Below are 85,558 nucleotides of genomic sequence, written 5' to 3'. Positions count from 1 at the left end.
CTCTCGAACGCGTCGGCCAGCTGCACCCGCTGCACCTGGCGCTCCTCCGAGGCCCGCTTCTCGGCCGCGATCTGCTCGGCCTGCAGCCGCTCGACCTCGATCGCGTTGTCGCGGAACACCGCGACCGCCCGGGCCATCTCGGTGATCTCGTCGCGGCCGGCGGTGTCGACCTCGGTGTCGTGCTCTCCGCCGGCGATGACGCGCATGGTCTCGGCGAGACGCAGCAGACGCCGGACCACGGCCCGGTTGACCACCAGCCAGGCGATCCCGAGGCTGATCAGGATGCTGACGGCGGCAAGCGCGAGCAGGGCCATCTCGCTGCGGTCGACCGCCGCGTTGGCGGAACGGGCTCCGGTGTCGGCCTGCTGCATCGCAAGCGAGACCTGCTGGTCGACCATCGCGTCGAAACGCTGGGCGAGTTCCTGAACCTGGGCCAGGGCGTTCCCGGCCTCCGCCTCGTCGGCCAGAACCATTTGCCGTCGCCCGAATATGCTGTCGTCGCCGAGGCCCAGCGCGACCAGGGCGCGAGCCTTCTCGGCGACCGGCACCAGGGCCTCTGACTCCTCCAGCGATCCGACGAGGGTTTCGAGGGTCTGGCCGGAGCTGACAAAGGCGCTCCGCAGGACCGAAAGCCGGTCGGTATCCGGTGCGCTGGTCGCGGCGCTCATCAGGCCGATGGCCATGTTGGCCTCGGCGAGGGTTTCGAGCATCTGGCGCAGCTGGGCGACGTCCTTCTCGACCAGAGTCGTGATCCGGTCCTCGAGATTGGCGGACAAGTCGCTGCTGCCGCCTATCAGGGCGATGCGCGCACTGTTGACCACCGGCGTGACAGCCTCGTCGAAGGCCTCGGCGACCTCGACGATCCTCGGGTCGAAGCTCTTGCGCTGGCTCTGGACCTCCTCGTACTGCTCGGGAGTCAGGTCGACCCAGGAGAGCTCGCCCCTGCGGATGGCAAAGGCCGACCAATCCCCGATCCCGAGACCGATCAGTTGCGATGCAAGGTCGGCGAGCTTCTGGCCGTCGGCAGTCTTCGGCAGCTGATCGATCGTCTTCTTCATGTCGATCGCGGCTTTGCCGAACAGCGTCTCCTCAGTGGCGAGTTTCTCCAGGTCTGTGATCTGGGTCGAGCGCGCCATGATCCCGAGTAGCCGCTGGCCGGCGGCCGAAAGCGTCAATGCGGCCTGCAGGCCCGCGACCTCGGTTTGGACCAGCCGGTCGATCGTATCGGTCACTTCGCCGGTGGTCTCCTCGCTGGCGAGTACGAGATTGAAGGTAGCGTCATCAACCTGGGGCCTGATGATCGCCAGGAAGTCCCTGTGCGCGGCGAGCACCTGTTCCATCGCGGTGGACAGGCTCGCGCGCGCGAGCTCGCGGCGCTTGACCGCCTCGTCCAGCACGTTGAGCTGCTCGCGGAGGCCATTGGCGAGCGGGCGGAAGTTGGCACCGGTCGCCTCGTCGAAAGCGGCGAGCGTTTCGGTGGCCGCATCGACCTGCTTCAGGCTGGTCGCCATCTGGGCACGAGCGGCGTCGCGCGCTTCGTCGGACGGGGCGGAGATGATGTTCGGCGCGACGGCGGCGGCCGACGCCGACTCGGCTGCGAGCTGGAAACTGCTGGCAAGTACCGGCACCGCGTGATTGGCGATGTTGTCGAGCGTCCCGCGCACGTTCTCGAAGGCGACCCACGAAAGGCCCACGGCCAAGACGGTCAAGGCTGTGATAGCGCCGAAAGCGGAGTAAAGCCTGGGGCCGATACCGAAACGAGTCCTGCGCTCCGGAGCCTTGTCCTCGGGGCTCGGTTCGATTTCGGTCATCGGTGTTCCTCCCTGGCTCGCTTCGTTGTAGAGCGGGTAGCCCCGTGGCGAGGCCGGGGCTACCCTGATTTTGGTAGAGTTTCGCTCGTCAGTTTGTCGACGAGCCGATGGCCCGGAAAGTCCCGTCAGCCAGGATCTCGGTAAGATACACCGTTTCCATTCCCTGGTTGTCGCCGACGCCGAACTTCATGACGGCACCGCCGAGGTCGAAAGTCCCGGTGTCGTAGATCGCCTTCAACAGCGTGTCCCGGGTCACGTCCGCGCCGGCGATGCGGAGGGCTTCGACGGTCAGGCGGCCGACCATGTAGCCTTCGAGCGAGCCGAAGCCCGGCTTGGCGTTCGGGTCGACAGCGGCCAACGCCTTCTGGTAGGCGGCGACGACCGGCGTTGCCGCATCGAATGGGAACGGCACGACCTGGCTGATGATCACCCCGGCGCCGTCCTTGCCAAGCTCGGCCGCCAGTGCTTCGGAACCGACGAACGAAATGGTGATGAAGGTCGGATCCATCTTCAGCTTGCGGGAAAGCTTCACGAACTCGGCGATCGGCTTGTAGGCGCCGACCATGACGATCGCGTCGGGATCGGCCTTCCGCAGGTCGACCACGGCCGATTTGACCGCCGTGGTGTTGCGTGGGTAGGTCGCTTCCCCGACCAGCTTGAGGCCGCGCTTCTCCATCGCCTTCTGGACGCCGGCGAGACCGACACGCCCGAAGCCGTCGTCCTGGTACAGGATGGCGATCTTCTGGGCCTTCTTGACCGTTGTCAGGTACTCGATCCAGGCCTCGGTCTCCTGGTCGTAGGTCGCCCGTACATTGATGACGTTGCCGTTTTCGGGCTTGCGCAGGAAGCCGGCACCGGTGAAGGGACCGATGAAGGGCACGCCGGCTTCGGTCGCGATCGGCTGGGTGACCAGCGTGGTCGGGGTCCCGACCGGGCCGATCAACGCGAAGACCTTGTCTTCGTCGATCAGCTTGCGGGTTGCCGCGACGGACTTGTCCGGCTCGTAGCTGTCGTCGTAGCGAATGACCGACAGTTGCCGGCCGTTGACGCCACCGGCGGCGTTCGCTTCCGCAAATGCCGCGTCGATCCCGAGCTTCATGTTGTTGCCGAGCGCTGCAGCGGGTCCTTCAAAGGCCGCGGCCTGCCCGAAAATGATCTTGTCGGCAGTGACTCCAGAACTCTCCGCCAAGGCCGAAACGGCGGCGAGGCAAGCAGTTGCGGCCAGTACGGTGCTGCGAATGATAGCCTGGGCTTTCATGTTTGTTCCCTCCCAATCCCACTTTGGTTGCCTATAAGGATGGGAAGCAAAAGTTAACGATGGGTTTCATATGGCATTTGACAGATCCACAAGTCGACGAGGGTTGACCGCAATGATTCTAAAGAGGCTCTCGTGCGTACTGCTTTTGGTTGCGGCACATTCGCTATTTGATTGTGGAGACGCGAACGCTGACCAGGACGACCCTCGGCTGGAAGCGTTGTTCTCGGAACTGGCGGTGACCGACCGGGCCGATAGGGCGCAGACGCTCGAGGCCCGGATCTGGCAGATCTGGGTGCGGCCGCCGGCCGGTTCCGGGGTCGAGGAGGCGATGCAGAGGGGCCTTCGGTTCATGGAGCTCGGCCAGGGCTTCGACGCCATGCGGGCGTTCGACGCGGTGGTGGCCGGCGCGCCGGGGTTCGCCGAGGGCTGGAACAAGCGGGCCACCGTGCGCTACGCGCTCGGCGACATCGACGGGTCGGTCGCCGACATCCGCCGGACCCTGGCGCTCGAGCCCCGGCATTTCGGGGCGTTGTCGGGCCTGGGGCTGTGCCGGCTCGCCCAGAACCGGCCGGCCGAGGCGCTGGAGGCGTTCGAGGCGGCCCTGAAGATCAATCCGCACCTGGCCGGGTTGGAGAACATCGAGGCGCTGCGCGACCGGGTCCGGGGCAAGCCGTTGTAGCGTCGGTCAGGGGCACAACGCCTCGACGGCGCGCCATTCCTCCGCCGTCATGCCGGGGCCACCCCCGGTCCCGCCGCGGCGCAGTCGCTCGGCCCGGTCCGCCGACAGCGGGTGGCTGCGCAGCCAGGTGACGGCGCCGAGGCCGTCGTCGGCTTCGGCGAGCCGGTCGAAGAACCGCGCCCCCGGGCCCGGGTCGATGTCGAGGGCGTTCAGAATCCGGATGGCGGCGACGTCGGCGCCGTCCTCCTGGTCCCGGGTATAGCTGTTGTCGAGCAGGAAACCGGCGACCGCGCCGGTCGTCCCGACGTCGAGCGAGACGCCGAACACCGCCGCCAGGGCGATATCGACCAGCTTGTCGCGCAGCACGCGGGCCAGCGGGTCACGCCGGGCGACGTGCCCGACCTCGTGGGCCAGCACGCTGGCCAGCGCCTGCGGAGAGGCCGCGCGGTCGATCAGTCCGGATGTCAGGACGATCCGGCCGCCGGGCAGGGCGAAGGCGTTGACCAGGTCCCAGCGGACCGTCAGGACCTGCGGGCGGGGCCCGTCGAGGACGTCGGCCATGCGGGTCGCCAACCGGTCGAGCGCGGCGATCCCGTCGGGTGCCTCGCAGGCCGGGTAGACCTCGGCGAGCTGCTCCAGCGTGGCGTCGGACAGCCCGCCGCCCCAGCCGGGCGGCAGCAAGCCGGCGGCGTGCCGCGAGGCGAAGCCGGCGGCCGCGGCGATCAGCAGCACCACGACACCGAGGCCGACCGCCCAGCGGACCGCCGCGTGGCGCGCCGGGTTCTCCGCCGCGCGGGCGGCGAGCAGCGGTGCGACGGCAGCCCGGAGTTCCCGGTCGACGATGACCAGCCGGGCCTCTGGCGCGGCGCGGGTCGTCACGGTCAGGCGGTCGGCCCGCCCGGCGGCGGTCGGGTAGCTCTCGGACAGCGGCCACTCCAGCGGGCACTCGGGCGGGGCCGAGGGCTCGTCCGGCACGATCACGAGCCGGCCGGCCGCCACGGCGACCGTGACCGCGTGGTCGCGCGCGCTGACCCCGTCGAACAACCGCGCGGAGGGCCGCCGGGCGGTCCGGTCAGAAAGCATCGAAGTCGCCGGCCAGGCCTTCGCCGGCCAAAGTGGCGTCGTCGTCGGCCTGGCGGACGGCGGCGAGGTCGATCGTGCCGAGCACGACCAGGTGACGGCAGGTGAACCGTATCCGGCGCTCCCAGATCACCGGCATCAACAGGAGGTAGGAGAGCCCGAACACCGCATAGACCGGGAGGATCCCGACGGCGACCCGCCACTGCACGTCGGTGGCGTCCGGCTGCCCGCCATTGGCGCCGACCGCTTCCAGCGTCGCGAACAGCCCGGGCATCAGCGCGAGCATCGCCAGGAGCGCCGGGCCGAACAGCAGGGCGCCGTTGCCGAGCCACAGCCAGGCGTGCTGCCAGCCCGACGCGGTGAAGCCGAGGCGCAGCGGCCCGACGCCGGTGCGGTCGGCGGTCATGCGGAACATCCGGGCCCGGTACCAGAAATACGACAGCCCGAAGCTGAACGGCCACAGCAGCCAGGCCACCAGCCAGGACCAGAACAGGCTGCCGCCGGTGATGCGGCAGTCGACCGGCAGGTTCCCGGCGCGGGCGCCGTGCAGGGCGTATCGGATCCGCCGGGCGTCCATCCACGGCTTGAAGAACCCGAAGGTCATGAACGTCGCCAGGTAGGTCCACAAGGTCAGCCACAGGTAGCCGCGTACGCTGCCGGCCAGCCGGCCGCGGATACCGCGCCAGCGCGTCCGCGAGGTGCGGTAGCGCAGGCTGAGATAGCGGCCGAGGGCGACCAGCCAGAACAGCCCGAGCGCATAGACCAGCGAGAGTGCGTCGGTGAGGCCGGGGGCGGAGTCGAGCACCGCGACCTGCAGGCTGGTCACCACAACCGCGACCGGCAGCAGGATCAGCACGATCACCTTCAGGAAGCCGACGAAGATCTCCAGGCCGTCGCCGGTGTACTCGAGCGGCTCTCCGTCGAACCGGATGTGGGCCCACAGCAGCCGGCGAACCCGGCTGCTCGCCCAGAACCGCCAGACCGACAAGGTCGCGACCGTCAGCAGCGTGTTGACCGCATGCAGGCCCAACAGCCGCCGGTAGCCCGGGGACTCGTAGGCGAGGCGGGGCGCCGGTTTGAGCGAGCGGGTCGGCGACCAGGCGCGCAACTCGCCGTTCCGGACGGTTTCGGCCGGCTCCTCCCGGTGTTCGGTCATTCGCGTGCCGCCCCCTTGCCCATCCGCAGACAGAGTACCCGCCGCCGGCGGTTCGACAACCTTTCCGCTTCCCGTTGCCGTCGCGGCCGACACGACTATGCTGCGGCCACGGCCGGTGATTGGAGACGAAGCGATGGCGGAGACGTTCGATCTGGTGGTGCGCGGCGGCACGGTGTTCACGCCCTCGGGGCCGACCGAGACCGACGTCGGGGTGCGCGGCGGCAAGATCGTCGCCTTCGGCGACCTCGGTGGTGCTGCGACCGCCTCGACGCTCGACGCCAAGGGCCTGCACGTGCTGCCCGGCGTGATCGACACCCAGGTGCATTTCCGCGAGCCCGGCCTGGAGCACAAGGAGGACATCGCCACCGGCAGCAAGGCGGCGGTGAAGGGCGGCGTGACGGCGTTCTTCGAGATGCCGAACACCTCGCCGCTGACCCTCCACAAGGCCGAGCTGGAGGACAAGCTGGCCCGCTCGGCCGGCCGGGCCTGGTGCGACCACGCCTATTTCGTCGGCGGCTCCGAGGACAACGTCGCCGAGCTCGGCGAGCTGGAGCGCCTGCACGGCTGCGCCGGCGTCAAGGTGTTCATGGGCTCCTCGACCGGCTCGCTGCTGGCCGACAAGGACGAGCTGCTGGCCCGCATCCTGGCCAACGGCCGGCGCCGGGTGGCGGTGCACGCCGAGGACGAGGAGCGCCTGAAGGAGCGCCAGCACATCGCCAAGGAGGCGGCGCACCCGCGTGCCCACCCGATCTGGCGCGACGAGCAGGCGGCGCTGCTGGCGACCCAGCGGATCGTCCGGCTCGGCACCGAGGCCGGCCGGCCGGTCCATGTGCTGCACGTCACCTGCGCCGAGGAGCTGGAGTTCCTCGGCCGGCACAAGGACGTCGCCTCCGTCGAGACCACGCTGAACCACCTCACCATGGCCGCCCCCGAGTGCTACGAACGGCTCGGCTCCAAGGCGCAGATGAACCCGCCGGTGCGCGACGAGCGGCACCGGGCGGCGCTGTGGCGGGCGATCGAGGACGGCACCATCGACGTCATCGGCTCGGACCACGCCCCGCATACCTTGGAGGAGAAGCAGCGGCCGTATCCCTCGAGTCCGTCCGGCATGCCGGGGGTGCAGACCCTGCTGCCGCTGCTGCTCGACCACATGGCCAAGGGCCGGCTGACCCTGCAGCGGCTGGTCGACCTGACCTCGGCCGGGCCGCAGCGGATCTACGGCATTGCCGGCAAGGGCCGGATCGCCATGGGCTTCGACGCCGACTTCGCGATCGTCGACCTGAAGGCCGAGCGCGAGATCACCGACGCCTGGATCGCCAGCAAGTGCGGCTGGACGCCGTTTGCCGGCATGGCCGTGACCGGCTGGCCGATCGCCACGGTGGTGCGCGGCAACCTGGTCATGAAGGACGACGAGGTGCTGGCGAGCCCGATCGGCGAGCCGGTGCGGTTCTGGTCGACGCTCAGGGGGAAGTAGGCCCCGCGCGATGACCTTCGACGTCACCCTGAGCTTCGACAACGGTCCCGAGCCGGAGGTGACGCCGGGCGTGCTCGACGTGCTGGCGGTCGAGGGCATCAGGGCCAGCTTCTTCGTGCTCGGCCACAAGCTGGCGATGCCCGGGCGCCGGGCGCTGGCGGCGCGCGCGCATGCCGAGGGCCACTGGATCGGCAACCACACCTACAGCCACTCGACCCCGCTCGGTCTCGGCACCGATCCGGAGATGGCCGTGGCCGAGGTCGTCCGCACCGAGGCGCTGATCGGCGACCTCGCACACCCGGACCGGCTGTTCCGGCCGTTCGGCGGCGGCGGCAGGCTCGGGCCGCACCTGATGGGTCCGGCGGTGCGCGACCACCTGCTGGCCGGCGGCTACACCTGCGTGCTGTGGAATGCGATCCCGCGCGACTGGGCCGAGCCCGAGGCCTGGGTCGAGACCGCGCTCGCCCAGTGCCGGACGCAGGCCTGGACCCTGCTGGTGATCCACGACCTGCCGACCGGCGCGATGGCGCACCTGCCGCGCTTCGTCGCTGCGATCCGCGACGCCGGCGGGCGGTTCCGCCAGGACTTTCCGCCCGACTGCCTGCCGATCCGGCGCGGGCGGGCGGCGATGGCGCTCGAGCCCTATGTGGCAGCGGCCTGAGGGCGTTCGACCGGGTCAGCCGTCGCCCAGCGTCTTCGTGAGCACGACCTGCCGGTGACCGCGCGGATAGTCGGGTATCTCCGCCAGCCGCCGGTACCCCAGGCGCTCGTAGAAGCCGGGCGCCTGGAAGCTGTGCGAGGTGAGCACGACCCGGGTACAGCCGCGCCGGCCGGCCTCCTGCTCGGCCGCCAGCAGCAGCCGGCGGCCCAGCCCGGCGCCGCGGTGGGCTTCCGCGACCCACAGCACCTTGATCTCGCAGCACCCGCCCCAGGTGTGGCCGTGCAGGCCGGCATATGGTTCGCCACGGTCGTCGCGGAGCATGATCGCGAGCAGCCGGCCGTCGCGGATCCCGGTCCGCTCCACATTGAACGCGTAGATCCGGTCTTCGAGCTCGGCGAGCTCGGCCGGCACCGGCGCGTCGGTGACCGGCAACTCCGTCGCGTCGGTCCGCTGCCGGTCCTCCATCGCCGGCTGCGGCTCAGCCGCTGCGGCCGACATTGCCGCTGCGCACCGGCACGCCGAACTCGCGGTGGCAGATCTCGGCAAGCTTCGCCACGCCCTCGCGGATCTCCTCGACCGAGGGGTTGGCGAAGCACAGGCGCAGCTTGTGGCTGCCGGCCGCGGCGTCGGCCGACCATTCGCCGCCGGGGTTGATCGCCACGCCCTCGGCACCAGCCGCCTTGAACAGCTGCATGGTATCGACCGCGTCCGGCAGGGTGACCCACAGGAAGATGCCGCCCTTGGGTGCGGAGAACTCGGCGGCGGCGCCGAACTCGCGGTTCACCGCCTCCATCATCGCCGCGCACTTGCCCTTGAGCGTGCTGCGCAGGGCCGCCACGTGATCGTCGAACGACCCGGCGAGGTACTCGGCCAGCACCATCTGCTCAAGCGCGCCGGTGCCGCCGTCGGTCTTCAGCGGCAGCATCCGGCTCAGCACCGGCCAGTCGGCGACGATGTACCCGACCCGCAGGGCCGGGGCGATCGACTTGGAGAACGAGCCGCAGTACACGACCCGGTCGCCGCCCGGCAGGCCCTTGATGGCGGTCGGCCGGTCGCCGTCCCAGATCAGGTCGGCGTAGCAGTCGTCCTCGACGATCGGGATGCCGTGCGACGCCGCCAGCCGCAGCAGCTCGACCCGGCGCTCGACCGGCATGACCGAGCCGGTCGGGTTCTGCACGGTCGGAATGGTGTAGACGAACTTCGGCACCGTGCCCTTGGCCTTCAGGTTGTCCAGGATGTTCGACAGCGCGTCCATGCGAATGCCGTCGCCGTCGAGCGGGGCGCCGACGTAGCTGGCGCCCAACTTCTTCAGCCGGGTCATCGCCCCGCCGTAGCAGCCCTCCTCGACGATCGCGGTGTCGCCCGGCTGGATGAACACCGCATTGATCAGGTCGAGCGCCTGCAGCGAGCCGGAAGTCACCAGGATGTCGTCGGCCGAGCAGGCGAGGCCGGCCTTGCTGCCGAGGTGCCTGGCGATGCCCTGACGCAGGGCGGTGTAGCCCTGCGGCCCGCTGTTCAGCCCGTAGGTCGCCAGCGTCGGCCCCTCGCGGGTCAGCACGGCGCTGGCGGCGGCCGCCAGGTCGGCGACCGGCACGCTGCCGGCGTCGTTGTGGCCGCCGACGAAGTTGTACTTCGGAAAGCCGCCGAACCGGGTGGCGGGCGCCGGCAGGTCGGCGCGCAGGAACGGCGTGTAGTCGAAGCTCATGGCGTTTCCTCGGTGGGGTGTGAACGCGACCGGGACCGGACGCTCAGGCGGGAAGGGAAGCGCTATTCTGCCTGAACCAGTCGGCCAGGTCCGCTTCCGTGATCGTTCCGGCGGCTGTGGCCAACATCACCCGGACGGCCTCAGCGTCGTCAGCGATCAGCGCCCAGCCGTGGTTTAGCAGAAACACCAGTGCGACCACGAACGCCGTGCGCTTGTTGCCGTCCATAAAGCCGTGGTTGCGAGCGATACCGTAGGCATAGGCGGCGGCCAGCGCCGCTGCGTCCGGGGAGGGTTCGCCGTAGTCCGCGAGATTCTTCGGCCGGGCGAGGGCGGACTCTATGACCGCGCGGTCGCGAATACCGGGTGCTCCGCCATGCTCGGCGATCTGCTCGTCGTGAATGGCGAGGACGACGTCGGCGCGGACCCGCGTCCAGGCCGACATGTCACTTCGCGAGTTCGCGCAGGGCGTTGCGGCGCTCGCGCATCACCCGGCGTGCCAGGTCCATCTGTTGTTCGAAGTCGGGATCGTAGGGCGTGATGCGGTAGCCGTCGGGTGCTTCCGTCAGATAGAGGTGGTCGCCCTTCTCGACCTTGAGCCGGGACATCACCTCCTTCGGCAGCACCACACCGGCAGAACTGCCGACCGTCGTGACCTTGAGCTTGACCATATGGCTCCTCCTCGTGTCACGAAGTTATAACAAACATTATAAGATCGGCCTACTTCTTGGTCTTTTCGCCGGTGACGACCGGCCCGACACGCTCGCCCAGGATCGGGAAGCGGACGACGCCGTCGGAGGCCTCGTAGACCCACTCCTCCAGCGGCCCCGCCTTGTTCAGGGTGTCGGGATCGCCCAGCGCCTTGCGCAGCTCGTCCTTGGTGGTGGCGTGCTCGGCCTTCTTGACGATGTCGGCCTTGGAATCCTGGTGGAAGCAGGCGCCGAGCGCCAGGGTGGCGGCCAGGGCGAGGGCGGCGAGCAGGGGGCGGGCGGTCATGGGCGCAGGCTCCGGTGTGGACTCGGTCGGGACAGGGTACAGCAACGCGTGTCCGCGTCACCGGATCCCTGGTCATCCCGCCCGCGCGTCCTCCAGGATCATCGCCGACGCCTTCTCGGCGATCATGATGGTCGGCGCGTTGGTGTTGCCGGTGGTCAGCACCGGCATCACCGAGGCGTCGACGACCCTGAGCCCGTCGAGCCCGTGCACCTTCAGCCGCGGGTCGACGACGGCCAGCGGGTCGGTGCCCATCTTGCAGGTGCCGACCGGATGGTACAGCGTCGTGCCCTCGCGCCGGGCGAACGCCTCGACCGCCTCCGGCGAACTCACGTCCGGGCCGGGCCGGGTCTCGGACACGCTGTGCTGCGCGAGGGCCGGGGCCGCCAGGATCCGCCGGGCGTGCTCGAAGCCGGCCAGCATCACCCGCAAATCGTCCGGGTCGGTCAGGTAGTTCGGCCGGATCTTCGGGCGGGCGAGCGGATCGGCGCTCTCGGCCATCACGGTGCCGCGGCTGCGCGGCCGGGTCGGACAGATCACCAGCGACAGCCCGGGCTCGTCCTCCAGGGTCAGCACCCGGTTCACGTCGTAGCTGGCCGGCGTGAACAGCAGTTGCAGGTCCGGGCTGGCCAGGCCTTCGCGCGAGCGGCAGAACACCATGGCGCTGGTCACCCCGAAGGTCAGCGCGCCGTTGCCGAACAGGAAGTACTTCGCGATCTCGCCGGCCACCCGCGGCAGGCGCGACAGCTCGTTCATGCTGACCGCGCCCTGCACCCGGTGCACGATGCGGGCGACGTAGTGGTCGGACAGGTTTCCGCCGACCCCCGGCAGGTCGTGCACCACCTCGACGCCGATCGAGCGCAGGTGCCCGGCCGGGCCGATGCCGGAGACCTGCAGCAGGTGCGGCGAGTTCACCGCGCCGCCGGCGACGATCACCTCGCGGTTGGCCTTCAGGGTGCGGTCGCGGCCGCGCTGGCGGAACGCCACGCCGGTGCAGCGCCTGCCGTCCATCAGCAGCTTCGTCGCCACCGCGTCGGTCTCGACCAGGAAACCGCCGCGGCGGCGGGCGCGCTTGAGATAGGTCTGGGCGGTCGACCCGCGGAACCGGCCGACCCGGGTCATCTGGCTGTAGCCGACGCCCTCGGGCTCGGCGCCGTTCAGGTCGGGGCTGAACGGGAAGCCGGCCTGCTGGGCGGCCTCCACGAAGCGGTGGGTCAGCGGCAGGATGGTGCGGTAGGCCTCGACCTCCAGCGGTCCCTCGCGGCCGCGGTACTCGTCGTCGCCGCCGCTCCTGTAGCTCTCCGAACGGCGGAAGAACGGCAGCACCTCGTCCCAGGTCCACCCCCGGCAGCCGGACTGCGCCCAGCCGTCGTAGTCGGCCGGGTTGCCGCGCACGTACAGCATGCCGTTGATCGACGAGCTGCCGCCCAGCACCCGGCCGCGCGGCCAGTGGATGGCGCGGTTGCCGGAACTCTCCTCAGGCTCCGAGGCGTACATCCAGTTGACGCCCGGGTGGTGCAGCAGGTGCTTCACGCCGGCCGGGATGTGGATGAACGGGTGACGGTCGGGCGGACCGGCCTCCAGCAGCGCCACCGTGGCGCCGCCCTCGGTCAGCCGGTCGGCCAGAACGCAGCCGGCCGAGCCGGCGCCGACGATGACGTAGTCGAAGCTGTCGCTGCTCATGGATGCCCCCAGGTGAGGCCGGAAGCATCGCAGCCATCGGCCGCCGGGATCAACGCTGGTCGTTGCTTAGGCAATGGACCGGCAGAATTGACCCCACGGCATCTTGCGTTCGGCCGCCGAATGGCCATTCTGTCTGCCACGCGACCCAGGTCGTATGTAGATACACAGTTTGCGTGACACGAGGAGATCCGCCATGACCGCCTGCATCGTCGGATGGTCGCACCTGCCCTTCGGCAAGCACGAGGGCGAGGATGCCGAGAGCATGATCGTGAAGGTCGCGGCCGATGCCGTGGCGGACGCCGGCCTGGAGCCCAAGGACATCGACGCGGTGTTCCTCGGCCACTTCAACGGCGGCTTCGAGAAGCAGGACTTCACCGCCTCGCTGGTGTTCCAGGCTTCCGACGACTTCCGCTTCAAGCCGGCGACCCGGGTCGAGAACGCCTGCGCCACCGGCAGCGCCGCCGTGCATCAGGGCCTCACCCTGATCGAGGCCAAGAAGGCGCGCCGGGTGCTGGTGGTCGGCGTCGAGAAGATGACGGCGCTGCCCGGCAAGGAGATCGGCGAGACCCTGCTGAAGGCCAGCTACCTGAAGGAGGAGGCCGGCATCGACGGCGGCTTCGCCGGGGTGTTCGCGCAGATCGCCCAGGCCTATTTCCAGCGCCACGGCGACCAGTCGGACGCGCTCGCGCGGATCGCCGCCAAGAACCACAAGAACGGCGTCGCCAACCCGTACGCCCAGATGCGCAAGGACCTCGGCTACGAGTTCTGCCGGAACCCGAGCGAGAAGAACCCGTTCGTCGCCGGCCCGCTGAAGCGCACCGACTGCTCGCTGGTGTCGGACGGTGCCGCCGCGATCGTGCTGACCGACATCGAGACCGCGCTCGGCATGAACAAGGCCGTGGCGTTCCGTGCCGCCGCGCATTCCAGCGACTTCCTGCCGATGTCGAAGCGCGACATCCTGAAGTTCGAGGGCTGCACCTCGGCCTGGCAGAAGGCGTTCGCCCAGTCCGGCCTGAAGCTCGACGACCTGTCGCTGGTCGAGACCCACGACTGCTTCACCATCGCCGAGCTGATCGAGTACGAGGCCATGGGCCTGGTGCCGGAAGGCCAGGGCGCGCGTGCCATCGCCGAGGGCTGGACCCAGAAGGACGGCAAGCTGCCGGTCAACCCGTCGGGCGGGCTGAAGGCCAAGGGCCATCCGATCGGTGCGACCGGCGTGTCGATGCACATCATGGCGTCGATGCAGGTGCGCGGCGAGGCGGGCGACATGCAGGTCGCCGGCGCCAAGCTGGCCGGCATCTTCAACATGGGCGGGGCGGCGGTCGCCAACTACGTCTCGATCCTGGAGCCGCTTCGGTAAGTCGATGGGGTACGGCGTCCGGTTCGCGCGTCCCGACGAACTGGACGCCCTTCCCGCCATCGAGATCGCGGCCGATGTCCGCTTCCGGGCGACGGCCCATGCCGACCTGGTGGCGTCCTATCCGACCACCGGGATCGCCGACTTCGCCGAGGCCCAGGACCGCTGGTCGCTGTGGGTGGCGGCGGGCGAGGGCGACCGGCCGGTCGGCTTCGCGCATTGCCGAAGGGTCGGGGACGGCGACATGTACGTCGCCCAGCTGTCGGTACATCCGGGGCACGCCGGCAACCGGCTGGCGGCACGGCTGCTGGACCGGCTGGCCGGCTATTGCGGCCCGCGCGGCCTGCGGCGGCTGACCCTCACCACCTTCCGCGACATTCCCTGGAACGCCCCGTACTACGCCCGGCTCGGCTTCCGCGAAGTGCCGGACCTGGCCGGCGAGCCGTTCCTCCGCCGGCAGATCGCCGAGCAGATCCAAGCCGGGTTCTCGCCCGAGAGCCGGGTGGCGATGGTGCGGGAGATCGTGCGGCCCGGCGCCCGCCGCTGAGCACGAGGCGACCCGGGGCCGGACCTCGTTCGCCAGGGTCCTGAAGCACCCGCCGTCGAGAAGCTCCACCCGATCCGGACCGTTGGCGGCCTCGCACCGGTTGCGGGGCTATGGGGGATTCACGCTCGGATCACGTTCCCCGTCCGAAGCTTCCCGCGGTCGCCGGATGCAGCGAGTGCCCGGCGAGGCGACACGGGCCACCGTGGCGCCGAGAGTGGGGGAGAGCGGACGATGACAGAGCGGCGACACGGCGGCGCGTCGACCGATGCGGGCGACGACTGGCACGGCCCGGCGGCGCCCGGCTACCAGGACGACCACTTCCGCAATCTCTTCGGGCCGGCGGATCCCGGGGAGTGCTTCCAGGGGTACGGAGCCGGTGCCCGCGACGAGACCCGGCTGATGCTGGAACGCCTGGCCGACCGCATGACCAAGCCGTACGACTGGCCGCAGGGCTGGGCGAGCGACGGCAGGGACGCGTCGGACAACCCCTGTATCCCCGCCGGCTACACCTATCTTGCGCAGCTGGTGGCGCATGACCTCGTCCACACGTCGGCGCCGTTCCCGAACCCGGCCCGTCCGCCGGCGCGCCAGCGCAACCGCCGGCAACTGCCGCTGATGCTCGATTCGATCTACGGCGGCGGGCCGTCGGTGACCCCGCATGTCTACGCGCTGCCGGATCGTTGGCTGGTCCCGCGCACCTCGATGCGTCTCGGGAAGGTACGGCGGCCGGACACGCCGAGCGAGCGGGGGCGCATCCGCGACGATCTGCCGGCCGTGGACATCCCGCGGGTCGCCTGCCCGCACCTCAACGATTCCCCGGGACAGGGCTGCCCCGACGTCCTGCTGGCCGACCCCCGCAACGACGACAACCTCATCGTGTCGCAGCTGACCGCGGTGTTTCACCTGCTCCACAACGCCGTGATGGCGCAGCTCGAGAGCCGGCCGGAGCTGGCCCCCGAGGTTCCACCGGAGGCGGCGGCCCAACGGTTCTCCCTGGCGCGCAAGGTGGTCACGCTGATCTACCGCCGCATCGTGCGGAAGGACCTTCTCCGGCGCCTGCTGCACACCGGTGTCTGCCACGCCTACGACCTCGACGCCGGCGAAGTCGCCTTCATCGATCCGCAGGACGACCGCCGCCTGCCGATCGAGTTCTCCCACGCGGCCTACCGGGTCGGCCACTCGATGGTCCGCCCGGTGTACCGGGTCAATGCGGAGATCGGCGACCAGGCGCTGTCGAGCGTCCTGCGGCAGACCTCGATCGAGCCGGCCAAGATGCCCCTGCAGACCAACTGGCTCGTGCAGTGGGGGCTGTTCTTCCGGGTCAACGGGTCGACCCCGAACGCGAGCCGCCGCCTGGTGCCGGGAATGGCCCCTCATCTCTGTCAGGACTACGCCTTCCCGCCGCAGGACGGCGGCCGGGGCGGCTTGCTCTATATCGACCTGGTCCGCGGCGGCGACATGCGCCTGCGCTCGGTGCAGTCGCTCATCGACCACCTGCCGGCCGAGACCCGGCGACAGTATCGGCTGCTGGCGGATCCGGCGTTCCGGTCCGAGAGCTTGGCGACGTGGCTCGACGCCGTGCCCTCGCGATTGCGGCAAAGCCCGACCGACATCGCGCGGATCGCCGACGATCCACCGCTGCAGCTGTTTCTGCTCCACGAGGCCGCGACCATCGAGGACGGCAAGAGCCTCGGTCCGCTCGGCTCGACGATCCTCGCCGAGGTCCTGATGGGGGCGATGTGCCAGGGGTGGGCCGAGATCGAGGGCGAGCCGATCGCCTACCGCGTGGCCGCCGAGCTGTTCGACGCCAAGGCGCCGCCCCATCGCATGCGCGAGCTGATCGATTTCGTGGCCGACCGCCACGGCCTGCGCGACCAGCAGCTCGTCGGCTTCCGTTTCGTCTGACCTTCCGGCGACCCCGCCGGCAGCAACCATCAGAGGAGGATTGCCATGTCTGATCCCAATGCCGCCGATCCGGCCGCGCCGAAGCCGCCGCACCCGCGCATGGCGGTCAAGGACTACGCCCTGCTCGGCCGCAAGGTCGCCGAATGGGCCAAGGACCCCGCCAGCCGGCCGCGGACCGTGGCCGAGTTCCGCAAGCAGCTTCTGGACGTCGACCCCGGGGCGACCATCCCGGACCGCATCACCGGGGTGCTGTTCGTCCAGCCGACCTGGGACACCCTGGTCGTCCGGCTCCCGACCAAGGAGCTGATCGAGGAGTCCGAGGAGAACATGAACCCGACGGACGCGATCTACATGGTTCCGGAGTTCTACAAGAACACCAGCCTGTCGGCGCTCGAACTGCTGTACTCGCGGATCGGCGACTACACGATCTCCGAGTGCAAGTAGTCGACCGGCGGTCGGGCTACGGCAACGCCGGCGCCGACCGGGGAGCGGGAACGCCGGCCAGGCTCAGGCCGTCGCGCAGGCGTTCCCACGACTCCCGCTCGCGGATCGGAAAACAGTGCAGCAGCCACGCCGCGATCGCCTCGTCCTCGGGCGGTGCCCGGCCATGCCAGTTCGACCGGATGAGCTCGACGAACCGGCGGCCTTCGGCCTTCGCTTCGGCGATCCGGTCGAGGTGGCCGAGCGCCGCGGCCTTCCAGGCCGGCAGGTTGCTGATGGCGTCGTTGGCACGGTCCGCGGCCTCGACGCAGCCTTCCAGGTCGCCGATCATGAAGCGCGTGACCGCCTGGTAGCCCCAGTGCACCGGCGACGGGCCGACGCAGAGGGTCAGCGCCTGGGACGCGATGTCGTGGGCGGCCTGCCTACGGCCGCAGAACGACAGGCCCAGTGCGGTCGACACCAGTGTCCAGGCGTCGTTCGGATTGAGATCGTAGGCGAGGCCGTACGACACCTCGGCATGGTCGTGCTGGCCGTTGAGGGCGTAGGACCAGGCGAGACAGAGCTGGGCCCGGGAATCCAGCGGATCGATCTGCACCGCCTGCTTGGCGATGGCCAGCGACTCGCGCGCGTTCTCGCGGGTCCGATCGCGCCCCGGGAACACGAGGTGGTACGAGTTCTTGATCTGGACGAGGCTGCTGTAGGCGGGCGCGAAGTCCGGCGCCTCGTCGATGATCGACTGGAAGATCTCCTCGGCGCGCGTCTCGTCGGGCGGCTGCCAGCGGAAGCTGAGGCTCTGCCCGAGGAGCCACCGGTCGAGGACGTCGAGCGAGACGTCCGGCCTGCCGGTGATCTGCGCGAGACGCTCGGCCGAGAGCTGGACGTTGAGCGCCACCGCGATGCGCCGAACGATCGTCTGCTGGGCTTCGAACCAGTTGGTGAGCGCCAGGTCGTAGTTCGCGCTCCAGACGAACCGGCCGACCTCCCGGTCCTGGAGCGTCAGCACCAGCTTGAAGGCGCCCTCGGCCTTGTAGACGGTCGCCTGCAGCGAATACTCCGGCAGGCTCGAGGTGTTCGTAGGGCGCCGCAGGCGGTCCTCCGAGCCGCCGATGACGGACCATTCGCGGAACCGCACCAGCCGGGCGATCAGGTCGTGCCGGAACCCATGGACGATATGGATCTCGTTGTCCGGCACGCCGCGGGCGTCGAAGGTGTCGACGATCAGCAGCATCCTCGCGGCCGAAGCCAGCCCCGGCTTCTGGTTCCGATCGGCGGAAGGGTCGTCGTCCGCGGGAGCCGCGGCCGCCGGCGTCACCGCGTTCGGGGACGCCACGGGCGGTGCGGCGAAGCTGCCGTCGGGGCCGGCCTTGATCGCTGCGACGACGGCCTGGGTCTCGTCCGACGGCTCCATGTCGTATTCGTGGTCGAGGAGATCCCACAGCGCGGCATAGACCTTGAGCGCGCGCGGAATGTTGCCGGCCGCGGCGTGGGCGCGCATCAGCAGCCGGCAGGCTCCCTCGTGGCTGGGATCGAGATTGACCAGCGCTTCGGCCGCGCGGGTCGCGCGTTCCGGCTGTTCCGGGTAGCCGAGGATGATCTGCTCGAGATCGCGGACCAGGGTCTCGTGGAAGATCTGACGCTGGACCATCAGCCAGGCCCGGAACGCCGGGTCCAGCTCCTCGTATCCGATCAGCAGGGACTCGGACAGGCGCTGGTTCGACAGCAGTAGCGGATGTACCCGTCCCCGGCGGGCCTGGTCGATGACCTCCCACAGGTCCAGCCGGATCCGGCGGCCGTCGAGGCGGACATCGTTCCGATTGGTCAGGAACGCGTCCGAGCGCGCCTCGTCGAACGCGCTTCTGAGCTCGCGAAGAACCTGACGCAGCGAGCCCCTGGCGCTGGTCTCGTCGGACTCGCTCCACAGCAAGCCGGCCAGCCGCTCGCGGGATTCCCAGGGTTGCGGGGAAATCGCCATGTAGGCCAGAAGCGCCTGCGCCTTGCGTGACCGGACGGCGAGCTCGCTGTCCCCGCTCGCCGCGACGAACCGGCCGAGCACGCCGATCTCGAGGTCGAACGCTCCACCGCTCGCCGGCGTGCCGGGCACGGAAGCGTCGGTACTTAGAAGTATTCCACCGTGGCTACCTACCATCGATCGACAGACACAGTCCCCCCCTTGTGTCTCGACCTCGCAGTCACTGCTCAGAGTAATGCAAAACTATCGGTCTGTATCATCCCGCCGCCGAATTCGTCACGCGTGCGCTGCAGGCGTCTGGTGGCAATGCAGGATTGAAGAGGCTGAAGACCCGGCGCGAACGCCTTGATCACCGGGATGTCGACGTCCTGACGGGTCAGGTCGACGAACGCCACGTCGATGTCCGCGTCGGCAAGCCGCGTCAGGACGTGGTCGAGCGGATCACCGGCCGGCGGCACCGGATCGTCGGACCGGGAGACGCCGGCCGGGTGCAGCAGCGGGCAGTCGTCGTACAGCAGGTGCCGGGACCTGCGGGCGCGCAGGCGCTCGCGGTCGGTGAGCGCCGCCTCGCCGCCGCGCGCGAGCTTGACGCCGATCAGCCCGTTGCCGAGTTCGCCCTGGCACATCTCCACCAGGGCCGAGCGGACCGCGGCGTCGGCGTCGAGCCGGGCGGCGAGACCGAACGCAAGGTCGCGGCCGTCGCGGTTGCAGGACAGTGCCGCGACACAGGGGATGGCGAGATCGGTGGTGATGTCGAGAACGAAGGTGCGGCGCTCGTCACGATCGTGCCGGAGGGCCCGCAGAAGGCCCGGGAGCGCCCGGCCCGCCGTCGAGTCCGGCGCGATCCGGCGACCCCGCCGTCCTCCGATCCACCAGAGCGCAGCGGCATCGCGTTCGACGAGTTCGAGGACCGCGGACAGCCTGGCCCCAGCGGCGGTCGGTCCGGCGGCGCAGCCGGTACTCAGCGGGATCCGCGATCGGACGGCGGACTGATCCCGGCCGCGCAGGCACAGGTCGGCCGGCACCAGGACGGCGGCGCCGTCCGTCGCGCGTTCCGCGGCGATCCAGTCGATCGCCGGGTCGGCCCCGGGATCGGCTCGCCCCGGGGTGGCCTCGAGCTGGGCCAGCAGACCGTCCAGGTTCCGCAGTGCCGGGCCGCCGCCGGGCTCGCCGGCCGGGCGGCGCACGAGCCCCTCGTCGCCGCTTTCCAGTTGCGACAGGTACTCGGCGGCTTCCCCGATGCAGGCGGCGAACGCCGTCCGGAGGCTCGTCCCGGAGCCCGATACGCCGTCGACGGCGTATCCGCTCGGTTTCCGGCCGAACTCCCGGGCGTCGACCGTCGCGCCGAGGAAGGTGAGGCCCGGGGCCCGCGGCGCCGCAAGCATGAACACCATGGGCAGGCGGCCGGCCAGGCGAACCAGGGCCGCCAGGTTTCCGGGGCCCGTACCGTCGAATGCCCCGAGGTCGGCCAGCAGCCGCCGCGCGGCCTCGCTGTCCGCCGCGTCCGTCGCCTCGCCGGGATCCGTCGCCAGCATGGCGGCCGCGGCCCGGATCACCGGGCGGTCGATGGTGTGCATACGATGCCGTTCCCCGCAGATACAGCCGGCCCGTCGGGGCCGGCCCCTTCGGCCGAAGTCAAGCAGGGATCGAGCGCATCGCCAATCAGTCCAGCAGCAGGGCCTCGGTTTCCGCCTCGCTGCCGTCCTCGGCCTCCAGCGGGTCGCGTGGCGTCAGCTTGTGGCGGATCACCAGATCGGCCAGTGCGGCCCGACGCCGATCGGCCAGCAGGGCGCCGTCGCAGGCCAGCAGGCAGGCCGACGCGGCGTGGTAAAGGCCGGAGGCGACGGTGCGGGCCCGCCGGTCGCCGTCCGGGCCCGCCGCGGCGGCCGCGTCGACGGCGGCGGCGGCCCGGCCGATCAGCCCGGTCAGCCGGGCGCGCCGGTCCTCGGGCAGGCCGGCCGCCACCATCCGGGCCCCCAGCGCGGCGGCCAGGGCGGCGTGCGCATGTTCCTTGCGGGCGGCGCGCAGCACGTCGAGGGCGACGATGTTGCTGGTGCCCTCCCAGATCGAGCCGAGGTGGGAGTCGCGGACCAGCCGCGGCTCGATCCACTCTTCGATGTAGCCGACCCCGCCGCGCGCCTCCATGGCGTCGCCGGTCACTTTGCGGGCGTCGCGGCAGACCCGGAACTTCAGCAGCGGCGTGAGGATCCGGCGCAGCGCCTTGCCCTCGGCGTCGCCGGCGTCGGCGCGGGCGAGCGCGTCGGCGGTGAACAGGCACATCGACAACGCCTGCTCGGTCGGCAGCATCAGCTTCACCAGCTGCCGGCGCTGCAGCGGCAGGTCGAGCAGCCGGCGGCCGAACGCTTCGCGGCCACGCGCCACCGTCAGGGCCTCGCGCAGCGCCCGGCGCATCATGCCGGCGGCCCGCACGGCGTTCGACAGCCGCGACTGGTTGACCATCTCGGCCATCTGCACGAAGCCCTGGCCGGCCGGGCCGACCATCCAGGCCTTTGCGCCCTCCAGCGTGATCTCGCCCGACGCCATCGAGCGGGTGCCGAGCTTGTCCTTCAGCCGGACGATCCGGTAGGCGTTGCGACTGCCGTCCGGCAGGTCGCGCGGCAGCAGGAACAGCGACACGCCCTTGATGCCCGGCGGCGCGCCGTCCGGCCGCGCCAGCACCAGCGCCAGCCCGGCATCGGTGTTCGAGCAGAACCACTTGTCGCCGTACAGCCGCCAGCCGTCGCCGTCCGGTACGGCCCGGGTCACGGTGGCGCCGACGTCGGAGCCGGCGGCCCGCTCGGTCATGAACATCGCCCCCTGGAGGTGGTCCTCCAGGGTCTCGGCGGTCAGGCCGGCGAGGTAGCGCTCGACCAGGGCCGGGTCGGCGTAGCGGCGGATCGTGCGGGTCAGCGCGTCGGTCATGCTGATCGGGCACAGCAGCCCGAACTCCGACTGCGCGAACAGGTACTGGATGGCGTACTTGGCGGCGTGCGGCACCGGCTTGTCGAGGCCGAGCGCCGGGCGGTGCGACATCGCCGCCATCGCCAGCTCGCCGAAGCCGATCCGCTCCATCTCCACATAGGCCGGGTGCTTCTCGATCCGCTGGCGGTCGTCGCCGTTGCGGTCGCGGTGGTGCAGGACCGGCGGGTTCCGGTCGGCGGTATGCGCCAGCGCGTCCAGCCGCCCGCCGATCAGGTCGCCGAGGCGACGGAAGGTCGGGGTCAGCGTCGCGAGGTCGTCCGGCGCCAGGTACAGGCCGAGCAGCGCGGCCAGCGACCGGTCGTCGTCGAAGGCGTTGATGCCGCTGGTGTCCGGCTGCAGCAGGCTGCCGTCCCGGAGGCCCGCGGTCTCGGCACCGGGGGACGCTGCGGCGAAGGAATCCATGGCGGGCTCCGGTCGAGGCGAGTCATTGTGAGGGCCGAACCCTGGCACCCTGCCGCCGCCAGGGCAACTGCGCACGGAATCGAACGGAGAGGTAGCATGTCCGACGGCTTCAAGGCCTACGTCCTGCGGGAGGGCGAGGGCGGCAAGGTGACCGGCGCGTTCGAAGAGCTCGCGACCGCCGAGTTGCCGGACGGCGACGTCACCGTCCGCGTCGCCTACACCACCGTGAACTACAAGGACGGCATGGTGATGAACGGGATCGGCCGGCTGGTGCGGAAGTACCCGCACGTGCCGGGCGTCGACTTCTCGGGCACCGTCGAGACCTCGTCGCACTCCGGGCTGGCGCCGGGCGACCCGGTGGTGCTGACCGGCTGGCGGGTCGGCGAGACCCGCTGGGGCGGCTATGCCGTGCTGGCGCGGGTTCCGGGCGACTATCTGGTCAGGCTGCCGGCCGGCCTCAGCCTGGAGCGCGCCATGGCGCTCGGCACCGCCGGTTTCACGGCCGGCCTCGCGGTCGACAGCCTGGAGGCGGCCGGCATGCGGCCGGACGGCGGCGAGGTGCTGGTGACCGGTGCGTCGGGCGGCGTCGGCAGCGTCGCCGTCGCGCTGCTGGCGGCCAAGGGCTACACGGTTGTCGCCTCGACCGGCCGGGCCGAAACCCACGGCTACCTCACGGAGCTGGGGGCGGCCAGCATCGTCGACCGCGCCGAGTTCGCCGAGCAGCCGAAGCGGCCGCTGGCCAGCGAGCGGTTCCAGGCGGCGGTCGACAATGTCGGCGGCACCACGCTCGCCAACCTGCTGACCCAGGTTGCCTATGGCGGGTCGGTGGCGGCGGTCGGGCTGACCGGCGGCAACGAGGTCACCACCACGGTGCTGCCGTTCCTGCTGCGCGGCGTCAGCCTGCTCGGGATCGACTCGGTGATGTGCCCGAAGGACCGGCGCGAGCGGGTCTGGAAGACGATCGCCGACACCCTGCCGATGGACAGGCTGGACGCCGTCAGCCACCTGCACCGGTTCGACGAGCTGCCGGACCTCGGCCGCGCCATCCTCAAGGGCGAGGTGCGCGGCCGGGCGGTGGTGACGGTCGGCGGCGGGTAAGGGTGCGGACACGCCCGTCGCAGGGTGGGTCCCGGATCGGCCGCGCCGGGGGCGGCGCGCCCGTCCGGAATGACGAGAATGCAATGTAGCTCCCTCGCTTCGTCATTCCGGAGCGGGCCGCCGCAGGCGGGGCGCATGCGGAACCTACGAAGCGACGGGCGCGACCGCTACTCGTCGTACTGCAGCAGCGACGCGAACGGGATGTCGAGCTTGTCGCGGCCCTTCAGGAAGGTCAGCTCCATGATGCAGGCGCCGCCGGTGACGTTGCCGCCGACCTTGCGCAGCAGGTGCACCGAGGCGTTCAGGGTGCCGCCGGTGGCCAGCAGGTCGTCCAGGATCACCACCCGGGCGCCCGGCGGGACCGCGCCTTCCTGGATCTCGACGGTGTCGGTGCCGTACTCCAGGTCGTAGGTGTAGGGCACGGTCGGCCCGGGCAGCTTGCCCTTCTTGCGGATCATGATGAAGCCGAGCCCGAGCTCCAGCGCCAGCGGGGCGGCGGTCAGGAAGCCACGGCTCTCGATGCCGGCCAGCAGGTCCGGCTTGAACGGGCGGATCGCCTCGGCCAGCCGCTCGACCGTCACCTTCCAGGCCACCGGGTGCTCCAGCAGCGTCGAGATGTCGTAGAACAGGATCCCCGGCTTCGGGAAATCCGGCACCGAGCGGATATGTTCCTTGAGGTTCATCGCGTTCTCCCCGGGTCGACCGACCGTCCCATGTAGAGCAAACCGTGTCCGGGTGCCACCGTCCAGGATGGCGGAACCGGCAGAGCGGCACGCTGGCCGATCTGCCGCCGCACCGATACTCTGAGGCAGGGAGCAGCGGGAGGAGTGGTTGCGCGCGGCGACGATCGATCGTGCGGGGGCGGAGGCAGCAGGCACCCTGTCCGTCGACAGCCGGGGCGACGCCCTGGTCGTACGGCTGGCCGGCGCGTGGACGTTGGAGACCGCGCTGGCGGTCGACGCCGCCCTGCGCGAGCTGGCCGAGCGCCAGGTCCGGGGGGCGACCTTCGACGCGACCGCCGTGACCCGGCTGGACAGCGCCGGCGCCTGGGCGATCCGGCGGACCGCCGGGCGGCTCGAGCGCCGCGGGGTGTCGGTCGAGGTGGCCGGTCTCGGCGAGGGGCTGCGCGCGATCTTCGACAAGGCTGCCCTGCACGACCCGACGGCCGCGGTCGAGCCGCCGCCGCGCTGGTCGCTGCTGGACCAGCTCGAGGCGCTCGGCCGGCGCTCGTCCGAAGGCCTGCGGACCGGGCGCAGCCTGCTCGGCCTGCTCGGGCAGGTGGTCGTGGCGCTCGGCCGGGTGGTGCTGCGCCCGACCCGGCTGCGCGGGACCGCCACGGTCGCCCAGATCGAGGCGACCGGGGTTACCGCGCTGCCGATCGTCGGACTGCTGTGCTTCCTGGTCGGGGTCGTGCTCGCCTACATGGGGGCGCTGCAGCTGGCCCGGTTCGGGGCGGCGGTGCTGACCGTCAACCTGGTCGGAATCTCGGTGCTGCGCGAGATCGGCATCCTGCTGACCGCGATCATCGTCGCCGGCCGCTCCGGCAGCGCGTTCGCCGCGCAGATCGGCACCATGAAGGTCAACCAGGAGGTCGATGCCCTGGAAACAATGGGGCTGTCGGTGGTCGACGTGCTGGTGCTGCCGCGGGTGGTCGCGCTGGTGATCGTGCTGCCGGCGCTGACCGTGTTCGCCGACGTGGCCGGGCTCGCCGGCGGGGCGGTGATCTGCCTGTTCCAGCTCGACCTGTCGACCGGCCAGTTCCTGTCGCAGCTGGCCGCCGGCGTGACGATCTGGAGCTTCCTGGTGGGGCTGATCAAGGCGCCGTTCTTCGCGGTGGTGATCGCGCTGGTCGGCTGCCACAACGGGCTCGCGGTGTCGGGCAGCGCCGAGAGCGTCGGCCGGCAGACCACGCGGGCGGTGGTGGAATCGATCTTCCTGGTCATCGTGCTCAACGCGATCTTCGCGATCGCCTTCGCCGAGATCGGCATATGACCGCGGTCGACGGCGAGCCGACGATCGTCGTGCGGGGGCTGGTGACCCGGTTCGGGACCCAGACCGTGCACGACGGACTCGACCTCGAGGTGCGGCGCGGCGAGATCCTCGGCGTGGTCGGCGGCTCCGGCACCGGCAAGACCGTGCTGCTGCGGACCGTCATCGGCCTGCAGCGGCCGACCGAGGGCGAGGTCCGGCTGCTCGGCGAACGGGTGGCGTGGGACGGCTCCACCACCGCGCGGCTGGCCGGGCGGTTCGGGATGCTGTTCCAGGAGGGCGCGCTGTTCAGCGCGCTCACCGTCGGCCAGAACATCGAGGTGCCGATGCGCGAGCGCGGCGACGTCCCGAAGGCCCTGATGGACGAGCTGGCGCGCCTGAAGGTCGGGCTGGTCGGCCTGCCGCCGGACGCCTGCGGCAAGTATCCCTCGCAGCTCTCGGGCGGCATGAGGAAGCGGGCCGGCCTGGCCCGGGCACTGGCCCTGGACCCGGAGGTGGTGTTCCTCGACGAGCCGACCGCCGGGCTCGACCCGATCGGGGCGTCGGCGTTCGACGAGCTGATCCTGGACCTGCGCCGGGCGCTCGGCCTGACGGTGGTCATGGTGACCCACGACCTCGACAGCCTGGCGCGGATCTGCGACCGCATCGCGGTGCTGGTGGACAAGCGGATCGTGGTCGGCACCATGGCGGAGCTGACGGCCGACCCGCATCCGTGGATCCAGGAGTACTTCCATGGCCCGCGGGCGCGGGCGGCGTTCGACATCGCGGCCCGGGCGACGGGTCCGGGTGGGATTGCCCCGGCCGCCGGGGAAGGGGGGTGACGATGGAGACCCGTGCCGGATACGTGGCGGTCGGCGCCTTCGTCCTGCTGCTGTTCCTCGGGGGCCTCGGCCTCGCGGTGTGGTTCGGCGACGTCCGGCTGGACCAGGAGGTGCGTGGGTATCGGATCGAGTTCACCGGCTCGGTCGGCGGCCTGTCGGTCGGCAGCCCGGTCCGCTATCGCGGGGTGCCGGTCGGCTCGGTCACCGGGATACGGATCGACCCCGAGAACGTCGAGAAGATCCAGGTCGACCTGGAGATCGACGCGACCGTGTCGATCAAGACCGACATGTTCGCGACCCTGGAATCCCAGGGGCTGACCGGCGTCGGCTTCATCCAGATCCAGGGCGGATCGCGCAATTCTCCGGAACTGGAGCGCACGGCCGGCGGGCCGCCGCCGGTGATCCCGTCGCGGGCGTCGCGGCTGGAGAAGGTGTTCCAGTCGGCGCCGGAGATCGCCGACCAGCTGACCGTGCTGATGGTCCGGCTGCAGGGCTTCTTCAGCGAGGAGAACCGGGACTCGGTGACCGAGATCCTGCGCAACCTCGCGGTGCTGTCGTCGACCCTCGGCCGTCGGACGGACGACATCGAGGCGGCGGTGATCGACGGCGCCGCGGCGGCCTCCGAGGTGCGCGCCGCGATGTCCGACCTGGTCCCGCTGATCCGCGACCTGCGGCGCAACTTCGCGACCATCGCCGACGAGATCGCGGTGACGCTGGCGGCCGCCCGCGGCACCGTGACCGGCGTCGACGTCGAGATCGGCAAGCTGTCGGAACGCCTCGGCGAGACCACCGAGCGGATCGGCGGCACCGCCGCCCAGCTCGAGGCGCTGGTCGCCGAGGCGCGGCCTGGCATGCGCGACTTCTCGAACTCCGGCCTGTACGAGCTCACCCAGTTCCTGATCGAGGCCCGCGTGCTGGTCGGCAACCTGGACCGCGTGGTGCGGCAGATCGACCGCGATCCCTCGCAGTTCCTGTTCGGCCGCCGCGAAGGCCAGGTGGAGGCGCAATGATGCCGATTTCCCGTCCGATCCCGCCCGTCCTGGCCCGGCGCTCCCTGCTGCTCGGTTCCGCGGCCATGGTGCTGGGAGCAGGAGCCCTCGGCGGATGCTCGGCCCTGCCGATCAACCGGCCGCCGCCGCAGCTCTACACCCTGTCGCCGAAGAGCGTGTTTCCCGCCGACCTGCCGGTCGTGAGCCGGCAGCTCGGCGTCGACCGGCCGTCGTCGCCGGCCGGCCTCGCCACCACCCGGATCGCGGTCGCCCGGGGCCCTTACACCATCGACTACTACGCCGGCGTCCAGTGGATCGACGACGCGCCCAACATGGTGCAGCGGCTGCTGATCGAATCCTTCGAGAACTCTAAGCGGATCGTCGGCGTCGGCCCGGAGTCGGTCGCGCTGCGCTCCGATTTCGTGCTGCGGATCGAGCTGCGCGAGTTCCAGGCGGAGTACGCCGAGGGCGCCGAGGCCCCGACCATCAACGTCCGCATCAACGCCAAGCTGGTCCGCATGCCGCAACGGCACATCATCGCGTCGGCGACCATGGAGCGGTTGATGCCGTCCCGGGACAACCGCATGGGCTCGATCGTGGAGACGTTCGACGAGGCGCTGGGCAAGGTGCTGCGGGACATCGTGGTGTGGACCCTGACCAACCCGGCCCTGCAGGGCTGAACGGGAGGGGCTGATCCGGGACCGGGCTAGCGCGGCGAGCAGGCGACCGGCCACACGGTCCGGCTGCCGGCCGGCAGGGTCCGGCCGTCGGTCGTCCGGACCGGGACGGCGACGGTCTTGGCGGCGTCCGGCAGGTCGCGCAGGGCATGGTTGTCGGCCGGCGACGGCGGCGGCACGAGATACAGGCCGAGCGGGTCCAGGTAGCGCAGCGACTTCGGCCCGAGCATCGGCCCCTTGACGGTGTGCTCGGCGCTGTCCCCGACCAGGAAGTTGATGTGCAGGTGGGGGTAGCCGGCGGATCCATAGTGGCCGCCGGCGGTGCCGGTATTGCCGGAGCGGGCGATCACGTCGCCGGCCTCGACCGTCGTCCCGACCGCCAGCGGCGACGGCTCGTCCAGGTGCTGGTAGCGCGCGAACAGATGCACCGGCAGGCCGGTCGCCGCCGGTGCGAAGTGCAGCCACACGAAGTGGCCGACCAGTTGGCCGGCGGTCCCGGCATGGACCACGGTGCCGTCGGCAACCGCCAGCAGCGGCGTGCCGGCCCGCAGGGTGATGTCCAGGCCGTTGTGGTAGCCGTAGTGGTCGTTGTTGCGCGCGCTGCCGTCGTAGCGGGTGCGCGATCCGTAGGGCGAGGCGATGCCGGGACAGTCGACGCCGGCCGGGAAGGCGGCCCGCAGGCCGGTCGCAAACAGACCCTTGCGCTCGAGCACCTCGTACGGCTCTTTCGGCGTCCGCATCCCGCCGCCACCGCCGCGCAGACCGCCGCCGCGCCCCTCGGCGGCTGCGTCGGCGACGAACCCGGCGGCACAGGCCACGGCGACCAGCAGCGACAGCACACGGCGCATGTTGTTTTCCCTCCGGCCGGTGGTCGGCACGACCTCGACGCGGGCAGGGTTGCGCCGGCGCAAGCGGGCTTCAACGGGAATCTCGATTCCGTGCCGGACCGGCGTCGCCGCACCCTTGACCGGGGCGCCGTCACCGGCGTTGACTGCCCCCGGTCGGAAGGCCGGAGCGATGGCCAGGAGGTTCGCATGACCCATGTATTCCACCGCCAGACCAAGTCGGTTCCGCCGACCGCCGCCGTCGGCGACGGCGTCTACATCGTCGACGCCACCGGCAAGCGCTACCTGGACGCTTCCGGCGGCGCCGCGGTGTCGTGCCTCGGTCACAGCGACGTCCGCGTGGTCAACGCGATCAAGGCGCAGCTCGACGCCATCCCGTATGCCCACACCGGGTTCTTCACCAACGAGCCGATGGAGAAGCTCGCCGACTTCCTGGTCGACGCGGCACCCGGTGACCTGGACATGGTGTACTTCGTGTCCGGCGGCTCCGAGGGCGTCGAGGCGGCCCTTAAGATGGCGCGCCAGTACTTCCTGGAGATCGGCCAGCCCGAGCGCTACCGGATCATCGCCCGGCGCCAGAGCTACCACGGCAATACCCTCGGCGCGCTGTCGATCGGCGGCAACGAGTGGCGGCGCGAGCAGTTCAGGCCGCTGCTGATCGACGCGACCCATGTGGCGCCCTGCTACGAGTACCGCGACCGCCGCGACGGCGAGACCACCGAGGAGTACGGCATCCGGGTGGCCGACGAGCTTGACGCCGCGATCCGGGCGGCCGGGCCGGAGACTGTGGCCGCCTTCGTGTGCGAGCCGGTGGTCGGCGCCACCGCCGGCGCGCTGCCGGCGGTACCCGGCTACCTGAAGCGGATCCGCGAGATCTGCGACCGCCACGGCGTGCTGCTGATCTTCGACGAGGTGATGTGCGGCATGGGCCGGACCGGCCACCTGTTCGCCTGCGAAGAGGACGGGGTGGCGCCGGACCTGCTGGTGATCGCCAAGGGGCTGGGCGCCGGCTACCAGCCGATCGGGGCGGTCCTGGTGGACGGGCGGATCTACGCCGCCATCCGCGACGGCTCCGGGTTCTTCCAGCACGGCCATACCTACATGGGCCATCCGGCGGCCTGCGCCGCCGGGCTGGCCGTGCAGCACGTGATCCGCGACGACAACCTGCTCGACAACGTCAAGGTCCGGGGAGCGGCGCTGCGGCGGGCGCTGGAGTCGCGGTTCGGCAACAACCCGTACGTCGGCGACATCCGCGGGCGCGGCCTGTTCCTCGGCATCGAGATGGTCGCCGACCGTGCCAGCAAGGAGCCGTTCGACCCGGCGCGCAAGCTGAACGCGGCGATCAAGCGCGAGGCGCTGGAGCGCGGCCTGATGGTCTACCCGATGGGCGGGACCATCGACGGGCGGCGCGGCGACCACGTGCTGGTGGCGCCGCCCTTCATCATCGACGACAGCCACATCGGCGAGATCGTCGACAAGCTCGGCGACTCGATCGACGCCGCCCTGACGGGGTAGGAGGTCGCGGCGCCGGCGGTCATCCTTCGGCGTCGAGGCAGCGCCGGATCTCCGCCGGGCGCACCGGCTTGGCGATCGTGCCGGCGACCTGGAGCGAGAGCGCGCGGGCCAGGGACGAGAGCGTCTGCAGGTAGTCGGCCCCGTAGCCCGAGACCAGGACCAGTCGACCCGGGAAACCGATCTGCCCCAGCATCCGGATGACCTCGAAGCCGTCGATGTCCGGCCCCAGAATGATGTCGAGGATCACGACGTCCTCGGGGCCGGCCGAGGCGGCGGCGCTCTCGATATCCGGCTGCATCGGCTCGACCTCGATTGGCCTGAACCCGGCCTGCTCGACATGGGCGGCAATCAGTTGCCGGGTGAGGCTGTCGTCGTCGACGACGAACGCCCGTCGTTCCGACGCGCCCGATTCCCCGATTTCGCCGGTCATGTGATCGCCTTACCCCGGCATGTGCCTTCTGGTGGAGCCGTCGGCGGCAGCTTTCGTCCTTTGCGCGACCTAAACGCAATCCGGGTGCCGGTTCAAGCGCTTCGAACGCCGACCGTCGGCCTGGCCGCGTTGACGCGAACAAGACGGAATGAGCATAGTACCGCCTGGGCTTGCAGGGTTAAGAGAGCCTGAGCGACCGAAAAGGGGCGGAAGAGCCCGGGTCGTACGCCGTGACGTGGCCTCGGGGAGGGGCATCCGTCCGCGGCAGACAGAGAAGAGAAACGGGAGAGTTCGGAGGACTTCTTATGAAGCGACTTCTTGCCACGACTTTTGCCGTCGCACTGGGCGCCGGAGCGCTCGTCGCGGCCGGCTCCGAGGGGGCCTCGGCCGCTGAGCAGCGGTTCATCTCGATCGGGACCGGTGGCGTCACCGGCGTGTACTATCCGACCGGCGGCGCGATCTGCCGGCTGGTCAACAAGGACCGCAAGGAACACGGCATCCGCTGCTCGGTGGAGTCGACCGGCGGCTCGATCTACAACATCAATACCATCCGGTCCGGCGAGCTGGAGTTCGGCGTCGCCCAGTCCGACTGGCAGTACCACGCCTACAACGGCACCTCGAAGTTCGCCGACGCCGGCGCGTTCTCGGACCTGCGGGCGGTGTTCTCGGTGCACCCGGAGCCGGTGACGATCGTGGCCCGGCGGGACTCAGCGGTGAAGAACATCGACGACCTGAAAGGCAAGCGCCTGAACATCGGCAACGCCGGCTCGGGCACCCGCGGCACCTGGGAGGTCATCGAGGCCGCCCTCGGCTGGCAGCGCTCCGACCTGAAGCTCGCGGCCGAACTGAAGTCGGCGGAAACCGGCCAGGCGCTTTGCGACAACAAGATCGATGCGTACTTCTGGCTGGTCGGCCATCCGTCGGCCCTGACGTCCGAGACCGTCTCGACCTGTGACGCGGTGCTGGTGAACGCCGACAACGCGGCGATCCGCAAGCTGGTCGACGACAATTCCTACTATCGCATGGCCACGATCCCGGGCGGCATGTACCCGGGCAATCCGGACGACGTGACCACCTTCGGCGTCGGCGCGACCTTCGTGAGTTCGGCGAAGGTTTCCGACGACGTCGTCTACGTGGTCGCCAAGGCGGTCATGGCCAATCTCGACGACTTCAAGAAGCTGCATCCCGCCTTCGCCAACCTGAAGGCAGAGGAGATGATCAAGGACTCGCTGTCCGCACCTCTGCATCCGGGTGCCGTGAAGGCCTACAAGGAACTCGGCCTGATGTGAGCCGACGATCGGGGGAGGGCGGCTCGTCCTCCCCCGACTCCGTTCGTCCCTAAATCAGAAGCGACGGCGCCGATGTGCCGCGCACGGCCCGCAACCGGGCCCGCTCATTGCGATCGGGGGGATCATGAGCGACCAGCACACCAACCCGAACGCCGTCGACCTCGAGGATCTCGTGGCCTCCTCGGATACCGGGAGCCGCAATCCGAGGGGCACCGTCGGTGTCCTGCTCGCCGGGCTGGCGCTGGCCTGGTCGCTGTTCCAGCTCTACTACGCCTCCAACCTGCCGTTCCTGCTGCAGGACCTGACCGGCCTTCCGGTCGTGTTCAACTCCGACGAGGCGCGCGCGATCCATCTGGCCTTCGCCTTCGCGCTGGCGGCGATGTCCTACCCGCTGCTGGCGTCGTCGCCGCGCGACTACGTGCCCTGGTACGACTGGCTGATGGCGCTGCTCGGCGTCGCGGCCTGCCTGTACCTGATCGCTTTCAAGGACGGGATCGCGCTGCGCGCCGGCCTGCCGACCACCGGCGACCTGGTGGTCTCGACCATCGGCATCGCGCTGGTCCTGGTCTGCACCTACCGCGCGCTCGGCCTGCCGCTGGTGATCGTCGCGTCGGTGTTCCTGATCTACGTGTTCTTCGGCGACAAGCCGTTCATCCCGGACGTCATCCAGTGGAAGGGGGCGTCCTACGGCAAGGCCATGTGGCACTTCTGGATGCAGACCGAGGGCGTGTTCGGCATCGCGCTCGGCGTCTCGGCGTCCATGGTGTTCCTGTTCGTGCTGTTCGGTGCGCTGCTCGACAAGGCCGGCGCCGGCAATTACTTCATCAAGGTCGCGTTCGCGCTGCTCGGTCACCTGCGCGGCGGCCCGGCGAAGGCCGCGGTCGTGTCGTCCGCCATGACCGGCCTGATCTCGGGCTCGTCGATCGCCAACACCGTCACCACCGGCACCTTCACGATCCCGCTGATGAAGCGGGTCGGGTTCTCCGGCGACAAGGCCGGCGCGGTCGAGGTGGCGTCGTCGGTCAACGGCCAGATCATGCCGCCGGTCATGGGCGCGGCCGCCTTCCTGATGGTCGAGTATGTCGGGGTCAGCTATCTCGACGTGGTCCGCCACGCCATACTGCCGGCGTCCATCTCCTACATCGCGCTGCTCTACATCGTGCACCTGGAGGCCCTGAAGTCGGGCATGAAGGGGCTGCCGAAGCCCGGCGGGCCGAGGACCGTCGTGCAGGGGCTGATCGGTGCGCTGACCGGCTTCCTGACGATCGCGATCATGGCGGCGGTCGTCTACTACGGCCTCGGCTGGACCAAGGACGTGTTCGGCGACGCCACCTTCGAGGCGGTCTGCGTCCTGTTCCTCGTCGTGTATGTCGGCCTGGTGGCCGTCGCCGCCCGCTACCAGGACCTCGAACTGGACGACCCGAACGCCCCGGTGAGCGAGCTTCCCGAGGTCAAGGCGACGGTGATGACCGGCCTGTACTTCCTGTTGCCGATCGTCGTCCTGGTCTGGTGCCTGATGATCGAGCGGCTGTCGCCCGGCCTGTCCGCCTACTGGGCGACAGTGGCGATGCTGTTCATCCTGGCCACCCAACACCCCCTGAAGGCGGTGTTCCGCAAGGCCGGGTCCGTGGCCGGCGAGTTCCGGCGCGGCTTCGCCGACATCGTCGACGGCCTGATCGCCGGCGCCCGCAACATGATCGGCATCGCCGTCGCCACCGGGGCCGCCGGCATCATCGTCGGCACCATCTCGCTGACCGGCGCGCACCAGGTGGTCGGCGCCTTCATCGAGTTCCTGTCCGGCGGCAACCTGATGGCGATGCTGGTGCTGGTCGCGGTGTTCAGCCTGATCCTGGGTATGGGGCTGCCGACCACCGCGAACTACATCGTGGTATCGTCGCTGATGGCGGCCGTCGTGGTCGAGGTCGGGGCGCAGAACGGCCTGATCGTGCCGCTGATCGCCGTCCACCTGTTCGTGTTCTACTTCGGGATCATGGCGGACGTGACGCCGCCGGTCGGGCTGGCCTCGTTCGCGGCCGCGGCGATCTCCGGGTCGGATCCGATCAAGACCGGCTTCACGGCGTTCTACTACTCGCTGCGGACGGTGGCCCTGCCGTTCCTGTTCATCTTCAACACCGACCTGCTGCTGATCGACGTGACGTTGCTGGAGGCGGTCTATGTGTTCGTGATCGCGACCGTGGCGATGATGCTGTTCGCGGCCGGGACCCAGGGCTACTTCTTCGCCCGCAACAAGGCCTGGGAGGCGGTGGCGCTGCTGCTGGTGGCGTTCACCCTGTTCCGGCCGGGCTTCTGGCTGGACATGATCGAGCCGCCCTACCACCAGGAGGACCCGACCCGGATCGTCGAGTTCGCCGAGGTCGAGCCGGACGGCGCCGACATCCGCCTGGTCGTCGAGGGCCGGTCGATAACCGACGAGACCAAGGTCGAGACCACGACCTTCCTGCTGCCGCTGGGCGCGAAGGGGGCCAGCGGCGACGACCGGCTGAAGAACAGCGACCTCCACGTGATCGTCGAGGACGGCGTGGCCAAGCTCGAGGAACCGTTCCAGCCGACCAGCGTGCCGGGCAGCAAGCTCGGCGATTTCGACTTCTACGGTGACGTGCCGGTGCAGATCACCGCGATCGAGGTGCCGGTCGAGCGCATCGCCAAGGAGATCTTCTACATCCCGGCGTTCCTGCTGCTGGCATTGGTGGTGGTGCTGCAGCGGCGCCGGACCGACGTGCCGGCATTCTGACCGGTCGACCTATCGAGGGAGGGCAGCGATGTACGCCGATATCATGCTGGCGGTCGACCTGGTCAACGCCGATACGCAGCTCAAGGCGGTCGGCACGGCGGTCAAGCTGGCTCAGACCTTCGGGGCGCGGCTGCACGTCATTACGGTGGTGCCGGACTACGGCATGAGCATCGTCGGCGGGTATTTCACCAAGGATCACGAGCGCCAGGCGATCGAGCACGCCAACAAGGCCCTCCATGCGTTCGTGGCCGAGCACGTCCCGACGGAAATCAAACTTCAACATATCGTCGGTCATGGTACGATCTATCAAGAGATCCTGCGGTATGCGGCAGACACCGGTTGCGACCTGATCGTCATGGCGTCGCACCGACCGGAGCTCGGGGACTACCTGCTCGGACCGAATGCCGCCCGTGTCGTGCGGCACGCCGGTTGTTCGGTCATGGTGGTCCGCGACTGAAGGCTCGGGAACGCGGCAACATTTCGTTAACGTCCGGCCGCTAGCCTCTTCCCTGCCGAGGTGGATCCTGGGCGTCTGGAGGTGTGATAGATGAGCGGATCGGGACCCTCCTCGAATGGTCGGGAAGGCGGCCTGCCGACGGCAGCGCTGGTGGCCAAGCTGTCCAAGGACAGCTCGCCCAGTGCCCGTTCCGAAGTCGCCGAGACCGTCGGGCGGGCGCTCGACGCCGGGGCGCTCGCCGAGGGTGAGCGCCGTCTGGCGAACGACATCGTCCGGCGCCTGGCGATCGATGTCGAACGGCAGGTGCGCGAGACGCTCGCCCAGGCGGTGCGCCGGACCCCGGATCTGCCGCACGACGTCGCCCTGATGCTGGCCCGCGACATCGCCAGCGTCGCCACGCCGGTGCTCTCGGAATCGAGCGTGCTGACCGACAGCGACCTGGTCGACTTGGTCGCCGGCGACGACGAGGCCAAGCAGCTCGCGGTCGCGGGTCGCCCGGCGCTGTCCGAGGCGGTTGCCGACGCGCTGGTCGCCCACGGCTCCGAGAACGTCGTGGTGGCGGTGGTCTCGAACCCCGGTGCCGAGCTGGCCGAGCCGACCCTGGACCTGGCGCTGGACCGGTTCCCCGACAGCGAGCGCGTGCACGCGCCGATGATCGAGCGCGAGACGCTGCCGGTGGCGGTGGCCGAGCGGCTGGTCGCGGTGGTGTCCGAGCGGCTGAAGAGCCAGCTGGTCCGGCGCCACGCCCTGCCGGCGGACTTGGCGACCGACCTCATCCTGGACAGCCGCGAGCGGGCCACCCTGTCGCTGGTCGACGACGAGTCCTCGCCGGAGCGGGTCGAGGATCTGGTGCGGTCGCTGGCCCGCGGCGGCCGGCTGACGTCGTCGATCATCGTTCGCGCGGCCTGCGTCGGCGACATGGCGTTCGTCGAGACCGCGCTGGCGGTGATGGCCGGGGTGCCGGTGGAAAATGCCGGGCGGCTGGTACACGACGCCGGCCGGCGCGGGCTGGAAGCGCTGGCGGACAAGGCCGGTATCGCTCCGCGCGACAAGGTCGTCCTGCGCGCCGCCATCGAGACGATCGACGAGACCGAACTCGGCGACGCGCCGTCCGATCGCGACCGATTTGCCGAGACTGTCATCGAGCGTGTCCTGACCCGGTTCGACGCCGGCGAACCGGGCGTCAGCGAAGACGACGCGCAGTACTTGATTAAAAAACTAGAAAATTACGTCTCCCAGCGACCCGAAGCGGTGGCGCCGCCTGCATGACCTGCGTTGCCGCGGAGCGGATTGACTGTACCTGGACTGCCCGATCCGTCAGGGGGACTTCAAATGACGGCGCGAACCGGGTAAGGTTGGTCAGTTGCGCCCTGCAACCGTCGAGCTGGGGAGCCTCGATGTGAGCATTCAGGCCATTTACGACTCCGACTGGGGGCAGTCGACCGCGCGTGCCATGTGGCGCCGCCTGGTGTTTCTCGTCTTCGTCGTCGCGGTGCTCGCCGGCCCGTTCGTCCTGGGCGGCGCGGTCGGATGGGTGACGACCCGGGAGGCCGGGCCGGTGCTCGGCGAGGACGGGTGGCTGCGGACCGGGACGAACCTGGCGAGTCACGGCGCCGGATTTCCCCTGGTCTCCGCCAGCGAGCTCGAGGCCGCCGGATTGAGCGTCGACGAGGCGAGCAGGATTCTCCGGCGCTGACGCTTCGGCGCGATCAGAGTGAACCGAGGAACCCGTCGACGGCGGCCGCCGCCTCGTCGAGCGCGTCCTCATGGCTGCGCCCGCTGGCCCTGCGCGGCTTCAGGTCGTGGTCGCCGTCGGCGATCCAGGCGAGCGAGACCGCCGGCGAGAGCCGATAGCCGGCGACGTCGTCGACGGTTCCGAACGGGTCCCGGGTTCCCTGGACGATCAGGGTCGGGACCGCCAGGGCACCCAGGTGCTCGACGCGGGTCCGCTCGGGTCTGCCGGGCGGGTGAAACGGGTAGCCGAGGCAGACGAGGCCGCGGGCGCCGTCTTCGGCCGCCAGCAGCGAGGCCATCCGGCCGCCCATCGACTTGCCGCCGATCACCAGCCGCTGCGGCCCGCCGAGGGCGGCGACCACCGAGCGCCAGGTGTCGATGAGGACCGGCTGCCGGTCGGGCGGCCGCTTGCGGCCGTCGGTCCGGCGTCCCGTCATGTACGGGAATTCGAACCGGACCACGCGGTGGCCGCGGCGGGACAGCCGTTCCGCCACGGCGTTCAGGAACGGGCTGTCCATCGGCGCGCCGGCGCCATGGGCGAGCACCAGGGTCGCCGGCGCGTCGTCCGGCCCGTCGATCAGCAGCTCGGGTGTGTCGGCCACCCGTCAGAGGCCGGAGAAGAAGTCGTTGCCCTTGTCGTCGACGATGATGAAGGCCGGGAACTTCTCGACCTCGATGCGCCAGACCGCCTCCATGCCGAGCTCCGGGAACTCCTGGACCTCGACCTTCTTGATGGAGTTCAGCGCCAGCTTGGCGGCAGCACCTCCGACCGATCCGAGGTAGAAGCCGCCGTGCTTCTTGCAGGCCTCGCGCACCACCGGCGAGCGGTTGCCCTTGGCCAGCGTCACGAAGCTGCCGCCGGCCGCCATGAACGGCTCGACGTAGCTGTCCATGCGGCCGGCCGTGGTCGGCCCGAACGAGCCCGACGCATAGCCTTCCGGGGTCTTGGCCGGGCCGGCGTAGTAGATCGGGTGGTTCTTGACGTAGTCCGGCAGCGGCTTGCCGGCGTCGATCATCTCCTGCAGCTTGGCGTGCGCGATGTCGCGCGCCACGATCATCGGGCCGGTCAGCGACACCCGGGTCTTGATCGGGTACTGCGAGAGGGTCTTGCGGATCTCGTCCATCGGCCGGGTCAGGTCGATCTCGACCGCGTCGGCGGTGAGCTGGCTCTCGTCGATGTCCGGCAGAAACTTCGCCGGATCGGCCTCCAGGCGCTCCAGGTAGATGCCGTCGCGGGTGATCTTGGCGACCGCCTGACGATCGGCGGAGCACGACACGCCGATGCCGATCGGGCAGCTGGCGCCGTGGCGCGGCAGCCGGATCACCCGGACGTCGTGGCAGAAGTACTTGCCGCCGAACTGGGCGCCGATGCCCATGTCGCGGGTCATTGCCAAGATCTTCTGCTCCCACTCCAGGTCGCGGAAGGCGTGGCCGGTCTCGGAGCCTGATGTCGGCAGGCCGTCGAGGTAGCGGGTCGAGGCGAGTTTCACGGTCTTGAGGTTGAACTCGGCCGAGGTGCCGCCGATCACGATCGCCAGGTGGTAGGGCGGGCAGGCGGCGGTGCCGAGGGTGCGGATCTTGGTGTCAAGGAACTTGGCCAGGCTGTCCGGGTTCAGGACCGCCTTGGTCTCCTGGAACAGGAAGGTCTTGTTGGCCGAGCCGCCGCCCTTCTGGACGAACAGGAACTTGTAGGCGTCGCCCTTCTCGGCATAGAGCTCGATCTGCGCCGGCAGGTTGTTGGCGGTGTTCTTCTCCGCGAACATGTCGAGCGGCGCCAGCTGGCTGTAGCGCAGGTTGGTGTTGACGTAGGTGTTGTAGACGCCGCGCGACAGCGCCTCCTCGTCGTCGTAGCCGGTGAAGACGTTCTGGCCCTTCTTGCCCATGATGATCGCGGTGCCGGTGTCCTGGCACATCGGCAGCACGCCGCCGGCGGCGATCGAGGCGTTCTTCAGCAGGTCGTAGGCGACGAACCGGTCGTTCGGCGACGCCTCGGGGTCGTCGAGGATATCGCGCAGCTGCTGCAGGTGGCCGGGCCGCAGCAGGTGCGAGATGTCATGGAACGCCTGTTCGGCCAGCAGGGTCAGGCCTTCCGGCTCGACCGTCACCACGTCGCGGCCGCCCAGAGTCGCCACCGACACGTGGTCGGTGGTCAGCTTGCGGTAGTCGGTGGTGTCGGGGCCGAGCGGGAACATCGTGGTGAAGTCGAACGCCGCCATCGGGTTCCTCTCGTGTACGGTCTGCCGGAGCCGGGGCCTGCCCGGCCGGCCTCACTTCTTCTTGCGGAAATGGTCCAGCGAGACGACCTCGCCGGAGGAGCCGTCGGCGGGGGCATCGCCGCCGCCGCTCGGCGGGGTCGGGTCGGGGTCGCGGTCGCCGGAATCGCTGGCACTGCCGTCCTGGAACTGCAGGCCGAACTGCACCGACGGGTCGGCGAAGCCGGTCAGGGCCTCGAACGGAACCACCAGGCGCTCGCGCACGTCGTTGAAGCTCAACATCACCGAGAACCGCAGATCCTCGACCTCCAGGTTCCAGTACTGGTACTGCAGGACGATGGTCATCTCGTCGGGATAGCGCTCGATGAGGTAGGGCGGGATCTCGACGCCTGGCGCACGGGTCTTGAACGTCAGATAGAAGTGGTGATTGCCCGGCAAGCCGTGTTCCACGGCTCGGCGCAGGGCGTCACGGACGACGCCGCGCAGGGCGTTCTCGACCATCAGGTCGTATCGGAAAAGATCTTCCGCCATCGGCTCTCATGCACTCGGGACGTCCCGCCAATGAACACCACCGACCGGCGGGCCTCAAGGCAAAACTTCGATGTCGGGCAGGAGCGGGGGAAGTGCGGGCCTTCTGTTGCTAGGCGGCCCGCGAGCCCCACGTTACGACGCTAACCGCAACGGATTGATCGGGGTTCCTTACCGCTTAGGCAGCGGCGCGGAGCTCCCCAGCATAGTTGTCGTTCGCAACTATCTAGTAGCCCGATAACGGCGGTACCATACCGAGCGAAAAGACGGCCTTTACCACGCGCGTCGATCCTGTTTCGCCCCCTTCAGCCCCGCCCGTGTCCGCCTGGACCGGCCGGAGGAATTTGGTGGAGGCGCCGGGTACTGCCCCCGGGTCCGCTACGCTTATTCCGTCGCCCGTTTATCGCCATAGTCGACCGTCGCCGACGCTCGTACATATAGGGCGTTCGGGTGGCGGATGAAAGGGGGGACCGCCGGCGGGGGCGACTCGGCTATCATGGGGCCAGGCGACGGAGGATCGGCATGCGGCAGTATCTCGACCTGATGGCTCGGGTGATGGACGAGGGCGCGTTGAAGGGCGACCGGACCGGCACCGGGACCCGCAGCGTGTTCGGGCACCAGATGCGGTTCGACCTGTCCGAGGGCTTCCCGCTGGTCACCACCAAGAAGCTGCACCTGAAGTCGATCGTGCACGAGCTGCTGTGGTTCCTGGCCGGCGACACCAACGTGCGCTACCTCCAGGACAACGGCGTGCGGATCTGGAACGAGTGGGCCGGGCCGGACGGCGAGCTCGGGCCGGTGTACGGCAAGCAGTGGCGAAGCTGGGCGGTGCCCGGCGGCGGCACGGTCGACCAGATCGCGACCTTGCTCGAGCAGATCCGAAACAATCCGAACTCCCGGCGGCTGATCGTGTCGGCCTGGAACGTCGGCGAGCTCGAGGCGATGGCGCTGGCGCCGTGCCATTGCCTGTTCCAATTCCACGTCGCCGACGGCCGGCTGTCCTGCCAGCTCTACCAGCGCAGCGCCGACGTCTTCCTGGGCGTTCCGTTCAACATCGCGTCCTACGCGCTTCTGACCCACATGATCGCGCACGTGACCGGCCTCGGCGTCGGCGACTTCGTGCACACCTTCGGCGACGCGCACCTCTACCTGAACCATATCGAGCAGGCGCGCCAGCAGCTCGGACGTGATCCGCTGCCGCTCCCCCGTCTATGGTTGAATCCGGAGGTCGACGATCTGTTCGCGTTCCGGTACGAAGACATCCGGATCGACGGTTATCAGGCCCACCCTCATATCGCGGCGCCGGTCGCGGTTTGACTCCCGGTTCCAATATGCCCCAGAGCGAAGACCCGCTCGCCGAAGGCGACCGGCTCGTCCGTGAGGGCGAGAGACAGAAGGCCGTCGAGGCCTACGACGCCGCCGTCGACGGCGCGCCGCTGACGGCGCGGGCGCGGGCCGCCGACGTCCTGCTGGAGCTCGGCCGCATGGATGCGGCACTGGAGCGCGCCGAAGCGGCCTGGCGGCTGGCGCCGGAGGCGCCGGAGGCTTTGCTCCTGATGGGCCGGATCGCCTGGCGCGCACGGGCGGTGCGCGAGGCGCTGACCTGCCTCGACCGTATTCCCGAGACCTCGCCGTTGTGGCCGGCGGCCCAGGCCGAGCGCGCCGAGGCACTGTTGGCCGCCAGGCGCGCCGACGAAGCCTACGAGGATCTCCGCAGCGCCCTGAAGCAGCACAGCGACAAGCCGGCGCTCTGGCTGGCCCTCGGTCATGTGCTGATGACGCTCGACCGCCTGGAAGAGGCCGAGGACGCGTACCGCCAGACGGTCGACCGGCTGCCGACCTCGGGGCGCGGCCTCGCCGGCCTGGCCGAGGTGTGCCTGCGTCTGGGCCGACCCGAAGAAGCGGTGGCGGCCAGCGAACGCGCCGTCGAGATGTCGCACGGCAGCCCGGTGGCGCGTACCGTGCTGGCCAACGCGCTGATCGCGGTCGGACGCCACGAGGAGGGCTGGGCCGCCTACGAGTCCCGGTTCGACGCCTATGCGATCGACCATCGGGTTGGCGTCAAGCCTCGGAGCTTCGAGGCCCCGAACTGGGACGGCAGCGATCTGACGGACTCGTCGATCCTGGTCTGGGGCGAGGGCTCGCCGTCCGACGAGGTGTGCTTCGCCGCGCTGCTGCCGCAGCTCGTCGCCCTGAGCCCGACGCCGCTCGTGCTGGAGTGCGATCCGCGCCTGCAGGTCCTGTTCGAGCGGTCGTTCCCGGATGCCGAGGTGGTCGCCCGGACCACGCCGCCCGCCACGGAGCTGACCGACCGGTTCCTGAACTGGCAGAGCGCGATCGGCGGCCTCGCGCATCGGCTCAAGGCCTATCGCAACGGATACGCGGCGATGCCGCGCGGCTATCTGACGGTCGACGACGGCAAGCGCGAGCGCTGGCGCAGCCGCTGGACCGGCGACGCGGGCGCCCGGGTCATCGGGGTGGCGTGGCGGCACCCCGATGCCGATGCCGACCGACGGTCGGTGCCGTTCCGGCCATTGCTGGACGCCCTGTCGGCCAGCGGCCGGGTGCTGGTGTCGCTGCAGCGCGGCATGACCGACGACGAGCGCACGACCGCCGACGGTCGCATGCAGATCGAGCCGGACTGGGACGTCAACGACGTGGACGACCTGGCAGCCCGGGCGGCCGCCTGCGACGTGGTGGTGACCGTCGACTCCCTGGTCGCGCATCTGGCCGCCGGTTCCGGCATCGACACCCGGGTCATGCTCGATGCCGGCGCCGACGCCCGCTGGGGAGCCGGCCGGGCCCAGACACCGTGGTACCCGACCACCAGGCTGTACTGGCAGGATGCCGGCGGCGGCTGGACCCGCATGATCAAGCGGATGGGAGCCGCCGTGGACGGCTCCTAGGGGGTCGCTGCCAGGGCGGCGGCGGCCTCGGCCACCGGCTGGCCCCAGTCGCCGGGCATCTGCTGGCGGAACAGCCGCATTGCCGGATACCAGGGCGTCCGGTCGCCGTGCCCCCAGTACCACATCAGCCCGGGGCCGCGGCTGAGCAGGACCCAGGTCGGTATCCCGAGGGCCCCGGACAGCTGCGCGGTCGTCGACCCGGTGGTGATGACGAGGTCCATGGCGGCGGCCAGGGCGGCGGCGCCGTCCAGGTCGTCGAACAGGTCGACATCCGCCGTCCGGACGCGCGTGCCGGTCGCGCGTTCGGCCTCGTCGATCTCGGCCGTCACGTCGCCGTATTGCAGGTTGACGAAGGTTGCGCCCGCGGCCGTGAGGATCGGTGCCCAGTCGATCAGCCGCGTGCTCTTGAAACCGCCGAAGGCCGCGTTCTTGCTGCGCCAGCACACCCCGACCAGGCGCCGGCCCGGCACGGCGAGTGCGCCCCTCAGCGCCGCGGCGCGGTCGGGATCGGCGGCCAGGTAGGGGGCCGCCGCGGCGTCGGCCGGCGAGAGATCCCCGAGCGCCGCGGGAAGCGAGGCGATCTCGATCGCACAGTCGGCCCCGGATGCCGCGACCGCGCGTTCGTCGGCGACCGGCCCGCGGGCGTCGCGGAACCGGCGCGCGGCCACCAGCGGCAGCGCCGGCAGGCTGCGGGCGACCAGCGGGTGCAGCTTGGCGTCCAGCTCGACCGCGGCGATCGGGGCGCGCTCGGCCAACGCCGGGACGAACCGCAGGAACAGGATCTGCTCGCCGACCCCCTGCTCGGCCAGGACCGCCACCGGCCGTCCGGCCGGGGCCGGGGACCAGCGCGGCAGGCCGTGGCGGCGCCGGATGTGATCGGGGATCGCCGGGTCCAACCGCGCCTCGTAGGCCGGCCAGCCGTCGGTCCAACGCTCCAGGCTCAGCAGGCCGACGGCCCGGTTCAGCCGGACCTGCGGGCCGCCGGCCGCGGCGAGATCGGCGAGACTCGCGAGGGCCTCGTCATGGCGCCCCAGATGGTGCAGGGCCTCGGCCCGGTTGCCGAGCGCCTGGGGGTGCCCGGGGGCGAGCAGCAGCGCCCGGTCGGCGGCCCGTAGACCGTCCGCGAAACGCAGGCCGGCGACCCGGCATCCCGCCAGCCCGGCGAGGGCGTCCGGCTGGGCCGGCAGCAGCAGGAGCGCGCGGCGCAGCGCCCGGTCGGCGCCGGCCGCATCGCCGGCCCGCAGCCGGGCGGAACCGAGGGCCGCGGCGATCGGCGCCGCCGCCGGCGACAGCGCAAGGGCGGCGGTCAGGTCGTCGATTCCCCCGTCAGCGTCGCCGGATTCCAGTCGGAGCAGGCCGCGCAGGTAGCGCGGCTCGACGGATCCGGGCGCGGCGGCCACGGCGCGGTCGAGCGTCGCCAGGGCGGCCGGATGGCGGCCGGCGCGGGCCTGCTGCAGGGCCCGCGCGGTCAGCGCGCGGGGGTCGTCGGCCGGCTCGGTCATGCGCCTTGCGTCCGCCGGCCGGGATGCCAATCCTGGTAGCCTGCCGACAAGCTGGGGTGTCTCATGCCGTCCATCGTCGTCGTCGCGGCCGTCGCCCGCAACCGTGTCATCGGCAGTGCCGGGGACCTGCCCTGGCGCCTGCCGGCGGACATGCGGCATTTCAAGGCGGTCACCCTCGGCAAGCCGATGGTGATGGGCCGCAAGACCTTCGACTCGATCGGCCGGCCGTTGCCGGGGCGCCGGACCATCGTGGTGACCCGCGACCCGGCCTGGTCGGCCGACGGGGTGGAGACCGCGCCGTCGCTGGAAGCCGCACTGGCGCTGGCAAGCAGCGGCGAGCCCGAGGAGATCGTGGTCGCCGGCGGCGGCGAGATCTACGCCCAGGCCCTGCCGCTGGCCGACCGGATGCGGTTGACCTGGGTCGAGGCCGACCCCCAGGGCGATGCCGTGTTCCCGGCGTTCGACGCGGCCGACTGGCGGGAGACGGCGCGCGAACGGCACCCGGCCGAGGACGGTCGACCGGCGTTCGCCTTCGTCGACTACGTCCGCGCCGGGCGCTGACCCGTTACTCGAACACGATCTTCGGCGGCTGCCGGCTGGTATCGCCCAGACGCCGGGCGACGTCCTGCCAGACCGCGTCGGCGACACCCGCGAACGCCAGGGCCTGCGGGCTTTCCGGATCGGCGGCGACGATCGGCGTGCCGGCGTCGCCGGCCTCGCGGATCGCCAGGTGCAGCGGGACCTCGCCGAGGAACGGCAGGCCCAGGCGCTCGGCCTCCTGGCGGGCGCCGCCGTGGCCGAACACCTCGCTGCGCTCGCCGCAGTGCGGGCACAGGAAGAAGCTCATGTTCTCGACGATGCCGAGCACCGGCACGTCGACCCGGCGGAACATGTTGAGCCCCTTGCGGGCATCCAGCAGGGCGATGTCCTGGGGCGTGGAAACGATTACCGCGCCGGTCAGCGGCACCCGCTGCGCCATGGTCAGCTGGGCGTCGCCGGTGCCCGGCGGCATGTCGACCACCAGGATGTCGAGCTCGCCCCACTCGACGTCGCGCAGCATCTGCTCGAGCGCGCTCATCACCATCGGCCCGCGCCAGATCGTCGGGGTGTCCTCGGCCACCATGAAGCCGATCGACATGCACTTGACCCCGTGGTTGACCAGCGGGATCAGGGTCTTGCCGTCCTTCGACTGGGGCTTGCCGCGGATCGCCATCATGCGGGGCAGGGACGGGCCGTAGACGTCGGCGTCGAGCAGCCCGACCCGCAGTCCCTGGCGGGCCAGCGCCAGCGCCAGGTTGGTCGCCACGGTCGACTTGCCGACGCCGCCCTTGCCGGAAGCGACGGCGACGATCGAGCGGATGCCGGCGACGTCCGGGCGGGCCGGCATGGCGCCCTGGCGGCCATGGGCGTGTCCGTGACCGTGGCCCTGCGGCGCGGCCGGTTGCGCGGCCTGGCCGCCGCCGGCGCGGTGGGCGGTCAGCACGGCGGTCACCGAGGTGACGCCGTCGAGCGCCAGCACGGCGGCCTCGGCGGCCTTGCGCAGGCCTTCGAGCCGCGGGCCGCGCGCCGGGTCGACTTCTAGCGCGAAACCGATGTTGCCGTCCTTCACCACGAGCCCCGAAACCGTGGCCAGCTGCGGCAGGCCGCCGGCGCCGCCCGGATCGACGACCGCCGACAGGGTCGCTCGGATTGTCTGCTCTGAAACCGCTGCCATTCTTGAAATCCCCGCGAATTCGACGATATCCCCGTCCACGACGGGGGACGATCAACCCCCAACCAGCGGGGACATAGAGCCTCGGGGTCTGCTTTGCAACGCGAGGTGCGCATGCTAAGCCGCCCGACGGCCTGGGTGAGGATGAAAGGATAACAATATGCCGTGGAGCGATCAGGGCGGCGGCGGACAGGGGCCCTGGGGGGGCGGCGGGTCCGGCGGTGGACGTGGCAATTCGCCCTGGGGGCGCCCCGGTGGCGGCCCCAATCCCAAGGACATCGAGGACATGCTGCGGCGTGGCCAGCAACGCTTCCGGGGCATGATTCCCGGCGGCTTCGGCGGCCCCAAGCTCATCGTCCTGGGCATCGCCGTGCTGCTCGGGGTCTGGGCCGTCAACGGCTTCTACCGGGTGCAACCGAACCAGCAGGGCATCGAGCTGGTGTTCGGGCGCTTCACCGGCGTGCCGACCGAGCCGGGGCTGCACTGGAACTGGCCGTCGCCGATCGGCAACGTCTACCTGCCGAACGTGACGCTGGAGAACCGCATCGAGATCGGCTTCCGGTCGAGCGGCGACGGCTCTGCACGGTCTTCGTCGAGCCGCGACGTCCCGGAAGAAAGCCAGATGATCACCGGTGACGAGAACCTTATCGACATCGACTTCGTGGTGTTCTGGCGCATTGCCGATGCCGCCAAGTACCTGTTCACCCTGCGCGATCCCGATCAGACCGTGAAGGTCGCCTCCGAGGCGGTGATGCGCGATATCATCGGCGGCACCCGCATTCAGGACGCCCTGACCGACCGGCGCGGCCCGATCGAGAGCGAGGCGCAGATCCAGCTGCAGCGGCTGGTCGACGAGTACGGTGCCGGCATCGAGATCCGCCAGGTGCAGTTGCTGGAGGTCGATCCGCCGAGTCAGGTGATCGACGCGTTCAACGAAGTCACGCGCGCGAAGCAGGACCTCGAGCGCATGAAGAACGAGGCCGAGGCCTACCGCAACGACGTGGTGCCGCGGGCCCGAGGCGAGGCGGCACAGATCGTCGAGGAGGCAGACGCCTACCGCCAGGAGGTCGTGAACCGCGCGCAGGGTGACGGCAACCGCTTCGACTCGGTCTATCAGGCCTACACGCAGTCCAAAGACGTCACGACCCAGCGCATCTACCTCGAGACGCTCGAGGAGGTGATGAGGAACGTGAACAAGGTGATCATCGATGACAGCGCCAGCGGTGGCGGCGTCGTGCCTTACCTGCCGCTGCCGGAGATCCAGAAGCGGCTGAACAGGCCGGCGACGGGCGCCGCCCGTACGACTCAGCAGGGGGGCAACTGATGAACCGTACGCTTGCCATCGTCGGCGTTGCCGTCATCCTGCTCGGCGTCCTCGCGGTCAACTCGCTGTTCGTCGTGTCGCAGACCCAGCAGACGCTGGTCCTGCGGTTCGGCGAGTACAAGCGGCAGATCCAGGAGCCCGGGCTGAACGTCAAGTTCCCGTTCATCGAGGACGCGGTGTACTACGAGCGCCGGGCGCTCGATGTCGATCCGCCGAAGCAGCAGGTCATCCTGTCCGATCAGAAGCGCCTCGACGTCGACAGCTACGCCCGCTATCGAATCGTCGACCCGCTGCTGTTCTTCCAGGCGGTGCGCACCGAGCGCGAGGCCCGGGCACGGTTGTCGGCGATCATCAACTCGTCGCTGCGCCGGGTGCTGGGTAGCCAGACCCTGTTCAACATCCTGTCCGAGAAGCGCGTCGGGATCATGGCCGACATCCGCTCCGAGGTTAACGGACCGGCACAACGGCTGGGCATCGAGATCATCGAGGTCAGGATCCGGCGCGCCGACTATCCCGACGAGACCCGAGAGAACATCTACAGCCGCATGAAGTCGGAGCGCGAGCGCGAGGCCAGGGAGTTCCGGGCCCAGGGCTTCGAGCAGGCCCAGAAGATCCGGGCCGATGCCGACAAGCAGCGGGTGATCATCGTCGCCGAGTCCCAGAAGCAGGCCGAGACCCTGCGCGGTCAGGGCGATGCCGACGCGATCAAGATCTATGCCGACGCCTTCGGCAAGGATCCCGAGTTCTTCGCGTTCTACCGCTCGATGCAGGCCTATCGGAACGCTATTACCGAGGACGGCTCGACCACGATGGTGCTCAGTCCGGACAGCGACTTCTTCCGGTTCTTCAACTCGGTGAAGGGCACCCCGGGCGCGCAGTCCCGGCCGACCCAGTAAGGGCGGTCGGGTAGGCGGGCGGGGCCGTGCCGGATCTGCTGACGGCGCTGGCGTTGGTCCTGGTGATCGAAGGGGTTCTGTACGCGGCCTTCCCGTCCGCCATGCGCCGGGCGCTGGAGGCCGCGATGCAGATGCCGGATTCGACGCTGCGGGCCGCCGGGCTGGCGGCGGCCGCGGTCGGGGTGGCCGCGGTCTGGCTGATCCGTGGCTGAAGGTCCGCCAAATCGCCGCCGCAATCCGGGGCCAATGAGGTACCCTGTCACAGTCCGGTGTCCGGGACCGTGCCAGCGTTGACTGGCCGTCCCGGATGACCACCTTGTTTGAGAGATCCGACACACGACGCGCGCGTGTCCTGAGTCGAGGAGAGGAAGACACCCGATGACCGTTCAGGTTCGAAACGCGGCCGAGGGGGCCGGTCCCGGATCGATGCTGCGATCAGTGGTACGCCTTGGCATGACGGTGATGCTGGCCGCGGCGTTGGCCGTCCCCGCGGTGGCCCCGGCGGCCGCCCGGTCGGCGCCGGAGAGCTTCGCCGATCTCGCGGAGCGGCTGCTGCCGGCGGTCGTCAACGTGGCGACCACCCAGACCGTGCAGGACCGCGGCCCGACCATGGACATGCCGCAGTTTCCGCCGGGCTCGCCGTTCGAGGAGTTCTTCAAGGACTTCTTCGACCGCAACGGCGGCAATCAGCCGCAGCGCCCGCGCCGGGCCCAGTCGCTCGGCTCCGGCTTCCTGATCTCCGCCGACGGTCTGGTGGTGACCAACAACCACGTGATCGCCGACGCCGACGAGATCACCGTGCGGCTGTCGGACGATACCGAGTTCCCGGCCAAGCTGATCGGGACCGACACCAAGACCGACGTGGCGGTTCTCAAGATCGACCCCGGCGGTCGCGAGCTGCCGTTCGTGAAGTTCGGCAATTCCGACGGGCTGCGGGTCGGCGACTGGGTGGTCGCGATCGGCAACCCGTTCGGTCTCGGCGGTACGGTGACCGCCGGCATCGTGTCGGCGCGCGGCCGCGACATCGGCCAGGGACCGTACGACGACTTCATCCAGACCGACGCCTCGATCAACCGCGGCAATTCCGGCGGCCCGCTGTTCAACCTCGACGGCGACGTGATCGGCATCAACACCGCGATCTTCTCGCAGTCCGGCGGGTCGATCGGCATCGGCTTCGCGATTTCCTCGAAGCTGGCCTCGAACGTTGTCGGGCAGCTGCGCGAGTTCGGCCGGACGCGGCGCGGCTGGCTCGGCGTGCGGATCCAGCAGGTGACCGACGAGATCGCCGAGTCGCTGGGGCTGGACCGGGCGCGCGGCGCCTTGGTGGCCGACGTGACGCCCGACGGCCCGGCCAAGTCGGCCGGCATCCAGGCCGGCGACGTGATCCTGAACTTCGCCGGGCAGGACGTGTCGGAGATGCGCGAGCTGCCCCGTATCGTCGCGGAGACGGCGGTCGGCAAGACCGTCAACGTCCAGGTCTGGCGTGACGGCAGGCAGATCGACGTCACCGCCAAGCTGGGCGAGCTGGAGGCGGCCGAGAAGGCCAGCCTCAAGCAGGAGGACGAGCAGAGCTCGGCAGCGTCCGACGGGGCGAAGGCACGGGTGGATTCCCTTGGCCTCGGACTCGCCACGCTCACGCCGCAATTGCGTGCGGAATATTCGATCGGCGATCAGGTCGAAGGCGTGGTCGTCACCGAGGTGGATCCGGCCGGTACCGCCGGCGAGAAGGGGCTGCGCCCCGGCGACGTGATCGTCGAGGTCGCCCAGGACGAGGTTCGCTCACCGGACGACGTGGCGCGCGGTGTGAAGGCCGCGACGGAAAAGGGACGCAAGTCCGTTCTGTTGCTGATCGACCGGCAGGGTGAGATGCGTTTCGTTGCGCTCCGTATAGACAAGGGCTGATCCCCCCGCCCCCCGTAGGCCCCTCTTGCGGAGTGCGAGGCGGCGCCGGTCTTCGGACCGGCGCCGTTCTCATTTTCGGATCCGTGTTCCGGGATCCCGGAACAGCCGTCAGGCCACGGCCACGCAGGTCTCGCAGGCGGTTCCCCGCACGTCGCGCCGCAGATGCGCCTCGCGCAGCGCCTGGAACGCCGGCGACTGCCAGCACTCCAGGAACGAGGCCGCGGTCAGGTCCCCCATATGGAACCGGCCGTCATGGTCGAAGCAGCAGGCGGACAGGCGGCCGTCCCAGGTGACGTGGCCCTCGGTGAACACCGACCAGCATGGCAGCGGCTCGCGCAGGGCGCCGGCCCGCCCCCGGTTCCCGGCGGTCGGGGTCCAGCCGCGGCCGACCTCGTCGTCGGTCACCAGGCTGGCCTGGCTGTACAGCGGCAGGGCATAGACCTCGTCGACCAGCGGCGCGATGCGCTCGATGGTCTCCGCCATGCGCCGGCCCTGGTCGCCGTCGTACTCGATGTAGCTGGCATAGAGCCCGCACCGGTGCCCGGTCTCGTGCTCGACCCGGTCGCGGATCGTGCGGGCGGCCCGCATGTTGCTCTCGATGTCCTGGAACAGCCGGCCCTTGACCCGCGCGATCTCCTCGAACTGCCCGGCGTCGGCGTAGTTGAGCGAGAACTTCAGGCTGTCGAGCCCGGCCCGGATGCAGGCATCGACCCGGATCGGGGTCGCCACGGTGCCGTTGGTGGTCAGGAACACATAAGGGTAGCCGGCGACGGTCTTGGCGAACCCGACCGCCTCCGGCAGCCAGGGCAGCAGGAAGCTCTCGCCGAGATAGAACAGCCCCAGCTCCTCGACCCCGGCCTCCCGCATCTCGACGGCCAGGCGTTCGTAGAGCGCCCGGTCCATGTCGGTCTGGCGTCGCAGCATCATCGAGCGCGCGCAGAACGAGCAGGCGAGGTTGCAGCGGGCCGTCAGCTCGATCTTGACGGAGCGCGGCGCCGGCGGCGACGCGGTCCGGTGCGACGGCGGGATGCCCGTGACGGCGTCGATCCGCTCGGTGATCGTCATGCTTGCCCCCGGAGGCGGTGTCTCGATCCGGGGAAACTAGGCTGATCCGCGGGCGGTGGATTTGAGGCGGATCAAATCCGCGGGCCCTGGCCGGTTCAGGCGAGCGCGGCCTCGATGTCGGCGGCGCGGTAGCCTTGCAGATACAGCAGGCCGGTCAGGTCGCCGTGGTCGATGCGGAACGCCGCCGCCTCGCGAACCGCCGGCTTGGCGTGGAAGGCGACGCCGATGCCGGCGGCCTGCAGCATCGCCAGGTCGTTGGCGCCGTCGCCGACCGCCACCGCGTCGCGCGGGCCGGCCCCGCGCCGGGCGGTCACTTCGTGCAGGGCCGCCAGCTTGGCGTCGCGCCCGAGGATCGGGTGGACGACCTGCCCGGTCAGGGCGCCGTCGGCGATCTCCAGCCGGTTGGCGCGGTCCTCGTCGAAGCCGAGCCGCCGGCGGATCGCACCGGTGATCGGGGTGAACCCGCCGGACACCAGGGCGCAGTAGGCGCCGTTGGCCTTCATGGTGGCGACCAGGGCGGCGGCGCCGGCGGTGATCTCGATGCGGGCCAGGACGCCGTCGATCGTCGACTCCGGCAGGCCCTTCAGCATCGCCACGCGCTCGGTCAGCGCCGCCTCGAACTCGAGCTCGCCGCGCATGGCGCGGGCGGTGATCGCGGCGATCACGTCCTTGAGGCCGGCGTACTCCGCCAGCTCGTCCAGCGATTCCGAGGTGATGATGGTCGAGTCCATGTCGGCGATCAGCGCCTGCTTGCGGCGCCCGGCGGCCGCCTGGGCGTTGACGTCGACCGGCCGGTCGGCCAGGGCGTCGCGGACCCGGGGCAGGGCGGTTGACGGCACGATGCCGTCGAACGGCAGGTCCACGGCGATGTCGGGCGCCAGCCAGTCGGTTTCGCCGACGGAGGCGCCCGCCCGGCGCAGGGCCGCGGCGGCGATGGCGACGTGGTCGGCGCCGAGCGCGCGGGCCACCGGGTCGGTCGTGAGCGTGAGGACATGTTGCATGGCGGCGCCTTATGGCGTAGCGGCAGGCCGCATGTCCAGCGCGCGCGTCCATCAGACCGTCCTCGTCGTCGCCGGCCCGACCGCCTCCGGCAAGTCGGCCCTGGCACTGCTGCTGGCCGAGGCGCTGGGCGGCGTGGTGATCAACGCCGACTCCATGCAGGTCTACCGCGACCTCCGGATCCTGACGGCTCGGCCGTCGCCGGCGGACGAGGCACGGGTACCGCACCGGCTGTACGGCGTGCTCGACGCCGCCGAGCGCGGGTCGGCCGCGTGGTGGCGCGCGGCGGCCCTCGCGGAGATCGCGGTGGCCGGACGAGAGCGGCGGCTGCCGGTGCTGTGCGGCGGCACCGGCCTGTACCTGCGGGCGCTGCTGCACGGCATCGCCGATATTCCCGCCGTGCCCGAGGCGGTGGCGCGCGAGGCCGCCGAGCGTTATGGCCGGATCGGCGGGGAGGCGTTTCGCGAGGAGCTCCGGAGGCTCGATCCGGTGGCCGCCGAGCGGCTGTTCGCCGGCGACAGCCAGCGCCTGCAGCGCGCCTGGTCGGTGGCGACGGCGACCGGCCGGGCACTGTCCGAATGGCAGGCCGCGGCGTCGGTGCCGCCGCCGGGTCTGCAGTTCCGGACCGTGCTGCTGTCGCCGCCGCGACCGGTCTCGGCCGAGGCGGTGGAGCGGCGTTTCCGGGCGATGGTCGCGGACGGCGCGGTCGACGAGGTGACGCGGCTGCTCGGGCGCGGCCTGGACCCGTCGCTGCCGGCGCTGAAGGCGATCGGGGTGCCGGAGCTCCGGGCGTACCTGGAGGGCCGGACCGGCCTGGAGGACGCGATCCGCGATGCCGTCACCGCCACCCGGCAGTATGCCAAGCGCCAACGCACCTGGTTCCGGCATCAGTTCCGGTCCGACCTGCAGGTCGATGCGCAATTTTCGGAAAGCGGGTTTGGGAAAATCTTTCCGAAAGTTCGCGAACTTGTGTTGACGCCCGAGTCCTGACTGACTAGGTTCCGCCGGCCGGCGCGGGCCACCCCCGCGCCGTGCCTTTCTTCAACCCTGATCCGGCCCGCCCGAACCGATACCGACGGCGGCACGCCCGATCGCAGCAGAAGGAGCGGAACGGTGGCTCAACCCCGCAGTTCATCCCCCCGTCGCACCGCGGCGCCTCAACAGATGTCTGGCGCGGCGATCATTCTCAAGGCGTTGCAGGACCAGGGCGTAGAGGTCGTATTCGGCTATCCCGGCGGGGCGGTATTGCCGATCTACGACGAGCTCTTCAAGACCAACGCGGTACGTCACATCCTGGTGCGGCACGAGCAGGCGGCGGTGCACGCCGCCGAGGGCTATGCCCGCTCGACCGGCAAGGTCGGCGTGGTGCTGGTGACCTCGGGGCCCGGCGCCACCAACGCTGTGACCGGCCTGACCGACGCGCTGATGGACTCGATCCCGGTGGTGTGCCTGACCGGCCAGGTGCCGACGCACCTGATCGGCAACGACGCCTTCCAGGAGGCCGACACCACCGGCATCACCCGGCCGTGCACCAAGCACAACTACCTGGTCAAGGAGCCGGGCCAGCTCGCCCGGGTCATGCACGAGGCGTTCTACGTCGCCTCGCACGGCCGCCCAGGCCCGGTGGTGATCGACCTGCCGAAGGACATCCTGTTCGCCGACTGCCCGTACGTGGAAGCCGACCAGGTCGAGACCAAGAGCTATCGCCCGCAGGTCAAGGGCGACAGCGACGCGGTCGAGCGCGCGGTCGACCTGATCGCCAAGGCCAAGCGGCCGATCTTCTACGGCGGCGGCGGCCTGATCAACGCCGGCCCGAAGGCCTCCCGGCTGTTCACCGAGTTCGTCCGCAAGACCGGTTATCCGGCGACCCTGACCCTGATGGGCCTGGGGGCGCTGCCGTACACCGACAAGCGGTTCCTCGGCATGCTCGGCATGCACGGGACGTTCGAGGCCAACTGGGCGATGCACGAGTGCGACGTCATGGTGTGCATCGGCGCCCGGTTCGACGACCGGGTGACCGGCCGGCTCTCGGACTTCGCGCCGAACGCCAAGAAGATCCACGTCGACATCGACCCGTCCTCGATCAACAAGAACGTCGCCGTCGACATCCCGATCGTCGGCGATGCCGGCAGCGTGCTCGAGCAGATGCTGGCGGTGTGGAAGGCCAAGGGCTGCAAGCCGGACGAGGCGGCCCTGGCCAAGTGGTGGAAGATGATCGACGGCTGGCGGGCCCGCAAATGCCTGGCCTACCGGCCGGACGACGACGTCATCCTGCCGCAGCACGCGATCCGGCGGCTGTTCGAGAAGACCCGCGACATGGACTGCTACATCACCACCGAGGTGGGGCAGCACCAGATGTGGGCCGCCCAGTACTACGGCTTCAGCGAGCCGAACCGCTGGATGACCTCGGGCGGGCTCGGCACCATGGGCTACGGCTTCCCGGCCGCCATGGGCGTCCAGATCGCGCATCCCGACGCGCTGGTGATCGACATCGCCGGCGAGGCCAGCTTCCTGATGAACATGCAGGAGCTGTCGACCATGCGGCAGTACAATCTGCCGGTTAAGGCGTTCATCCTGAACAACCAGTGGATGGGCATGGTCAGGCAGTGGCAGGAACTGGTGCATGGCGGCCGGTACTCCGAGAGCTACTCGGCGGCCCTGCCGGACTTCGTGAAGCTGGCCGACGCGTTCGGCGGGGTCGGCCTCCGGGCCACCAAGCCGTCCGAGCTGGACGACGTCATCGACGAGATGATCCGCACGCCGCAGCCAGTGATCGCCGACATCCTGGTCAAGCAGGACGAGAACTGCTTCCCGATGATCCCGTCGGGGGCGGCCCACCACGAGATGATCCTCGGCCCGGAGGACCAGGCCGAGCGACGCACCTCCGAAGAGGGCATGGTGCTCGTCTGATCCGGTCGACGGCCGGTTCGCGCCACGCGGAGCCGGCCGTCGCCGCCCCTGTCGTCCATTTGTCGAGGGCGCGCCCGATCCGGTGCGGCGCCCCGGGAGAGACCTGGTGATAAAGACCGACATGCCGATCGAACGGCATACCATCGCCGTGCTCGTGGCCAACGAGCCCGGCGTCCTAGCCCGCGTGATCGGGCTGTTTTCCGGCCGCGGCTACAATATCGAGAGCCTGACGGTCTCGGAGGTCGACGAGGTGAACGCGCGCTCGCGCATCACCATCGTCACCTCGGGCACGCCGATGGTTATCGAGCAGATCAAGGCCCAGCTGTCCCGCCTGGTGCCGGTCTACGACGTCCACGACCTGACGCTGGAGGGGCCGCACGTCAGCCGCGAGCTGGCGCTGGTCAAGATCCGCAACGTCGGCGAGCAGCGCATCGAGGCGCTGCGGATCGCCGATACCTTCCGGGCGCGCGCCATCGACTCCACGCTCGAGAGCTTCGTGTTCGAGCTGACCGGCGACACCGGCAAGCTCGACGCCTTCGTCGACCTGATGGCGGCGCTCGGCGACGTCGAGGTCTCGCGCACCGGCGTGGTGGCGATCGCCCGTGGCTCCGACCTGCAGATGCCGCTGGTCCGCAAGAAGCCGGCCAGGCGCAAGTCGAAGGCGTCCGCCGGCGCCGGCGACGACTGACGCAAAGCCCTTTGCACATCGCCCTTATGGACCTGCGGGCGCCCGCCCGCTAAACCGGCGGCCGACAGCCGCTTCTGAATTCCGAACGCATCAGACCCGATAGGAGGAACCCATGCGCGTCTACTACGATCGCGACGCCGACGTGAACCTGATCAAGACCAAGAAGGTCGTGATCGTCGGCTACGGCAGCCAGGGCCACGCCCACGCCAACAACCTGAAGGACAGCGGCGTCAAGGAGATCGCCGTCGCCCTGAAGAAGGGCTCGAAGTCGGCGCCGAAGGCCGAGGCCGCCGGCCTCAAGGTCATGACCCCGGCCGAGGCCGCGGCCTGGGGCGACGTGATCATGATCCTGACGCCGGACGAGCTGCAGGGCGACATCTACAGCCAGGACATCGCCCCGAACATCCGCTCGGGCGCGGCGATCGCGTTCGCGCACGGCTTCAACGTGCACTTCAACTTCATCGAGCCGCGCGACGACATCGACGTCTTCATGATCGCGCCGAAGGGCCCGGGCCACACCGTGCGCTCCGAGTACCTGCGCGGCGGCGGCGTGCCCTGCCTGGTGGCGGTCGACCAGAACGCCTCGGGCAATGCGCTGGAGATCGCGCTCAGCTACTCCTCGGCGATCGGCGGCGGCCGGGCCGGCACCATCGAGACCACCTTCAAGGAAGAGTGCGAGACCGACCTGTTCGGCGAGCAGGTGGTGCTGTGCGGCGGCCTGTGCGAGCTGATCAAGGCCGGCTACGAGACCCTGGTCGAGGCCGGCTACGCGCCGGAGATGGCCTACTTCGAGTGCCTGCACGAGGTGAAGCTGATCGTCGACCTCATCTACGAGGGCGGCATCGCCAACATGAACTACTCGATCTCCAACACCGCCGAGTACGGCGAGTACGTGTCGGGCCCGCGGATCGTCACCCCCGAGGTGAAGGCCGAGATGAAGCGCGTCCTGGCCGACATCCAGTCCGGCACCTTCGCCCGCAACTGGATGCTGGAGAACCGGGTCAACCAGGCGTCGTTCAAGGCGATGCGCCGGCGCGCCTCGGAGCACTCGATCGAGCAGATCGGCGAGAAGCTGCGCGCCATGATGCCGTGGATCGCGGAGAACAAGCTGGTCGACAAGACCAAGAACTGAGGCCGACGGCCCGGTTCGACGCTCGTACGGCGCCGTCGCGAGACGGCGCCGTCGGCGTTTGACGGGGGCGAGGGTCTCGCCAGGCTCGTAGTGACAAGAATTCGAGCGCGTCGGGATGCGGCGCGAAAAAGTGCGAAATAGGGTGAACCGCCTTTTGTAGATGCCCGCGAATCTTGGTATCTTCGTTGTCGCAGCGCGGGGAGAGGCGCAGCGTCTATCGATTCCAGGCATACGGACGCATGCGGGGGCGCACCCGGCTCTGAGGCTCTTACGGGATCGGACTCCATGTTCTTCGCCAATCTGCTCGGAATGCTCTCGGCCGACATGGCCATCGATCTCGGGACCGCGAACACGCTGGTCTACGTGAAAGGCCGCGGCATCGTCCTGAACGAGCCGTCGGTGGTCGCGATCGCCACGGTTCGCGGCAAGAAGCAGGTGCTGGCCGTCGGCGACGAGGCCAAGCAGATGCTCGGGCGCACGCCCGGCAACATCCAGGCGATCCGGCCGTTGCGCGACGGCGTGATCGCCGACTTCGAAGTCGCCGAGGAGATGATCAAGCACTTCATCCGCAAAGTGCACAACCGGCGGTCGTTCGCCAGCCCGCAGGTGATCGTCTGCGTGCCGTCCGGCTCGACCGCGGTCGAGCGCCGCGCGATCCAGGAGAGCGCCGAGAGCGCCGGCGCGCGCCGGGTGTTCCTGATCGAGGAACCGATGGCGGCGGCGATCGGCGCCAACCTGCCGGTGACCGAGCCGACCGGCTCGATGGTGGTCGACATCGGCGGCGGCACCACCGAGGTGGCGGTGCTGTCGCTCGGCGGCATCGTGTACTCGCGCTCGGTCCGGGTCGGCGGCGACAAGATGGACGAGGCGATCATCGCCTACATCCGCCGCAACCATAACCTCCTGGTCGGCGAAGGCAGCGCCGAGCGCATCAAGAAGGACATCGGCTCGGCCTACCCGCCGGAGGACGGCATCGGCCGGACCATGCAGATCAAGGGCCGCGACCTGATGAACGGGGTGCCCAAGGAAATCATCATCGACCAGTCGCAGATCGCCGACAGCCTGGCCGAGCCGGTCAGCCAGATCGTCGAGGCGGTCAAGGTCGCGCTCGAGCAGACCCCGCCGGAACTGGCCGCCGACATCGTCGACAAGGGCATCGTGCTGACCGGCGGCGGCGCCCTGCTCGGCAACCTCGACTTCGTGCTGCGGCACGCCACCGGCCTGCCGGTGATGATCGCCGACGACCCGCTGTCCTGCGTGGCGCTTGGCACCGGCCGGTGCCTGGAGGAGATGAAGGTGCTGCGCAATGTCCTGATCGGGGCCTACTGACGCACCGGGCAGGAACGGAGGCGGACCCAGGGGGAGGTTGAACGGCGAGGATGGCACGGCGTCCCGGCTCCTTCACCAGTGTCGCGCAGCCGGTGCGGTCCTTCTGGAGCCGCTTCGCCTTCGCGCTGCTGCTGGCCGGGGCGTTCGCCCTGATGCTGCTCGGCAAGGCCGACATCCTGCTGGTGGAACGGTTCCGGACCGGCGTCGCCGACGTCCTGGCGCCGGTGCTGGAGGTGCTGTCGCGGCCGGCCGCCAGCGTGGCCGACACGGTGGCGGCGGCGCGCCGGCTGCGCGACCTCCGGGCCGAGAACGAGCGTCTGCGGGTCGACAACGAGCGGCTCGAGCGCTGGCAGCACGTGGCCCGTCGGCTGGAGGCCGAGAACAAGGCGCTGCGCGCCTTGACCAATTTCGTGCCCGAGCCGAACGTCGCCTTCATTACCGCGCGGGTGATCGCCGATGCCGGCGGCGCGTTCGTTCGCAGCGCCATGATCAACGCCGGCGCCGAGCAGGGCGTGCGGCGCGGGTTGGCGGCGGTGAGCGGCGACGGTCTGGTCGGCGGGGTCGTCGAGGTCGGAGGCCGGCACGCCCGGATCCTGCTGATCACCGACCTGAACTCGCAGATTCCCGTGGTGGTCGAGCGGACCCGCGATCCGGCGGTGCTGGCCGGCGACAACACCCGGCTGCCGCGCCTGGTGTACCTTCCGCAGAACGCCCAGGTCCTGGCCGGCGACCGGATCGTGACCTCGGGGCACGGTGGCGTGTTCCCGCCCGGTCTGCCGATCGGCGTGGTGACGTCGATCGACGAGGGCGCGATCAAGGTCATGCCCTATGTCGACTGGAACCGGCTGGAGTACATCCGGCTGCTCGACTACGGGCTGGACGGTGTGGTCAAACCGTCCGGCGGCCAACCGCCGTTCTCGGTGATGGGGCCGGAGCGTTCCGACCAGGGGCGGCTGCTCGGGCTCGGTGCGCGATGAGGATGACCGCCAGCCAGCGGATCGACATCTGGTTCCGCCAGGCCACGCCGATCGCCCTGACCCTGCTGCTGGCGATCCTGTCGGCGGTGCCGATCGGGGTGCCCGGCTATACGGCGGTGGTGCCGGCCTATACCGCGATGGCGGCGTTCTACTGGGCGGTCTTCCGACCCGACCTGCAGCCGCCGTTCGCGCTGTTCCTGGTCGGGGTCCTGCAGGACATCCTGGTCGCGACGCCGCTCGGGATGACCGCCCTGAGCCTGATGGTCGTGCACGGCCTGGCGGTGTCGCAGCGCCGGGCCTTCCTCGGCAAGCCGTTCGTGCTGGCGTGGTTCGGCTTCGTGCTGATCCAGGCGCTGGCCGCGTTCGTCGTCTGGCTGCTGGCGTCGATCCTGGCGCTGCGGCCGATGGGACCGGAGCCGGCGGTGTTCCAGTACCTGGTCACGGTGACCCTGTTCCCGGTGGTGGCCTGGGCGTTCGTCCGGATCCACCGATACGTCGTCCGGTAGCCGGCCATGCTGAAGGCGAGCGAGCAGGACAGCCAAAGGATCTTCACGCGCCGGGCGCTGATGCTGGCCGCCGGCAAGCTCGGGCTGGTGGGAACCCTGGCGGCCCGGCTGTACTACCTGCAGGTCGTCGAGGCCGACCGCTACACCCTGCTGTCGCGCGACAACCAGTTCAACCTCGAGCTGCTGCCGCCGATCCGCGGCCGCATCCTGGACCTCAACGGTGTGCCACTGGCCGACAACCAGGACAACTTCCGGGTCGAGATCGTGCGCGAGCAGACCGACGACGTGGCGGCGACGCTGGCGGCGCTCGGGTCGATCATCGACGTACCGGAGTGGGACGTCCGGCGGGTCCTGAAGGACGTCAAGCGCAAGCGCGCCTTCGTCCCGGTCACCGTCGTCGAGAACCTGAGCCGCGAGGAGATCGCCCGGGTGGCGGTCAACGCCCCGTACCTGCCGGGCGTGCGAATCGAGGTCGGGCGCTCACGCCGCTACCCGTTCGGCTCGCTGGCCGTGCACTGCACCGGCTACGTGGCCGCGGTCTCGGAGAACGAGCTGACCGGCGACCCGGTTCTGGAGCTGCCGGATTTCCGGATCGGCAAGAGCGGGATCGAGAAGGTCCACGACCTGGCGATGCGCGGTACCGCCGGGCAACGTCAGGTCGAGGTCAACGCGCTCGGCCGGATCATCCGGAAGCTGCCGGGCGACGAGGGCGAGCCCGGCCGGGACGTTCGCCTGAGCATCGACATCAACCTGCAGCGCTTCGCCACCGAGCGGCTGGCGCGCGGCACCGCCGAGCGGATTCCGGTCGACGATCCGCGGGCCCAGCTGGCGCTCGCCAAGGCGACGCCGGAAGTGCTGGCCAAGAGCGAGGCGGAGGACACCATCCTGGTCGACAAGGACGGCGAGGTGGTGGAGGCCGAGAGCGGCTCGGTGGTGGTGATGGACGTCCATTCCGGCGAGCTCCGCGCCCTGGTGTCGGTCCCCGGCTACGATCCCAACCCGTTCAACCACGGCCTGTCCGCCAAGGACTGGGAGGAATTGCTGTCGAACCCGCGGTCGCCGCTCACCAACAAGGCGATCGCCGGCCAGTACCCGCCGGGCTCGACCTTCAAGATGCTGGTCTGCCTGGCCGCCCTGGAGGCCGACCTGGCCGGCCCGGACACCCGGTTCTTCTGCCCCGGCCATCTCGAGCTCGGCGACACCCGCTTCCACTGCTGGAAGCGCGGCGGCCACGGCATGCTCGACATGACCGGCGCGGTCGAGCAGAGCTGCGACGTGTACTTCTACGAGATCGCCAAGCGTATCGGCATCGACCGCATCGAGGCGATGGCGCGGCGGCTCGGTCTCGGCGAGAACCTCGACATCGACCTGCCGGGCGAGCGGCGCGGCCTGATCCCGAGCCGCGAGTGGAAGCTGGCAACGCGCGGCGAACCGTGGCAACGCGGCGAGACCCTGGTAGCGGCGATCGGTCAGGGCTTCGTGCTGGCGACGCCGCTTCAACTCGCGACCATGACGGCACGCATGGTCAACGGCGGCCGGGCGGTGGTTCCGCGGCTGGTCCGCCACCCGACCGCCGGCGGCCGCCCCAGCTTCCCGCCGCTCGGGCTGGATCCGCGCGACCTCGACCTGATGCGCCAGGCCATGAGCGCCGTGGTCAACGGCAGCCACGGGACGGCGCGGCGGGTCCAGAGCCGCGACGGTGAGCCGACCCTCGGCGGCAAGACCGGGACTTCGCAGGTCAAGCGCATCACAATGGCGCAGCGCGCGGCCGGGCTGACCAAGCTGAAGGACCAGCCGTGGCGGGACCGCGACCACGCACTGTTCGTCGGCTTCGCGCCGGTCGAGGCACCGCGCTACGCGGTGGCGGTGGTGGTCGAGCACGGCGGCGGCGGGTCGTCGATGGCGGCCCCGATCGCCGCCGACGTCCTTCTGGAGACCCTGCGGATCGACCCCGGCACGGAGGCGCCGCTGAGCGCCGCCCCGGCCGGCAAGCCCAGTCAGCGAGGCTGAGCGATGGCCGGCGGCTTCCGCAACGAACTCCTGAACGCCCCGGAGATGACGCTCGGCCAGAAGCTGGCCGCGGTGAACTGGCTGATGGTCCTGCTGATCGTCGCGATCGCCTCGGTCGGGTTCGCGATGCTGTATTCGGCGGCCAACGGCAGCGTCAGTCCCTGGGCCTACCGACAGGCCATCCGGTTCGGCTTCGGCCTGGTGGTCATGCTGACGATCGCCATGGTCGACATCCGGTTCTGGATGCGCAGCGCCTACCTGCTCTATGCCGGCGTGCTGGTGCTGCTGGTCGGCGTCGAGATCATGGGTGAGATCGGCATGGGCGCGCAGCGCTGGATCGACCTCGGGTTGTTCCAGCTGCAGCCCTCGGAGCTGATGAAGATCACCCTGGTCCTGGCGCTCGCCCGCTACTTCCACGGCCTGACCTGGGAGGAGGTCGGCAATCCGCTGAACCTGATCCCGCCGCTGCTGATGATCGCCATGCCGGTCGTCCTGGTCCTGCGCCAGCCGGACCTGGGCACCGCGCTGATGATCATCATGGGGGCGGGAGCCACCTTCTTCCTGGCCGGGGTCCGGATCTGGAAGTTCCTCACCCTGATCGGCCTGGGCATGGCCGCGGTTCCGATCGCCTGGCAGTTCATGCGCGGCTACCAGAAACAGCGGATCCTGACCTTCCTGAACCCGGAGAGCGATCCGCTCGGCTCCGGCTACCACATCACCCAGTCGAAGATCGCGCTCGGGTCCGGCGGCATCTTCGGCAAGGGCTTCCTGGAAGGCAGCCAGAGCCACCTCAACTTCCTGCCGGAGAAGCAGACCGACTTCATCTTCACCATGCTGGCCGAGGAGTTCGGCATGGTCGGCGGGCTCGCCCTCATCGGCCTCTACGTGCTGGTGATCGCCTACGGCTTCGCGATCGCGATCCGGGCGCGCAGCCAGTTCGGCCGGCTGGTCGCCCTGGGGGTGACGACGACCCTGTTCCTGTACCTGTTCATCAACGTCGCCATGGTGATGGGCCTGATCCCGGTGGTCGGCGTGCCGCTGCCGATGATCAGCTACGGCGGCACGGCGATGCTGACCATCATGCTGGGCCTCGGGATGGTGCTGGGCGTGTCGGTGCACCGGGACGTCCGGATCGGGCGGGCCGGCGTCGACGAGGATTGAGCCTGCGCCCGACCCCGACCCCGACCCAGGCGTTAACCGCTTGCAAACCATCTGGCGGTAGCGTGGCGGCGCGGCCGAGTCCATCGCCGCACGTCAGCGCGCACCCGAACGTACAGGTGGCCCACGCGATATGCCGCGTAACCAGCCGATCATCCTCTTCGAGGCGCTCCTGCAGTCGAGCCTGGATGGCATCGTCATCCTGAGCCCGCTGTTCGGGCCGGATGGCGGGCTGGAGGATCTGGTGTTCGAGATCGTCAACCGCCGGGCCGAGGAGATCCTGGCCCGCGGCACGGGCGAACTGCTGGGGCAGCGCGTCCTGCAGGATTTCTTCGGCGGCGACGAGGAGACCTTCGAGAAGTACCGCCGGGTCTGGCTGACCGGCGAGCCGGCCCGGTTCGAGGTCGATCGCCGCTCAGGCCCGTCCGGGCTGGTGTTCCGCGGCGCCATCGTGCGCGCCGACGCCCATTTGGTGGTGACGTTCTCCGACGTGACGGAACTGGTCGAGGCGAACGAGGCGCTGGAGCGTCAGCGCGTCGAGCTGTTGTATCAATACGAGCTCCTGGATGCCCAGGCGGCCGATCTCGCGCGGATCGCCGAGGACACCGATGCGGCCCGCGGCGAGGCACGCAACGCCGCCCGTTTCGTGGCCGACCTGCTGGAGGCGATCCCGGTGCCGGTGTTCTTCAAGAACCGGGACGACCGCAGCTTCCAGATGGTCAACCAGCGCTACGCGGAGCTGCACGGCCGCGATCCCGACGAGTTCGTCGGCCGGACCCTGGACGAGTTCTTCAGCCCGGAGATGGTCGCCGAGATCGAACGCCGGGACCGGCTGCTCTACGACGGCGACGAGCCGCGCCAGGTCTACGAGACCGACCTCGTCTTCGCGGTCGCGGGACGCCGCCGCATGGTCATGCACAAGGCCAAGATGTGGGATGCCGAGAACAAGATGATCGGCATCACTGGCGTGATGGTCGACGTGACCGAGTCGCATCAGCTGCGCCAGGAACTGGAGCGGCTGGCCACCACCGATCCGCTGACCGGCCTGGCCAACCGCCGGGCCTTCCTGGCGCGAGCCCGCGAGGAGGTCGAGCGGGCCTCGCGCCATGGCCGGCCGATGTCGGTGGTGATGATCGACGTCGACCACTTCAAGTCGATCAACGACCGCCACGGCCACGATGTCGGCGACCAGGTCCTGCAGCGGGTCGCCGACATGGTCGGCTCGACGCTGCGGCAGTCCGGCGACCTCGCAGCCCGGTTCGGCGGCGAGGAGTTCGTGCTGCTGCTGCCCGAGACCCCGATGGCCGGCGCCCAGGCCCTGGCCGAGCGCATCCGCGAGGCGTTCGAGTGCACCGAGGTCCAGACCGACGCCGGACCGGTCGGTTTCACCGCCAGCTTCGGGGTCGGCGAGTTCCGCAGCGACCTCGACACCGACATCGAGACTGTGCTGAAGCGCGCCGACGACGCGCTGTACCGCGCCAAGACCGCGGGGCGGAACCGGGTCTACTTGGCGGCCTGACGGGCGTCCAGCGAGGTCTCAGAACATCGACACCGCGATCACGCCGGAGCGGTACTCGGCGCAGTCCTCGCCGAGGCAGACCGGCGCGATCCAGATGCGACCGGCGGCCAGCGCCGCGCCGTGGTCGTCGATGTGCACGTCGCCGACCGGTTCGTCGCGGACCGCCGCCACGAAGGCGGGGGTCAGGTGCCGGCCGTACTCCGCCACGAAGGTGTCGGGATCGCGGATGTCGACCGCCTTCTCGCCGCCGCCGGCGGACCAGCGCAGCACGATCGGGTACACCACCAGCCGTGCCAGCGCCGCCGGATCGTCGACTGCGTCGCGCACCCGGCCCGCCAGGGCGGGGCCTTCGCCGGGGTCGAAGCCGGCGACGTCGACCCAGCGCGGATCCTCGAACGGGGTCGGGCGCCACAGGAACGCGACCAGGGTCCAGTCGGCGAGGACGTCGGGCGAGGGCAGGGTGCTGTCCGGGCCGTTCCACGCACCTTCGAACACGTAGGCGACCCGCGAGCCCGGCTTGACCGGGCACATCACCCGGCTCGAGGAATCCTCGACGCCGGGCACGCAGACCGGCGCCGCGGACTTGCCGAACACCCCGGCGAACCGCATGCCGAGGGCTGCCCCGAAGCGGTTGCGCACGGCGCTACCCTGCATCAGCACCGAGAAGATGCCGCCGGTCCAGTCCGGGAACACCAGGGCGACCGGCGTCGTGCCGTCCTTGATCACCAGGATGTCGACCGGCTCGCCCTCGCTCGACCCGCCACCGCGCTCGACCCGGCAGTCGGGCAGGGCGCCGGCGATCGTCGCCGCGTCGAACGGCGTGTCCCGGGTGATGCCGCCGAGCCCGGATTCCGACAGCTCCGGCGTGCACGCCGCGGCCCGCCCGCTCTGGAGCAGGACCGCCGCCAGCAGCGAGGCGGCGAAGCGAACGGCAAGCGGAAGGCGCCCGGGCATGCGGACATCATAGTGCAGGCCAGGGCACGGTTTGAGTGTGAAATGTCCGTGAGGGGGCAGGGTTTCGCCGGCATCGCCGGCCGCTCTCCAGGAACCCGCAATTTTATCGAAATTCGCCGGCGTTTTTTCGGCAGTTCGACGGCAACTTCATCGCTGATTAAAGATTCGAATCCCGGGGCCGGTTGCACGAGCATCTTGACGGACGAGCCCGCAACCAGACCTTCGGATCGCAAAGTCCATGACCCGGCCCCTCTCGACACTCCTGGCGGACACCCGCGGCAACGCCGCGCTGATGACCGCGTTCGGGATGGTCACCATGCTCGGCTTCGCCGGGCTGGCGGTCGACGGGTTCACCGCGCTGATGCTCAAGGACAAGCTGCAGGACGCCGCCGACGCCGCCGCCTTCGCCGCCGCCAAGGTGATGATCCAGGGCGATCCGGTCGGCGACGGGCGGCGGCTGTTCGACGCCAACTTCGAGGCCGGCTACGTCGGTGCGTCGGTGACCGGCGTATCGATCGTCGGCACCCCGGACGACGTGGTGCGGGTCGACGCTTCGGCGGAGTTCCCGACCCAGTTCATGCGGTTCGTCGGCCGGAGCTCGCTGACCGTGCACGCCCATTCCGGGGTCCTGCGCACCAACCGGGCGGCGGAGATCGCGCTGGTCATGGACAACACCGGCTCGATGCGCTCGGGCGGCAAGATCGACGCCATGAAGGCCTCGGCGCGCGACCTGGTCGCGATCCTGTACGGCCCCGAGCAGGTTCGCGAGGACCTCTGGCTCTCGGTCGTGCCGTACAGCGCCACCGTGAACGTCGGCAACGGCCGCACCGCCTGGCTGGATCCCGGCGACCGGGTGTTCATGGACCCCGCCAGCTTCGGCACCACGGTCTGGAAGGGCTGCGTGACGGCGCGTTCGAACGGCCGCGACCAGGACGACGCGACCCCTGCCTCGGCACCGTTCACCTCGTTCTACTGGGCCTCCGACGTCGACAACGTCTGGCCCGAGATCGACGAGCGCAACGAGGCCCAGAACGACGGCACCGGGCCCAATCTCGGCTGCGGTCCGGCGATCACCCCGCTGACCCGCGACCGTGCGACGGTCGAGGCGGCGATCGACGAGATGCTGCCCTGGCACCGCGGCGGCACGCTGGGGAACCTCGGCCTGGTGTGGGGCTGGCGCACGGTCTCGCCGGGCTGGACCGGGCTGTGGGGCGACGGTGAACTGGCGACCCTGCCGACCGGCTACGACGACCCGCTGATCGACAAGATCGTCGTGATGATGACCGACGGCGAGAACCAGTTCTACGACTGGCCGGGTCACGCGCCGAACAACGGCGTCGGGCCGCTCGGCTCCGACAAGACCGCCTACGGCCGGCTGCACGAGTTCATGCCGGGCGCCAGCCGCAGCCAGGCGCGGGCCGAGATCGACCGGCGGTTCGCCGCCACCTGCCGGGACATGAAGGACCTGGGGATCGAGCTGTTCACCATCACCTTCGGCTCGGCCCCGGACTCCGGCACCCAGGCGCTGTACCGCGACTGCGCGACCAGCGACGACCACTACTTCCACTCGCCGACCAACGAGATGCTGGCCACCGCCTTCCGGTCGATCGGCCAGAAGCTGAGCAGCCTGAGGCTGATCGAGTAGCGCCATGAAACGGATGCTGAAGAACACCGACGGGACCGCCGCGATCGAGTTCGCCGCGTCCGGTTTCGCCCTGGTCACCGTGTTCGTGATGCTGCTCGAGGCGGCGTCGATGTACTTCGCCCAGGGCGTGCTGGAGTCGGCGGTCGACCGGGCCGCGCGGTTCGCGGTCACCGGCACCGCGCCGACCGGCATGACCCGCGAGGAGCGGCTGCTGGAGCTGGTGTCCGGCATGTCGCTCGGCATGATCGACACGTCCGGGGTGCAGATCCAGACCTCGTCCTACACCAGCTACCAGGCGGCCGGCACGGCCGGCGCCGGCAGCGCCGGGCTCGGCGGCTCGGGCGACGTCCTGAAGATCGAGGCGGCGATGACCTGGCCCGGGCTCACCCCGCTGATGCAGGTCGTCACCGGCGCCGTCCATCTCGGCGCCTCGGCGGTCGTCCGGGCCGAGCGCTACTAGGCCCCGCCGGAGGACGCGCAATGCTCCCGTTCCGCCTCGCCAGCCGGCTGGCCCGATCGACCTCAGGATCCACCGTGGTCGAGGCGGCGATCGCCACGCCGCTGATGCTGATGCTGACCATCGGGATCGTCGAGACCGCCCGCTATCTGTACGCCAACATGACCATGCAGAGCGTGGCCGCCGGTGCGGCCGGCGAGCTGGCGCGCGATGCCGAGGTCGACGTGGTGCGGGTCGCCGACTTCCTGCTCGGGGCCGGCCAGCTCGCGGCGCCGTTCGCGTTCGAGGCCGACGGCCAGGTGGTGCTCAGCGTCGTCCAGGGCCGGACCGACGCTCCGGCCGAGATCGTCTGGCAGGTCCGCGACACGGGGCCCGGCCAGGCGGCCAGCCGGATCGGTGCGGTCGGCGGCCAGGCGTCGCTGCCGGCCGGGTTGGCGCTGTCGGCCGGCGAGACGGTCGCCGTCGCCGAGGTGTTCTACGCCCTGCAGCCATTGCTCGGCGTCACCCCGTCGTTCAACGGGATCTACAAGACCGCGGTGCTGCGCCCGCGTGTCGGCGAACTGAGCATCCCCCAGTAGCGGTCCCCCCCACAGCGGCGTCGCTTCCTCCTCCCCCGACGATCCGCGTCCGCGAGGCGGCCGGCCCTGCCGGTCGCCTCGTCGGATTCCAGGAACTCCGCGGGCGAAAGACTCACTTTTATCGAATTTTCTCATCTTTCTTCTGGCAATGTAACGACGATACGTGTGTTGATTTATTATTATACGAGACCTTATTATTCTTTGCGTTTACCATGGATAATGCTTGTCGTGTCTCCGTGAATGTACGTAGTATTCAGTCATAGACTTCACTACAGCAACGGGGATCACCATGACCAAGCTCCTGAAGACCCTGACCCGCGACCAGTCCGGCACCACCGCCGTCGAGTACGGCCTGATCGCCGCCCTGATCGGCGTCGCCATGATCGTCGGGCTGCAGGCCCTCGAGGGCGGCCTGACCGGCCTGTTCAACAACATCGCCGGCCAGCTCTGAGCGGTCGGCTACGCGCTCGGCGGGAGCCGGTGCTCCCGCCGCCCCTTCCCCCGCGAGGCTGACTCCCCTCTCCCCGGTCTCGCGGGGGAGCGCGCCGCCCTCCGACCCGAGAGGATCCGGCCATGACCCAGTCGATTTTCTCCCCGGCATTCTCCTTCGCCATCGCGGCGCTTCTGGTCGCAGCGGCGGTTTCTGACTTTCGCCGGTTCACCATTCCGAACTGGATCGTTCTATCGCTGATTGTCTTGTGGCTTTCCCGCCTGGCGGTCTCCGCGATCGCCGGTACGGCACTTCTCCCGATGGCGGTCTCCGCTCTCGCCGCCCTGGCGGTCCTGGCTGCCGGCGCGTTCGCGTTCCAGCACGGCTGGCTCGGGGGTGGCGACGTCAAGCTGCTGGCGGCGACGGTGCTGTGGCTGCCGGCCGGGCAGGCGGTCGGCTTCCTGAGCCTGGTCGCCCTGCTCGGCGGCGCGCTGGCGGCGGTCGTGGTCGCCGCCGCCCGGCTGTTGCGCCCGGCCGTTGCCGGGCCCGACGGAAGTCGGCCGGTCGCCGGCCTGCGGCTGCCTTACGGGGTCGCCATTGCCGGCGCCGGGCTGCTGATCCTGTTCGACCTGATCCGCTTCTAGGCAGAGGAGGGACCGATGGCCCGACTGCGGACTGTGCTCCTCCTGACGGTGGCCGTCGCCTCGGCCGGCGTCACCACGGCGGGTGCCAACCGCTGGCTCGAGATCCAGAAGGACCGCGCGGTGCCGACCTCGGCGCCGGTGGTCGTGAAGAATCCGACGGTTCGCATCCTGGTCGCGGCGGCCGACCTGCCGGCCGGTCAGATCCTGCGGGCCGAGCATCTGGTCTGGACCGACTGGCCGGCCGAGGGCGTGAAGGACGACTTCATGCGCGAGGCTGGCGACGGAGACGGTTCCGGGCGCGGCGGTTTCGACGGTGCGGTCGTCCGGTCGTCGCTGCTGGCCGGCGAGCCGGTGACCGAACGCCGGGTGGTCAGGCCGGGCGACCGCGGGTTCTTGGCCGCCATGCTGACCCCCGGCCACCGGGCGGTGTCGGTCGAGGTCGATGCCGCCACCGGGATCGCCGGCCTGGTGTTCCCCGGCGACCGGGTCGACGTGGTGCTGACCCACGTGATCTCGCAGGAGGACAAGGGTCCCCGCCGGCGGGCCAGCGAGACGGTGCTGCAGGACATCCGGGTGCTGGCGCTCGACCAGCGGGTCGACGATCAGACCGGCAAGCCGCTGGTCGCCAAGACCGCCACCCTGGAGCTGACCGCCAAGCAGGTCGAGGTGGTCACCGTCGCCGCCCAGCTGGGCCGGCTGTCGCTCAGCCTGCGCAGCCTGGCGTCGGCGGAGGACGGGCCGGTCGAGGCCCCGGGCAAGAGCTACACGCTGGATAGCGATGCCAGCTCGCTGCTGTCGCTGAAGCCGGCGCAGCGGCCGAAGGCCCGCGAGGTCCAGGTCACCGTGGTCCGCGGCGGCGAGCGCCAGAGCAAGGCGTTCCCAGCCGGCTGGAAGCAGTAGTCGAAGGAGCAGATGTCATGATCAGCCAGCAGCGCCTGTCCGCGGCTGTCCTCGTCCTCCTGGCGACGATCGCGATCGCCGTGCCGGCCGGTCCCGCCGCCGCAGCCCGGGTCGAAGTGATCGACGCCGACACGACCGCCCTGGAAGTCGAAAACGGCAAGGGCCGCCTGCTGCGGTTCCCGCGCCGGGTCTCGACCGTGTTCCTGGCGGACCCGGGGATCGCCGACGTGCAGGTCAAGTCGCCGACCATGATCTACCTGTACGGCAAGGGCGTGGGCGAGACCACGCTGTTCGGGCTCGGCAGCGATGACGCCCTGGTGGCCTCGATGACCATCCGGGTCAGCCACAACGTCCGCAGCCTCGAAGCCCTGATCAACCACACCGTGGCCGGCGGCGAGGTGGCGGTGCGGTCGTTCGAGGACTCGATCCTGGTGTCCGGGCGGGTCGCGACGCCGGCGGCCGCGGCCAGCGTCATGGAGCTGGCCGGCCGGTTCGCCGCCAAGGACAAGCTGATCAATCGGCTCGAGGTGACCCAGCCGACCCAGGTGAACCTGCGGGTACGCATGGCCGAGGTGTCGCGTTCGCTGCTGGAGCGGTTCGGGGTCAACTGGCAGGCGCTGTTCAACAACGGCTCCAGCCTGCTCGGGATCGCGACCGGCAACCCGGTGCTGAGCGACGCCGGGCAGTTCCTGACGCGCCAGAACGGCGTCGACAACATCGTCGGCGCGTTCTCCAGCGGCAATGTCGACTTCAACGTGATCTTCGACTTCCTCAGCGAGGAGGGGCTGGTCACCCTGCTGGCCCAGCCGAACCTGACGGCATCGACGGGCCAGAAAGCCGAGTTCCTGGCCGGCGGCGAATTCCCGATCGTGGTGCCGCAGGACAACAACTTCGCGACCGTGGTGTTCAAGGAGTTCGGCGTCAGCCTCGAGTTCACGCCGACCATCCTGGACAACAACCGGATCAGCCTGCACGTCCTGCCCGAGGTCAGCCAGCTGTCGTCGAACGGCGCCGTCGAGGTCAACGGCTTCGTCATCCCGGCGTTGACCACCCGGCGGGCCGAGACCCGGGTCGAGCTGGCCAGCGGCCAGAGCTTCGCGATCGCCGGCCTGCTGCAGGAGACGGTGGACAACGACGTCCGCAAGCTGCCCGGCCTCGGCGACGTGCCGGTGCTCGGCAAGCTGTTCTCGTCCGAGCGCTATACCCGCGGCGAGAGCGAGCTGGTGATCGTGGTGACGCCGTACCTGGTGCGCCCGGTCGACAACCCGGCCGACATCAGGCTGCCGGTGGCGGGTTCGCCCGATGCGCTGTCGGCGCGGCCGCTGGCCGGCGGTCCGTCGCGCCGATCGGCCGAGCCGACCAGCCTGGCCGAGGCGCCACGGCAGCCCGCCCCGCTGATCGGCGGCACCGAGGACCAGCGCGAACTGTCGCGCCGGCTGGCCGGTCCGATCGGCTTCATCCTGAACTGAGGGAGGTGGTCGTGCGCAAACCCCTTCGTGTCTCCCTGGCCGTCGCGCTCCTGGCCGCAGCCTCGGCCTGCGCGCCGGGTCCGTTCGCCCGCCGCGACCCGCCGGTCCCGGCCGAGGCCAAGGCCAACTTCGTCGCGCTGACCGCCCGCACCGAGCGGGTGGCGTTCGAGCCCGGCCGGACCGCCCTGGGCGGCGACCGGCTGCGGGACTTCCGCGCCCGCATGGCGCCGTCGGTCCTCGGCCGCGGCCATCTGGTCCTGGTGGCGCCGGACGCGCCCGGCGACGCCGTGTCCGAGGCCCGGGCCGACTGGACGGTGGCGGCCCTCCAGGGCGCCGGCGTCTCGGTCATGCGGGCGGCGGCCCCGGTGTCCGGTCCGGCGGCCGGCGAGGCGGACCGCAACGGCGTGACCGTCGAGATTCAGCAGGCCCGGGTCGAGGCTCCGGCGTGCGAGGCGTACCCGCGCGCGCTCCACGCCCGGGTCGACGAGACGGCGTCGCGCCGTCCGCTCGGCTGCGCGACCACCGCCAATCTCGGCCTGATGGTCGCGGAGCCGGTCGACCTGGTGACCGGGCGGTCGATGGGGCCGGCGGACTCGGCGCCGACGGTCAAGGGCGTCGAGAAGTACCGTTCGGCCGGCGCCAAGGCTGACGGCGGCAACCCCATTGCCGAGGCGTTCGCCAAGGCGTTCGGAGGCAAGGACAAATGAGCGCGCTCCAGGCATTCGACCGGACCGAGGATCGCCGCGAGCCGACGCTCGCCGGAACCGAGCCGTTCGCGGCCTATCTCGCCGACCAGACCACCCGCGCGCTGGTCGCCCGGCACGCCGCGTCGCGCGGCTGGCCGGCGGCGGCGGTCCAGGACGGCGGGCTGGCCGCCGCTGCCCGGACTTTCGCGCTGGTCGAACCGCCCGCGGTCCTGCTGGTCGACGTGTCCGACTGCGCCGATCCGCTGGGCGATTTCGAGAGCCTGGCCGACGTCGTCGAGGGCGGCTGCCGGGTGATCGCGGTCGGTGCCAGCAACGACGCCCGGCTCTATCGCGGCCTGCTCGCAAAGGGGGCGATCGACTATCTGGTCAAGCCGTTCGACGAGGCGCTGCTGGCCGAGGCCGTCGACCGCGTCGAGCGGCAGGCGCCGCCGCGGTCCGACAGCCGGCCGGCCCGCAAGATCGCCGTCGTCGGGGCGCGGGGCGGGGTCGGCGCCAGCACCGTGTGCTGCACGCTCGCCGCCCTGTTCGCCGGACGCCACCGCCTGCGGACGACACTGGTCGACCTCGACCTGCGCTTCGGCGACGCGGCGCTGGCCCTCGGCGTGACCTGCGGGCCGGGGCTGCGCGAGTGCCTGGAGTATCCCGACCGGATCGACGACCTGTACCTGGAGCGCGCCGTCGTGGACGCCGGCGAGCGGCTGCGGGTGCTGGCGGCCGAGGAGCCGGTCGGCGATCCGTTGCGGCATCCGAGCGGCGCGTTCGCCACCCTCGCGGAACACCTGGCGGCCGCCAGTTCGGTGATCGTCGTCGACGTGCCGAAGGCCGCCGACGGGCTCCGGGACGTGTTCTCGGCGGTCGACGACCTGGTCGTGGTGGCCGAGCTCACCCTGGCCGCGGCCCGCGACACCCTGCGGCTGAAGCAGCTGGCCCAGGGCGTGGACGGCGCGCCGGCGGTCCGCGTGGTCGCCAACCGCACCGGCCGGCGCGGGGTCGAGCAGATCAGCCGCGCCGAATTCGAGACCGTGGTCGGGGAGAAGCTGGCGGCCTGCCTGCCGGCCGATTCCGAGGCGACCACGGTGGCCGCTTCGCTGGGGCGGCCGTTGACCGAGGTGGCGCGGCGATCGAAGCTGGTGAAGCGGCTCGCCGCTCTGGCGGTCGACATCGCCGGCGCTGCCCCGCGGCGGCCCGGCCTGGTCGCCCGGCTGCTCGGGGGCGGGCGGCGATGACGCTGATCGAACCGCACGGAGCGAACGGCCGGGGGGGCTCGGCCCTGGCGGTCGCCGAGCGGCAGCTCCTGCCGCTGCTCGAACGCTCGCTGCCGCCGGAACGCCGCGCGACCGCCTCTCGGCGCGAGGTGGCACACGTGGTCGGCGGCCTGCTCGACCGGTTCGCCGACACCGAGGGCGTCGCCCTGTCGGTGGCCGATCAGCGGACGCTGGTGCTGCGGCTGGTGGAGCGGCTGTCGGCGGCTCCCGACGCCGGCGGGGCGGAAGCCCCGGACGCGGGGCCGGCCGGCGAAGACGCCCGCGCCGTATCGACCCGCAACCGGATCGAGACCGCCCGCGGCCGGCTGCAGCCGATGCTCATGGAGCAGATCGACATCGCCGCGGCGTCGGCGCTCGGGCGCGCCGAACTGCGCCGTCAGGTCGTCGAACTGGTGGCCGAGATCGGCGCCGAGCAGAAGCTGCAGCTGACGGCCGCCGAGCAGAGGATCCTGGCCGAGGAGATGGTCGACGACATGATCGGCCTCGGCCCGCTGGAGCCGCTGCTGGCCGACGACTCGATCAACGACATCCTGGTGAACGGTCCGGACCAGGTCTATGTCGAGCGTCGCGGCCGGTTGACCCTGACCGACGTCCGGTTCCGCGACAACGACCACGTGATGCGGGTGGCGACCCGGATCGTGACGCGGATCGGCCGGCGCATCGACGAGTCGAACCCGCTGGTCGACGCCCGCCTGGAGGACGGCAGCCGGGTCAACATCATCGCCCCGCCGCTGGCGCTGGACGGTACCGCGATCTCGATCCGCAAGTTCTCCAGGAAGTCGATCACCCTCGACATCATGGCCGAGCAGGCGAACCTCTCGAAGGCGCTGGCCGAGACCCTCAAGATCGCGTCGCGCTGCCGGCTCAACATCCTGATCTCCGGCGGCACCGGCTCCGGCAAGACCACCCTGCTGAACGCCATGAGCCGGCTGATCGACCACGGTGAGCGCATCGTCACCATCGAGGACGCCGCCGAGCTGCAGCTCCAGCAGCCGCACGTGGTTCGCCTCGAGACCCGGCCGCCGAACCTGGAGGGCGGCGGCGAGATCACCATGCGGCACCTGGTGAAGAACGCGCTGCGCATGCGCCCCGACCGCATCATCCTCGGCGAGGTCCGGGGGGCCGAGGCGATCGACATGCTGCAGGCCATGAACACCGGCCACGACGGCTCGATGTGCACCCTGCACGCCAACACCCCGCGCGAGGCGCTGACCCGGCTGGAGAACATGGTGGCGATGTCGGGGGTGACCCTGTCGGCCCAGGCGGTGCGTCGGCAGATCGCCGACGCGGTGCAACTGATCGTGCAGATCGCCCGGATGCGCGACGGCGTGCGCCGGGTGACGCGGGTGTCCGAGGTGGTCGGGATGGAGGGCGACGTCATCACCCTCAAGGACCTGTTCAGCTTCGAGGCCTCCGGCGAGGAGCGTGCCGGCCGGCTCGACGGCGAGTTCAGGGGCTCGGGGTACCGCCCGCACTTCCTGTCGAAGGCGGCGCATTTCGGCCTCGACAACCGGCTGCTGGAGGCCCTCGGATGTTCGGCCTGAGCGACCTGCCGATCGGTTGGGCGATCTTCGCCGGCGCGCTGGCGGGGTTCGGTGCCCTGGCCCTGCTGTTCGACGGCAGCGGCGGGCGTCGGCGGGCCCTCGATCGTCGCCTGGCGGTCGTGGCGGCGCCTGCCCGCCGGACAGCGGCCGCCGCCCGCTCGATCCGCAACCGGCCGCGCGAGGCCGGTCCGGCCTGGCCGCCGATCGTCGAGAAGATCCTGCCGGTCGGCCGCGAGTTCGGCGAGCGGCTGCTGCTGTCCGGGCTGACGATCTCGCCCGGCCGCTTCCGCCTGCTGTTCGCCGTCGCCGCGATCGTCGGGGCGGCCCTGACGGTCGGGGTCACCGGATCGCGCGGGCTCGGCGCCGCGGTCGGCCTCGGGCTCGGCCTGGCCGGGCCGCGGCTGCTGATGACCGTCCTGATCGCCCGCCGCCGGGCCAGGTTCCTGCTGCAGTTCCCGGACGCCATCGACCTGATGATCCGCAGTCTGCGCGCCGGCCTGCCGGTCGACGAGGCGGTCGTCACCGTCGGCTCGGAGGGCGGCGACGCGGTGGCGCCGGAGTTCCGGCGGGTCGCCGAGCGGCTGGCGGTCGGCCAGCCGCTGGAGGACAGCCTCTGGCACTCCGCCCGGCGGCTGGAACTGCCCGACTTCGACTTCTTCATCGTCTGCCTGACGGTGCAGCGCGAGACCGGCGGCAAGCTGACGGAGACCCTGGCCAACCTCTCGGACATCCTGCGCCGCCGGCTGCAGATGCGCCTGAAGGTCAAGGCGATGTCGGCCGAGGCGCGGACCAGCGCCGGCATCATCGGCTCGCTGCCGTTCATCCTGGCCGCCGCCCTGTACGCCGCCAACCCGGGCTACATCGCGAGCCTGTTCCACGACCCGCGCGGGCAGATCATCGTGGTCGCCGCGCTGGCCTCCGAGGCGCTCGGGATCTTCACGATGATCCGCATGGCGAGGTTCAGGATCTGATGGAACCCGCGACCTTCCTTGCCGATATAGGGCCGCGCCTGGCGGTGATCGCCGGTGCCGTGGTCACCGTGCTGGCGGTCGTCGGCGCGGTGGCCTCGGCGATCGGGCGACGCGGCGTGCCGGCCGTCCGGATCGCGGCGGTCACCGGGTTCGACGCCCGGGGATCGCGGGAGCGCGAGCCCGGCAACCGGTTCCGCCCGGTCGACGCCATGCGCCGGGTGCTGACCCGCTTCGACCTGATGCGATCGGGCCAGACCGCGTCGCTGATGCAGTTCCTGTCGACCGCCGGCTGGCGCAGCAGGTCGGCGGTGATCGTCTACCTGTTCGCCAAGCTGACCCTGCCGGCGACCATCGGCGGCGGGGCGGCGACGATCCTGTACTGGTCGGCGCCGGCCCTGGTTCCCGGCAACCTCAAGCTGCTGGTGGTGCTGGCCGCGGTTTTCCTGGGTACCTACCTGCCCGACGCGGTTGTCCGGCAGGTCGCCGCCAAGCGGCGCGACGCGATCCGGCTGGCGCTGCCGGACGCGCTCGACCTGCTGGTGATCTGCGTGGAGGCCGGCCTCAGCCTGGACGCCGCGGTCGAGCGGGTCGGCGAGGAGTTCGAGCCGTCCTGCCCGGCGCTGTCCGAGGAGCTCGGGCTGCTGTCGGCCGAACTGAGCTTCCTGGGCGACCGCCGCCGCGCCTTCGACAACCTGACCCGCCGGGTCGATCTGGCGCCGGTTCAGGCGCTGGTCGCGACCCTGGTCCAGACCGAGCGGTTCGGCACCCCGATCGCCCAGGCCCTGCGGGTGCTGTCGACCGAGCAGCGCAACATGCGCATGGTCGCGGCCGAGGAGAAGGCGGCCCGCCTGCCGGCGACCATGACCATCCCGATGATCCTGTTCATCCTGCCGGCGCTGTTCGTCGTGCTGCTCGGCCCGGCCCTGCTGAAGATCGTCGACTCGCTGTCGAAGTTCTGAGCTACCGGGGCGGCTCCGGCTCGGCGGCCCGCATCAAGTCATAGACGTCGAGGTTCTGCACCACGTCCGACGGCTTGAGGTCCTTCCGGCCGAGCCGGGCCGCGTCCTGGGTGCGCCCCGCCAGCCCGTAGGCGAGGGCGAGGTTCTGCCGGGTCTCGGGGCCGGCTTCGGGCTCGGCGGCGGCCCGCTCCAGGATCTCGATGCCCTCGTCGACCCGGCCGCCGAACGCCAGCGACAGGCCGAGATTGGTGCGCAGGGCGAGGTTGTCCGGTGCCACCTCCAGGCCCTTGTGGAAGGCTTCCCAGGCAGCGGCACGGTGGCCGCCCAGGTCGAGCGCGACCGCCTTGCCGTTCCAGGCCCGGATGTCCGCGGCGTCCTGTTCCAGCAGCGTGTCGTAGTGACCGGCGGCGGCCTCGAGCCGGCCCTGCCGGACCAGCGTCGCGGCCAGGCCGTGCCGGGCCTCGCGGTCGCCCGGGTCGGCCGCGACGGCGGCGCCGTAGGCACGTGTCGCGAGATCATACAGACCGCGCGACCGGTACAGGTCGCCGAGCCGGCGCGGCGGCTCGCCTTCGTTCGGATAGAGCGCCTGCGCCCGCTGGTAGACCGATACGGCATTGCCGACGTCGCCGGCCGTCTCGGCCGCGGCACCGAGCCGCAGAAGCGACGCGAGCTCAGGCGAGTCCGCGGGTTTCTCCGGCGACGGCAGCCACCCCGACGAGCACCCGGCGAGGCCGAGCGACAGGACCAGCGCGGCCGCGCGGAGGCCTCGATGCCACCGTCCAGCTGTCATCGATCCTCTCTCGTGATTGTCGCCGAAGGTTCCCGAACAAGGTTAGCCATGTTCAAGAATGTCTTTGAATTCTATGATATTCATCGTCGAAAGGCTATCGTTCGCTCGGAGCCGGAGAGGAATGCCGCACAGGGCGAGACATGCGGGATCGTGAACCCGAGGGAGCGGACGCGAACGAGGAAAGCAGTTTCCGCGAGGTTCGCCAGTTCTACGAAGAGGTCACGCAGATCGTCGAGCGCATGCATCGGCGGTACCTGGACGTCATTCGCCTGGAGCTTCAGAGCCTCGGCATTCGCGACATCAACTCCGTGCAGGCCCTGATCCTGGTCTCGATGCGCGACGAGGAGATGCTGATCCGCGACCTGATCCAGCGGTACTACTATCTGGGGTCGAGCACCAACTACAACATCAAGAAGCTGGTCGAGTGCGGCTATCTCGAGCACGAGCGCGCCCGTCACGACCGGCGCTCGGTGCGTATCCGGCTGAGCGCCAAGGGGCGCGACCTGGTGGCCGAGCTGAACCAGCTCCAGAAGCAGCATGCCGAGATGCTGGCCGCCGAAGGCGACCTGTCGCCGGACATCCAGTCGACCCGCAAGTGGCTGCGCCGCGTCGAGCGGGTGTGGGCGGAGTTCATCGAGCTGGTGTGAGGCCGGCTGACTGAAGCAGTCCCCGTCGCTCCGTGGGTTCCGGCTCGGCCGCGCCGGGGCGGCGCGGCCGCCCGGAATGACGACGATAGGGAGAGGCCCGACCCCCATATCCGTCATTCCGGAGCGGCCCGCTCGCAGCGGGACGCATCCGGAACCTACCCACCCTGCACGGCGTCGCCGCGCAGCGCTCACTCCGGCAGCGTCAGCTTCCCGTCGGTATCGCTGACCAACCGGACGAAGTCGGCGACCGACAGCGGCTGCGCGAACAGGAAGCCCTGGCCGCCCTGGCAGCCGGCCGTGCGCGCCAGACGCAGCTGCTCGACGGTCTCGATGCCGGTGGCCACCATCCGCTTGCCGAGGCTGCCGCCGAGCGTGGCCGCCGCGCGGATCAGCCCGCCCTTGTTCCGCCAGTCGGCCATGAAGCTGCGGTCGATCTTCAGCGACGGGGCCTGCAGCGCCTCGACGAAGGCGAGCGAGGTGGCTTCGGCCCCGAACCGGTCGAGGCTGGCGCCGACGCCGGCCGCCGCCAGCTCCGCGACGATGTTGGCGGCGAGATCGGGATCCTGCATCGCCGCCAGTTCGTCGACCTCGACCGCGAGCCGGCCGGGGTCGAGGCCGGCCTGATCGAGGGTATCGGCCACCAGGTCGACCAGGTCGGGATAGAAGAACTGGCTGGCCGACAGGTTCACCACGACCGCCACCTCGGCCAGCGGGCCCTCGGTCCAGCCGGCCGCGGTCTGGCAGGCTTCGCGCAGCGACCACTCGGTGAAGGCGTCCAGGAATTCCGAGCTCTCGGCGACTTCGATGAACTCCTCCGGCGGGATGTCGCCGTGCTCCGGGTGCCGCCAGCGGGTCAGGGTCTCGCCGCGCACGATCGCGCCGGTCGCGAGGTCGACCTCCGGCAGCACCGCCATGGTCAGCTGGCCGTGCTCGAGCGCGCGCCGCAGGCCGTTGTGCAGTGCGCGCCGCCGGCTCTGCTCCTGCGACGACGCCTGCAGCGGCTCGCGGCCCTGGCGGCTGCGGGTGCGCGCCCGGTTGATGGCGATGTCGGCGGCTTCCATCAGCTCGTGCTCGTCGCGGCCGTCGTCCGGATAGACGGCGACGCCGTGGCTGACCTGCAGGCGGGCGAGGCTGCCGCGCAGCTGGAACGGCTCGCCGAGGCTGGCGGCGAACCGCGCCCCCTCGGCCAGCGCCTCCTCGGGGTCGGCGATGTGGTTCAGCAGGACTGCGAAGGACTCGTTGCCCGGACGGCCGACCGCGTCGGTCTCCCGGATCGTCGACGACAGCCGGATCGCGGCGCGCCGCAGCACGTGATCGGTGGCGCCTTCGCCGTCGGACCGCTCGATGTCCTTGAGGTTGTCGATGTCGAGCACGACGATGGCCACGCGCGAGCGGGCCCGCTTGGCGTGCCGTACCGCCTCGTGGATCCGGCGCATCAGCAGCGGCCGGTTCGGCAGGCCGGTGAGCGCGTCGTAGTTGACCAGCGACGCCGCCCGTTCCTCCAGCAGCTTCTGCTCGCTGATGTCGATCGACACGCTGAAGATCTTGTCGACCTCGCCGTCGCTGTCGCGCAGCGCCGACTTGGTGGTCAGCCAGACCCCGTCGCGGCCGTTGCGGTCCTTGATGGTCTCCTCGACCGTGAACAGCAGTCCCGCACCGCTCGCGACCTGGCGGTCGAGGGCGTCGATCGCCGAGCCGGCGTCGCTGCCGATGAGATCGCTGGTGGTTCGGCCGACGGCCTGGTCCGGGCTGACCCCCAGGAACTCCGCCTGGTAGTCGTTCACCAGCACGTAGCGTCCGTAGCGGTCCTTGACGCTGACCATCGCCGGCATGCCCGACAGCACCACCCGCAGCAGTTCGTCGCGTTCGGCCGCCTGCTTCGGGGAGTCGGCGGCGGGCGACGGGTCCTGCAGGGCGATCAGCGTCATCGCCCGGCCCTTCAGGGACCAGGGATGGGCGACCGCCCGGACGTCGAAGCGGATGCCGTCGGACCGGCGGGCCACCAGGGTGGTGCCACCGGCCGCTATCCGCGACAGCGTCGCGTCGGCCGGCGCCGCCGCTTCGCTGGCCTCGGCGGCCGGGAACAGCTCGCCCAGCGGCTGTTCCTGCAGGTCGCTCTGGCGGGCGTTGAAGAGCTCCAGGGCGCGGGTGTTGGCGAGCACCACGCGACCGCGATGGTCGATGGCGAGCGTGGCCAGCGGCAGTGGCCGCAGCACCTCGTCGATGATGGCGAGCAGGTCGAACTGGTTGGCCGGTGCCGTCCCGTCCGGCAACTCGCCGGTTGCGGGGGCGCCGCCCGCCGCCGTCTTCCTGGCCCCGTGGCGCTTCACGTCCTTCGACATCCGGCCGGAAACCTCGACACCCGTTTCGCCGTCCGGCCGCGCGTCGATGGCGGCGACCGCGATGCATCGAGCTTGCACGGTGACACAACTCGACTTTCCAAGTTATTCTCCGCGTTACGGTTTTGGAAGGCAATATCGATCGGCCGCAATCGGCGGGATGGCAGATGACTGAGTGGGACCGGACGACGCCACTCGAGAAGATCTCGCAACGGGAGCTGGATGCGGTCCTGAAGCGGCACGAGTTGTATCGTCAGGCGAAGATGGGCGGCGCGCGGGCTGTGCTGTCGTTCTTCGACCTGTCCGGCCTCGACCTCAGCGGCCGCGACCTGACCTCGGCCGACCTGTCCGGCGCGGTGCTGGCCGGTGCCAACCTGCGCGGCGTCACCCTGGACTACGCCTCGGTGTACGGCTGCAACTTCAGCAAGGCCAACCTGCAGAACGCCCGGTTCCTGAAGACCGACATGCGCGGCGTCTACCTCGGCGGCGCCGACCTCACCGGGGCGACCCTTGAGGGGGCCGACATGCGGCCGGGCAAGATCGCCGAGCGCGACCTCGGCGGCGACCTGCAGGTGCTGTCCCCGCAGGGCCGGGCCTCCGAGATGCAGTACGCCGACTTCACGGGCGCGAACCTGACCAACGCCAAGATCTCCGGCGGCATGGCGGCCCACACCAAGTTCGCCGGTGCGGTGATGAGGGGCTGCGAGCTGGCGCGCGCCAACCTGGAGGGGGCCGACTTCACCGGCGCCAATCTCGAGGGCGCGGACCTGAGCTGGGCCAACCTGCACAACGCCACGCTGAAGAACGCCATCCTCAGCGGCGCGGCGATCGAGATGGCCGAACTGTCCAACGCCGACCTCGAGGGCGCACTGACCGATGCGCCGGTCGGTCCGACCCTGGACGACCTCGACGCCGACTTCGAGACCCTGCTGGACCGCCATGCCACCTGGATCGCCACCGCCGGCGCCAAGGGCCGGCAGCTCGACGTGTCCGGCTACGACCTGCGCGGCCTGGAGGCGTCGCTGGTCAAGGCGAACCTGACGGCGATGCTGGGGGCGCGGCTGACCCTGTGCAACGTCGACCTGTCCGGTGCGCAGATCCAGGCGGCCAAGCTCGACGGCGCCGACCTGCGCGGCTGCCGCATGACCGGCAGCGACCTGCGGGGAACCGACCTCAGCGGGGCGCGGCTCGACCACGTCGACCTGACCGGGGGGCAGCTGCGCTCGCTGTCGCTCGGCGCCGGCGGCCGCATGCCGACCAGGCTGGCCGGGGCCCGGCTGTGCTACGCCCGGCTGCGCGACGCCGACCTGCGTGACGTCGACCTGCGCGAGGCCGACCTGACGGCGGCCGATCTCAAGGGCGCGGACCTGCGCGGAGCGGGCGTCGACGGGGCGGTGTTCGAGCGCGCGATCCTGGAGGGGGTCAAGCTCGACGACGCGGTGCGCAAGGTGCTGGGCGAGCGGGCCGGTCGCTAGCGGGCGACGACGCGCGGTTGCCGCCCGACCGGGCCACCTCGTCCGTCACGCCGTCCGGTCGAACTCGATCCGTCCCGCGGCCTCGGTCGGCCGGTAATCGAGCAGACCGCGGTGCACCGCCGCCATGACGTCCTGCCACCGGCCTTCCTGCGATTGCCGGAACACCCGCATCGCCGGGTACCAACGCGACCCGGCGCTGGCGAGCCCCCATCGCCAGTCCGGAAAGACCGGAAGCAGGGTCCAGCAGGGTCGGGCCATGGCGCCGGCGAAGTGCACCGTGTTGTTGGCCGGGCATATCACGAGGTCGACCGCGGCGATCAGCGAGACCAGGTCGTCCAGGCTGTTCAGGGGCTCGACACCGTGCTCGAGGTCCAGATCGGCCGCGGCCCCGGCCCGGAAGGCGGCCCGGTCGGCCTCGGTGGCGCCGTATTGCAGCGACACCAGCGCGACGTTCCGGAGACTGGCCGGGCCACGCCATTCCGCGGGTGCGATCGTCCGCCGTGCCCCGGTTTTCGGCGCCACCGACCGCCAGGTGATGCCGACCAGCAGCTTGCCGGGATGGCGGCGCGTCAGCCCGTTTCGCAGCTCGGCGGCACGCGTCGGGTCCGCCATGATCCACGGGCGCGGGGTCGCGCCGCCGCCGCAGAACAGGCCGAGGCGATGCGGCAGGTCGCCCAGCGCCAGATGGCAGTCGGCGCCGAAGTGGTCCTCGACCGCCCCCGTCGCGCGTTCGACATCCGGCACGGCGACGTTGATCGGAAAGCTGCGGCGCAGGATCGGGCGCAGCCGCGGTTCGGTCAGGATGGTCAGGCGGACGCCCCGCTCGAGCAGCGCGGGAGCCAGGGTCAGGAACTGGACCTCGTCGCCGATGCCCTGCTCGCCCCACAGCAGGAGATGCCCGCCCGAGATCGGACCGCCGTCCCATTCCGGGATCGCGAAGCGCCGCCTGAAGAGTTTGGATTCCGGAGTCTCGAGCCGGTGCCGATGGGCCTCCCAGCCGACGTCGAAGCGCTCGAGCAGCAACAGGAAGAGGGCGCTGTTGAGTCGGGCGTTCGCCCGGTCGTCCCGGATCAGCGTGGCGAACCGGCTGTACCGGATCGCGTGCTCCCGCTGCTCGCAGCGCGCGGCCTCCACCGCGAGGTGGTACCAGCCGTCGGGCGCATCGGGCTCGGCCAGGGCCGCCTGCCGCAGACGGTGCATCACCCGGTGCCGGTGCGGCGGCTCGGCGCCGAACTGGGCGATGCGCACATACGGGCGGTGCGACAGCGGGGCGAGGCAACGGGCATGCCGGGCCCAGGCCGGGGTCTGGGCGAGGCCGGCGATTTCGCAGCAGGCGCCGGCATTGGCCGGGTCGAGCAGCAGCCCCCGCCGCATCGGCGCGACGGCCGCCGCGTCGCCTTCGAGCAACTGGACCGCCCGGGCGTAGTTCAGCCAGCCCTGCGGCAGCTGCGGGGTCTTCCGGGTCGCCAGGGCGAGACGGCGCCGGGCTTCCGGCAGGCCGGTCGTCTTGAACGCCAGCAGCCCCCAGTTGTTCCAGGCCCGCCCGTCGTCCGGCCGAAGGACCAGGGCCCGCCGGTAGAGCCGGTCGGCAACCGGCAGGACCTGGGTGTCGCGATGGATGTTGGCCAGGTTGAAGGTCGCGGTGGCCTGGGCCGGATTTGCGACGAGGCATTTCGTCAGGTCGGCGACGGCCGGTGCGAACCGGGCGTTCGCTGCGAGAGCGTTGGCGCGCTCGATGCGGACCTGCTCGTTCACCGGGTCGAGGACCAGGCAGACACGCTGAACCCAGGCGCGCCGGCTGCCGGCCGCGACCGATTCGAGAGCCACGGCCGGTCCTATACGATCCGGGCCGACCAGCAGGGCGCGACGGAGACAGGCTTCGGCCGGACCGCGCCCCCCGGAATCGCGCAGCACCGAACCGAGATTGGTCCAGGCCGTCACGTTGCGCGGGTTGGCGCGGACCGCCCGCTGCATCAGCGCCGCCGCCGCCTTCAGGTCCCCCGACTGTGCGTGGACGGTTCCCAGGAGGTTCAGCGCGTCGGCGTAGTACGGGCTGCCGGCCGGGATCTGCGCATAACGGCTCCGGGCATCCCGCAGGTTTCCGGACTGCTGAAGCGCGATTCCTTCCTGAAGGACCCGGAGTGGCTCGGTCGTCATGTCCGATTCGATAGCCGCGGAGCTGTCTGTCCAGCAATGCCACCCGGGCGGGCAGGCGTCGAGCTTTCCGTTCTCGTCGAGTGCTCCTCGACGATTACCGCTGGCCGTCGGCCCGATTGGGGGGAGGCGTGCCGCTGTGGTTCGCGTAAACAGGCTCCGGTAGACGGCGTTGAGCAAGCGCAGATTCTGGCGGGAGTAGTCAAGCTTTGTCACAAATTATGATGTTGACGATTTCGCAGCGATTCTAGGACCATTGCCAGCGGTGGGAGCACCTCCGCGCGCTGGTGGCGTGTCGTGGGGCGATGTATGATCGGATTGCGGGTCGATGTTTGCCTCGACGCAACTGCAGGTGCGTGAGGTGGGCCGAGTGAGGCATCGGCTCCTCTCTATGGAGAGGGACGGAAGGGTCGAGCGATGACCGTCATCGGGGAATACGCAGCGTTTCAGACCGACGTGGCGGAGATCCTGTTCGTCGACTCGGATGTGGCGGCGGCCGAGGTGCTGCTGGCCGGGATTCGGCCGGGCATCGAGGTCGTCAGGCTACCGGTCTCAGGTGACCCGGTCGCCAGCATCGCGATGGCGCTGGCCGGTCGGCGCGCCGTCGGACTGCCCGAACTGACGGCGCTGCACATCCTGTCCCACGGTGCGCCGGGTCGCCTGCAACTGTCGGGCCGCATGGTCGATGGCGAGTTCCTGGCGGCGCGCCCGGAGTTGCTCGGCTGCATTCGCGATGCCCTGGCCGACGAGGCCGAGATCGTGCTGTACGGCTGCGCGGTGGCCGAAGGCGCGACGGGTGCGGCCTTCGTCGATCGGTTGTCGCAGCTTCTCGGCCGCCCGGTGGCGGCGTCGGACCGCGTGGTCGGCGCCCGGGCGCTGGGGGGCGACTGGTCGATCGCCGCGAAGAGCGGGCTCGCATTCGGCGAACCGGCGCTCGCCGCGTACCCGCACCGGCTGCCGACCTTCGACTTCGAATCGGTAACCTTGTCGGGCACTGGCAGCCTGCAGCAGTCAGTGGGCGGGGTGACCGTCACCGCGACCCGGTCGGACGGCGGGACCTGGAGCACCTCGAGCACCGGCGGCGTCACCGGCAACTTCCTCGACAGCGGCAGCGTGATCAGCGCCGGCAATACGGCCACGCTGACGTTCAGCGTGCCGGTCAATATCACGGCGGTGTCGTTCTGGGAGGCCAGTAACCCCCCTACCACCGGCGGCAACTACGTGCTGACGCCGACCACGGGCACGACGATCAACCTCGCCGAGAACACCATCGCCGCCTTCCACACGGACCTCAGCCCGACCGGTTGGAACGGGGTCACCTCGTTCACGGTGTCCTACTCCGTCGGCAGCTCGAACTACTTCGTCGGCCTCGATACCATCGTCTTCACCGTCGCCGCTCCCGGCACCCCGTCGACGCCGGACCTGACCGCCGGCACCGACCTGGGTGCTAGCAGCACCGACAACATCACCAGCTCCGCCACCCAGACCTTCACCGGGACCTCGACCAGCGCGACGCAGGTGCACGTGCTGGTCAACGGCGTGACGGTCGGCACCGCCACGCCGGACGGCAGCGGCACCTGGACGTTCAGCACCTCGCTGTCGGCCGGCTCCTACGCCATCACCGCGATCGGCGACGACGGCACGACGGAATCGGGGTCG

At 70.4% G+C, this 85,558-nt stretch carries 77 protein-coding genes and 1 other RNA gene; 50 read left to right on the top strand and 28 right to left on the bottom strand.

Annotated elements, in window-relative coordinates; all coding sequences use genetic code 11:
* On the bottom strand, nucleotides 1-1,811 hold a 1,811-nt coding region (locus IE246_RS27370), incomplete at its 3' end, for a HAMP domain-containing protein (protein WP_189995782.1).
* A gap of 88 nt (nucleotides 1,812-1,899) precedes the next feature.
* Nucleotides 1,900-3,069 (bottom strand): ABC transporter substrate-binding protein, encoded by a 1,170-nt coding sequence (locus IE246_RS27365; RefSeq protein WP_189995780.1) that lies wholly within the window; start codon nucleotides 3,067-3,069, stop codon nucleotides 1,900-1,902.
* A gap of 235 nt (nucleotides 3,070-3,304) precedes the next feature.
* Between IE246_RS27365 and IE246_RS27360 the strand changes: the two genes are divergently transcribed.
* Nucleotides 3,305-3,748 carry a tetratricopeptide repeat protein gene (locus IE246_RS27360; protein ID WP_229837539.1) on the top strand — a complete coding sequence of 148 codons (444 nt, stop codon included), beginning with the start codon at nucleotides 3,305-3,307 and terminating at the stop codon, nucleotides 3,746-3,748.
* A gap of 6 nt (nucleotides 3,749-3,754) precedes the next feature.
* Here the strand turns inward: IE246_RS27360 and IE246_RS27355 are convergent, their stop codons facing one another.
* Both IE246_RS27355 and IE246_RS27350 read right to left on the bottom strand, forming a co-directional pair.
* Complete coding sequence (locus tag IE246_RS27355; protein ID WP_189995776.1) at nucleotides 3,755-4,831, bottom strand: M48 family metallopeptidase; 1,077 nt, start codon at nucleotides 4,829-4,831, stop codon at nucleotides 3,755-3,757.
* Complete coding sequence (locus IE246_RS27350; protein WP_189995773.1) at nucleotides 4,821-5,984, bottom strand: DUF898 family protein; 1,164 nt, start codon at nucleotides 5,982-5,984, stop codon at nucleotides 4,821-4,823. Before IE246_RS27350 ends, IE246_RS27355 begins: the two co-directional genes overlap by 11 nt.
* A 133-nt stretch (nucleotides 5,985-6,117) precedes the next feature.
* Between IE246_RS27350 and IE246_RS27345 the strand changes: the two genes are divergently transcribed.
* Both IE246_RS27345 and IE246_RS27340 read left to right on the top strand, forming a co-directional pair.
* A complete protein-coding gene (locus IE246_RS27345; protein WP_189995771.1) occupies nucleotides 6,118-7,458 on the top strand; it encodes a dihydroorotase in 1,341 nt (446 codons plus the stop codon).
* Nucleotides 7,459-7,468: 10 nt separating this feature from the next.
* Nucleotides 7,469-8,119 carry a polysaccharide deacetylase family protein gene (locus IE246_RS27340; protein ID WP_189995769.1) on the top strand — a complete coding sequence of 217 codons (651 nt, stop codon included), beginning with the start codon at nucleotides 7,469-7,471 and terminating at the stop codon, nucleotides 8,117-8,119.
* A gap of 15 nt (nucleotides 8,120-8,134) precedes the next feature.
* Here the strand turns inward: IE246_RS27340 and IE246_RS27335 are convergent, their stop codons facing one another.
* The 6 genes from IE246_RS27335 to IE246_RS27310 form a co-directional block, all read right to left on the bottom strand.
* Nucleotides 8,135-8,617 carry a GNAT family N-acetyltransferase gene (locus IE246_RS27335; protein ID WP_229837538.1) on the bottom strand — a complete coding sequence of 161 codons (483 nt, stop codon included), beginning with the start codon at nucleotides 8,615-8,617 and terminating at the stop codon, nucleotides 8,135-8,137.
* Complete coding sequence (locus tag IE246_RS27330) at nucleotides 8,598-9,824, bottom strand: aminotransferase-like domain-containing protein (RefSeq protein WP_189995767.1); 1,227 nt, start codon at nucleotides 9,822-9,824, stop codon at nucleotides 8,598-8,600. Before IE246_RS27330 ends, IE246_RS27335 begins: the two co-directional genes overlap by 20 nt.
* A 43-nt stretch (nucleotides 9,825-9,867) precedes the next feature.
* Nucleotides 9,868-10,266, bottom strand: coding sequence for a type II toxin-antitoxin system death-on-curing family toxin (locus IE246_RS27325; RefSeq protein WP_189995765.1), 399 nt, complete (start codon nucleotides 10,264-10,266; stop codon nucleotides 9,868-9,870).
* Nucleotide 10,267: 1 nt separating this feature from the next.
* Nucleotides 10,268-10,492 carry an AbrB/MazE/SpoVT family DNA-binding domain-containing protein gene (locus IE246_RS27320; protein ID WP_189995763.1) on the bottom strand — a complete coding sequence of 75 codons (225 nt, stop codon included), beginning with the start codon at nucleotides 10,490-10,492 and terminating at the stop codon, nucleotides 10,268-10,270.
* A gap of 49 nt (nucleotides 10,493-10,541) precedes the next feature.
* Nucleotides 10,542-10,817, bottom strand: a complete 276-nt coding sequence (locus IE246_RS27315; RefSeq protein WP_229837537.1) for a hypothetical protein — start codon at nucleotides 10,815-10,817, stop codon at nucleotides 10,542-10,544.
* 72 nt (nucleotides 10,818-10,889) lie between these two features.
* The gene (locus IE246_RS27310) at nucleotides 10,890-12,497 is read right to left on the bottom strand and encodes a GMC family oxidoreductase (RefSeq protein ID WP_189995761.1); all 1,608 of its coding nucleotides are present in this window, start codon (nucleotides 12,495-12,497) and stop codon (nucleotides 10,890-10,892) included.
* Nucleotides 12,498-12,690: 193 nt separating this feature from the next.
* Here IE246_RS27310 and IE246_RS27305 point away from each other — a divergent pair, with 193 nt between their 5' ends.
* The 4 genes from IE246_RS27305 (at nucleotide 12,691) to IE246_RS27290 (ending at nucleotide 16,750) form a co-directional block, all read left to right on the top strand.
* Nucleotides 12,691-13,857 (top strand): acetyl-CoA acetyltransferase, encoded by a 1,167-nt coding sequence (locus tag IE246_RS27305; protein ID WP_189995759.1) that lies wholly within the window; start codon nucleotides 12,691-12,693, stop codon nucleotides 13,855-13,857.
* A gap of 4 nt (nucleotides 13,858-13,861) precedes the next feature.
* A complete protein-coding gene (locus tag IE246_RS27300; protein ID WP_189995758.1) occupies nucleotides 13,862-14,401 on the top strand; it encodes a GNAT family N-acetyltransferase in 540 nt (179 codons plus the stop codon).
* Between the two features lie 231 nt (nucleotides 14,402-14,632).
* Entirely contained in the window at nucleotides 14,633-16,306 is a 1,674-nt protein-coding gene (locus IE246_RS27295) for a peroxidase family protein (RefSeq protein WP_189995756.1), read from the top strand.
* Between the two features lie 45 nt (nucleotides 16,307-16,351).
* Nucleotides 16,352-16,750 carry a hypothetical protein gene (locus IE246_RS27290; RefSeq protein WP_189995754.1) on the top strand — a complete coding sequence of 133 codons (399 nt, stop codon included), beginning with the start codon at nucleotides 16,352-16,354 and terminating at the stop codon, nucleotides 16,748-16,750.
* A 16-nt stretch (nucleotides 16,751-16,766) separates the two neighbouring features.
* Here IE246_RS27290 and IE246_RS27285 read toward each other — a convergent pair whose 3' ends face one another.
* The 3 genes from IE246_RS27285 to IE246_RS27275 all read right to left on the bottom strand — a co-directional run bounded on the left by IE246_RS27285 (nucleotide 16,767) and on the right by IE246_RS27275 (nucleotide 22,100).
* The gene (locus IE246_RS27285; RefSeq protein ID WP_189995752.1) at nucleotides 16,767-18,848 is read right to left on the bottom strand and encodes an AfsR/SARP family transcriptional regulator; all 2,082 of its coding nucleotides are present in this window, start codon (nucleotides 18,846-18,848) and stop codon (nucleotides 16,767-16,769) included.
* 95 nt (nucleotides 18,849-18,943) lie between these two features.
* Entirely contained in the window at nucleotides 18,944-20,293 is a 1,350-nt protein-coding gene (locus tag IE246_RS27280; RefSeq protein ID WP_189995750.1) for a YcaO-like family protein, read from the bottom strand.
* 85 nt (nucleotides 20,294-20,378) lie between these two features.
* Complete coding sequence (locus tag IE246_RS27275) at nucleotides 20,379-22,100, bottom strand: acyl-CoA dehydrogenase family protein (RefSeq protein ID WP_189995748.1); 1,722 nt, start codon at nucleotides 22,098-22,100, stop codon at nucleotides 20,379-20,381.
* Nucleotides 22,101-22,196: 96 nt separating this feature from the next.
* Here IE246_RS27275 and IE246_RS27270 point away from each other — a divergent pair, with 96 nt between their 5' ends.
* On the top strand, nucleotides 22,197-23,198 hold the full coding sequence (locus tag IE246_RS27270; RefSeq protein ID WP_189995746.1) for an MDR family oxidoreductase: 1,002 nt from the start codon (nucleotides 22,197-22,199) through the stop codon (nucleotides 23,196-23,198).
* A gap of 167 nt (nucleotides 23,199-23,365) precedes the next feature.
* Here IE246_RS27270 and IE246_RS27265 read toward each other — a convergent pair whose 3' ends face one another.
* Nucleotides 23,366-23,881 (bottom strand): adenine phosphoribosyltransferase, encoded by a 516-nt coding sequence (locus IE246_RS27265; RefSeq protein WP_189995744.1) that lies wholly within the window; start codon nucleotides 23,879-23,881, stop codon nucleotides 23,366-23,368.
* A gap of 148 nt (nucleotides 23,882-24,029) precedes the next feature.
* Between IE246_RS27265 and IE246_RS27260 the strand changes: the two genes are divergently transcribed.
* From IE246_RS27260 to IE246_RS27245, 4 genes are read left to right on the top strand one after another with little or no spacing between them, the layout of a single operon-like run.
* Nucleotides 24,030-25,190: an MlaE family lipid ABC transporter permease subunit gene (locus IE246_RS27260; protein WP_189995742.1), complete on the top strand. Its 1,161-nt coding sequence runs from the start codon at nucleotides 24,030-24,032 to the stop codon at nucleotides 25,188-25,190.
* Nucleotides 25,187-26,008 carry an ABC transporter ATP-binding protein gene (locus IE246_RS27255; protein WP_189995741.1) on the top strand — a complete coding sequence of 274 codons (822 nt, stop codon included), beginning with the start codon at nucleotides 25,187-25,189 and terminating at the stop codon, nucleotides 26,006-26,008. The genes IE246_RS27260 and IE246_RS27255 overlap by 4 nt, the downstream gene beginning before the upstream one ends.
* 2 nt (nucleotides 26,009-26,010) lie before the next feature.
* Nucleotides 26,011-27,018, top strand: a complete 1,008-nt coding sequence (locus IE246_RS27250) for an MlaD family protein (protein WP_189995740.1) — start codon at nucleotides 26,011-26,013, stop codon at nucleotides 27,016-27,018.
* Nucleotides 27,018-27,677: an ABC-type transport auxiliary lipoprotein family protein gene (locus IE246_RS27245; RefSeq protein ID WP_189995739.1), complete on the top strand. Its 660-nt coding sequence runs from the start codon at nucleotides 27,018-27,020 to the stop codon at nucleotides 27,675-27,677. Before IE246_RS27250 ends, IE246_RS27245 begins: the two co-directional genes overlap by 1 nt.
* 26 nt (nucleotides 27,678-27,703) lie before the next feature.
* On the opposite strand, the gene IE246_RS27240 is transcribed toward IE246_RS27245, so the two are convergent.
* Entirely contained in the window at nucleotides 27,704-28,522 is an 819-nt protein-coding gene (locus tag IE246_RS27240) for a M23 family metallopeptidase (RefSeq protein ID WP_189995738.1), read from the bottom strand.
* Between the two features lie 186 nt (nucleotides 28,523-28,708).
* On the opposite strand from IE246_RS27240, the gene IE246_RS27235 reads away from it, so the two are divergent.
* On the top strand, nucleotides 28,709-30,034 hold the full coding sequence (locus IE246_RS27235) for an aspartate aminotransferase family protein (protein WP_189995737.1): 1,326 nt from the start codon (nucleotides 28,709-28,711) through the stop codon (nucleotides 30,032-30,034).
* A 19-nt stretch (nucleotides 30,035-30,053) separates the two neighbouring features.
* Here IE246_RS27235 and IE246_RS27230 read toward each other — a convergent pair whose 3' ends face one another.
* Nucleotides 30,054-30,464: a response regulator gene (locus IE246_RS27230; protein WP_189995736.1), complete on the bottom strand. Its 411-nt coding sequence runs from the start codon at nucleotides 30,462-30,464 to the stop codon at nucleotides 30,054-30,056.
* Between the two features lie 305 nt (nucleotides 30,465-30,769).
* Here IE246_RS27230 and IE246_RS27225 point away from each other — a divergent pair, with 305 nt between their 5' ends.
* From IE246_RS27225 to IE246_RS27205, 5 genes are all read left to right on the top strand, one after another.
* On the top strand, nucleotides 30,770-31,753 hold the full coding sequence (locus tag IE246_RS27225) for a TAXI family TRAP transporter solute-binding subunit (RefSeq protein ID WP_189995735.1): 984 nt from the start codon (nucleotides 30,770-30,772) through the stop codon (nucleotides 31,751-31,753).
* 124 nt (nucleotides 31,754-31,877) lie between these two features.
* A complete protein-coding gene (locus IE246_RS27220) occupies nucleotides 31,878-34,505 on the top strand; it encodes a TRAP transporter permease (protein ID WP_189995733.1) in 2,628 nt (875 codons plus the stop codon).
* A gap of 28 nt (nucleotides 34,506-34,533) precedes the next feature.
* Nucleotides 34,534-34,962 (top strand): universal stress protein, encoded by a 429-nt coding sequence (locus IE246_RS27215; RefSeq protein ID WP_189995731.1) that lies wholly within the window; start codon nucleotides 34,534-34,536, stop codon nucleotides 34,960-34,962.
* 90 nt (nucleotides 34,963-35,052) lie between these two features.
* Nucleotides 35,053-36,231 carry a SpbR family protein gene (gene spbR, locus IE246_RS27210; RefSeq protein ID WP_189995729.1) on the top strand — a complete coding sequence of 393 codons (1,179 nt, stop codon included), beginning with the start codon at nucleotides 35,053-35,055 and terminating at the stop codon, nucleotides 36,229-36,231.
* 130 nt (nucleotides 36,232-36,361) lie between these two features.
* A complete protein-coding gene (locus IE246_RS27205; protein ID WP_189995727.1) occupies nucleotides 36,362-36,658 on the top strand; it encodes a hypothetical protein in 297 nt (98 codons plus the stop codon).
* Between the two features lie 13 nt (nucleotides 36,659-36,671).
* Here IE246_RS27205 and IE246_RS27200 read toward each other — a convergent pair whose 3' ends face one another.
* From IE246_RS27200 to ssrA, 4 genes are all read right to left on the bottom strand, one after another.
* Nucleotides 36,672-37,298, bottom strand: coding sequence for an alpha/beta family hydrolase (locus IE246_RS27200; protein WP_229837536.1), 627 nt, complete (start codon nucleotides 37,296-37,298; stop codon nucleotides 36,672-36,674).
* Between the two features lie 3 nt (nucleotides 37,299-37,301).
* The gene (locus IE246_RS27195; protein WP_189995726.1) at nucleotides 37,302-38,912 is read right to left on the bottom strand and encodes a fumarate hydratase; all 1,611 of its coding nucleotides are present in this window, start codon (nucleotides 38,910-38,912) and stop codon (nucleotides 37,302-37,304) included.
* A gap of 51 nt (nucleotides 38,913-38,963) precedes the next feature.
* Complete coding sequence (locus tag IE246_RS27190) at nucleotides 38,964-39,440, bottom strand: SspB family protein (RefSeq protein ID WP_189995724.1); 477 nt, start codon at nucleotides 39,438-39,440, stop codon at nucleotides 38,964-38,966.
* A gap of 91 nt (nucleotides 39,441-39,531) precedes the next feature.
* Nucleotides 39,532-39,904, bottom strand: a transfer-messenger RNA (tmRNA) gene (gene ssrA / locus IE246_RS27185).
* Between the two features lie 55 nt (nucleotides 39,905-39,959).
* On the opposite strand from ssrA, the gene IE246_RS27180 reads away from it, so the two are divergent.
* Both IE246_RS27180 and IE246_RS27175 read left to right on the top strand, forming a co-directional pair.
* Nucleotides 39,960-40,754: a thymidylate synthase gene (locus tag IE246_RS27180; RefSeq protein ID WP_189995722.1), complete on the top strand. Its 795-nt coding sequence runs from the start codon at nucleotides 39,960-39,962 to the stop codon at nucleotides 40,752-40,754.
* A gap of 14 nt (nucleotides 40,755-40,768) precedes the next feature.
* Entirely contained in the window at nucleotides 40,769-42,343 is a 1,575-nt protein-coding gene (locus tag IE246_RS27175; RefSeq protein ID WP_189995720.1) for a tetratricopeptide repeat protein, read from the top strand.
* On the opposite strand, the gene IE246_RS27170 is transcribed toward IE246_RS27175, so the two are convergent.
* Nucleotides 42,340-43,845 carry a tetratricopeptide repeat protein gene (locus IE246_RS27170; protein WP_189995718.1) on the bottom strand — a complete coding sequence of 502 codons (1,506 nt, stop codon included), beginning with the start codon at nucleotides 43,843-43,845 and terminating at the stop codon, nucleotides 42,340-42,342. The genes IE246_RS27175 and IE246_RS27170 overlap by 4 nt on opposite strands.
* A 63-nt stretch (nucleotides 43,846-43,908) precedes the next feature.
* Here IE246_RS27170 and IE246_RS27165 point away from each other — a divergent pair, with 63 nt between their 5' ends.
* Nucleotides 43,909-44,406, top strand: a complete 498-nt coding sequence (locus tag IE246_RS27165) for a dihydrofolate reductase (RefSeq protein ID WP_189995716.1) — start codon at nucleotides 43,909-43,911, stop codon at nucleotides 44,404-44,406.
* A 4-nt stretch (nucleotides 44,407-44,410) separates the two neighbouring features.
* Here the strand turns inward: IE246_RS27165 and IE246_RS27160 are convergent, their stop codons facing one another.
* Nucleotides 44,411-45,559, bottom strand: coding sequence for an Mrp/NBP35 family ATP-binding protein (locus IE246_RS27160; RefSeq protein ID WP_189995714.1), 1,149 nt, complete (start codon nucleotides 45,557-45,559; stop codon nucleotides 44,411-44,413).
* 157 nt (nucleotides 45,560-45,716) lie between these two features.
* On the opposite strand from IE246_RS27160, the gene hflK reads away from it, so the two are divergent.
* The 4 genes from hflK (at nucleotide 45,717) to IE246_RS27140 (ending at nucleotide 49,678) form a co-directional block, all read left to right on the top strand.
* Nucleotides 45,717-46,880, top strand: coding sequence for an FtsH protease activity modulator HflK (gene hflK, locus IE246_RS27155; protein ID WP_189995712.1), 1,164 nt, complete (start codon nucleotides 45,717-45,719; stop codon nucleotides 46,878-46,880).
* Entirely contained in the window at nucleotides 46,880-47,776 is an 897-nt protein-coding gene (gene hflC / locus IE246_RS27150) for a protease modulator HflC (RefSeq protein WP_189995710.1), read from the top strand. Before hflK ends, hflC begins: the two co-directional genes overlap by 1 nt.
* Before the next feature lie 26 nt (nucleotides 47,777-47,802).
* Nucleotides 47,803-47,988 (top strand): DUF2065 family protein, encoded by a 186-nt coding sequence (locus IE246_RS27145; RefSeq protein WP_189995708.1) that lies wholly within the window; start codon nucleotides 47,803-47,805, stop codon nucleotides 47,986-47,988.
* A 166-nt stretch (nucleotides 47,989-48,154) separates the two neighbouring features.
* Entirely contained in the window at nucleotides 48,155-49,678 is a 1,524-nt protein-coding gene (locus tag IE246_RS27140) for a DegQ family serine endoprotease (protein WP_229837535.1), read from the top strand.
* Nucleotides 49,679-49,786: 108 nt separating this feature from the next.
* Here IE246_RS27140 and IE246_RS27135 read toward each other — a convergent pair whose 3' ends face one another.
* Nucleotides 49,787-50,743 (bottom strand): radical SAM/SPASM domain-containing protein, encoded by a 957-nt coding sequence (locus tag IE246_RS27135; RefSeq protein ID WP_189995705.1) that lies wholly within the window; start codon nucleotides 50,741-50,743, stop codon nucleotides 49,787-49,789.
* 95 nt (nucleotides 50,744-50,838) lie between these two features.
* Nucleotides 50,839-51,744 (bottom strand): phosphoserine phosphatase SerB, encoded by a 906-nt coding sequence (gene serB, locus IE246_RS27130; RefSeq protein WP_189995704.1) that lies wholly within the window; start codon nucleotides 51,742-51,744, stop codon nucleotides 50,839-50,841.
* Nucleotides 51,745-51,775: 31 nt separating this feature from the next.
* On the opposite strand from serB, the gene miaA reads away from it, so the two are divergent.
* The 10 genes from miaA (at nucleotide 51,776) to IE246_RS27080 (ending at nucleotide 63,971) form a co-directional block, all read left to right on the top strand.
* Entirely contained in the window at nucleotides 51,776-52,732 is a 957-nt protein-coding gene (miaA, locus tag IE246_RS27125) for a tRNA (adenosine(37)-N6)-dimethylallyltransferase MiaA (protein WP_229837534.1), read from the top strand.
* Nucleotides 52,733-52,906: 174 nt separating this feature from the next.
* Nucleotides 52,907-54,652, top strand: coding sequence for an acetolactate synthase 3 large subunit (locus IE246_RS27120; protein ID WP_189995701.1), 1,746 nt, complete (start codon nucleotides 52,907-52,909; stop codon nucleotides 54,650-54,652).
* A gap of 121 nt (nucleotides 54,653-54,773) precedes the next feature.
* Entirely contained in the window at nucleotides 54,774-55,340 is a 567-nt protein-coding gene (ilvN, locus tag IE246_RS27115; RefSeq protein WP_189995790.1) for an acetolactate synthase small subunit, read from the top strand.
* Nucleotides 55,341-55,452: 112 nt separating this feature from the next.
* Nucleotides 55,453-56,472, top strand: a complete 1,020-nt coding sequence (gene ilvC, locus IE246_RS27110) for a ketol-acid reductoisomerase (RefSeq protein WP_189995699.1) — start codon at nucleotides 55,453-55,455, stop codon at nucleotides 56,470-56,472.
* Between the two features lie 285 nt (nucleotides 56,473-56,757).
* Nucleotides 56,758-57,801 carry a rod shape-determining protein gene (locus IE246_RS27105; protein WP_189995697.1) on the top strand — a complete coding sequence of 348 codons (1,044 nt, stop codon included), beginning with the start codon at nucleotides 56,758-56,760 and terminating at the stop codon, nucleotides 57,799-57,801.
* A gap of 50 nt (nucleotides 57,802-57,851) precedes the next feature.
* Nucleotides 57,852-58,778 carry a rod shape-determining protein MreC gene (gene mreC / locus IE246_RS27100; protein ID WP_189995695.1) on the top strand — a complete coding sequence of 309 codons (927 nt, stop codon included), beginning with the start codon at nucleotides 57,852-57,854 and terminating at the stop codon, nucleotides 58,776-58,778.
* A gap of 2 nt (nucleotides 58,779-58,780) precedes the next feature.
* Nucleotides 58,781-59,284, top strand: coding sequence for a rod shape-determining protein MreD (mreD, locus tag IE246_RS27095; RefSeq protein WP_229837533.1), 504 nt, complete (start codon nucleotides 58,781-58,783; stop codon nucleotides 59,282-59,284).
* A 6-nt stretch (nucleotides 59,285-59,290) separates the two neighbouring features.
* A complete protein-coding gene (gene mrdA / locus IE246_RS27090) occupies nucleotides 59,291-61,294 on the top strand; it encodes a penicillin-binding protein 2 (protein ID WP_189995691.1) in 2,004 nt (667 codons plus the stop codon).
* A gap of 3 nt (nucleotides 61,295-61,297) precedes the next feature.
* A complete protein-coding gene (gene rodA / locus IE246_RS27085) occupies nucleotides 61,298-62,455 on the top strand; it encodes a rod shape-determining protein RodA (RefSeq protein ID WP_189995689.1) in 1,158 nt (385 codons plus the stop codon).
* A gap of 130 nt (nucleotides 62,456-62,585) precedes the next feature.
* Nucleotides 62,586-63,971 (top strand): sensor domain-containing diguanylate cyclase, encoded by a 1,386-nt coding sequence (locus IE246_RS27080; protein ID WP_189995687.1) that lies wholly within the window; start codon nucleotides 62,586-62,588, stop codon nucleotides 63,969-63,971.
* Nucleotides 63,972-63,989: 18 nt separating this feature from the next.
* On the opposite strand, the gene IE246_RS27075 is transcribed toward IE246_RS27080, so the two are convergent.
* Nucleotides 63,990-64,925, bottom strand: a complete 936-nt coding sequence (locus IE246_RS27075; RefSeq protein ID WP_189995677.1) for a DUF1131 family protein — start codon at nucleotides 64,923-64,925, stop codon at nucleotides 63,990-63,992.
* Nucleotides 64,926-65,163: 238 nt separating this feature from the next.
* On the opposite strand from IE246_RS27075, the gene IE246_RS27070 reads away from it, so the two are divergent.
* From IE246_RS27070 to IE246_RS27015, 12 genes are all read left to right on the top strand, one after another.
* Nucleotides 65,164-66,570 (top strand): pilus assembly protein TadG-related protein, encoded by a 1,407-nt coding sequence (locus IE246_RS27070; RefSeq protein WP_189995674.1) that lies wholly within the window; start codon nucleotides 65,164-65,166, stop codon nucleotides 66,568-66,570.
* Between the two features lie 4 nt (nucleotides 66,571-66,574).
* Nucleotides 66,575-67,030 (top strand): TadE/TadG family type IV pilus assembly protein, encoded by a 456-nt coding sequence (locus tag IE246_RS27065; protein ID WP_189995672.1) that lies wholly within the window; start codon nucleotides 66,575-66,577, stop codon nucleotides 67,028-67,030.
* A 20-nt stretch (nucleotides 67,031-67,050) separates the two neighbouring features.
* Entirely contained in the window at nucleotides 67,051-67,605 is a 555-nt protein-coding gene (locus IE246_RS27060; RefSeq protein ID WP_189995670.1) for a TadE/TadG family type IV pilus assembly protein, read from the top strand.
* 289 nt (nucleotides 67,606-67,894) lie between these two features.
* Nucleotides 67,895-68,056 (top strand): Flp family type IVb pilin, encoded by a 162-nt coding sequence (locus IE246_RS27055; RefSeq protein ID WP_189995668.1) that lies wholly within the window; start codon nucleotides 67,895-67,897, stop codon nucleotides 68,054-68,056.
* Nucleotides 68,057-68,178: 122 nt separating this feature from the next.
* On the top strand, nucleotides 68,179-68,679 hold the full coding sequence (locus IE246_RS27050) for a prepilin peptidase (protein WP_189995666.1): 501 nt from the start codon (nucleotides 68,179-68,181) through the stop codon (nucleotides 68,677-68,679).
* Between the two features lie 15 nt (nucleotides 68,680-68,694).
* Nucleotides 68,695-69,579, top strand: a complete 885-nt coding sequence (gene cpaB / locus IE246_RS27045) for a Flp pilus assembly protein CpaB (protein ID WP_189995664.1) — start codon at nucleotides 68,695-68,697, stop codon at nucleotides 69,577-69,579.
* A gap of 17 nt (nucleotides 69,580-69,596) precedes the next feature.
* Nucleotides 69,597-71,048: a type II and III secretion system protein family protein gene (locus tag IE246_RS27040; protein ID WP_189995662.1), complete on the top strand. Its 1,452-nt coding sequence runs from the start codon at nucleotides 69,597-69,599 to the stop codon at nucleotides 71,046-71,048.
* Nucleotides 71,049-71,059: 11 nt separating this feature from the next.
* A complete protein-coding gene (locus IE246_RS27035) occupies nucleotides 71,060-71,755 on the top strand; it encodes a CpaD family pilus assembly lipoprotein (protein WP_189995661.1) in 696 nt (231 codons plus the stop codon).
* On the top strand, nucleotides 71,752-72,981 hold the full coding sequence (locus IE246_RS27030; RefSeq protein WP_189995659.1) for a CpaE/TadZ family protein: 1,230 nt from the start codon (nucleotides 71,752-71,754) through the stop codon (nucleotides 72,979-72,981). The genes IE246_RS27035 and IE246_RS27030 overlap by 4 nt, the downstream gene beginning before the upstream one ends.
* Entirely contained in the window at nucleotides 72,978-74,564 is a 1,587-nt protein-coding gene (locus IE246_RS27025) for a TadA family conjugal transfer-associated ATPase (RefSeq protein WP_189995657.1), read from the top strand. The genes IE246_RS27030 and IE246_RS27025 overlap by 4 nt, the downstream gene beginning before the upstream one ends.
* Nucleotides 74,552-75,535: a type II secretion system F family protein gene (locus IE246_RS27020; RefSeq protein WP_189995655.1), complete on the top strand. Its 984-nt coding sequence runs from the start codon at nucleotides 74,552-74,554 to the stop codon at nucleotides 75,533-75,535. Before IE246_RS27025 ends, IE246_RS27020 begins: the two co-directional genes overlap by 13 nt.
* Entirely contained in the window at nucleotides 75,535-76,494 is a 960-nt protein-coding gene (locus IE246_RS27015; protein ID WP_189995653.1) for a type II secretion system F family protein, read from the top strand. The genes IE246_RS27020 and IE246_RS27015 overlap by 1 nt, the downstream gene beginning before the upstream one ends.
* 1 nt (nucleotide 76,495) lies before the next feature.
* Here IE246_RS27015 and IE246_RS27010 read toward each other — a convergent pair whose 3' ends face one another.
* A complete protein-coding gene (locus IE246_RS27010) occupies nucleotides 76,496-77,284 on the bottom strand; it encodes a tetratricopeptide repeat protein (RefSeq protein WP_189995652.1) in 789 nt (262 codons plus the stop codon).
* A 140-nt stretch (nucleotides 77,285-77,424) separates the two neighbouring features.
* Here IE246_RS27010 and IE246_RS27005 point away from each other — a divergent pair, with 140 nt between their 5' ends.
* Nucleotides 77,425-77,931 (top strand): helix-turn-helix domain-containing protein, encoded by a 507-nt coding sequence (locus tag IE246_RS27005; RefSeq protein ID WP_189995651.1) that lies wholly within the window; start codon nucleotides 77,425-77,427, stop codon nucleotides 77,929-77,931.
* Nucleotides 77,932-78,119: 188 nt separating this feature from the next.
* Here the strand turns inward: IE246_RS27005 and IE246_RS27000 are convergent, their stop codons facing one another.
* Nucleotides 78,120-80,351, bottom strand: coding sequence for a putative bifunctional diguanylate cyclase/phosphodiesterase (locus IE246_RS27000; RefSeq protein WP_189995650.1), 2,232 nt, complete (start codon nucleotides 80,349-80,351; stop codon nucleotides 78,120-78,122).
* Nucleotides 80,352-80,437: 86 nt separating this feature from the next.
* On the opposite strand from IE246_RS27000, the gene IE246_RS26995 reads away from it, so the two are divergent.
* The gene (locus IE246_RS26995; protein ID WP_189995649.1) at nucleotides 80,438-81,745 is read left to right on the top strand and encodes a pentapeptide repeat-containing protein; all 1,308 of its coding nucleotides are present in this window, start codon (nucleotides 80,438-80,440) and stop codon (nucleotides 81,743-81,745) included.
* A gap of 45 nt (nucleotides 81,746-81,790) precedes the next feature.
* Here the strand turns inward: IE246_RS26995 and IE246_RS26990 are convergent, their stop codons facing one another.
* On the bottom strand, nucleotides 81,791-83,902 hold the full coding sequence (locus tag IE246_RS26990) for a tetratricopeptide repeat protein (RefSeq protein ID WP_189995648.1): 2,112 nt from the start codon (nucleotides 83,900-83,902) through the stop codon (nucleotides 81,791-81,793).
* Nucleotides 83,903-84,316: 414 nt separating this feature from the next.
* On the opposite strand from IE246_RS26990, the gene IE246_RS26985 reads away from it, so the two are divergent.
* On the top strand, nucleotides 84,317-85,558 hold a 1,242-nt coding region (locus IE246_RS26985; protein ID WP_189995647.1), incomplete at its 3' end, for a DUF4347 domain-containing protein.

Source organism: Thalassobaculum fulvum (assembly GCF_014652915.1).
Lineage (GTDB): Bacteria > Pseudomonadota > Alphaproteobacteria > Thalassobaculales > Thalassobaculaceae > Thalassobaculum_A > Thalassobaculum_A fulvum.
The sequence above is the reverse complement of the archived record's forward strand: the minus strand, read 5'-3'. Positions and strand labels throughout refer to the sequence as shown.

Coding starts and splice junctions, on each gene's coding strand:
- IE246_RS27365 (WP_189995780.1), bottom strand. CDS start 3,069: ATGAAAGCCCAGGCTATCATTCGCAGCACCGTACTGGCCGCAACTGCT.
- IE246_RS27355 (WP_189995776.1), bottom strand. CDS start 4,831: ATGCTTTCTGACCGGACCGCCCGGCGGCCCTCCGCGCGGTTGTTCGAC.
- IE246_RS27350 (WP_189995773.1), bottom strand. CDS start 5,984: ATGACCGAACACCGGGAGGAGCCGGCCGAAACCGTCCGGAACGGCGAG.
- IE246_RS27345 (WP_189995771.1), top strand. CDS start 6,118: ATGGCGGAGACGTTCGATCTGGTGGTGCGCGGCGGCACGGTGTTCACG.
- IE246_RS27340 (WP_189995769.1), top strand. CDS start 7,469: ATGACCTTCGACGTCACCCTGAGCTTCGACAACGGTCCCGAGCCGGAG.
- IE246_RS27335 (WP_229837538.1), bottom strand. CDS start 8,617: ATGTCGGCCGCAGCGGCTGAGCCGCAGCCGGCGATGGAGGACCGGCAG.
- IE246_RS27330 (WP_189995767.1), bottom strand. CDS start 9,824: ATGAGCTTCGACTACACGCCGTTCCTGCGCGCCGACCTGCCGGCGCCC.
- IE246_RS27325 (WP_189995765.1), bottom strand. CDS start 10,266: ATGTCGGCCTGGACGCGGGTCCGCGCCGACGTCGTCCTCGCCATTCAC.
- IE246_RS27320 (WP_189995763.1), bottom strand. CDS start 10,492: ATGGTCAAGCTCAAGGTCACGACGGTCGGCAGTTCTGCCGGTGTGGTG.
- IE246_RS27315 (WP_229837537.1), bottom strand. CDS start 10,817: ATGACCGCCCGCCCCCTGCTCGCCGCCCTCGCCCTGGCCGCCACCCTG.
- IE246_RS27310 (WP_189995761.1), bottom strand. CDS start 12,497: ATGAGCAGCGACAGCTTCGACTACGTCATCGTCGGCGCCGGCTCGGCC.
- IE246_RS27305 (WP_189995759.1), top strand. CDS start 12,691: ATGACCGCCTGCATCGTCGGATGGTCGCACCTGCCCTTCGGCAAGCAC.
- IE246_RS27300 (WP_189995758.1), top strand. CDS start 13,862: ATGGGGTACGGCGTCCGGTTCGCGCGTCCCGACGAACTGGACGCCCTT.
- IE246_RS27295 (WP_189995756.1), top strand. CDS start 14,633: ATGACAGAGCGGCGACACGGCGGCGCGTCGACCGATGCGGGCGACGAC.
- IE246_RS27290 (WP_189995754.1), top strand. CDS start 16,352: ATGTCTGATCCCAATGCCGCCGATCCGGCCGCGCCGAAGCCGCCGCAC.
- IE246_RS27280 (WP_189995750.1), bottom strand. CDS start 20,293: ATGCACACCATCGACCGCCCGGTGATCCGGGCCGCGGCCGCCATGCTG.
- IE246_RS27275 (WP_189995748.1), bottom strand. CDS start 22,100: ATGGATTCCTTCGCCGCAGCGTCCCCCGGTGCCGAGACCGCGGGCCTC.
- IE246_RS27270 (WP_189995746.1), top strand. CDS start 22,197: ATGTCCGACGGCTTCAAGGCCTACGTCCTGCGGGAGGGCGAGGGCGGC.
- IE246_RS27265 (WP_189995744.1), bottom strand. CDS start 23,881: ATGAACCTCAAGGAACATATCCGCTCGGTGCCGGATTTCCCGAAGCCG.
- IE246_RS27255 (WP_189995741.1), top strand. CDS start 25,187: ATGACCGCGGTCGACGGCGAGCCGACGATCGTCGTGCGGGGGCTGGTG.
- IE246_RS27250 (WP_189995740.1), top strand. CDS start 26,011: ATGGAGACCCGTGCCGGATACGTGGCGGTCGGCGCCTTCGTCCTGCTG.
- IE246_RS27245 (WP_189995739.1), top strand. CDS start 27,018: ATGCCGATTTCCCGTCCGATCCCGCCCGTCCTGGCCCGGCGCTCCCTG.
- IE246_RS27240 (WP_189995738.1), bottom strand. CDS start 28,522: ATGCGCCGTGTGCTGTCGCTGCTGGTCGCCGTGGCCTGTGCCGCCGGG.
- IE246_RS27235 (WP_189995737.1), top strand. CDS start 28,709: ATGACCCATGTATTCCACCGCCAGACCAAGTCGGTTCCGCCGACCGCC.
- IE246_RS27230 (WP_189995736.1), bottom strand. CDS start 30,464: ATGACCGGCGAAATCGGGGAATCGGGCGCGTCGGAACGACGGGCGTTC.
- IE246_RS27225 (WP_189995735.1), top strand. CDS start 30,770: ATGAAGCGACTTCTTGCCACGACTTTTGCCGTCGCACTGGGCGCCGGA.
- IE246_RS27220 (WP_189995733.1), top strand. CDS start 31,878: ATGAGCGACCAGCACACCAACCCGAACGCCGTCGACCTCGAGGATCTC.
- IE246_RS27215 (WP_189995731.1), top strand. CDS start 34,534: ATGTACGCCGATATCATGCTGGCGGTCGACCTGGTCAACGCCGATACG.
- spbR (WP_189995729.1), top strand. CDS start 35,053: ATGAGCGGATCGGGACCCTCCTCGAATGGTCGGGAAGGCGGCCTGCCG.
- IE246_RS27195 (WP_189995726.1), bottom strand. CDS start 38,912: ATGGCGGCGTTCGACTTCACCACGATGTTCCCGCTCGGCCCCGACACC.
- IE246_RS27190 (WP_189995724.1), bottom strand. CDS start 39,440: ATGGCGGAAGATCTTTTCCGATACGACCTGATGGTCGAGAACGCCCTG.
- IE246_RS27180 (WP_189995722.1), top strand. CDS start 39,960: ATGCGGCAGTATCTCGACCTGATGGCTCGGGTGATGGACGAGGGCGCG.
- IE246_RS27175 (WP_189995720.1), top strand. CDS start 40,769: ATGCCCCAGAGCGAAGACCCGCTCGCCGAAGGCGACCGGCTCGTCCGT.
- IE246_RS27170 (WP_189995718.1), bottom strand. CDS start 43,845: ATGACCGAGCCGGCCGACGACCCCCGCGCGCTGACCGCGCGGGCCCTG.
- IE246_RS27165 (WP_189995716.1), top strand. CDS start 43,909: ATGCCGTCCATCGTCGTCGTCGCGGCCGTCGCCCGCAACCGTGTCATC.
- IE246_RS27160 (WP_189995714.1), bottom strand. CDS start 45,559: ATGGCAGCGGTTTCAGAGCAGACAATCCGAGCGACCCTGTCGGCGGTC.
- hflK (WP_189995712.1), top strand. CDS start 45,717: ATGCCGTGGAGCGATCAGGGCGGCGGCGGACAGGGGCCCTGGGGGGGC.
- hflC (WP_189995710.1), top strand. CDS start 46,880: ATGAACCGTACGCTTGCCATCGTCGGCGTTGCCGTCATCCTGCTCGGC.
- IE246_RS27140 (WP_229837535.1), top strand. CDS start 48,155: ATGACCGTTCAGGTTCGAAACGCGGCCGAGGGGGCCGGTCCCGGATCG.
- IE246_RS27135 (WP_189995705.1), bottom strand. CDS start 50,743: ATGACGATCACCGAGCGGATCGACGCCGTCACGGGCATCCCGCCGTCG.
- serB (WP_189995704.1), bottom strand. CDS start 51,744: ATGCAACATGTCCTCACGCTCACGACCGACCCGGTGGCCCGCGCGCTC.
- miaA (WP_229837534.1), top strand. CDS start 51,776: ATGTCCAGCGCGCGCGTCCATCAGACCGTCCTCGTCGTCGCCGGCCCG.
- IE246_RS27120 (WP_189995701.1), top strand. CDS start 52,907: ATGTCTGGCGCGGCGATCATTCTCAAGGCGTTGCAGGACCAGGGCGTA.
- ilvN (WP_189995790.1), top strand. CDS start 54,774: ATGCCGATCGAACGGCATACCATCGCCGTGCTCGTGGCCAACGAGCCC.
- ilvC (WP_189995699.1), top strand. CDS start 55,453: ATGCGCGTCTACTACGATCGCGACGCCGACGTGAACCTGATCAAGACC.
- IE246_RS27105 (WP_189995697.1), top strand. CDS start 56,758: ATGTTCTTCGCCAATCTGCTCGGAATGCTCTCGGCCGACATGGCCATC.
- mreC (WP_189995695.1), top strand. CDS start 57,852: ATGGCACGGCGTCCCGGCTCCTTCACCAGTGTCGCGCAGCCGGTGCGG.
- mreD (WP_229837533.1), top strand. CDS start 58,781: ATGACCGCCAGCCAGCGGATCGACATCTGGTTCCGCCAGGCCACGCCG.
- mrdA (WP_189995691.1), top strand. CDS start 59,291: ATGCTGAAGGCGAGCGAGCAGGACAGCCAAAGGATCTTCACGCGCCGG.
- rodA (WP_189995689.1), top strand. CDS start 61,298: ATGGCCGGCGGCTTCCGCAACGAACTCCTGAACGCCCCGGAGATGACG.
- IE246_RS27080 (WP_189995687.1), top strand. CDS start 62,586: ATGCCGCGTAACCAGCCGATCATCCTCTTCGAGGCGCTCCTGCAGTCG.
- IE246_RS27075 (WP_189995677.1), bottom strand. CDS start 64,925: ATGCCCGGGCGCCTTCCGCTTGCCGTTCGCTTCGCCGCCTCGCTGCTG.
- IE246_RS27070 (WP_189995674.1), top strand. CDS start 65,164: ATGACCCGGCCCCTCTCGACACTCCTGGCGGACACCCGCGGCAACGCC.
- IE246_RS27065 (WP_189995672.1), top strand. CDS start 66,575: ATGAAACGGATGCTGAAGAACACCGACGGGACCGCCGCGATCGAGTTC.
- IE246_RS27060 (WP_189995670.1), top strand. CDS start 67,051: ATGCTCCCGTTCCGCCTCGCCAGCCGGCTGGCCCGATCGACCTCAGGA.
- IE246_RS27055 (WP_189995668.1), top strand. CDS start 67,895: ATGACCAAGCTCCTGAAGACCCTGACCCGCGACCAGTCCGGCACCACC.
- IE246_RS27050 (WP_189995666.1), top strand. CDS start 68,179: ATGACCCAGTCGATTTTCTCCCCGGCATTCTCCTTCGCCATCGCGGCG.
- cpaB (WP_189995664.1), top strand. CDS start 68,695: ATGGCCCGACTGCGGACTGTGCTCCTCCTGACGGTGGCCGTCGCCTCG.
- IE246_RS27040 (WP_189995662.1), top strand. CDS start 69,597: ATGATCAGCCAGCAGCGCCTGTCCGCGGCTGTCCTCGTCCTCCTGGCG.
- IE246_RS27030 (WP_189995659.1), top strand. CDS start 71,752: ATGAGCGCGCTCCAGGCATTCGACCGGACCGAGGATCGCCGCGAGCCG.
- IE246_RS27025 (WP_189995657.1), top strand. CDS start 72,978: ATGACGCTGATCGAACCGCACGGAGCGAACGGCCGGGGGGGCTCGGCC.
- IE246_RS27020 (WP_189995655.1), top strand. CDS start 74,552: ATGTTCGGCCTGAGCGACCTGCCGATCGGTTGGGCGATCTTCGCCGGC.
- IE246_RS27015 (WP_189995653.1), top strand. CDS start 75,535: ATGGAACCCGCGACCTTCCTTGCCGATATAGGGCCGCGCCTGGCGGTG.
- IE246_RS27010 (WP_189995652.1), bottom strand. CDS start 77,284: ATGACAGCTGGACGGTGGCATCGAGGCCTCCGCGCGGCCGCGCTGGTC.
- IE246_RS27005 (WP_189995651.1), top strand. CDS start 77,425: ATGCGGGATCGTGAACCCGAGGGAGCGGACGCGAACGAGGAAAGCAGT.
- IE246_RS26995 (WP_189995649.1), top strand. CDS start 80,438: ATGACTGAGTGGGACCGGACGACGCCACTCGAGAAGATCTCGCAACGG.
- IE246_RS26990 (WP_189995648.1), bottom strand. CDS start 83,902: ATGACGACCGAGCCACTCCGGGTCCTTCAGGAAGGAATCGCGCTTCAG.